The organism is Pectobacterium sp. HCp5_1 (assembly GCF_032905925.1).
Lineage (GTDB): Bacteria > Pseudomonadota > Gammaproteobacteria > Enterobacterales > Enterobacteriaceae > Pectobacterium > Pectobacterium brasiliense_A.
The window spans coordinates 1-115343 of record NZ_JAUMIO010000005.1 but is presented as its reverse complement, the minus strand read 5'-3'; the positions used below and the strand labels follow the sequence as shown (position 1 = coordinate 115343).

Here is a 115343-nt window from a genome sequence, read left to right as displayed (position 1 = left end):
GCGTGTCGAAGCTTTCTTTCGCCTGCGTGGCGTTAACCAGAGGTCCGAGCATCAGGCTGGAGAAACGTTTGCCCTCCGGTCCTGCCATGCCGGTGGCGATATAGACGTCGGGATTGGCGGCCAGAACGCGCTCCGGGCTTAGCTCTCCGTAGACGGTATTGATGGTGCCGCTGGCAATATTCTCGCCGCCAGCGAAAGTCAGCAGATCGCCCAGGCTGCCGCCGACCGCCGTGGTGCAGCAGGTATCTCGTCTGCCCAGATGCAGATGCAGCATGACCGTCGGTTTCTTGCCGTGGTATTGCGCGATGCGTTGGCGAATCACGTCCATATGCTGCTGATAGAAATTGCTGAAGGCGGTAGCGCGCGAAGATTGATTCAGTACCTCACCGAGCAGATGAATACTGGGTAATGTGTTGTTCAGCAGATCGATACGCAGATCGACGTAAATAAACGGGATCCCCGCACGGGTCAGCGTTTGTTGCAGAAGGTCTTCATTAGCCGCATTTTTTGCCAGCCGTGGAAGAATGACCAGGTCGGGTTTTAACGGCAGCAGCATTTCTGCATTTATCGCTTGCAGGCTGCCGTTACCTAACTGGGAGATCTGGCTCAGCTGTGGGAATTTTTCGATATAACGTGACCAGCTCTGCGCATCGTAGCGTGCCATATCTCCCGGCCAGCCGACGACATGTTTTGCCGGATTATCAAGCTGGAGCAACGCCAGCGTATACAGCATGCGGCTCTCGCCAAGAATGATGCGCTGAGGATTGTCTGGGATCGTGACCTGTCGGCCTAAAATGTCGGTGACGGTTTTTGCCTGCAAGAGCGGGCTAAGAAACAGCAGGCAAAGCAGTAAGACGGTACGCATGGTGGAGTTCACAAAATTTAAGATGGGGAAAGATAATCATTGTCATTTTCGTTTTCAACCGATGAAGAGTGCGTGTAATTTGGGTTGATAGAAATGTTCTTTTTTATCTGAGTCTTAGTGATTATTTCGTAAAGATTAGTAAATATTTAAAGCGCAGCGAGGGAAGGGAAAAGGGGGATAATTAATGAGTGGGTGTGAAAAAGAAGACGTAATAAAAAGTAAGGCTCCGCAGGGGAACCTTACTCTGTGATGAAGCGATGAGCTGACAACATCACTCGGCAGCGTAGCCCTGCGGTGGAATACGCACGCTGTCCAGCCAGGCTTCATTATCCCGCATCACCAGTCTGCCGTTCAGGAACCAGTTGATGACCATCGGATAAATCGTATGCTCGTGCGTCTTCACGCGTTCGCTCAGGCTTTCTTCCGTGTCGTCACTGAATACAGGCACTTTCGCTTGCAGAATCAGTGGGCCGCCATCCAGTTCATCGGTGACGAAATGGACGGATGTCCCATGTTCCCGGTCGCCATTTTCCAGCGCCTTGCGGTGTGTATGCAGGCCAGGATATTTGGGCAGCAGGGAAGGGTGAATGTTCAGCATTTTGCCGGTAAACTGGGCAACAAATTCCGGGCTAAGAATCCGCATGTAACCTGCCAGAACCACCAGCGCCGGCTCATATTGCTCAATTTCATTTGCCAGTGCGGCATCAAATGCGGCGCGGTCGGCAAAATCTTCAGGGTTCAGGACGCACGTAGGAATGTCCGCATCCTGTGCGCGTTCTAGCCCGTAAGCCTCCGCATTATTGCTGAATACGGCGACGATTTTTCCTTTAAGGCGTGCGTTCTTACAGGCGTCAATCAACGCCTGTAAGTTGCTTCCATGACCTGAAATCAGCACAACGATGTTTTTCATCAGTTAATAACCACTGCGTCTCCGGCATCGGTTTGAGTAATGACGCCGATTTTCCATGCGTTTTCGCCGCTGCTGTTGAGTAATGCAACGGCCTCGTCTGCCTGTTCGGCTGGCAGTGCGATGATCATACCAACACCGCAGTTGAAAGTACGATACATTTCGTGGCGGCTGACATTACCGGCCTGTTGCAGCCAGTTGAAAACGGCAGGCCATTGCCAGCTGGATTCGTCGATCGTCGCCTGCATGCCTTCTGGCAGTACGCGCGGGATATTTTCCCAGAAGCCGCCGCCAGTCAGGTGAGAAATGGCGTGGACATCGACTTTCTCAATCAGGGACAGTATAGATTTCACGTAGATTTTGGTCGGGGCCAGCAGGTGATCGGCCAGTGATTTGCCTTCCAGCTCGAACTGCTCTGGATCGGTCTTGCTGACTTCGAGCACTTTGCGCACCAGCGAATAGCCGTTTGAGTGCGGGCCGCTGGAAGCGAGGGCAACCAGAACATCGCCGTTCTGCACTTTGCTGCCGTCAATAATTTCTGATTTTTCTACGACACCGACGCAGAAGCCGGCAACGTCGTAGTCTTCACCGTGATACATACCCGGCATTTCGGCGGTTTCGCCACCGACCAGCGCACAGCCTGATTGCTTACAGCCTTCCGCGATACCGGTAATCACACTGGCAGCGGTGTCAACATCCAACTTGCCCGTGGCGTAATAGTCGAGGAAGAACAGTGGCTCGGCGCCCTGAACGACGAGATCGTTCACGCACATTGCAACCAGATCGATACCAATCGTATCGTGGCGTTTCAGGTCCATCGCCAGGCGCAGTTTGGTGCCGACTCCGTCAGTGCCGGAAACCAGAATCGGTTCGCGGTATTTTTGCGGTAAGGCGCACAAGGCACCGAAACCACCCAATCCACCCATAACTTCTGGGCGACGGGTCTGTTTCACTACACCTTTGATACGGTCGACCAATGCATTGCCTGCATCGATATCCACGCCTGCGTCTTTATAGCTGAGAGAGGTTTTGTCGGTCACTGCTGAGTCCCCACGAAGGTTACGGGTCGTATTCAGAAAACACGGTATTTAGAAAACATACTGTGGTAAAAATAATGCGCGCTAATTCTAACAGTGTAGGCAATCGTTTGCGAGTGATGAGTCATCGGCTGGCTATTTTTCGTTAATGGCGACAATTTCTCTTCTCGGTTGATCTGGATCAGGCTGAATCATATGGCGCTAAGTAAAAAAGGCGGTATAATCCCGCGATTTTTTTTACGACGGGCTCTTGTGCCCGCCGCCCTGCGGGCCGCCGCAAGCGGTGTTTAAAAACGCGTTTGGCGTTTTTGTCCGTCCACTAGCCGATGGGGAGATAATGATGAAGATCGTCGAGGTGAAACACCCACTCGTCAAACACAAACTGGGTTTGATGCGTGAGAACGATATTAGCACGAAGCGTTTTCGTGAGCTGGCTTCCGAAGTAGGAAGTTTGCTGACTTACGAAGCGACGGCTGACCTGGCAACCGAAAAAGTCACCATTGATGGCTGGTGCGGTCCGGTTGAAGTCGATCAGATCAAAGGCAAGAAAATTACCGTCGTACCGATTCTGCGTGCAGGGTTGGGGATGATGGAAGGCGTGCTGGAAAATGTCCCTAGCGCGCGTATCAGCGTTGTCGGCATCTACCGTGATGAAGAGACGCTGGAGCCTGTTCCTTATTTCCAGAAGCTGGTTTCCAATATCGAAGAGCGCATGGCGCTTGTAGTTGACCCTATGCTGGCAACCGGCGGTTCAATGATCGCGACGATCGATCTGCTGAAAAAAGCGGGTTGTCACAGCATTAAGGTGCTGGTGTTGGTTGCCGCTCCAGAAGGGATTGCCGCACTGGAAAAAGCCCATCCAGATGTCGAGCTTTACACGGCATCCATCGATAAAGGCCTCAACGAGCAGGGTTACATCATGCCGGGCCTGGGTGATGCGGGCGATAAAATATTTGGTACGAAATAACAGGTAAGCCGACTTATAGTCGGCTTTTTTTTGGCGCAAGGATACCCGTCATACTTCAAGCTGCTTGTGCGTTGGCCGCCCTTACTCACTCCAGTCACTTACTTGTGTAAGCTCCTGGAGATTCGTGCGGTTGCCGCGTTACAAGGCCATAAATGGGCCTTGCCCTAAAGGGTCAACGCAGAGCGTTGTTCAAAACGTTAACGTTTTGTCACGCAACTCGAATTATTTAGGGTATCGGTATTGCCTATGGTGCGCCACGGCCTGTGTTACGTCACACGCGGTTCTTTTATACATCAGCAGTCAACATGTTCCTGCTTCACTACGGTGAGGCGGGGTAAGTCTGGCTGTGATAATAAGTGCGGGTCTACCTGCACACATAAATAGCAACACTAGATAACAACACTACAGAGGATATTGAAGATGACTCGTCGCGCCATCGGGGTAAGTGAACGACCACCCTTGTTACAAACCATCCCGTTGAGTTTCCAGCATCTGTTCGCGATGTTTGGCGCTACCGTTCTGGTACCCATTCTGTTCAAGATCAATCCGGCAACCGTACTGTTATTCAACGGTGTGGGGACGCTGCTTTATTTATTCATTTGTAAGGGCAAAATCCCAGCGTATTTGGGGTCGAGCTTCGCGTTTATTTCCCCGGTTTTACTGCTGTTGCCGCTGGGGTATGAAGTTGCACTGGGTGGCTTCATTATGTGCGGCGTGTTGTTCTGTCTGGTGGCGCTGATTGTTAAGAAAGCGGGCACCGGCTGGCTGAATGTGCTGTTTCCGCCTGCGGCGATGGGGGCGATTGTTGCGGTTATCGGCCTTGAACTGGCCGGTGTCGCAGCGGGAATGGCTGGGCTGCTGCCTGCCGATGGCACTTCTGTCGATTCTACCGCGGTGACGATTTCACTGGCGACGCTGGCAATCACCATTCTGGGCTCGGTGCTGTTTCGCGGCTTTCTGGCGATCATCCCGATTCTGATCGGGGTACTGGCTGGCTATGCGCTGTCGTTCGCGCTGGGCGTGGTGGATTTGACTCCGATTCGTGAAGCACACTGGTTCGCGATGCCGACATTCTATACGCCACGTTTTGAGTGGTTTGCCATTCTGGCGATTCTGCCTGCGGCGCTGGTGGTGATTGCGGAACACGTTGGTCACCTGGTGGTGACGGCGAATATCGTGAAGAAAGACCTGATGCGTGAACCGGGGCTGCATCGCTCCATGTTCGCCAACGGCATTTCTACCGTGCTGTCCGGCTTCTTTGGCTCTACCCCAAACACGACTTACGGTGAAAACATCGGCGTGCTGGCGATTACTAAAGTGTACAGCACCTGGGTGATCGGTGGTGCAGCAATCCTCGCGATTCTGCTCTCCTGCGTGGGCAAACTGGCGGCGGCAATTCAGGCTGTACCGGTTCCCGTTATGGGCGGCGTATCGCTGCTGCTGTACGGCGTAATTGGTGCATCCGGTATTCGCGTGCTGATTGAATCCAAAGTGGATTACAACAAAGCGCAGAACCTGATCCTGACCTCAGTGATCCTGATCATCGGCGTCAGCGGTGCGAAAGTGCACCTGGGCGCAACCGAACTGAAGGGAATGGCGCTGGCGACGGTTGTTGGTATCGGCATGAGTCTGGTCTTTAAGGTCATCAGCCTGTTCCGCAAAGAGGAAGAGATCCTCGATGCGCCGGAAGAGAACGACGCGCGTTCATAACCGCGTCATTCCTCCCCCTGTTGAGGTCGTGCGTATCGCGTCCTCAACAGGGGCCGGTTTCTGTGATAAACTCGATCCGTTTCCTGCCCGTTTTGCTTGAGGTGATTCTGAACACGCCGGCACAGCTTTCATTGCCACTCTACTTACCCGATGACGAAACATTTGCCAGTTTCTATCCGGGTGAAAACGCGTCTCTTCTTGCCGCCGTCAATAATGCTTTGTATCAGGAGCATGGTAGCTACATCTATTTCTGGTCACGCGAAGGGGGCGGGCGCAGCCATCTGCTGCATGCTGCCTGCGCCGAACTGTCGCGTCAGGAACGTGCGGTGGGCTATGTACCGCTGGATAAACGTGCCTACTTTGTACCCGATGTGCTGGAAGGGATGGAGCAGCTGGCGCTGGTGTGTATCGATAACATCGAATCTATCGCGGGCGATGAAGAGTGGGAAATGGCGGTGTTTAATCTGTATAACCGCATTCAGGAAACAGGGCGTGCCCGGCTGTTGATTACTGGCGATCGTCCGCCGCGTCAGCTGAATTTACGTCTGCCCGATCTGGCTTCTCGCCTTGATTGGGGACAAATCTACAAGCTGCAACCATTGTCGGATGACGAAAAAGGGGAAGCGCTACAGCTGCGTGCCAGACTGCGCGGATTCGAATTGCCGGAAGACGTTAGCCGTTTTCTGCTTAAGCGTCTGGATAGGGAAATGCGTACGTTATTTATGACGCTCGATCAGCTCGACCATGCTTCCATCACCGCACAGCGCAAGCTGACCATTCCTTTTGTGAAAGAGATCCTCGGGCTGTAGTTAACGATCGTTATTAACGATCGTCGTTGAGGATCGCTTACGGCTATCGTTTTACCTACAACTACAGTATTTCCAGCACCTGTTCCGGTGGACGGCCAATACGTGCCTGACCTTGTGCCACGACGATAGGGCGCTCGATGAGCTTCGGATTATCGATCATCGCCTGAATCAGCTGCGCTTCCGTTAGTGCGGCATCGGACAGCCCCAACTGCTGATAAATCTCTTCTTTGGTTCTCATCAATTCGCGCGCGCTAGTCAAGCCCAACTGCTTGATAAGCTGAGCCAGCGTTGCGGCGTCGGGCGGCGTGTCGAGATAGAGCACGACGTTGGGCGTAATATTGTGTTCCTGTAGCAGCGCCAGTGTTTCACGGCTCTTGGAGCAGCGCGGGTTGTGGTAAATCGTCACAGGTGTTTGGGTTGAGTACGGTGTCATCGTCATGCTCCTTATCAGGATTTCTGGTACTGGCGGAAGCGTTGCTGCAACTGGCGGAGCTGGTCAATGCGGGCGTCGTAACGCGCCTGTTCCAGACTCCCCAATTTAACCAGTGAACTCGCGTTGCTCAGTAACCGAATAGATTGATCGAGCTGACCGCTGAGGGCCAGACTCTCCGCTCGTGCGGCCAGTTCTTCTGCCCGCTGTCCTTGTGCTGCTGCGGCTTGTGCCAGCAGATCCCAGCCGTTCGAATCGTCAGGGTGCGCGTAGGTGTAGCGATACAGTATTTTACTGGCGGCAGCGGGCTGTTTCCCCTCTACATAAGCATTCGCCAGATTAAGCTGAAGTACCGGGTTCGCCTGCATTCCGGGCACGTTTTGTAAACGGGCGATAGCCTGTGTCGCGCGGCTTTGTCCTATATCGATATCCGTCATCATATCCAGAAACCACGGGTTTTCAGGCGCGCTGTTTAGCAGCGGTTGCAGCACATTACGGGCTTCATCGTACTTCTTCGCCTGATAAAGCTGTATCGCGCGGCCATATTTCGCGGCCAGTTGCTCTCGCACGTTGCCTTTTTCCCATTGCTCCAGCAGATCGTTGTTCAGCGGACGCTCCGGTGAGCCATACATACCAAAGGTGCGTATTTTGGCGAACAGGAAATCCTGAGAAGATTGTACCGGCGTTGAACGCATCTGGTTGGCGCGGTTGCGGGCATCGGACAGGCGGCTTTCCGGCAAGGGGTGAGTCAGCAACATTTCCGGCGGTCTGGAGGCATAGCGAGATTGGTCCGCCAGCTTTTGCAGGAAGTTCGGCATGGCCTGCGGATCAAAGCCCGCGCGCTGCAATACCTGAATACCGATGCGGTCTGCTTCCTGCTCGTTCGCCTGCGTGAACGTAATCATGCCCTGCTGCGCGCCCGCCAGCGTGCCGCTGAGCGCCGCCATCCCCAACTGTGGATTGGCCATTGCCAGAAGAATAGAACCGAGCGCGCCGACCCAGGTGAGCGGGGCGCTACGCTGCTGTGATTCCATGCTTCGTGCCAGATGGCGCTGGGTAACGTGAGAGATTTCATGCGCCAGCACCGAGGCCAGCTCGCTTTCGCTATCGGCGTAGCGGAACAGCGCGGAATGCAGTACTACGTTGCCGCCGAAGAAGGCGAAGGCGTTGATGTCGTCATTGCGGATTAGGTAAAAATGGAACGGCGTACGCACCGAGTCAGCCTGTTTGACCAATCTGTTACCGAGCTGATTAATGTAATTGGACAGCAGCGGATCGTTGATAAGCGGCGCACCCGCCCGCAGTTGGCGGACGTAAAAATCGCCCATTGCCAGCTCCTGATTGATACTGAGCGTACCGCCTGCGGTGGTGCCGATATCCGGCAGCCGATCCTGCGTGTCGGCCTGAGCAGGAAGCAGGTTGCCAGCCAGTAATGCCCCAAACAGGACGGACATGACCGTTTTTCTTAACCGAATAGACATAACGGAAGATAACCTTATCAACAGCTAACGTGGAAACATTCTGCTGACTATCTTAGCCAGCGATGGCAGACAAAGAAATGCCCGAGCGGGAAAAACGTGGTGAAGAGAGAGAATGGCAGGGAAAACCGGCACGTATGACGGTGCCGGTGGACGAGCTGAAAACCGCGAATCAGGCGTTTTTCAGATAATCGAGAACGATGTCGTGGTGGTTGCTGGTTTTGAAGTCGTCAAAAACCTTCTCTACCTTACCGTTTTCGTCGATCAGGAAGCTGATGCGATGAATACCGTCATAGGTTTTCCCCATGAAGGTTTTTTCTCCCCAAACGCCAAATCCTTCTGAAACCTGATGATCTTCATCAGAAAGCAGCGTGAAATTTAAGACTTCTTTCTCGACGAAGCGGGACAGTTTTTCTGATTTGTCCGTGCTAATACCGAGAACTTCAACGCCATGTTTTTTCAAATCGTCCATATTATCGCGCAGGCCGCAGGCCTGAACGGTGCATCCTGGCGTCATCGCTTTAGGGTAGAAGTACACCAACACTTTCTGTCCCTGGAAGTCGGTTAAATTTACTTGTTCGCCATCTTGGTCGGGCAAGCTAAATTTCGGTGCAATATCACCGGCTTTCAGTGTGTTCATCACGACTCTCCGTCTTGTTTCTCTTCATGCTGTGGATATACCCATAATCTTTCAGCGTTATGCTATTGGGCATAGTTAACGACGCTAATACTGCCTTGTGCGTGCAGTTCTGTACATAGCTGATGAAAGGCTGGCTCAATAATTGAGCTATCCAGAGTGGCAGAACTGTGTGCGGCAATCTGAATATACAGCTGCGGCGGTTTGTCACCCTCGGCAGGCTGGGTTTTTGAAACCAGCTCGGCAATGTTTAGCTGGTGAGAATCGAACAAATCGGTAAAACGCTCGATGATGTGAGGGGAGTCGGCAACGTCAACCTTCACCCAGACGGTAGAAGGGGTTGGTTGGCTAGCCTGTGACTCCGTCCGCTTCATCACGATCAGCAAATCCATCTCCGCGCCTTTCAGCGGCAGGGTTGATTCAATGAGCGTTATCGCGTTCCAGCTACCGGACAGCAGCATAATGAAGGTGAACTCTTTGCCCAGCATAGCAAGACGGCTATCTTCGATGTTGCAGCCACAGCTACTGACGTGGCGCGTAATCGCATTGACAATACCGGGGCGATCGACTCCCAGCGCGGTAATAACCAGATAGTGTTCTTGTGAGCTTGGCAACATCATGCTTCCTGTCTTTTTTCCCATTAATCACATGGTAAACATAAAAAATTGCCTGGAGCAATTTTTAACGCCGCTTGCGGCGGCCCGAAGGGCGGTGGGCAGGGATAGCCCACCGTAAAAAACTGGAGCTATGTTGGCTATCCTTGCTAGCCGATTTCCCCAAAACGTCAGAAGCATTTTTAATTTCGTTTACTGCGTCATAAAAAAACCTGCGTCAGGCACCTACAACGCCCTTGTCCGCTTGCTTTTGCATAGAAGTCAAAAGTACCATGAAGCACTTGTTTGTGGAGGGGATGGCCAATGTTTACGGGAAGTATTGTTGCGCTAGTTACGCCGATGGACGCCAAAGGCGCCGTCGATCGGGCGAGCTTGAAAAAACTGATTGATTATCATGTCGCTAGCGGTACATCGGCGATTGTCTCTGTCGGCACGACGGGGGAATCCGCCACGCTGAGTCACGACGAGCATGGCGATGTCGTGCTGTTGACGCTGGAACTGAGCGACGGACGTATTCCTGTCATCGCTGGAACCGGTGCGAATGCTACCGCTGAAGGCGTTTCACTGACTAAACGCTTTCATGGCACCGGCGTTGTTGGCTGCCTGACGGTCACACCGTACTACAATAAACCGACGCAGGAAGGCTTGTACCAGCACTTCAAAGCGATTGCCGAGCATACCGATCTGCCGCAAATCCTGTATAACGTACCTTCCCGCACCGGCTGCGACATGCTGCCGGAAACCGTTGCCCGTTTGTCCGAAGTGAAAAATATTGTCGCAATTAAAGAAGCGACGGGGAACTTAAGTCGGGTAAGCCAGATCCAAGAGCTGGTTAGTGAAGACTTCATTTTGCTGAGCGGCGATGACGCCAGCGGTCTGGACTTTATGCAACTCGGTGGTAACGGTGTGATTTCCGTAACGGCGAACATTGCTGCGCGTGAAATGGCGGAACTTTGCAAGCTGGCGGCACAGGGCAATTTTGTTGAAGCGCGCCGTTTAAATCAGCGCCTGATGCCACTGCATCAGAAATTATTTGTTGAACCCAATCCTATTCCGGTGAAGTGGGCCTGTAAGGAATTGGGACTCATGGCGACCGATACGCTGCGCCTGCCGATGACACCGCTGACCGATTCCGGTCGTACGGTGATGGGGCAAGCACTTAAGCAAGCGGGTTTGCTGTAATCGTTAGGGAGATTTAATGAGTTATTCATTACAAAAGTCGATGGTGGCGAAAGTTGTTGGCATATCACTCGTGATGTTGCTGGCGGCTTGTTCCAGCGATCAGCGCTATAAGCGTCAGGTCAGTGGCGATGAATCCTATCTGAAGGCTCCGGCGCTGCACGCGCTGAATACGCCTGCCGGGATGATTTTACCGGTGCAGAACGGGGATTTTGAGATACCGCCAGTTACCCTGAATGGTGCGGTCGGCAAGGAGCTGGATATCCGTCCTCCAGTGCAGCCATTGGCTTTGTTGAATGGTTCCCGTACCCAGATCTCAGGAGATACGGCAACGCTGTTGTTAGAAAACAGCGCGCAAAACAGCCAGCTCTGGTCTCAGGTTATCCGCGTGTTGCAAGACAAAGCGTTCACGATTGCCAGCCGTCAGGATGCCAGCCAAACGCTGACGACCGACTGGATCTCATGGCCGCGTGAAGATGAAGATGTCCCGTATCAAGGGCGTTATCAGATATCCGTGCAGCAGCAGGGTTATCAGGTCGCATTGATCGTGAAACTGCTGGGACTGCAGTTGAACGGTCAGCCGGTAACGGCGGGCGATCAGGCTCAGCGCTACACCGGCCTGATGCTGAATGTGCTCAGTAATGGTCTGGATACTCAGGCAACCGCACGCGAAAACGCGCTGGCAAACCGCACCATTGGTTCGCTGGATGTGCAGAGCGGGGCGGATGACACAGGCCTGCCACTGCTGATTGTGCGCGGCCCGTATACCGTGGTATGGGATCGTCTGCCTGTCGCGTTGGACAAAATCGGCATGAAGGTTAACGATCGCAGCCGTCCGCAGGGTTCTGTCTCCGTGACGTATCGTGCACCGAGCGGCGGAACCTGGGATGACCTGGGGGCGAAAAATCCTGAACTGCCTAACGGCGATTACAAATTGCAGGTCGGCGATTTAGATAACCGCAGCAGTCTGCAATTCATCGACTCCAAAGGGCATACGCTAACCCAGTCTCAGAACGATGCACTGGTGGCCGTATTCCAGGCGGCGTTCAGTAAGTAACGCATAAATAAACCAAGGGTCGGATTATCCGGCCCTTCTTCATTCAACAATCTCTACCCGAATTGACGGGCGCTATCGGCAACCGTTCGGGGAAGCGTTAAATATCGGGTCGTACTTGTTGACCCTCACTGTGTGGAGTAATTAAAGATGCAAAAGCTAGCTGAGCTGTATCGTGGAAAGGCGAAAACCGTCTACACCACCGAAGATCCCGATCTACTGGTGCTGGAGTTCCGCAATGATACATCAGCAGGAGACGGTGCACGCATTGAGCAGTTTGACCGTAAAGGAATGGTGAATAACAAATTCAACCATTTCATCATGAGCAAACTGGAAGAGGCTGGAATCCCAACGCAAATGGTGAGCCTGCTGTCTGACAATGAAGTGCTGGTTAAAAAACTGGACATGGTGCCGGTCGAGTGTGTCGTGCGCAACCGCGCGGCGGGATCGCTGGTAAAACGTCTGGGTATCGAAGAAGGCATCGAGCTGAACCCGCCGTTGTTCGATCTGTTCCTGAAAAACGATGAGATGCATGACCCGATGGTGAACGAATCTTACTGCAAGACGTTCGGCTGGGTGAATGAAGAGAATCTGGCTCGCATGAAAGAGCTGAGCTACAAGGCGAACGACGTGCTGAGCAAACTGTTTGGCGACGCCGGGCTGATTCTGGTCGATTTCAAGCTGGAGTTCGGTCTGTTCAAAGGTGAAGTTGTGCTGGGTGATGAGTTCTCACCAGACGGTAGCCGCCTGTGGGACAAAGAAACGCTGAACAAAATGGATAAAGACCGTTTCCGTCAGAGCCTCGGTGGTTTGATTGAAGCGTATGAAGAAGTTGCGCACCGTATCGGCGTAAAATTAGACTAACTGCGCAATCGTTTACGTTCAGGTCGCCGGTCGGCGATAGGCTGACGGCCTGAATGTTTTGCCCATTTCTCTCTCGAAAAGCTGCTTTTCTATTCTTGTCTCTGCCCGAATGATTTGCTCACTTGGCCTTTACTTCGATTCCTGCCCCTGACCCTGATTAATGCTATCATCGCGGTTTGCTTAACGCACAATCTGACTACTTTCGACAGACTCGCATCCATGACCTATCTCGATCCAACATTGTTAATTCTGCTTGTCCTGGCGGGGCTGGGTATCATCAGCCACAACATGACCGTCACGCTGGCGATTCTGGTTCTGCTGGCGGTACGTATCACACCGTTGAACAGCTATTTCCCGTGGGTGGAAAAATACGGCCTGAGCATTGGTATCGTCATTCTGACGATTGGCGTGATGGCACCGATTGCCAGCGGAAAAATTACCGCCAGTGAAGTCATGCATTCCTTCCTGCACTGGAAATCTCTGTTGGCGATTCTCATTGGCGTTGCCGTGTCCTGGCTTGGCGGACGCGGCGTGTCGCTGATGAGCAACCAGCCCTCTGTGGTTGCGGGGCTGCTGGTGGGCACGGTCATGGGCGTGGCGCTGTTTCGCGGCGTTCCCGTTGGTCCGCTGATCGCCGCAGGGTTGCTTTCCCTGCTGATTGGCAAGACCTGATTCATCTGGCGCATGTGATGATGTTGCGTGATTTTCTCCACAGCCAACGCCAGCAGCAGCGCTATGGCGTCCGGCGATTGCTGGTGCTGAACGGAGAATCGAGCTGGTGTGAAGAACAGGCGCTGGCGCTCAGCCGCCAATCGTCTGGTGACTGGCTGTGGATCGGCGAGTCCGCACCTGATTCCGTCACCGCGCTGCCAGCCAGTCGAGTGCGGACGCTGCTGGGGCGGGAGTTTCTTCACGCGGTGTTTGATGCGCGCAAAGGCGTGGACGTCGAGGCGCTGGCGATGCTATCAGGCACGCTACAGGTCGGTAGCTGGCTGATTATGCTGGTGCCATCGTGGCAGACATGGCCGACGCTGCCGGATGAAGACAGCCTGCGCTGGAGCGAGCAAGAACAACCGATTGCTACCCCGCACTTTATCCAGCATTTTCAACGCCAACTGCTGGCCGATGAGGATGTGGTGCTCTGGCAGCAGGATCAGGAGGTCGTGATTCGGCCACTGGCCGCGCGATCGGACTGGCAGCCTGCGAACGGTGAACCGACAGCGCAACAGCAGCAGATTTTGCATGAGCTGAATGCCGCAGAATCTGGCGTATTTGTGATTACCGCACCGCGCGGGCGGGGGAAATCAGCGCTGGCAGGCATGCTGACGCAGCGCAGTCGGGGAGCCTGCTGGATTACCGCACCTTCCCGTGCCGCGGCGGAGATTCTGCAACAGCACGCACGTACCGAGACGCAATTCTGGGCTCCGGATGCGCTGCTCGCACATTGCCGCCTTCATGGCGCGCCCGATATCGACTGGCTGTTAATTGATGAAGCGGCGGCGATTCCGTCTTCCGTACTCTCCGCGCTGTTACCGCATTTTCCCCGTATTCTGATGACCACGACGGTACAGGGGTACGAAGGCACCGGGCGGGGGTTTCTGCTGAAATTTTGTGCGACGCTGCCGCAGTGGCGAGCGTTTACGCTGGACGATCCGCTGCGCTGGGTCGCGAACGATCCGCTGGAACGGGTGTTGGATCAGGCGCTGCTATTCAACGAGCCCGACGCGTTTCATTCCCCGCCACAGCCCGATCGACCTATTCCCTCTTCTACGCTGGAAAGTCGAATCGAACGTGCCGACGACTGGCTAATACACCCTGAGCGTCTGGCATGGTGCTACGCGCTCTTGTGCAGCGCGCATTACCGTACTTCGCCGCTGGATTTGCGCCGCCTGATGGATGCGCCAGGCATGCATATTGCCAGCGCACAGGTGGCGGGCGAGATGTGTGGTGTGCTGTGGCTGGTGGAGGAAGGTGGACTGTCGGACTCGCTGGCTCATGAGGTGTGGGCAGGACGGCGACGCCCGCGCGGTAATTTGGTGGCGCAGTCGCTAGCGGCACACGCTGGTTTATGGCTGGCGCCGACGCTGCGTGCTCGCCGCGTGAGCCGGATTGCAGTGGCATCGTCATGTCGCCGACAAGGGATTGGCCGTGCGCTCATTGCAGAGCAGAGGCGTGAGGCACAGCGACAAGCGTTGGATTACCTGTCGGTTAGCTTCGGCTATCAGCCGGAGCTGTGGGCATTCTGGCAGTCGTGTGGGTTTCAACTGGTGCGTATTGGCAGCCATCTTGAAGCCAGTAGCGGCTGTTACAGCGCGATGGCGGTGCTGCCGCTGAGTGAAGCAGGGCATAGACTGGCGGAGCAGGGAAGTCAGCAATTGGCGCGTGACTGGCATTGGTTACAGCGCTTGATTCCACTTAACCTCGCACTACCGCAGACAGGAAATACCGAGCTGGATGAAGACGACTGGCGTGAGCTGGCGGGTTTTGCGTTTGCGCATCGGCCGATGGAGGCCAGCTTCGCCGCGCTTTGTCGCCTGTTGGTTCACACTGCATTGCCGCTGCCTGCGCTACGCCTGCTGGCGGAAAAGCCAGGTGAAAGCGAGCAGATAGCTATAACTACAATAACTATGACGCTGGGGCTGACCGGCAGGAAAGCGCTCCTGAAACGCTGGCGCGCAGAAGCCGCCAATGCACTGGTCGATCTTGATGCGCAGCGGTGTGAGCGCTGGAAGGGCGCTGTAATTTTTAACACCGCCGAGTGACGTATTCGATGTGCCAGGATAGCCATAAGGATACTCAGTCGGCACGTTGAGTATGTGCTGATTTATTGCGTTTCTAACAGCCGAAAAACCAGCGGTGCTTTCTCCTGATTGTCCGGGGAGTCGGCAACTAACGTGAGGTCAGTCTTTTGCTTTCCAGACCAGAGCTGGCATTCTACTCTCTTGCGCTGAGGTTCGGCGTCTGTCGCGTAGCTGCACAGGGGAATTCGGCCTGTTTTGTCGGGGATAAAGGCAACGTCATAAGGCGGAATGGTCAAATCTGCCAGGTTTTCTCCCGCGCTATCCAGTTCCTCTTGGATCTCTTCGTAAATCGCAGGGCTCACGCCAAAATCCAATAAAACAGTGGGATCGCCCTGTTGGATGCCTCTCAACAGATCGGCCGCGAGCCGATACATTTCTTCTCTGTCACTTGCCATCTCTCACTTCCTTGCCTTGAACTAAACCATCCCAATTTACATCATCAGCTATGGCCTGCGAATTTTTGCAGCACATTGGCTATTGCTGAGGTTTCTGGTAGAAAAGAACCTCATTCTCCTTCACTGATCTTTGTGCAATAGCCACAGAAAAGTGACAGCGAGAGCGACATAATTTTTTATTAAATCAGGATAAGCCGATGCTGGAATTACGCCCCAACTGTGAGCACTGCGATTGTGACTTGCCGCCGGATGCCGAAACGTATATCTGTTCCTATGAATGCACGTTCTGTCCTGACTGTGCGGATTCCGTGTTTCATCACGCCTGCCCGAACTGCGGCGGCGAACTGGTCAAACGGCCGGTGCGTCCGGCACGCTGTCTGGTGAACGATCCGGCTTCAACGATCCGTATTATCAAATCGCACTGACAGGGTGGGCTGGATATCCCCTTTGTCGTTGCAAAAAATGGAACATCTCATTCAGTAATTCCCGATTTCTCCTGTTATTGCGCGGCGTATAGTGAGAGCTAACCGTACTTTATGACGAATATCGGCAGGTGACGTGTTCGGCGCATGCCTTCAGGAGAGAAATGTGAATCAAGATTATGTTGTTGTTCAGCAGCCTTCGGAAGCGAATCGGTTAATCCTGCTATTTCATGGTGTGGGTGATACCGCCGCAGGCATGGCGCAGATTGGGCGCTATTTTGCTGCCGCCTTACCGCAGGCGATGGTAGTCAGTATTGCCGGGCCGTTCAGTACTGGCTATGGCGACGGGCGGCAGTGGTTCTCTGTTCAAGGTGTCACGGAAGAGAATCGGTTATCTCGTATTGAAGCAAACCTGTCGCGTTTTATTGAGACGGTGCGCCACTGGCAGGTGCAAAGCGGTGTGAGTGCGGAACAAACCGTGCTGGTGGGCTTCTCGCAAGGCAGCATTATGTCGCTGGAGGCGTTGAAGTCTGAATCCTCGCTGGCTGGGCACATTATCGCGTTCAGCGGTCGCTTTGCTGTGCTGCCAGAAAAAGCCTTTGCTGATGTTGCAGTGCACCTGATTCACGGTGAAGCAGACGGCGTGATTGTGGTTGGACATGCGCATGCTGCCGCGCAGCGCTTTCAGGAGCTGGGGACGTTGTTTACGTTGGATGTTGCCCCCGCTGTCGGGCACGGCATTGATGAACGGATGCTGAAGCAGGCGCTGGCTTATCTCAAATAAAAACCTATCCCGCTATACCCGTCATACTTCAAGCTGCATGTGCGTTGGCTTCTTTTAACTGACCAGCCCATTCTGGGGCTGGTTTTAAAGAACTAACGCCTTGCGCCGTTCAATCTGCTCACGTTTTATCACGCCGCTCGAATTATTTTCTTTATTCCATCAGATTATCTTATTGCTCATTTCTTAATTTCTCTATTCAACGTAGAGACTCTATTTTTAGGAATGAGAATTTATCCATATTAAAAAGAATATAATCCATATTTGAATGTTAAATAATATAGGCAATGTTTTTATTTGTGTTGAGTGTTCAATATTTATCTTATTTTTTCAGATATAAATATCGCATCCTTATGGAAAAAGAGGGTGTGCCATGTTTAAACGTATTAAAGTCATTACCATCCTTGTTATCTTATTGTTTGTGTTGGGGATATCTCAATTTTTAACCGGTGCGCTATCCGTTCGTGCATTGACTAACGACAGAGAGGGATTCCTGGTTTCCCAACGCTCTAACCAGAATGTAGCGGCCTTTACTGATGCATGGATTATGATGAATCAGACGCGCATCGCTATCGGTTCTATTATACAAAACATGATGATGGGGAATGCGGATAAAGAGGCTATGCAGGCCCTTTTACAGCAAGCAAAATCGCAATTGGCCGCCTCAGAGAGTAGTTATAAACACTATTTGTCTCTGCCTAATACGCCTGGGTTGGATGAAGCATTATCCAAAAAACTTGAGGCGAGCTATACCGCTTACGACAAGCTACTGAATGATATTGTGGATTCGCTTTCCGGTGGATTAGCGGGGGCGGCGATGAAATTGAGTAGCGGTGCCACGCCGCTGAATGTGGCCATGCAGGACACCTATATTACGTGGCGAGAGGCGCAAAACCAGCTATCAGATGACGGGCTACAGGCAAACCACGCGGCATTTGAAACGATGCTGTGGCTTTTGGGCGCACTTTCCGTCGTCGTCGTGCTGGTGATTATCCTCAGTTGGATCGGGTTGCAGCGTATTCTTTTGCATCCGCTGCGTACGCTCATGCAGCATATCAGCGCGATTGCCGAGGGCAATCTGACACATCCTATTGATACGACTGGGCGCAATGAAATGAGCCAGCTTGCGGCGGGGCTACATCATATGCAGCAGTCATTAATCCGCACCGTGAGTCTGGTACGCGACAGCTCCCACTCCATCCATTCGGGGGCCAGTGAAATCTCGGTGGGCAGCAACGATCTGTCTTCGCGTACGGAGCAGCAGGCCGCATCGCTACAGGAAACCGCGGCCAGCATGGAGCAACTGACCTCGACGGTGAAGCAGAACTCAGACAATGCGCGTCAGGCTACGCTGCTGGCAAAAAATGCGTCGGAAACGGCCAATAAAGGCGGTACTGTCGTCGATAACGTCGTGAAAACGATGAATGAGATCGCCGACAGTTCACAAAAAATCGCCCACATTACCAGCGTGATTGATAGCATCGCCTTCCAAACCAATATTCTGGCGCTGAATGCGGCGGTAGAAGCGGCGCGAGCCGGGGAGCAAGGGCGAGGCTTTGCCGTGGTGGCGGGGGAAGTGAGAACGCTGGCACAGCGCAGTGCTCAGGCCGCCAAAGAGATCAAATCGCTGATTGATGATTCGGTTAGCCGCACCAATACCGGCTCTTTGCAGGTGAAAGACGCGGGTGACACGATGAAAGAAATCGTCGGTGCGGTGAGTCGGGTAACGGATATCATGGGGGAAATCGCCTCGGCGTCCGATGAGCAAAGTCGGGGAATCGATCAGGTTGGGCAGGCGGTCAATGAAATGGATCGCGTCACCCAGCAAAACGCCTCGCTGGTGGAAGAATCCGCGTCTGCCGCTGCTGCACTGGAAGAGCAGGCCAGATATTTACAAAACGCGGTGGCGGTGTTCAAGATTAATCAGGCAGCAGAGCAGGAACACCGTGCCGAGAGCGCACCTTCGCTTGCTGCATTACCAAAGTCACTGTTGCCTAAACCCGCTCATGCCGGGCCATCGAATGCGAATTGGGAAACGTTTTAGCGGAAATGCGTGTTTAACTGAAGTGTAAGCATCCAAACCGCCTGCGCGGGGCTTAGCTCGCGTGCAGGCGGTTTCGAGGATAGGTGTCAGGGTTTTTTCTTCGGCCAGTCGTCGTCTTCTTCTTTGTCCCACTTGTCGTTGTTGTCACGGTGTGGGGGCAATTTCGGTTTATTGAGCAGAAAACGCGTATGGTCAACGTTGCGTAATTCTTTGATGCCGTTAATCAGCATGCCTATCAGGACAATCAGAATTATCCACCAGTAATCAGCCAGCCATGCCATGGTTACGCCTCATCAACATTATGAATATAACGGGTAAACAGCTGCGGCAAGTTCTGGCTGAGCCAGTGGTAGCCTGCAATGTCTTCATCTTGCCAGGCGGCAAGAATGAGGTCGGGTGTAAGCTGTTCTTCCGCATACTGTGCTAGTGGATAATAGCTGATATGCCAGAGTTCGGCTGCGACACCACCGAGATCGTGCGCATAAGGTCGATAAAAACCGTATTCATGCATGTGCGCACTCAACCACGTATTCAGTGCGGCAAAGTAACCGCCTTCTTCATATTCCCACGGCTCCAACTGGAGCGAACGGCCTGCGGGTAATAAATCGGGATCGTAGATATCGAGATCGCTGCCCCAATGGTGGCGGCTGGAACCGGGCATAGCGGACCAGCGCAGAATCGCTTCACAGCGCTCGCCTTCGTCCAGAGAGTGCACGTCCAGCGGCTGGCTGTTGGCATCCATGACGGGACGCTCGCCGCGAAACTTGCCATTCCAGATCTGACGCTGGCGCTCGAAGTCACGAAACGTGCTAGCGGGCTGTAGGTTAAATCCCGCCGTTTTTGCCGCCTGCTGTAGCGCCAGAAACGCGGTTACCGCCTCCGGTTGAAGACGATGACGACCCTGTAAAGCGACCAGGTGCTGGTCACTTTTACCGGTTAACGTAGCTGGCGTCATCATGCGATGAGCTGCTCCATAATGCGCTGGTACATGCGGCTCAGCAGTTGCAGGTCTGCCGCGCTGACGCATTCATCCACTTTATGGATCGTGGCGTTCACGGGGCCCAGTTCAACGACCTGAGCGCCCATGCGGGCAATGAAACGGCCATCGGAGGTGCCGCCGGTGGTCAGCAGCTCTGGGGTAACCTCGTTGTAATGTTTGACGGCATTCACCACGGCATCGACCAGTTCGCCGCGTGCGGTCAGGAATGGCTGGCCGGAGAGCTTCCAGTCGATGGTGTAATTAAGTTGGTGGCGATCCAGTAATTCCGCCACGCGCTGCTGGATTAACACATCCGTCAATTCGGTGCTGAAACGGAAATTGAACTGCACAAATAACTCGCCGGGGATGACGTTATTGCTGCCGGTACCAGCCTGAATATTGGCAATTTGCATTGTGGTCGGCGGGAAGAAATCGTTGCCCTGATCCCACTCGGTGGCGATCAGTTCGTTGAGTGCTGGTGCTGCACGGTGAACGGGGTTGTCCGCCAGATGAGGATAGGCAACGTGCCCTTGCACGCCGTGTACGCGCAGGTTCGCGGTGATAGAACCGCGACGGCCATTTTTGACCACATCACCCACAACATGCGTACTGGACGGCTCGCCGACCAGACAGTAGTCCAATCGCTCGTTGCGTGCCATCAGCGCCTCAACGACTTTCACGGTGCCGTTAACGGCGCTGGCTTCTTCGTCCGAGGTAATCAGGAACGCCAGACGCCCTTGATGATTAGGGTGGGCGGCGACAAAGCGCTCGGCGGCAATCACCATTGCAGCCAGTGAACCTTTCATGTCCGCCGCGCCGCGACCGTACAGCATGCCGTCACGAATGATGGGTTCAAACGGTGGATGCTGCCAGTGGCTTTCATCGCCGCTGGGAACCACGTCGGTGTGTCCGGCGAAGGCCAGCGTTTTCCCTGTGCCGCGCCATGCCCAGAAATTCTGGGTATCGCCAAAATCCATCGCTTCGACGGTAAAGCCAATCGCCGTCAGGCGTTCAATCATGAGCGCCTGGCAACCCTCGTCATTCGGGCTGAGGGAAGGGCGTTTAATTAACTGTTGAGCGAGCTCTATGACTGGGCAAGACACGTTATTTGTTCTCCGCAATAAATTTCTGGTAGCTATCGATATTGAAACCAAGCAGCGCATGACCGTCATCGGTTATCAGCAACGGCCGTTTAATCACCGCTGGCTGTTCCAACATTAGGTTTTTGGCGGCCTCTGCGCTGTCGCTGGTATCGCTGTTGATCCGTTCACGCAGTTCTTCACTGAGTTTACGCCAGGTCGTTCCGCGAGTGTTGAGTAAGGCCTGAAACCCCAGTTGGTCGATAAAACGCTGTAGCAGCTGTTCATCCAGACCGTCTGCACGGTAATCATGGAAGCGATACGCCACCTGTTGGTCGTCCAGCCAGCGGCGCGCTTTCTTTATAGTGTCACAGTTTTTGATACCATACATGGTCAGCGCCATAGGGATAAAATCCTTTCTGCTTATTGGGTTGCATGACGATTGTTGTTTAGGACAACACGGCCTGACTGAGCCTAATCGTGCGATAGCCCAGCATGCCGAAAAAAGGCGGGGAGATCTACTGTGAACTGTGTAGCAGAAATGTGAGGAAGTATAGTTTTTATACTTTCATAACACTTTTTCCTGATTAAAAAGTGTGCATATAATGCGTCGCCGTTAATCACCAAGAGGTTCGCATGGTAGAAGTAGAAGTAAGTACTTGGAAAGATTTTATTGAAGCAATGTTACGTAAATAATAACGAGAAGTACTGTTAGTCATTGCATGCCATACCAGGAATAAAATCATACGAATAAAGCAGTATTGAGTCTCTCAATACTGCTTTTTTTCTATGCAAAAAGAGGAAACTTGAGTGAATAAAAGAGGCTATTATTAGTTTGCGTATGAATTTTATTTTATCTAATTAATTCATAGTTATGGCTGGCTAAGCGCAAATTTCGCAGCGGCAATCGCGTGGAGCCTGCTGGTATCAAAAAGAGGAACCTTCGCATCCTGGGTGCTGATTAACAGCGGAATCTCCGTACACCCCAGAATGATGCCTTCCGCACCTTGCTGTTCAAGCTGCTGGATAATGTCCCGATAGACCTGCCGCGATGCGTCGTTAATGTTTCCCAGACACAGTTCATCGTAAATGATGCGATTAACGGCTTCTTTTCCCTCATGGTCAGGAACTATCACCTCTACGCCAAATCGTTCCTGAATGCGCTGGCGATAGAAATCCTGCTCCATTGTGTAGCGGGTTCCAAGCAAACCGACTTTCTTCAATCCGTGCTGTTTCAGGCTAGTACCGGTGGCATCGGCAATATGCAAAAGAGGAAGCTGGCAGGCGCGTTCAACGTCATCGGCCACTTTATGCATGGTGTTGGTACAGATGACGATCGCCTCTGCTCCCGCCTGACGTAATCCTACTGCGATATTGCTGAGTACAGCGGCTGACTGCTCCCAATCACCTTGTGACTGCAACCGTTCGATCTCGTGGAAATCGACGCTGTGCAGGATGATTTTGGCGGAGTGCAGGCCGCCAAGTTGGCTTTTCACATACTCGTTGATAATGCGGTAATACGGGATGGTAGATTCCCAACTCATGCCCCCGATCAGACCCAGCGTTTTACTTACCATGATGCCTTCCTTCATATCGTAAAAAGTGATGAATTGGTCAGAACTGAACTCTCTGCGTTCTGCATCGGGTTAAAATAGGACAGCTGAGTTGCGCGGTATACATTTTTAGCGACTTTTATCACTTTTTATCCAACTTCAACTGGACAAAAGGCCAATCTATTGTTGTACTGTACCTGACACAGATTTTGTGTCTTTCATTCATGTAAAGGTAAGTTTGATGTCTAAGATTAAAGGTAGTGTTAAGTGGTTCAATGAGTCTAAAGGCTTCGGTTTCATCACTCCTGAAGATGGTAGCAAAGACGTGTTCGTACACTTCTCTGCCATTCAGAGCAATGGTTTCAAAACTCTGGCTGAAGGTCAGCGTGTAGAGTTCGAAATCACTGACGGTGCCAAAGGTCCTTCAGCTGCTAACGTTAACGCTATTTAATTATACCGATTTCGTGAAAAACCCGCCTATGGCGGGTTTTTTTTGCTTCATTTTCCACGTGCTATCAATTTTCGCGTGACCTCAGTGTGTTGTCATCCACGTGACCAGCGAAAACGCCAGTGCGGTCATGAGCAACGAACCCGCCAGATTCAACAGGACGTGTAACCCCGCCGCTGCAAGCTGCCCACTTTGCATGAACATGACGACCTCTGCGGAAAAGGTCGAAAACGTCGTTAAGCCGCCGCACAGCCCGGTGGTAATCAATATTTTCCAGTCCTGATCGAGATGAGGATGGCGCAGGAAGAAAGCGAGTGCGCCGCCAATAACAAAAGCCCCGATCACGTTGGCAAGCAGAGTGCCCAGCGGCAGCGTTGGATACAGATTGTTAAACTTCATGCCAAGCTGCCAGCGCGCCACGCTACCGACTCCGCCACCAATAAATACCGCGAGTAATGTACTAAACATAGAAACCTTTCTTGGGTTGTTTTGCCTGAATTGTTTTGTGGTCTCGGAGAGTATGGGGCAGGATGCTACGCCCTCTCTGCGAGGTGGACGTAGACATCATTAGCCGAGTGGCGGTTGTACCCTGTTTTTAAGGCTGTCAGCGTTTTGGCTGCGCGAGGGTAGGGAGGAATGTCATCTCCGCTTTAGTAGGGCAAGTTTACGCCGTCAGAAGGGACTTTTGTAGTGGTGCCGAGGCGAAAGTTGTAAAGCAATCTGAATACGGGCGAAAGTGCTTTTGCCGCGTCTTACTTTGTTATAGATGCAATTTGTTACAGATGCTAATTGTGTCGTGCTGCATAAGGTTTTAGATAGAGGACATAGAATAAAAGAATTATTTTCAATAAAAATCGTTCTCGTTCGCTGGCGTCTCCAGCATCTAAATCAGGTAGGTTTGTATGGAAGGTATCAGCATTGCCAAGCTGTTGGTGATTGGTGCGTTAATCATTCTGCTGTTCGGTACGAATAAACTTCGTAGCCTCGGCGGTGACTTGGGCGCGGCGATTAAAGGCTTCAAGAAGGCGATGAGTGACGAGCAGCCGGCAAAGACGGATGATACGGCAGCGCTGCATGATTCATCTCGTAAAGAACCCTGATCGCATCTCACACAGCAAAACGGACGGCAATTGCCGTCCGTTTTTTATCCCACACAAAAAATGTGTAAATATGTATGAGCGTTTATTTTACTTCGATGCCCTTTGCCTGTAGGTCGGCATGGTAGGACGAGCGAACAAATGGACCGCAGGCAGCGTGGGTAAAGCCCATCGCCATCGCTTCGGCCTTCATTTCATCGAATTCATCCGGGCTGACGTAGCGCTGTACTGGCAGGTGATGGCGGCTCGGCTGTAAATATTGTCCCAGCGTTAGCATCGTCACACCGTGGCGGCGCAGGTCACGCATCACTTCCACGATTTCCGCATTGGTTTCCCCCAATCCAACCATCAGGCCAGACTTGGTTGGGATATCTGGATGCGCTTTTTTAAAGTTTTCCAGCAGCTTCAGTGACCACTCATAGTTCGCACCAGGGCGGACCTGACGGTAAACGCGTGGTACGTTTTCCAGATTGTGGTTGAACACATCTGGCGGCGTGGCGGTCAGGATCTCTAACGCGCGATCCATACGGCCACGGAAGTCTGGCACCAGCGTTTCGATGCGGATACTCGGATTTTTGCGGCGAATGGCGTTAATGCAGTCCGCAAAGTGCTGGGCTCCGCCGTCGCGCAGATCATCACGGTCAACGGAGGTGATCACGACATAGCGTAAGCCCATGTCATGAATGGTCTGTGCCAGTTTCTCAGGCTCATTGGCGTCCGGCGTAAGCGGTCGGCCGTGGGCAACGTCACAGAACGGGCAGCGACGGGTACAAATGGCACCCAGAATCATGAAGGTGGCGGTACCGTGGTTGAAACATTCCGCCAGATTCGGACAGGACGCTTCTTCGCAAACTGAGTGCAACCCGTTTTTGCGCATGGCCGCTTTGATTCCCTGAATACGGCTTGAATCTGCCGGAAGTTTAATCTTCATCCATTCAGGTTTGCGCAGAAGCTCTTGGCGTTCGGTGACGACGGTGCGCACCGGGATTAGCGCCATCTTATCGGCATCGCGGTATTTAACGCCGCGTTCGATCTGAATCGGTTTACTCATGTTTGCGTAAGTTCCAGTTCTGAATCGTTTCTTTAAATTTGTAATTCAAATTCAAAGGATTATGTTTTTAGTTAAACTTTTTTTTAAAAAACTATAAAAATTATATCATCTTGCCTAACTACAATCAGCCTTTGCGCGATCAAAATGAAGAAATTATGTGAATAAAATGTAATTTATCAAAAAACGATCGTCTACCTGACTGATTTTTATTAACAAGATGAAATGCGTTAACCAGGAAGCGGCTCACCCTGAACGTCCAGATTCCACGAAACAAATTCGGGTGCGGAGTAGCCGACTAACTGCAAAAAGGTGTTCACCAGCACAGGGGCGGTGTCATCCACTGTGACGCCTGGCACCAGATCGCTGAGTTGCGTCATCTCCATTCCGGCGTAACCACACGGGTTGATACGCAGGAAAGGGGAGAGATCCATGGCAATATTGAGCGCCAGCCCGTGGAAAGAGCAGCCTTTGCGAATACGCAGCCCTAGCGAACAGATTTTACGCTCACCTACGTAAACGCCGGGCGCATCGGGGCGCGCATGGGCTTCAATCTGGAAATGTGCCAGTGTGCCGATCACGGTGTTTTCGATGGCAGTGACGAGCTGACGAACGCCGAGCTTGCGACGCTTCAGGTCAATCAACACGTACATGACCTGCTGACCAGGGCCGTGGTAGGTCACCTGACCGCCTCTGTCGCTCTGAATCACGGGAATATCACCGGGCATGAGGACATGTTCGGCTTTGCCTGCCTGACCCTGCGTAAATACGCGAGGGTGCTGAACCAGCCAGATTTCATCTGGAGTTTTATCATCACGTCGGTCGGTGAAATTATGCATCGCCAGAGAGACGGGTTCATACGGCTGTACGTCAAATTGGCGTACGATGATCTTATCCTGTAGCAAGTGTGTCATCTTCAGGTTAAGGAAAGGTGGGGGGATTATAACGGCGGGAAGCCTCAGCGAACAGCACTTTGCAAAATCACAAAACCCTGCCGCACTCGCCAGTTTTCCCGCACATTTTGATTACAGTATGACTTTTACAGAACTCTATGTCTTACAGAATTCTATGCTTTACAGAACCATGCGCACGATTTCGATGTTGCCCAGTTCTTCGTACAGCGTTTCCACCTGCTCAATGTGTGTTGCAGTAATGGTGATGGAAACGGAGTGATAATTCCCTTTGCTGCTGGGCTTGATCTGCGGCGTGTAGTCGCCTGGCGCATGACGCTGTACCACTTCAACGACCAGATCGAGCAACTCTGGTTTTGCCTCACCCATGACCTTGTAGGTAAAAACACAGGGGAATTCAAGCAGTTCGTTTAATTTGGTTTTCATTTGCGCTCCAGAGAGGGTAATACGTCGGCATTATTCCGACGGTATTAGCACTGACATCAGTACAGTATACTAAAAAAGCATAACTCCCGCGTTCTGCGGGAGTTATGGATGGTATCTATATGGGGACGTTTTGGCCCCACACAAGGGGGATTAGCCGAACCAGTGATGGAACATCAGTTTGATGTAGTCGATCATGCGGCCAAAGATTCCACCTTCCTTCACTTCGTTCATGACCACCAGCGGGCGCTGATCGATGGTTTTACCATCCAGTTGGAAGTTGATGGAACCCACAACCTGATTTTTAGCTAACGGCGCATGCAGTTCCGTGTTGTCCAGAACATAGCTGGCTTTCAGATCTTTCATACGGCCGCGCGGAATAGTCAGGTAGGCATCTTTCTCAACACCCAGCGCAACGCGGTCGCTGTCGCCAAACCAGACGGGCTCAGAAGCGAATTCTTTGCCTGCTTTCAATGGCGCGACGGTTTCAAAGAAGCGGAAGCCCCAGGTCAGCAGTTTCTTACTTTCTGATTCGCGGCCTTTGGCGTTACGTCCACCCAGTACCGCAGAAATCAGGCGCATCTGGCCTTCTGTTGCTGAGGCGACCAGATTAAAGCCCGCTGATGACGTATGGCCCGTTTTGATGCCGTCAACATTCAGGCTGGAATCCCACAGCAAGCCGTTGCGGTTAGGCTGGCGAATATTGTTGAACGTGAACTCTTTCTCTTTGTAGGTCGCATATTCTTCTGGCACATCGCGGATCAGCGCCTGACCGATCAGGGCCATATCGCGTGCCGAACTGAACTGGCCCGGCGCATCAAGGCCGTGCACGGTTTCAAAATTGGTATTTTTCAGCCCCAGTGCTTTCACGTAACCGTTCATCAGGTTAACAAAGGCATCCTGACTGCCGGCAACGTAGTCAGCCATCGCGACGCAGGCATCGTTACCGGATTGCAGAATGATGCCTCGGTTTAACTGGGAGACAGGAACGCGGTCGCCCGGTTTCAGGAACATCAGGGAAGAGCCCTGGAAGGTCGGGTTGCCGGTTGCCCAGGCATCTTTACCGACGGTAACGATGTCATTCGGGCTGATTTTTCCTGATTTAATGGCCTGACCAATCACATAGCTGGTCATCATTTTCGTTAAGCTGGCCGGATCGCGGCGCGTGTCGGCATTCATTTCCGCCAACACTTTCCCAGAGTTGTAATCAATCAGGATGTAGGATTCAGCATCGATTTGCGGGACGCCAGGGATCATCGTTTTAAGATTGATATCTTCGGCATAGGCAAAGGAAGAGGCGCTAATGGCGAGCAGTGCGCCAAGCGCAGTACGTTTAGTAAAACGAGACGTGTTTACAGTATTCATGATTGGAACAACAACATCCGTGGGTATGAGTTAAAAAACGAGCCACACTATAGCAGATGGCAAATAGGCAGGCATCAGACATTACGTTACGTGATTTTGCAAAAGGGCGGTATGTTCAATGCCATAGCCGCCGTTTTCGCTGCGTGAGTCTGCCGATTATCTGTTACTAGAGGGTGCTGGGTGCGGCGGTAATAAACGACTGCTGCTGAGCTTCGACTGACAAACGTTGTTGAAGTTCAGCGGCTTGCTGACGATTCTGGAATGGCCCCAGTTGAATACGATACAGGCCGCCGCTCGCCGTGACTTTCCCGGCCACGCGGAAGCGTTCGCTCAGGCTGCGCTGCCAGGTTTGCGCGCGCTGTTGATCGCTCAATGCACCGACCTGAACCACATAGCGCCCCGTGGCAGATGGCGTTGCAGTCGCGGGAGCGGCAACCGCTGCAGCTGGCGCGGCGTTCATTGGCGCAGCGGATGACGATGGCGCTACCGCTGGCGTCACGCTGGACTCAACTACGCCAGCACGCAGGGCGGAAGGTGCCCCCAGAAAACCACCGCTGTGCGACGGCGCGCTGCTCTGCGGCTGTGTGCTTTCTGCTGGTGCACTCAGGCTGCTATTGCTGATCGGGCGCACGGCGCTGTTGGGCGTTGGCGACGTCGTTTCCATCATCGGTGTGCCCAGCCCACTGGCACCGAAGCTCGGACGTTCCGGCAGGGCGAAGCTTTGCTTAGCGACGGTGGTGCCGACGGTTCCGGGACCGGAGAGCGTGCCGTCTGGTGCGACGTTGATGAAGTCCACTTTTACTTTGGTATTGTTCGAGATATTCAGCCGATCGCCTGCGGCCTTGGACAGATCGATAATTCTGCCCGGCGTATACGGCCCGCGGTCGTTCACGCGTACTACCAGACGGCGACCGTTACTCAGGTTGGTCACGCGGACATAGCTTGGCAGAGGCAGCGTTGGGTGGGCGGCGGTTATCGCATTAGGATCAAACGTTTCGCCGATTGACGTGCGGTTACCGCTGGCTTCTTCGCCGTACCATGCGGCTAAACCTGTCTCGCTAAAATTTTGCGGGTTTTTGACAATCTTATAGCTCTTGCCTTTGATGCTGTAGTCTTGCAGCGTACCCTGATTGTAGGGTTCATAACGCGGTTCTGCGCCACCGATCTCTTCCGTCGGTCCGTTGTAAACCTGGGTTACGGGCGGCGCAGGCTGCCGCTGTTCCGTTGTGGTACAGGCCGCAAGCGCCAGAGTTGCTACGCCGACCCAAAGCCAATCCTTACGCATTGCTCACCTCGTGTTATAAATTCTTAGATAGCAGTTTGCGGTGAGTATGTATCGACATGACGATACCGAACCCCGCCATTAAGACGACCAGCGCCGACCCACCGTAGCTGACTAGCGGTAGCGGCACGCCAACGACAGGAAGTATACCGCTGACCATCCCGATATTGACGAACACATAGAAAAACAGAATCAACATCAGCCCGCCGACCATCACCCGGCCGAACGAGGTTTGCGCATTTGCGGCGATGACCAAGCCACGCATAATCATGAACAGATACATCGCGAGCAGAACCAACACACCGATTAACCCAAGCTCTTCAGACAGCACGGCAAAGATAAAGTCGGTGTGGCGCTCTGGCAGAAACTCTAACTGAGACTGGGTGCCATGCAGCCAGCCTTTTCCAGACAGCCCGCCTGAGCCTATCGCAATTTTCGACTGAATAATATGGTACCCGGCTCCGAGCGGATCGCTTTCTGGATCGAGCAGCATCATGACCCTGGCGCGCTGATAATCATGCATCAGGAAAAACCAGAGTATAGGAATAAAAGCAGCGAGTAGCAGGACGGCGATGCCAATCAAGCGCCAGCTCATACCGGCGAGGAAAAGCACAAATAGCCCTGAGAGCGCGATCAGAATCGAGGTGCCTAAGTCGGGCTGCGCGGCAACCAGCAGCGTGGGGACAAAAATCAGCACCAGCGCGATGGCCGTATTTTTTAACGACGGCGGGCACATATCACGGTTGATAAAACGTGCGACCATCAGCGGTACGGCGATCTTGGCAATTTCTGACGGCTGAAAACGGATAAAGCCCAGATCCAGCCAGCGCTGTGCGCCTTTACTGATTTGCCCAAAAATATCCACGATGAGCAGCAAAATTACGCAGACGATATAGAGGTAGGGCGCCCAGCCTTCGTACACGCGTGGGGGGATTTGCGCCATCACGATCATCACCGTAAGCCCCAACACGATTTGAACGACTTTGCGTTCCATCATGTCGATGTCTTGCCCGCTGGCGCTCCATAAAACAAATAGGCTATAGCCTAGCAGTGCCAGGATGCAGAGAAGGAATGGCAGATCGATGTGGATTTTCGCCCAGAACGATCCCTTTTGTTGGCTATCGGTCATGACTGTCTGTTACTCACTCTCGCTACCCGGCGGCGCAGGAGGCGCACTGGGTAAATCGGTATTGTTATCACCCAGCAGGATATGATCAAGAATCTGGCGAGTGATAGCACCCACGGTCGGGCCTGCTCCACCGTTTTCCAGAATAATCGACATCGCGACTTTTGGGTCCTTATACGGGGCAAACGCAACCATTAATTTATGGTCACGCAGATGTTCTGCGATCTTATGCGCATTATAAGTTTCGTTTTCTTTCAGGCCGAAAACCTGCGCCGTACCGGATTTTGCCGCAATTTTATAAGGCGCATCATCGAAACTCTTGTGTGCGGTGCCGTTAGCGCGGTTAGCCACGCCATACATTCCGTCCTTCGCCACTTCCCAATAGCCAGAGTGGATATTACCAATCTGTAGATTCTCAGTTTGTCGGAAAGGCACGATAACACCATTTTCCCGCGAACTATAAAGCAGGTGTGGCGTTTTGACCTGACCGTCGTTGATGAGCGTGACCAATGCCTTATTCATCTGGATAGGGGTTGCCGTCCAGTAACCTTGGCCAATCCCGACGGGAATGGTGTCTCCCTGATACCAGGGTTTCTTAAATCGCCTGAGTTTCCACTCACGGGTTGGCATGTTGCCGGCACTTTCTTCCGAAATATCGATGCCGGTTTTCTCACCATAACCAAATTTATTCATCCATTCGGATAGGCGATCGATGCCCATGTCATAAGCGACCTGATAGAAGAACGTATCCGCGGATTCTTCCAGCGATTTGGTGAGGTTAAGGCGACCATGCCCCCATTTTTTCCAGTCGCGGAAGCGCTTTTCGGAGCCCGGCAATTGCCACCAGCCAGGATCGAACAGGCTGGTGTTCGTGGTAATCACGCCCGCCGTCAGGGCGGAAACCGCGATATAAGGTTTAACGGTAGAGGCGGGTGGGTAAATCCCCTGTGTCGCGCGATTGATCAGCGGACGATCGGGATCGCTTTGGAGTTTTGCGTAATTCTTAGTGGAAATCCCGTCGACAAAGAGATTGGGATCGTAACTGGGCGTGGAAACCATCGCCAGAATACCGCCGTCGCGTGGATCGGTGACAATCACGGCCGCACGGCTGCCTTCCAGCAGTTTCTCGATGTAGATTTGCAGGCTTAGATCCAGCGTCAGATAAATATCACGCCCGGCCTGCGGTGGCTGTTCGTGGAGTTGGCGGATCACGCGGCCACGGTTGTTAACCTCAACTTCTTCATAACCGGGCTTGCCGTGCAACAGGTCTTCATAATGACGTTCAATCCCGAGCTTACCGATGTCACGCGTGGCGGCATAGTCGGCAATTTTTTCTTCTTTGGTCAGCCGCTCTACTTCTTTATCGGTGATTTTGGAAACATAGCCGATGACGTGCGTCAGTGCAGAACCATAGGGATAGTAGCGGCGCTGGTAGCCTTTCACTTCAACGCCGGGGAAGCGGTATTGGTTGACGGCAAAACGGGCGACCTGAATCTCATCGAGCCCGGTTTTTACCGGAATAGAGGTAAAGCGGCGTGAGCGCTTGCGCTCTTTTTCAAAATTTTCCAGATCGCTATCGGTCAGATCGACGACAGGGCGCAGAGCTTCTAGCGTATCTTTAAGGTTGTCGACTTTGTCGGGTACCAGTTCTAACTGATAAATAGTACGGTTCAGCGCCAGCGGGGTGCCGTTACGGTCATAGATGATGCCGCGGCTGGGCGCGATAGGAACCAGTTTAATGCGATTCTCATTAGAGCGTGTGCGGTAGTCATCAACACGCACAATTTGCAGATGATAAAGATTAGCGACTAATACACCGGAAAGCAGCAAAATGCCCAGAAAGGCTACCAAAGCACGGCGCACAAACAGGGCGGACTCAGCCGTATAATCACGAAAGGGTTTACGTTCTACTTTCATCCAGCGTTATTTCACAGGTTTCATCGTATCGCCTTACTCCCGATGGTAAGGGTGATTAGTCGTAATGCTCCATGCACGGTACAGGCTCTCCGCCACCAGTACACGAACAAGCGGGTGGGGCAGCGTTAATGGCGAAAGTGACCAGCTTTGTTCTGCCGCGGCTTTGCACTCTGGCGAAAGTCCTTCTGGCCCGCCAATCAGCAAGCTGACGTCGCGCCCGTCCTGTTTCCAGCGCTCTAGCTGTTGCGCCAACTGCGGTGTCTCCCAGCGAGTCCCGGGTATGTCCAGCGTAACAATGCGGTTGCCTTTGCCTACTGCGGCTAGCATCTGTTCGCCTTCGCGCTCCAGAATGCGTTTGATGTCCGCATTTTTACCCCGTTTCCCCGCCGGAATTTCGAGTAATTCGAAAGGCATGTCCTTTGGGAAACGGCGCAGATAATCGGTGAAACCAGTCTGCACCCAGTCGGGCATTTTGGTGCCAACGGCGACCAGTTGCAGTTTCATACTAGCCCCACAATTTTTCTAATTCGTACAACTGGCGGCTTTCTTCTTGCATGACATGAACCATCACGTCACCTAAATCGACAACAACCCAGTCAGCAGCGCTTTCGCCCTCAACACCGAGTGGAATCAGACCCGCGGCGCGTGAAGATTGCACGACGTGATCGGCGATAGAAGCGACATGACGCGTAGAGGTACCCGTACAGATAACCATGTAATCGGTGATGCTGGACTTACCCTGCACGTTAAGTGCAACAATATCCTGGGCTTTTAAGTCATCGACCTTATCAATAACGAAGTCTTGGAGTGCTTGACCTTGCAAAGGTTCCCCCTCAATGGCGTTTTGTCAGCAACTGACGAACGCGTGCGGCGCTGAATTGTTTAGTAAAAAGGTGAATCACCGAGTAATTGCCGAGAATTTCCGCTTTTCCCGGTGATTGAAACCAGCCGCGGAGTATATCACGCACTTTTACCGAGTGGTATAAAGCCCGTGGTTGATGGGCAGGAAAAGCGGCGTTATTGGTACAGGCCGCTTTCGTCGATGTATCTGAGCACGGCGGGAGGTAATAAATCGCGACAGTCCAGACCTTGCTGGCGACGCTGGCGAATGTCCGTGGCGGAAATGGTGATCAGCGGCGTGTCTGCTAAAAAAATCCGTCCCTGCGGTTGGCGATGAAGATCGGCCGGCGTGTGCGTCAGATGATCGTCCAGCCACCGCTGTAATTCGGGCGTTTCCAATGTCGAGCGATAGCCGGGCCGAGCGCATACCAGCAAATGACAGACGCTAAGCAGATCCTGCCAGCGGTGCCAGTGGTGCAGCGTTAGCAGCGAATCTTGCCCGATGATAAAGCCCAGTGGTGCATCTCGGCCTTTTTCAGCCCGCAGCGCTTCCAGCGTATCGATGGTATAGGAGGGCGTTTGCCGTTGCAGTTCACGATCGTCCACGGTAAATAACGGGTTGCCTTCCACGGCCAGCTCAGCCATATGAAAACGCTGCCGGGAACTGGCTTCGGGCTGCTGCCGGTGCGGCGGAACGTTATTGGGCATCAGGACGACCTGAGTCAGCCCCACGAGCTTTGCCAGTGCAGTCACTGGCTGAAGGTGACCGTAATGAATCGGGTCAAACGTGCCGCCAAAAAACGCGGTCAGGGATGGCGCTGCGGGTGACGTATTCAAATGAATGCCTCCGGCAAGGCTTTGCCGCACAGAAGCATGGCAAGCGATTCCAGTTCAGACCAAACGGACTGACCATAGTCTTGCTTTAAGGTTATTTCCACCTGCGTTAGCAATCGTACGGCCTGCTGTAGCTGCTGAAGAGAAAGCCGCTGCAGTGCCTGAGTGAGCAGGTCACGCCGGTTTTGCCACACTTTTTGCTGATCGAAGAGCGTACGCAGCGGTGTGTCTGACATACGCCGTTTTAGCACCAGCAGTTGTAGCAGTTCACGCTGTAGCGTGCGCAGTAAAATGACAGGCTCGCAATCTTCCTGTTTTAACTGTTGCAAAATGTGCCAGGCGCGTTTGCCTTTGCCTGCCAGCAGCGCATCAAGCCAGTGGAACGGGGTGAAGTGAGCGGCATCATTGACCGCACTTTCCACGCGCGGCAGGGTTAGCTTACCATCGGGATAAAGCAGTGCCAGCCGCTCTAACGCCTGAGACAGCGCGAGCAAGTTGCCTTCATAGCAATAGCAAATGAGCTGTGTGGCCTGGTCATCCAGCGTTAATTTCATGGATTTGGCGCGCTGAGCAACCCAGCGAGGGAGCTGGGCCTGTTCTGGCGTCAGACAATTGATATAGACGCTGTCTTGCGCCAGCGATTTAAACCAGACGCTGTTTTCCTGCGCTTTGGTCAGCTTATGACCGCGCAGAATCAGCAAAATATCGGGGTGCAATAATCCAGAGAGCTTAACCAGATTTTCACCCATCGCGGCGTTTGGGCCGTTTTCCGGCAAAACCAGTAAGAGCGATTGGCGCGAGGCGAATAGGCTGAGCGCCTGACAGGTGCTGAAAATCGCATCCCAGTCAGTATGAAGATCCAGGATGAAGCTGAAATGCTCGCTGAATTCGTGCTGTTGAGCGACCCGTTTGATGCTGTCGAGACTTTCCTGCAGCAGCAGCGGGTCTGAACCAAAGACCAAATAACAACCGCGCAGCCCCTCATGGAGCTGCGCGGTGAGTTGTTCGGGGTAAAGCCGAATCATGAACGCGTGGCGGCAGCGGTGGAATCGGTAGACTGCAACCGATTTTTGACTTCCTGACTACCGTTGACGGTCAGCAATTTACGCACCAACTGCTGGGCAGCTTGCTCACGCATTTCCTGACGGACGATATCCTGTTCGGCATCTTTCGCCAGTGCAGCCAGCGGGTTATCAAAGAACGTGCGGAACACCGTCACGCTGAGCGGATAAATATCTTCACCCGGCATCAGCACCTGCGCCTGCAACGTCAGCACCATCTGGTACTCCGCTGTTTTACCGTCCTGAAAAATAGAGACGGTATCGCGCGTTTCGCTTGAGCCCAGTACCCGCAGAGACGGGATATCCTGACGCGTCGCATCGTCAACGATTTTCACATCGCTGAGACGGAGCTGCTCACGTACTGCACGCGTTAGCGGACCATACGGATCGCTGCTGTCGAGCACCAGTGTTTGTAACTGCGCAGGCACTTGTGTCGTGCCGCGCAGATGAAAACCGCAGCCAGCGGTGATTAACACCGCCAGCCCCAGCAACAACGTGAATAGACGATGTCGCACAGTTCCTCCTTGCCTTAACCCACAACCAGGTTAAGCAGTTTGCCAGGGACATAAATCACTTTACGAACCGTGACGCCGTCCAGATATTTCGCGACCAGCGGTTCCTGTGCAGCGCGTTCGCGAACCTGTTCTTCGCTTGCGTCAGCGGCAACGGTGATTTTACCACGTACTTTACCGTTAACCTGAACAACAACCAGCTTGGAATCTTCAACCATCGCGTTCTCATCTGCAACCGGCCACGGCGCAGTATCAACGTCGCCTTCACCTTGCAGTGCCTGCCACAGCGTGAAGCAAACGTGCGGCGTGAACGGATACAGCATACGAACGACGGCCAGCATGATTTCCTGCGTCAGCGCGCGATCCTGATCGCTGTCCTGCGGCGCTTTCGCCAGCTTGTTCATCAGCTCCATGATGGCGGCGATCGCGGTGTTGAAGGTCTGGCGACGGCCGATATCGTCGGTCACTTTAGCAATCGTTTTGTGCAGATCGCGGCGCAGTGATTTCTGATCTTCCGTCAGTGTAGCGATATCCAGAGACGTTACCGCACCTTTCTCAGTATGCTCGAAGGCTTGTCTCCAGACGCGTTTCAGGAAGCGGTTTGCGCCCTCTACGCCGGATTCCTGCCATTCCAGCGTCATTTCCGCCGGAGAAGCAAACATCATGAACAGACGCACGGTATCTGCACCGTATTTCTCTACCATGACCTGCGGGTCGATGCCGTTGTTTTTAGACTTCGACATTTTGCTCATGCCCGCGTAAACCACGTCACGGCCTTCGTTATCGACGGCTTTGACGATGCGTCCTTTCTCATCACGCTCAACGGTCACGTCGGTCGGAGACACCCAGATGCGTTCGCCGTTATTGCCCAGATAGTAGAAGGCGTCGGCCAGCACCATGCCCTGACACAGCAGGCGTTTGGCGGGTTCATCAGAGGTCACCAGACCCGCGTCGCGCATCAGTTTGTGGAAGAAGCGGAAATACATCAGGTGCATGATGGCGTGTTCGATACCGCCAACGTATTGGTCAACGGGCAGCCAGTAGTTGGCTGCAGCCGGATCCAGCATTCCCTGATCGTACTGCGGGCAGGTGTAGCGCGCGTAGTACCAGGAAGATTCCATAAAGGTGTCGAACGTGTCGGTTTCACGCAGCGCTGGCTGACCGTTAACGGTTGTCTTCGCCCATTCCGGGTTAGATTTCAGCGGGCTGGTGATGCCATCCATCACGACATCTTCCGGCAGGATCACCGGCAGTTGATCTTCTGGCGTTGGGATGACGGTGCCGTCTTCCAGCGTCACCATTGGGATTGGTGCGCCCCAGTAACGCTGACGGGAGACACCCCAGTCGCGCAGGCGATAGTTGACTTTACGCTCGCCGATGCCTTTTTCTACCAGCTTATCGGCAATAGCGTTGAATCCAGCCTCGAAATCCAGACCGTCAAACTCACCAGAGTTGAACAGGCTGCCTTTTTCTGTCATCGCCTGAGCGGACAGATCGGGCTCGCTGCCATCGGCATTCAGAATAACTGGCTTGATGGACAGATCGTATTTGGTGGCAAATTCCCAGTCGCGCTGGTCGTGGCCTGGAACGGCCATCACTGCGCCTGTACCGTATTCCATCAGGACGAAGTTGGCGACCCAGATAGCGACTTTCTCACCGTTCAGCGGGTGAATCGCATACAGGCCAGTGGCCATGCCTTTTTTCTCCATCGTCGCCATGTCGGCTTCGGCAACTTTGGTATTACGGCATTCTGCAATGAAATCGGCCAGTGCTGGGTTGGTTGCAGCAGCCTGCGCAGCGAGAGGGTGACCAGCGGCAACGGCAACGTAGGTCACGCCCATGAACGTATCTGGGCGCGTGGTGTAAACAGTCAGTTTCTCGTCGCTGTCTGACACGTCAAAGGTGATTTCCACACCTTCAGAACGGCCAATCCAGTTACGCTGCATGGTTTTGACTTGTTCAGGCCAGCTTTCCAGCGTATCCAGATCGTTCAGCAGTTGGTCTGCGTAAGCGGTGATTTTGATAAACCACTGTGGAATTTCTTTGCGTTCGACTTTGGTGTCGCAACGCCAGCAGCAGCCGTCGATAACCTGTTCGTTTGCCAGTACCGTCTGGTCGTTCGGGCACCAGTTAACGGCGGAGGTTTTTTTATAAACCAGACCTTTCTCGTACAGCTTGGTGAAGAACCACTGTTCCCAGCGGTAGTAGTCTGGTTTGCAGGTCGCGACTTCACGATCCCAGTCATAGCCAAAGCCCAGCAGTTTGAGCTGGTTTTTCATGTAGTCGATATTGGCGTAGGTCCAGGGGGCTGGCGCGGTGTTGTTTTTAACCGCTGCGCCTTCTGCCGGCAGGCCAAAGGCATCCCAACCGATCGGTTGCAGAACGTTCTTGCCCAGCATGCGCTGATAACGGGAGATCACGTCGCCGATGGTGTAATTACGGACGTGGCCCATATGTAGTCGGCCAGAAGGGTAAGGCAGCATGGAAAGGCAATAGTATTTTTCCTTGCCGGGCTGTTCGGTGACTTTAAATGTCTGCTTCTCTTGCCAGTGAAGCTGGACGTCCGCTTCTATCTCTTCTGGGCGGTATTGCTCTTGCATGGCTGCCAGGGGTCCTGTTTAGTGAAGAATCGCTACGTGAGTAGCCTGTTCTGATTCATAACAAAAGATCCGCATAGCATAGCCGTAAGCGGCGCGGGCAACAACACCCAGCGCCCGACTGGGGAATATTTCTGATCTGTGAGCGACATACTGCGAGGCGTTGCGCAAATTGGCGACAATTTATCAGGTGTACCGAAAAAATAATCTAAAATAGAGAGAGATAGGCAACGTATCGGTTTTTGGCTCGGTGTGCCAGACAGCGAATAGTCGTGCTTTATCACCTTTCAACCCGCTTAATTCAGGAGGAAGCATGAATAAACTAGCCCGCTATTACCGCGAGTTAATGGCTTCAGTGACGGCTCGGCTGAACAATGGTGAACGCGATCTCGACAGTCTGGTGCAGAGCGCCCGCAAAACCTTGCAGGAAAGCTCGGAGCTGACGCAGAAAGAAATCGAGCAGGTGATTCAGGCTGTTCAGCGCGATCTGGAAGAGTTTGCCCGCAGCTATAACGAAAGTCAGGATGAGTTTACCGACAGCGTTTTTATGCGAGTCATCAAGGAAAGCCTGTGGCAGGAGCTGGCGGATATTACGGATAAAACGCAGCTAGAGTGGCGTGAGATCTTCAAAGATGTGAATCATCACGGGGTGTATCACAGCGGTGAAGTGGTGGGGCTAGGTAATTTGGTGTGTGAGAAGTGCCATCATCATATTGCATTCTACACGCCGGAGGTTTTGCCACTCTGCCCGAAATGCTCACATGACCTGTTCCACCGCCAGCCGTTTCAGCCGTAAGGCTGTAGGAGCAGTAAATAAGCGTGCCTTGCGGCACGCTGTATCTGATTATTAATGCAGGATTTTCGCCAGGAAGTCTTTCGCGCGTTCGGACTGTGGGTTATTGAAGAAATCATCCTTACGGGTGTCTTCAACGATTTTGCCCTCATCCATAAAGATCACGCGGTGCGCCACTTTACGGGCAAAGCCCATTTCATGCGTAACGACCATCATGGTCATGCCTTCCTGCGCCAATTCAACCATAACGTCCAACACTTCGTTGATCATCTCTGGATCAAGTGCGGATGTCGGTTCGTCAAATAGCATCGCGATAGGATCCATGCACAGTGCGCGCGCGATGGCGACACGCTGTTGCTGACCGCCGGAAAGCTGCCCTGGGTATTTGTTGGCGTGCGCCGCCAGCCCAACGCGCTCCAACAGCTTCTGCGCTTTAGCTTTGGCTTCTTCACGATTACGTTTCAGCACTTTCACCTGCGCCAGCGTCAGGTTCTCGATAATTGATAAATGCGGGAACAGTTCAAAGTGCTGGAACACCATCCCGACTTTGGAACGCAACTGGGCCAGATTGGTTTTCTTATCGTTAACGGCAATGCCATTGACGGTAATTTCACCTTGTTGAATTGGTTCCAGACCGTTTACGGTTTTGATCAGGGTTGATTTACCAGAGCCAGAGGGCCCGCAGACGACCACGACTTCACCTTTTTTTACTTCTGTGGAGCAGTCGGCTAGCACCTGAAATTGGCCGTACCATTTAGAAACATTTTTCAGGGAAATCATCAAACCGTCCTTTTTTTCAGGTAACTGACCAGCATTGAGGCAGTAATGCTGAAGAGAAAATAAATGAACCCGGCAAACAGGATCATTTCAACTTGTGTTCCGTCACGCTCGCCGATGGTTGAGGCGGTACGGAAGAAATCAGCGAGGCTGAGTACGTAAACCAGTGAGGTATCCTGGAACAGAACAATCCCCTGCGTCAGCAGTAGCGGCACCATCGCGCGGAATGCCTGCGGCAGAATAACCAGCTTCATGGATTGCCAGTGCGTCATGCCTAATGCTAACGCCGCGGAAGATTGACCGCGTGACACGCTTAGAATACCCGCACGAATGATTTCCGAATAATAGGCTGCCTCGAACAGCGAGAAGGCTACCATAGCTGAAATCAGTCGAATATCGGTTTTCGGCGATAGCCCAAGCACATTTTGTAATAAGCTAGGAACCACCAGATAGAACCACAGCAGCACCATGACGAGCGGAACGGAGCGGAACAGGTTCACATACAGCTTGGCGAACCAACTGATAGGCTTGATCGGCGACAAGCGCATCACCGCCAGAATCGTGCCCCAGACAATCCCGAAGACCACCGCCGTTAGCGTAATTTTGAGTGTGACGACCATCCCCTGAATCAGGTACGGCATGCTTGGCCCAATTGAGCTCCAGTCAAATTCATGCATGATTTATTTGCTCCCCATATTGCCCGGCAAACGGGTTTTTCGCTCAACGACCTGCATAATCAACATAATGATGGCATTGATGCCAACGTACGCCAGCGTGATGGCGGTAAAGGATTCATACGCGTGGGCGGAATAGTCCAGCAGTTTTCCTGCCTGTGCCGCCATATCAACCAGACCAATCGTGGAAGCGATGGCCGAGTTTTTTACCAGGTTCAGCATCTCTGAAGTTAACGGCGGAACAATCACACGGTACGCATTCGGCAGTAACACATAGCGGTAGGTTTGCGGCAGCGTCAGGCCCATCGCCAGCCCGGCGGCTTTCTGGCCGCGTGGTAGCGATTGAATCCCTGCACGCACCTGCTCACAAACGCGCGCCGCGGTGAAGAGCCCCAGACAAATCATTGAGGACAGGAAGAATTGAATATTGGGATCGAGTTCGGCTTTAAACCACATACCGATGTTAACGGGAAGCAGTTCAGGAACCACCAGATACCAGGTAAAGAACTGGACAATCAGTGGGACGTTGCGAAATAGTTCGACGTAGCAGGTACCAATGCCCGCAAGGAAACGATTTGGGACGGTACGCAGGATTCCAAATAAAGAACCAATAAGAAAGGCGATAATCCAGGCACAGATAGATAGTGTGACGGTGACTTGCAGACCGGACAAAATCCACCCGAGGTAGGTTGTGTTGCCGAAGGGGGCTGCTTGTAGAAATATGCCCCAGTTCCAATCTATTGACATAACGAACTCCGGTAAAAAAAGGGTAGCGAAGCTACCCTGAAGATTGATGAGCGGCCATATTCCCGTTCTGTTTCAAACTACAGGTGTATTGTTTATTTTCCTGTTTATCGAAATTTCTCGGGGCAACATGTGATGGGGAACGACCATCACATGCCTGTCTGTCCTGCCACGAATCAGCAATCAGAGGGCAGATAGCTCTGCCCTTATTCTCATTATTAATTAGTTTAGTGCTTTGTCATTTGGCGCTTTGAACAGCGCTTTCATTTCGTCTGACAGTGCAAAGTTCAGGTTAAGATCTTTTGGTGGGATCGGTTGTTTGAACCAGCGATCGAACCACTTTTCAGCTTCACCGGAGGTCTGAACTTCAGCGATGGTGTCATCAACCAGTTTCTTGAATTGTGGATCGTCTTTACGCAGCATACAGCCGTAGGCTTCTTCAGACTGCGCTTTGCCCACGATATCCCACTGATCGGCGTTTTTCGCTTTCGCACGTTCACCCGCCAGCAGTGCATCATCCATCATAAAGGCAACAGCACGGCCGCTTTCCAGCGTACGGAAGGAGTCACCGTGGTCTTTCGCACTGATGATACGCATCTTCATTTGTTTTTCTTCATTCAGCTTGTTCAGCAGAACTTCAGAGGTGGTGCCGGAAGTCACTACGACGGTTTTACCCGCCAGATCCGGGAAGTCTTTTACGCCGGAATCTTTTTTGGTTAACAGACGCGTACCGACCACGAAAATAGTGTTAGAGAACGCGGCTTGTTTCTGACGTTCCAGGTTGTTAGTCGTTGAACCACATTCAAAATCAAAGGTACCGTTCTGCAACAGTGGGATACGGTTCTGAGAGGTGATAGGGAGTAGCTTGACCTGCAGATTAGGTGCATCCAGTTTTTTCTTAACCGCTTCGACAATTTTGTCAGAGTAGGCTTGAGAGTAGCCGACCACTTTTTGCGTGTTGTCATAGTAAGAAAAAGGCACGGACGATTCGCGGTGTCCAATGACGATCACGCCATTATCTTTGACCTTTTTCAATGTACCGGCCAGATCTTCAGCCTGAGCTACGCTGGCGGCGGTGCCAAGCAGAAGCAGTGATAATGCCAGTTTACGCATTTGCATGTTCTAACTCCTTTGCTGTCGTTATATACCCGTCATCTTCAAGTTAACATTGTCTTCAAGCTAACATCGTATTGCTGTATCACTCATAATGCTTTGCGACTTCTCTGTGATAACGCTGCACCGTTAAAGCGCGAAGTTACTGTCTATACAGTTAAAAAGTAGCTGATTGTAAATAGATTGAAATAGAAATGTTTGTTTTTTGCGATATCCGCCGCACCAAATAACAGCAATGTCAGAGGGTGGCACCAATTTGGTGCGTTACTTGCCCCAATAGAGAGCTTTACGCCGACGTAATATCCAAAAAAATACAGAAACAACCCTTTACAGAGTAATAAGAGGCAAATACCGTGCCATAAATAAAAAAAGGCATGCAAAAGCATGCCCTTAGGGATGTGAAGAGGGGCTGGCTATCGGCGACGCAAACCGAAGAAAACGGCAGCGACACCGCCCAGTAACGTAATGATCCAGAGCGGCCAGGAACCGAAGCGCGCATAAGGCGTTATCCCCGTTGCTGGCACGACCTGCGTGCTCAGCACCGCACGCGTAAACTGCGGCAGACTGGCGCTGACATTGCCATCAGGCGCAATCACCGCTGTGACGCCGTTATTGGTACTACGAACCAGAGGGCGACCTAATTCGAGTGCACGCATGCGTGCCATCTGGAAGTGTTGCCACGGGCCGATTGAATGACCAAACCAGGCATCGTTCGAGATGGTCAGCAGCATATCGGTGTCTGGCCTGAAGTTATCACGCAACTGCTGGCCTAAGATGATTTCATAACAAATGGCGGCATTGAGCTTGAAGCCGTGCACCGAAAGCTGAGGCTGAACGTAGTCTCCGCGGCTGAACGATGACATGGGGAGATCGAAGAACGGCGCCAGCGGGCGTAACAGCGTTTCCAACGGGACAAACTCGCCAAAAGGCACCAGATGGTTTTTGTTGTAACGGTTCGTTGTAGGGTAGTGGTACGGATCTTTGTCGCCTAACACGATAACCGAGTTATAAAAATCGGTTTTGTTACCCTCACGCCGGATATCGACGATACCCGTAATCAGGCTGCTATTGCGGCTACGCAGAATGTCGTCAATTTGCTTCAAATAGGCACCCTGACGGCTTTCAATATCAGGAATCGCCGTTTCTGGCCAGATAACGATGGGGGCCTTGTCCATATAAGGCAGGCTGTTATCCAGATAGATTTTCAGCGTGTTCAACAGCTCATCTTGTTCCCACTTCATGGCCTGAGGGATGTTGCCCTGAACCAGTGCGACATTGACGGCGCGTTCAGGTTGCAGGGTATACCACTGCACGTTGCGCAGCGGCCATGATAAAACGAAAACGCCGATGGCAATGGCTGCCGGTGCGATTTTTCGTTGATTGATGGCATAAACGAGTAGCCCGCTGAGGCTCATCAACAGGAAGGTAATGGTGTCAATGCCCAGAATGGGCGCGATACCTTTGAGCGGGCCGTCAATTTGGCTGTAGCCGAATTGCAGCCACGGAAAACCGGTGAGCACCCAGCCGCGCAAAAATTCAGTTAGCTGCCAGAGCACGGGAGCGGCAAGCACCAGACGCCACAGCGTTGTTTTCGGCCACAGGCGTGAGAGTAGGGCAGAAAACAGCAGAGGGTAGAGCGACAAATAGGCGGCGAGCAGAACGACCAGCGCAACATTGACAGGGCCCGGCATTCCGCCAAACTGCGCAATACTGACGTAAACCCAGTTAACGCCGCTACCGAACAGACCCAATCCCCAGCAAAATCCTATCCAGGCTGACTGACGACTCGTACGGTTGAGCGTCAGTGCCTGTAGGCCCATGAGCGAGATAATCGCCGCAGGCCAGAAATCAAAGGGAGAAAATGCCAGCGTGCCACAGGCACCAAATAAGAGCGCCAGCAGGGCTTTGACCTGCTGGCGTTGTAGAAAAGAAGCGACAAGCATTGCCAAATTATTCTTCCAATTTTGGTTGAGGGGCATTGTCAGGGATTCTGACATGAACCTGAATAATACGGCGGCTGTCCGCCATCGCAACCTTAAACAGGTAACCTTCTATGTCGATGGTTTCGCCACGGGCAGGAAGATGGCCGAAAGACTGCATCACCAAGCCGCCAATGGTGTCGACCTCATCATCGCTGAACCGTGTACCGAAAGCCTCGTTAAAATCTTCGATATCGGTTAACGCACGAACGGTGTAGGTCTGGCGATTAAGTTGACGAATATCTCTGTCTTCTTCATCGTCGTATTCGTCTTCAATTTCGCCGACAATCAGCTCAAGAATATCTTCAATCGTGACCAGGCCGGATACGCCACCAAACTCATCGATGACAATCGCCATGTGATAGCGCAGTGAGCGGAACTCATTCAGCATTCTATCAACGCGTTTACTTTCCGGCACAACCACGGCGGAACGCAGAACTTTATCCATACTGAAGGGCTCGGAATCGCTGCGCATAAACGGCAGCAAATCCTTCGCCATCAGGATGCCTTCAATGTGGTCTTTATCTTCGCTAATAACGGGGAAACGAGAATGGGCGGATTCGATAATCACGTCCAGACACTCTTCCAGCGTTTGATCGCGCTTGAGCGTAATCATCTGCGAGCGAGGGATCATGATGTCGCGTACACGCTGGTCGGCGATATCCATGACGCCTTCGAGCATATCTCGTGTTTCAGGATCGATCAGTTCATTCTGTTCGGAATCACGAATCAGAGTGAGTAAACCGTTACGATCTTTTGGCTCGCCGTGAAAAAGCTGATTAAGAATAAGAGAAAAGAAGCCCTTTTTGGGACTGGGTGCATCGCTGTTTTGAGAATGGTCGTCGCTCATGCGTTTTAATTAACATCACTCTTGTTAAGGGATTATTGCCAGCCGTTGGAATCGACACAGCGGCTGACGTGGAGCAGATTAGTACCCGATATCTTCCCGATCTCGGGCTAGATAAAATGTATTTCTATTTATTCGGTGAGGCCATCTTTTTCTGCAAGGTAAGGATCGGCATAGCCCATACTTTGCATAATCTCGGTTTCCAGCGCTTCCATTTCTTCGGCTTCGCTGTCTTCGATATGGTCATACCCTAGCAGATGCAGGCTACCATGGACAACCATGTGCGCCCAGTGCTCTTCTGCGGTTTTTTCCTGCTCTGCGGCTTCACGTTCGACAACCTGACGACAGATGATTAAATCACCAAGCAAAGGAAGCTCGACCTCAGGCGGTGCCTCGAAAGGAAACGACAGCACGTTGGTCGGCTTGTCTTTACCGCGATAGGTGTTATTCAGGTCGCGGCTTTCGGCCTCATCCACGATGCGGATCGTGACTTCAGAGACTTCCTGAAACTGTGGCAGAACACCTTCCAGCCAGCGCTGAAAGTCTTTTTCTTCCGGTAGCCCTTGTGCTTGCTCGCTGGCGATTTGTAAATCCAGAATCACCTGACTCATTTTTGCTCCTGATCTGATGCCGCAGCCTGTGCTTCACGCTTGCGCTGTTCTGCTAAGGCGTCTTTACGTTTCTGTTCGGCATTTTCCCACGCTTCATAGGCATTCACAATCCGTGCAACCACCGGATGGCGCACCACGTCTTCGCTGTGGAAAAAGTTAAAACTGATCTCTTCCACATCGGCCAGCACTTCTATTGCGTGGCGTAAGCCGGATTTCAGATTCTTCGGCAGGTCGATCTGCGTGACGTCACCGGTGATGACCGCTTTTGAGTTGAACCCGATGCGCGTCAGGAACATTTTCATTTGTTCGATGGTGGTGTTCTGGCTTTCATCCAGAATGATAAAGGCATCGTTCAGCGTTCGGCCACGCATGTAAGCCAGTGGCGCGACTTCAATGACGTTGCGTTCGATGAGCTTCTCTACGCGCTCAAAGCCCAGCATTTCAAACAGAGCATCGTAAAGTGGGCGCAGGTAAGGATCGACTTTCTGGCTCAGGTCGCCAGGCAGGAAGCCCAATTTCTCGCCAGCTTCGACGGCTGGGCGCGTTAACAGAATGCGGCGAATATCCTGACGTTCCAGTGCATCCACGGCGGCAGCGACGGCTAAGTAGGTTTTCCCCGTTCCCGCAGGGCCAACACCAAATGCGATGTCGTGATCGAGGATATTGGCGACATACTGCGCCTGATTCGGCGTGCGCGGTTTGATCACGCCGCGTTTGGTGCGGATGTTGACCACTTTGCCATAGTCAGGAACGTGTTCCGCAGACTGCTCCAGTACGCGAGATTCTTTAATCGCCAGGTGGATTTGCTCAGGATCGATATCACCGATGACGCCACGTACTGGGGCCGTATCGACATACAGACGTTGCAGGATATCGGCGGCAGCTTGCGTCAGCAGGTTTTTACCGACCAGCTTAAACTGGTTATCGCGGCGATTGATCTCGATGCCTAAGCGGCGCTCTAACTGCTTAATATTGTCATCAAACGGACCGCAAAGGCTGAGCAGGCGTTGGTTATCTGCGGGTTCAAGGGCAATCTCTTTTGTCGTTACGTTCAAATTATTCCTCTTGAGCGTTACTGCGCTGGCACTTTCTGCCTGCACAAAATGAACAGTTGTCAGACGGCCTGATGTGTCAGCCATATGAATGAATTATTCATCGTGAATGCCCGATGGTGCAAGTCACAATCATGATATTGGGATGCCGCCTCGCAAAAGCAAATGTAAGCGGCATGAAATTGAAGCGGATAGCTCGCCATAAAAAATGGGTGGCAAAGCCACCCATCAATCACGCTGAGACTGAAACGTACATCGGTTACGGCTGATAGAACCCGACGCCGATCTCATTCTCTTTGCGGGTACGCGCAATCACGGAAGACGGTGATTCATGTACGCGCAGATCCATTTGATCTTCGGTGCGCACCACGATGCCGCGCAGCGAGTTGGTATAAACATCAACGATTTCCACATCGACGAATTTACCGATCATATCCGGCGTGCCTTCGAAGTTGACTACGCGATTGTTTTCCGTACGGCCAGACAGCTCCATCACGCTCTTACGTGAGGTGCCTTCTACCAGAATACGCTGGACGGTGCCCAACATGAGGCGGCTAAACCGCATGGCCTGCTGGGTGATGCGCTCTTGCAGAAGATACAGACGCTGTTTTTTCTCTTCTTCCGGCACGTCATCGATCATATCCGCAGCCGGTGTCCCCGGACGGGCAGAGTAGACAAAGCTGTAGCTCATATCGAAATTCACATCGGTAATCAGCTTCATCGTCTGTTCAAAGTCAGCCTGCGTTTCGCCAGGGAAACCGACGATAAAGTCAGAACTGATCAGAATGCCCGGGCGTGCGTTGTGCAGTTTACGGATGATCGCTTTGTATTCCAGCGCGGTATGACGACGTTTCATCATCGTCAGCACGCGGTCAGAGCCGCTTTGTACTGGCAAATGCAGGAAGCTGACCAGCTCCGGCGTATCTTCATAGACGCTGATAATATCGTCTGTGAATTCAATCGGATGGCTGGTGGTAAAGCGTACGCGGTCGATCCCGTCAATAGCGGCAACCAGACGCAGCAACTCAGCAAAGGTGCAGATTTCACCGTCATAGGTTTCGCCGCGATAGGCGTTGACGTTCTGCCCAAGAAGGTTGACTTCACGCACGCCCTGCGCGGCCAGTTGAGCGATTTCGAACAACACATCGTCGCACGGGCGGCTGACTTCTTCGCCGCGGGTATAAGGCACCACGCAGAATGTGCAATATTTATTGCAGCCTTCCATGATGGAGACGAAAGCGGTTGGTCCTTCGGCTCGCGGCTCTGGCAGGCGGTCGAATTTTTCGATTTCAGGGAAACTGATATCCACGATAGGGCTACGGGTGCCCTGAACGTGATTAATCATTTCCGGCAGGCGGTGCAAGGTTTGCGGGCCAAAAATAACGTCAACGTAGTGCGCACGTTCACGAATATGCGCGCCTTCCTGTGAGGCCACGCAGCCACCGACACCAATAATCAGGTTCGGATTGAGATCTTTCAGCGTTTTCCAACGGCCAAGTTGATGGAAGACCTTTTCCTGCGCCTTTTCACGGATCGAACAGGTATTGAGCAGCAGGACATCAGCTTCTTCAGCGATTTCAGTCAGCTCATAGCCGTGCGTACTTCCCAGTAAATCAGCCATCTTCGATGAATCGTACTCATTCATCTGACAGCCCCAGGTTTTAATATGCAGTTTTTTTGTCATCGACTTACCATTACTCAGTGCGGATAAGAAAGATTCCCCTCATTTGGGGCGGGTATTGTAATCGCTCGCCGACGTTGTGACCAGCGCCGGAAACCACGCTGATTTGATAACGCCTTACTTTCTATAAAAATGCGGCTTTTCTGAAAAGTTACCCGTAAATCCAGTACACTATTTTCATGCATTTTTACTGGTGTGAATAAACCAGAACCAGAGAGGATAAAGCCAATATGCATTACGATGCGATTGTGGTTGGCGGTGGCATGGTCGGCGCGGCTGCGGCGCTTGGGTTGGCACAGCAAGGATTTCAGGTTGCCGTGGTTGAGCAGGAAATGCCGACGCCGTTTGATGCCGCCAGCCCGCCTGATTTACGGATCTCGGCGATTGGCTATGCGTCGGTTGCGCTATTGAAAGAACTGGGCGCATGGCAGCGGGTGCAGCAGATGCGCAGCGCGCCTTACCGTCGGTTGGAAACCTGGGAATGGGCGAATGCCAGAGTCGTTTTCGATGCTGCCGACATTCACCTGCCCGAGCTGGGTTTTATGGTGGAAAACCGCGTGTTGCAACGGGCGCTCTGGGAAAGTTTGCAGGAAGAGGAACGCTGTCACTGTTATTGCCCGGCTACGCCGCAGAACCTGCAACGCACTGATGATGGCTGGTGTTTACAGCTTGCCGATGGGCAGCAACTGATGGCTTCGCTGGTGGTGGGAGCTGATGGCGCGAATTCTCAGGTTCGCCAGTGGGCGGGGATTGGTATCAACGGCTGGCAGTACCGCCAGTCTTGTATGTTGATCGGCGTTGAGACCTCGCAGCCCCAGCAGGATGTGACCTGGCAACAGTTTACGCCGAGCGGCCCGCGTGCATTTTTGCCGCTGTTTGACCAGTGGGGATCGCTGGTGTGGTATGACAGTCCGCAGCGTATTCGTCAGCTTCAGGCGATGCCGCTTACACAGTTGGATAAAGAAATTGCGGCCGCGTTTCCTGAGCGATTGGGTCCGGTCAAGGCGCTCTCCGCTGGGTCATTCCCGTTGGTCAGACGCCATGCACAAACCTATATCAAGCCAGGCTTGGTGCTGTTGGGTGATGCCGCGCATACCATCAATCCGTTGGCGGGGCAGGGGGTTAATCTGGGGTATCGCGACGTTGAGGCGCTGCTGAACGTGTTGATTAATGCACGTAATGCAGGAGAGGAATGGGCTTCTGAGCGCGTGTTACGCCGCTATGAGTGCCGCCGTATGCCGGATAATCTGATGATGCAAAGTGGGATGGACCTCTTCTATAACGCGTTCAGTAATGCGTTACCGCCGCTGAGCTTTGCGCGCAATATGGCGCTGATGGTTGCACAGCGCGCTGGCGTGTTAAAACAGCGCGCCTTGAAATATGCCATTGGCGTCTGATGAATTGAATAATGAGGACGCCGCCCGCTACAGCACAGGCTCGGCGGTGAAGATAATATCGGTGTCCTCATTAGTTGTTGCCATAAAGCGAACATGTCCTATCTGCCTAACGCCTTTACCTGAGGCCTGGCTATCCTGAAGCAGGCCGAACATCATCTCGGTCATTTCAGGGCTTTCGAGACTATTTTCACCTGACAACGCCCCGCCCAATAGCGCAGAAAACGCGGCAGTGACGATTTGCAGATTCTGTCTTGTTGCATCGGGGGATTCTGACGCGGCGTTGAGTATCACAAGTCCATTAAGCTGTTGGCTTTTACTCTCTACCGACCCAATTAATCCGACGTGCTCATTAAAAATGTGCTGAAAATCATCGACGGACGTTCCCTTTTCCAACTTAACGGTCAATTCGAGAGGGATATTGAGTTTCTTCAGATTGGCATTCATCCGGTCAGCGAACGTTTGCGAAGACATCTTAAAAGAAGGGACGCTAGCAGCATCAGTCGGTGCGATGAAGCAAAACAGCAATGCCACGCTGAGTAACAGTTTGCTTAACTGCGCACGCATCACGGATCGCCGCAATTGGCTGAAACCATGAATAACAGAGGATGTCGATAAAACCTTCATGCCCGCCCTTTTGAGAAAATCGAATGATTGGTTTGCATATGTTAGCACCGGATGATGTTAATACCAGACATAACAAAACGGGGCGACATCTTTCGATTGTCGCCCCGTTTCTTTGCTGTTTTACCAGCTTTATTTGGCTGGGGTACGAGGATTCGAACCTCGGAATGCCGGAATCAGAATCCGGTGCCTTACCGCTTGGCGATACCCCAAAAATATGGTGGCTACGACGGGAATCGAACCTGTGACCCCAGCATTATGAGTGCTGTGCTCTAACCAGCTGAGCTACGTAGCCAAATGTACTGCTAATGTTACTTCACTTCAACAAATCTTCTACTATCAAGTAGATGGCTGGGGTACCTGGATTCGAACCAGGGAATGCTGGTATCAAAAACCAGTGCCTTACCGCTTGGCGATACCCCAACAGGACAACGAATTTTTCAGCATATGTTTTGAAATGGCTGGGGTACCTGGATTCGAACCAGGGAATGCCGGTATCAAAAACCGGTGCCTTACCGCTTGGCGATACCCCAATCACTACAAAACACTAACAAGCTTCGAAAAGCGATGTCAGACCGAGAAGATGATATGGTGCGGGAGGCGAGACTTGAACTCGCACACCTTGCGGCGCCAGAACCTAAATCTGGTGCGTCTACCAATTTCGCCACTCCCGCAAAAAAGATGGTGGCTACGACGGGAATCGAACCTGTGACCCCAGCATTATGAGTGCTGTGCTCTAACCAGCTGAGCTACGTAGCCATCTTTTCCGCGTCACCTTCATCGGCGTTGCGGGGCGCATTATGCGTAGTTGGCCTAATTGCGTCAACTAGTTTTTTCCCGAAAAGTGCCCTCAATGTACCGTTTGTTTGGGTTGTGAACAGTATGGTGAGAAAAACGCCAAAAAGCACGCATTCCCAGTCAATTAAGCGTACAAAAACGGGCCATGAAAGGCCCGTTGATTGAAGAAATTAAATCGAATTATTTGTAGGCTGACTGGTGTACGCCAACCGCACGGCCTGATGGATCATCCAGTTTCTTGAAAGATTCATCCCACTCAATCGCTTTAGCTGACGAACAGGCGACTGACGGGCCACCCGGTACGCATTCTGCTGCGCTTGGAACCGGGAACAGCTCTTCGAAGATTTCACGGTACAGATACGCTTCTTTGGAGCCCGGCGTGTTGTACGGGAAGCGGAAGCGAGCTGTCTCCAACTGCTGATCGGTAACCTGTTGAGCCGCTACTTCTTTCAGCGTATCAATCCAGCTGTAGCCTACGCCGTCAGAGAACTGTTCTTTCTGGCGCCATGCAACGCTGTGCGGCAGATAAGATTCAAAGCACTCGCGCAGGATGTGTTTTTCCATCTTGCCGTTGCCACACATTTTGTCGCGTGGGTTGATGCGCATCGCGACATCGAGGAAGTTTTTGTCCAGGAACGGTACGCGAGCTTCCACACCCCAGGCTGACATCGCTTTGTTCGCGCGGGCGCAGTCGTACTGGTGCAGTGCCAGCAGCTTACGCACGGTTTCTTCATGCAATTCTTTGGCGTTTGGCGCTTTGTGGAAATAGAGGTAACCGCCGAACACTTCGTCAGACCCTTCGCCTGACAGCACCATCTTGATGCCCATGGCTTTGATTTTACGGGACATCAGGTACATCGGCGTTGAGGCGCGAATCGTGGTGACGTCATAGGTTTCGATGTGATAAATCACGTCGCGAATCGCATCCAGCCCTTCCTGCACGGTGAAGTGAATTTCGTGGTGCACGGTGCCCAAGTGGTCAGCGACTTCCTGCGCGGCTTTCAAATCTGGCGCACCTTCCAAACCGACGGCGAAAGAGTGCAACTGAGGCCACCAGGCTTCACTACGCTCGTCATCTTCTACGCGACGTGCCGCATATTTTTTGGTGATTGCAGAGATAACGGAGGAATCCAGACCGCCAGAGAGCAACACGCCGTAGGGCACGTCAGACATCAGGTGGCTTTTCACCGCTTCTTCCAGCGCATCGCGCAGCGCTTCTTTATCCGTTTCGTTGTCTTTTACTGCGTCATAATCAAACCAGTCGCGCTGGTAATACTCGCGAATTTCACCGTCTTTGCTCCACAGGTAGCTGCCAGCCGGGAATTCTTTGATGGTGCGGCAAACTGGCACCAGCGCTTTCATTTCAGAAGCGACATAGAGGTTGCCGTGCTCATCGTAACCCATGTACAGCGGGATGATGCCGAGGTGGTCACGGCCAATCAGATAGGCGTCTTTTTCGCTGTCATACAGGGCAAAGGCGAACATGCCGCGCAGTTCATCCAGAAATTCAGGGCCTTTTTCCTGATACAGCGCCAGAATTACTTCGCAGTCGGAGCCAGTCTGGAACGCGTAACGGTCACCGTATTGCTGACGCAATGCCTGATGGTTATAAATTTCACCGTTAACGGCCAAAATGTGGGTGCGCTCGGCGTTGTAAAGCGGCTGTGCGCCCGTGTTGACGTCAACAATAGACAGACGTTCGTGAGCCAGAATGGCTTTGTCGCTGGCATAAACGCCGGACCAGTCTGGCCCGCGGTGACGCATTAAACGGGATAACTCCAGCGCTTTCTTACGCAGTTCAACAGGATCGCTTTTCAGATCAAGCACACCAAAAATAGAACACATACATGACTCCCAGTAATGACAGATTCGAACTCAGTGCCATTGATTTAGCATCAAAGTGCCATAGGAATTCAATATTATTTAATGAAAAAAGCCATCGACGTGGTGTTTCGTTAATTTATTCGGTTTTTTGGTGTTGATTCGTCAAATTCATGGAAGGGAAAGGCCGGATTTTTAGGGATTACATAATCCGGCCAGAAAGGGAATCAGGCATTTTCAAGTAATTGCTGTAGCAGCACGCCGTTCAGCATTGCCCGTTTGACCAGGGCGAACGCGCTGATAGCGGAAAGATGGTTGAGGCTGGAGATCTCAATCGGCAGGTTGTGACGAAATTCTTTCAGCACCTGCGCGTTGATGCAGCGTTGAATCGCGGGAAGCAGCGTTTTTTCTGCTTCGGTGATTTCACCGGCAATCACGACTTTCTGAGGATTAAACAGGTTGATGGCGATGGACAGCGCTTTGCCCAGATTGAGTCCGGCCTGTTCGATAACTTCACGGGCGAGGGCATCACCACGGTTTGCCGCTTTGCAAATCGCAGAAATCGTACAGCTATCGATAGAAAGCTTGCTGGGGTAGCCCTGACCCAGCAGGTGCTGTACGCGTTGTTCAATGGCGGCGTTGGCGACGACGGTTTCCAGACAGCCGAAATTGCCGCAGTGGCAGCGATCGCCAAGTGGATCGATCTGAATATGGCCGATCTCGCCCACGTTGCCGTTACTGCCGAGAAAAATTTGCCCGTTAACGAGAATACCCGCGCCTGTGCCGCGATGGACGCGTACCAGGATGGAATCCAGTGAATCGTGGGTGGCACCGAAATAGTGTTCTGCCAGCGCCAGGCTGCGGATATCGTGACCGACAAAGCTGGTGACGTTGAAGTGACGTTGTAGATTTTCGACCAATTGCCAGTTATTTACGCTGATGTGTGGCATATAGCGGACGATGCCTGCAACGGGATCAACCAGCCCCGGCAGCACAACCGAGATCGCAATGAGCTCGCGAATACGGCGCTGATGGCTGGCGATAAAGCCGCTGATAACGTGAAAGAGTGCGGCTTCTAGCGACTCCTGCGTTTTTTCTTGCAGATCGTAGTGCGCTTCTTCCAGCGCTTTTCCCTGCAAATCGTACAGCGCAATGGTGACGTCATAGCGACCAAGGCGTACCGCTATGGTATGGAAAGGGCGGTTTTCGGTGATAATCGAAATGGCACGTCTGCCACCAGTGGAAGCCTGTTGATCGACTTCTTTGATGAGCCCACGTTCCAGAAGCTGGCGGGTGATTTTGGTCACGCTGGCGGGGGCAAGCTGGCTTTGTTCTGCTATCTGAATCCGCGAGATCGGACCCTGCTGGTCAATCAGGCGGTAAACCACCGCGCTGTTTAGTTGCTTAACCAGATCGACATTCCCTATCTGCGCTTGTCCGCCTGTGGTCATTAAGAAGTTACTCGCTTAGGTTTAACTCAACGTTGGGGTAAACCTTATCTCAGTTTACCTCAACGTATTTCCGCTTTACCCCAAGGCGTTTCTCGTTTTATCCCCAAACAGGATTACCGTTAACAAACGTCTTGAGAATGTGATAGTCACGGTCAAAGACGGTCAGGTTGGCCACTTTACCGCTTTCAATACTGCCTAACTGCTTATCCACGCCGATGGCGCGCGCAGGGTAGAGCGTTGCCATCCGAATCGCTTCATCCAGCGCGATGCCCGCATGTTCAACGCTATTACGTACGGCGTCGATCATCGTCAGTGCCGAACCGCTCAGGGTGCCGTGTTCATCGACACAAATACCATCACGGTAGTATATGGTTTTACCAGCAAAAATGAACTGGTCAATATCTGCGCCAGCCGGTGCCGTGGCGTCGGTCACCAGCACCAGTTTATCGCCCTTGATACGTTTACTGTTGCGAATATTGGCCCAGTCAACGTGTCGTCCATCCGCGATAATACCGCAATAGACTTCCGGGGCGTCGTAAATCGCGCCGACCAATCCGGGTTCGCGGCCTGTCAGATACGGCATGGCGTTGAACAGGTGGGTAGCGAAACGAATACCAGCGGCAAAACCCAGCTTCGCCTCTTCCCAGGTGGCGTTGGAATGCCCCGCAGAGACGATAATGCCAGCCGCTGTTAGCTGACGGATAACCGACGGTTCGACTTCTTCCGGCGCCAGCGTGATTTTCGTAATGGCATCCGCGTTGGCGCACAGGAAGTCGACGAGTTCCTGCGTTGGTTTGCGAATAAAGGCAGGGTCATGTGTGCCTTTCTTGAGTACATTCAGCCACGGACCTTCGAGATGCAGCCCAAGCGCCTGATGCTTATTCTGTGCCAGCCAGTCTCTCATCACAGCGATGCTGTGCTTCATAAATGCATCGCTGGAGGTAATCAGCGTAGGTAAAAAACTGGTACAGCCTGAACGCTCGTTCGCCTGCTGCATGATCTCCAGCGTCTTGACGGAGATCGTGTCCAGCGAGTCGTTGAACTGCACGCCGCCGCAGCCGTTCAACTGGAGATCAATAAAACCCGGGGCGAGGAACGCACCGCTCAGGTCGTGTTGTTCAATACCGGCAGGAAGCTCGGCAAGTGGGCAGACTCGCTCGATCAGCCCATCGGCAATCACGACGGCGTGATTATCCAGAATCTGATGGCCGGTGAAAATCCGGCTATGGGTTAATGCGTACATCATCGACTCCCGCATCGGTTAGAGATTTTTCATGCTTTCCGTTTCTAATTCACGGAAATATTTAACAGTTTTTACCTTCAGTTCCATTGTTGAAGGCTCGTCACAGACCATGATGGCTTTGGCGTGAAGCTGCAGACAGCTGATGGTCCACATATGGTTAACGTTGCCTTCTACCGCAGCCTGTAGCGCCTGCGCCTTGTTACGACCGGTCACCAGAATCATCACTTCTTCGGCATCCAGCAGCGTACCGACGCCCACGGTCAGGGCAAATTTAGGCACCAGACTGACGTCCCCGCCGAAGAAACGGGAATTGGCGATACGGGTTTCTTCTGTCAACGTTTTGATGCGGGTGCGGGAGGCCAGAGAGGAGGCGGGTTCATTGAAGGCGATATGTCCATCATTGCCCACGCCGCCCATGAAAAGATGAATTTTCCCGTAGGACTTTATTTTCTCTTCATAACGGCGACATTCTGCTGTGGTGTCTTCTGCGTTGCCGTTCAACAGGTTAATGTTTTCACGCGGAATATCAACGTGATTGAAGAAATTCTGATGCATGAAGGTATGATAGCTTTCTGGATGGTCGGTCGGCAGGCCGACATATTCATCCATATTGAAGGTGACAACGTGTTTGAAGCTCACCAGACCGGCTTTGTGCATGGCGACCAGCGATTTGTAGGCCTCCAGCGGTGAACTTCCCGTCGGCAATCCCAGAATAAAAGGGCGCTCTGCGCTGGGCTTGAAAGCGTTAATTTTCTCAACGATGTGGCGGGCGGCCCATTTTCCGACGTCGGCGGCGGTGGTTAAAGGAATGAGTCTCATCGGCGCTCTCCTGATTTTTTAGTGGAATTAAATACGTTATTGCGCAAATCGCGCCAGTTGCGCGTTTTGTCTATGCATTAAAATTAGTCTACTCCGTTTTTTTTAATCTTGAAATAAGTTGGGGTTTTATTCAGGTATAAACTTTTTGTATGCAGTTTTTTGGTGATTTTTATCACATAATTACGGGGTTTAATTTGTGTAGCGAATTATTTTTCTTACACTCCCCCTAAGAACCACCGCTGCCACGTTTTCTCGACAATGACGTTTTCGACAGCGACGTTCTTCGGCAGTGAAATTTATTGGCAGGTTTGTTTGCCCCACAACATTTCATTACCTCGCAAAGGTAAGAGAGGGAAAAGTGAGTACTCTGAGCTATTTACAAAAAGTCGGTCGGGCATTGATGGTGCCTGTTGCGACGCTGCCTGCTGCCGCTATCCTGATGGGGATAGGTTACTGGATTGATCCGGTTGGCTGGGGAAGCGAGAACGCGTTGGCGGCTCTCCTCATCAAATCGGGTGAGGCGATTATCGGACATATGGCCGTGCTGTTTGCTGTTGGTGTCGCGTACGGTATGTCGAAAGATAAAGATGGTGCGGCGGCATTGACCGGTTTTGTCGGTTATCTGGTGCTGACCACGCTGTGTTCACCGGCCGTTGTTGCCATGATCCAACGGATCCCTGTTGAACAGGTACCCGCCGCATTTGGCAAGATTGAAAACCAGTTCATCGGGATTCTGGTCGGTGTCATGTCCGCCGAGCTGTATAACCGCTTTAGTCAGGTTGAGTTGCCTAAGGCGCTGTCGTTCTTCAGCGGACGCCGTTTGGTTCCGATTCTGGTTTCTTTCCTGATGATTCTGGTGGCGTTCATTTTAATGTACGTCTGGCCGGTGATTTACAATGCGCTGGTGTCGTTCGGTGAACACATTCAACAGATGGGGTCGGTCGGCGCTGGGGTTTATGCCTTCTTTAACCGCTTGTTGATTCCTGTTGGATTGCACCATGCGCTGAATTCCGTGTTCTGGTTTGATGTCGCGGGTATCAACGACATTCCTAACTTCCTGGCCGGCCAACAGTCTATCGATTCTGGTAAAGCTGTCGTGGGGATCACCGGACGTTATCAGGCAGGCTTCTTCCCGATTATGATGTTCGGTTTGCCGGGTGCCGCGCTGGCGATTTATCACTGCGCACGCCCTGAAAACAAAAGCAAAGTGGCCGGGATTATGCTGGCGGCGGCATTTGCTTCCTTCTTTACCGGGATCACCGAGCCGCTGGAATTCTCCTTCATGTTTGTTGCGCCGGTGTTGTATTTCCTGCATGCGCTGCTGACCGGTTTTTCTGTCTTTATCGCAGCCAGCATGCATTGGATTGCCGGTTTTGGTTTCAGTGCGGGTCTGGTCGATATGGTGCTGTCCTCACGTAACCCGCTGGCCACCCAGTGGTACATGCTGCTTGCTCAGGGGCTGGTATTCTTCGTCATTTACTATCTGGTGTTCCGCTTTACCATCACTCGCTTCAATCTGTTAACGCCAGGGCGTGAGCTGGCTGTGAGCGGTAGCGAAGCCGATGGCTATGACGTGAGCACGGCGTCTGCGGGCGAGAAATCAAGCGATACGGCGACGCTGGCGCGGGGCTATTTGCAGGCGCTTGGCGGAAAAGCCAATCTGACGGGCATTGATGCCTGTATCACACGTCTGCGTTTGAACGTGGCTGATTCTTCTCTGGTTGATGATGCACAGGCAAAACGTCTTGGTGCGGCGGGCGTTATTCGTCTGAATAAGCAGAGCGTACAGATTGTGGTAGGTACGCAGGCTGAATCGATAGCGACCGCGCTGAAAGCCGAGTATGACAAGGTGTAATACGACGATGTTGATCGTTTAACGCGGTGTTATACCGATGAAATGGATAGGGCGAGATAGCAATCTCGCCCTTTTTTTTCGTTATGAATAATTAAATGAAACTAACGGTTGTTTCCCAGCGTAGCTTGTTGGATCATTGTCGGTTATACGTCGTTTTAGCATTGAGGAATGAAGAATGAGTGAGGCTGAAGCCCGCCCAACCAACTTTATCCGTCAGATTATTGATGAAGATCTGGCGTCCGGTAAGCATGACCATATTCAGACGCGTTTCCCGCCAGAGCCGAACGGCTATCTGCATATTGGGCATGCAAAGTCTATTTGCCTGAATTTTGGTATCGCGCGTGACTATCAGGGGCAATGCAACCTGCGTTTTGACGATACTAATCCGGTAAAAGAAGACATCGAATACGTTGAGTCGATCAAACGTGACGTTGAGTGGCTGGGTTTTTCATGGAGCGGCGACGTTCGCTATTCTTCTGATTATTTCGATCAACTGCACGCTTATGCGGTTGAGCTGATCGGTAAAGGGCTGGCTTACGTTGATGAACTGACGCCTGAGCAGATTCGCGAATACCGCGGTACGCTGACGGCACCGGGAAAAAACAGCCCTTACCGCGATCGCACCGTGCAGGAAAACCTGACGCTGTTTGAAAAAATGCGTAACGGTGGGTTTGCGGAAGGTACAGCCTGTCTGCGTGCAAAAATCGATATGGCATCGTCCTTTATCGTGATGCGCGATCCGGTGTTGTATCGCATTAAATTTGCCGATCACCACCAGACGGGCAACAAGTGGTGCATCTACCCGATGTATGACTTCACCCACTGCATTTCCGATGCGCTGGAAGGGATCACGCATTCGCTGTGTACGCTGGAATTCCAGGACAACCGTCGTCTGTATGACTGGGTGCTGGATAACATCACTATTCCTTGCCATCCACGTCAGTACGAGTTCTCTCGCCTCAATCTTGAATACGCGATTATGTCCAAGCGTAAGCTGAACCAGCTGGTTGTGGAAAACGTCGTTGAAGGATGGGACGATCCGCGTATGCCGACCATCTCTGGTTTGCGTCGTCGTGGTTATAGCGCAGCCTCTATCCGTGAATTCTGTGTGCGCATCGGCGTAACGAAGCAGGATAACAACGTGGAAATGGCCGCGCTTGAATCCTGTATCCGCGACGACCTGAATGAGAACGCGCCGCGTGCCATGGCGGTGCTGGATCCGGTCAAAGTCGTGATCGAGAACCTGTCAGCCGAGCACGAAGAGTTTGTCGCGATGCCAAACCATCCGAACAAGCCAGAAATGGGTTCACGTCAGGTCGCATTCAGCCGCGAAGTTTACATCGATCGTGCTGACTTCCGTGAAGAAGCTAACAAGCAGTACAAGCGTCTGGTGCTGGGTAAAGAAGTGCGTCTGCGTAACGCTTATGTGATCAAAGCAGAACGCATTGAAAAAGACGAGCAGGGTACTATCACCACGATCTACTGTAGCTATGATGCGGAAACGCTGAGCAAAGATCCGGCTGATGGTCGTAAAGTGAAAGGCGTTATCCACTGGGTTTCTGCGGCACACGCTGTACCAGCTGAATTCCGCTTGTACGATCGCCTGTTCAGTGTGGCAAACCCTGGCGCGGCGGAAGACTTCCTGTCGACGATTAATCCAGATTCACTGAAAATTACGCAAGGTTTTGTGGAAGCAAGCCTGGCGCAGGCAGAAGCAGAGAAAGCGTATCAGTTTGAGCGTGAAGGCTATTTCTGTGCTGACCGCGTTTACTCCAGTGCAGAACATCTGGTGTTTAACCGTACGGTTGGACTACGTGATACCTGGGTAGGCTAAGGCCACCAGTTAGAAGACAAAAATAAAACCGCCTCGGCGGTTTTATTTTTTTATGCGGTCGATTTATCGTGTGGAATCGTGCAGGGTTTCATCCTCTCGGCAATCCCCTTCACTGCAATGCCCATAAAGATACAGACTGTGGTTGGACAGTTTAATGCCGTGTCTTTCTGCGATCTCACGTTGACGTGCTTCGATATATTCATCGCGGAATTCAATGACTTTGCCACAGTCGAGGCAAATTAAGTGATCGTGATGATGCTGCTGCGTCAATTCAAAGACGGATTTGCCACCTTCGAAGTTATGACGGGTTACGATACCCGCATCATCAAACTGGTTGAGTACGCGATAGACGGTAGCGAGACCAATCTCTTCGCCCATATCAATCAGTTTCTTATATAAATCTTCCGCACTGACGTGATGGCAGACAGGGTCCTGTAACACTTCCAGTATTTTCAGTCTTGGAAGAGTGACTTTCAGGCCGGCCTTCTTTAATGCGGTATTGTTGTCAGTCATGCGGGTTTAATCCTGTTGCTTACTTATCAATGGAGGCTGCCTAGCCTATGACATCGGTCGGCTCAAAAAATGCAAAAGCGTCTCAATTATAGAACCGCGCATACAAAATGAAAACAAGGGAATGTTAACAATATTGTCCCCATTCACACTATTGGTATACAACGCAATTCGTTGTTGATGAATGAGGAAATGATGATGCACATACAAAGCCGATGGGATTATTGTACAGGTTTACTGATAGAAGTTAAAAAAATGTATCAATTATTATGAAAGGTTTTACCTATCAATGCTGTTTTCGGCTCTGATAGGGATTATCAGAGCCGAAATGGCTTAGCCAACCAGTTCTTTCAGGTTCAGCTCATCGCTGATCTGTTTCACCCACGTTGTTACGCGTTCGCTGGTCAGTTCAGGCTGGCGGTCTTCATCGATAGCCAGACCGATGAAGTGATTGTCGTCGGCGAGCCCTTTAGAGGCTTCAAAGTAATAGCCCTCTGTTGGCCAGTGGCCGACAATTGTCGCGCCGCGAGGTTCAATGATGTCACGGATGGTGCCCATGGCATCACAGAAGTATTCTGCATAATCTTCCTGATCGCCGCAGCCAAACAGAGCAACCAATTTTCCTGTGAAATCCACTTCTTCCAGCGACGGGAAGAAGTCATCCCAATCGCACTGAGCTTCACCGTAATACCAGGTTGGAATACCCAGCAGCAGAATATCGAAACCTTCGAGGTCTTCTTTGCTGCTTTTGGCGATGTCATGAACATCAGCGACGTTGGTGCCTAACTGCTGTTGAATCGTTTTGGCGATGTTTTCAGTGTTGCCGGTATCACTGCCAAAGAATATTCCGATGAGAGCCATGAATTAAATAACCTCTTGATTCCTAATGGTATGGTGTAATGTTTCACCCACTTATCTGTTAATAATAACAGACACTCACATCGGGAGAAACTCGTATCGGTAAGGATGCGTAAATCAAGAGTGTGTGGAATGCGGGGTAAGTAAGAAAACGAAAACCTCTCTGTTGATACTAAATCCCCTATAATGAATAGGGATTATGTTATCGTCTGAGATTCAGTACACATTTCCTTAATATAATTGCGGTTATATATTTGCAACGACGTTTCATTTTTTATGGATGTATTTTTTATTTCTCTGGTTGTTTCAATTGTAATTAAAAGCAGACTTCTGTTTGTGAAAAATAAAAATCACGGAGCGGTACATCACTATTCCTGAGAATTAAAGTGCACACAAAAGATAATGTTTTATAGGACTGAAAATCGGTAACATTTCTCGGGAATATTCTTAATGAATGGAAATAAGAATTATAACCATTTGCAGCTGAAACGATGTAATCATGAAAGAAAGGGTTTTATTCTTTTGATGTTAAAGAATAAAATGAAAACTCATCTCAAATCACCTTATTGCCTAATAGGTATGTCCGTGCCAACGCAAGCAGGACGTGGGTGCGCGGCACGTTTGATTGCAACTCTCTGATTAAAAGACTTATATCTATAGAAATAGGTGAATTTATTCTCAGTGTGAAAAATTATATTAATAAATATAGCGAGAACGCTAAATATTCTCTGTATTTAGCCGATGAGTTAGCGTGGTTTTTGAGTTTTCAACTCGGTGAAATGTGAACGCTAGGGAGAAGTGACTTGTTTCATGGTGTGAATTTTCTGATTCATATCGGTTGATTAGCGATAAAAATCTTTTTAACCATTTTCCTGATTTGGAGTGAGCTATGAAACTTATAAAAAATATTGCCATCAGAACCGCGATGCTGTGGGTGCTGGGCATTTTTTGTGTTCTTTGGGGTGGCGTATCGATATATACCATGTTCTCTTTTAAAGAGATGACGGCGACCTCGAAAACCAGCACCTTGCTGGTTCAGAACATGAATTTTATCAACCAGGGCAACGATCAATATTTCCGTATGGTAACCCGTCTGGCGCGTGCGGTTGACGCTCGTCGCAGCGGTGATAATGCTACCGCAGATAAAGAGCAGGCTTCTGCACTTGTCGCGCTGGATAAACTGAAATCAGATTTGGTGGCGTTTAATGCTATCGATCATGCGGATCTGGATGCTGCGCTGGTACAGGCGGTCAGCCGTGACTGGAATAACCTGGTGACTCAGGGCGTTGAACCGCTTTACCAGAAGGCCGTTGCCAACGCGTTGGATGACTACCAAAATCAAGCCAAAAACGTTGTGCCACCATTGAGTCGTCAATTTGGTGCCTCTCTCTCCGCATTCAGTAACGCCAGCGCAGAGAAATTTGATGCCGCAGGTGTTCGTTTTGAAGAAATCACCACGATTGGACAGAACATTTTGCTAAGCGGGCTGATTATTGGTCTGATCATGCTGTTCCTGACCGATCGCTATCTGGTGGTATGTCTGGTTCGTCCGTTAAACGATCTGCGCTATCACTTTAGCGTGATTGCTTCCGGCCACTTGGGCAAACCGATTCTGGACTTTGGTAATAACTGTGTCGGTCGCTTGTTCCCACTGCTACGTGAAATGCAGGGGAGTTTGGCTAGCACGGTTAGCACGATCAGAAACAGCACGGATTCCATCTATCAGGGGGCTTCTGAGATTGCCGCAGGCAACAACGATCTGTCTTCACGTACCGAAGAGCAAGCGTCCGCGCTGGAAGAAACGGCGGCGAGCATGGAGCAACTGACGGCAACGGTGAAACAGAACGCCGAAAACGCCAACCACGCCAGCCAACTGGCATTACAAGCCTCGACAACGGCGAAGAAGGGCGGTGAAATCGTTGAGAGCGTGGTGAAAACCATGGCGGAAATCTCCGGCAGCTCGAGAAAAATCGCAGAGATCACCACTGTGATTAACGGCATCGCGTTCCAGACCAACATTCTGGCGTTGAACGCGGCGGTAGAAGCGGCGCGTGCGGGTGAACAAGGCCGCGGGTTTGCCGTGGTAGCGGGCGAAGTCCGCAGCTTGGCGCAGCGCAGTGCGCAGGCAGCGAAAGAGATTGAAGGGCTGATTTCTGAGTCTGTTCGCTGTGTGGATACCGGCTCCAATCTGGTTAGCGACGCGGGTGACACCATGCAGGATATCGTTCGTGCGGTGACTAACGTGACGGATATCATGGGCGAAATTGCGTCGGCATCGGAAGAACAAAGCAAAGGGATTGCACAGGTTGGTCAGGCCGTGGCAGAAATGGACAGCGTAACGCAGCAAAACGCCGCGTTGGTTGAACAGGCCTCGTCAGCAGCCTTGTCGCTGGAAGAGCAGGCGGCGCTGTTGAACCAGACTGTATCGCTGTTCCAACTGTCCGATATGCAGTCAGGACTGCAAGTGGCGGCAAAACCTGTGCAGAAAACGCCGGCGATTTCCCCGCGTGCAAGCAAGGCGCTACCGCCCAGTAACGACAACTGGGAAAAGTTCTAAGCGTCGTTTTAATCTGAGATAGCGTGTGTAATCTTGGGTGAATGCTCAGGCGGCGTCAGAAATGGCGCCGCACAAGATGTGAATACTTAAGTTATTTATAAATATCAGGTTACGTCAATCAGGATTGCTGTTCGGCCAACTGCGCCAGCAGCATCTCTTCAATCAATTCACTGCGGCTAATGTTCCGCTCTTCAGCAAGGCTGTTCAGGATATCGACTGCTTCACTGTTAATCTTTAATTCAACACGGCGCAACCCACGAACTTTATCGCGACGTAGTTGATTACGCTTGTTAATTCTTAGTTGTTCGTCACGCGTGAGCGGGTTGGTCTTGGGGCGGCCCGGACGACGCTCGTCTGCGAACAGATCCAGTGTGGTGCGATCCGTTTGTTCTTTTGCCATAAGTAATGATACTGCAAGGTATTCGGACCAAAATACACCGCGTTGCCCGTCTTGTTCAAAAGATACAACCGATGCCTATTCTCATCCTGCTACAGGATTGTCAGGTGGCGGTTTTCTATCTGTGAAACATGTTGGGAGTGATGCGTGCATTTTGATGAAGTGGTTACAATGCTTGTGGCTGAATCAGCCGTCCCTCTACTGCGGGCGCCATCATACCCTAGCCGCACTGGCGGCGACAACGGTTAACTGCCGCCGTTATCATGAATCCGCCAGTGTCAGTGCCGTCTGGTTAATCCGTGTCCAGAAAACGGTGGATAGCGCGCAAAACCGCATCGGGTTTTTCCGAGTGAACCCAGTGTCCAGCACCGCTGATCACATGCGCACGCGCTGCCGGGAATTGACGCAATAGCGAATCGCGGTGGGAATCGTCCAGATAGGGAGAATCACCACCGCGAATGAACAGGATGGGTCCTTGCCAGGCCGGAACCTCTTGCCAGCCAACGATGTTTTCGTACTCATCCCACAGCACTGGCACGTTAAAACGCCACTCTCCCTGTTGGAAGGATTTCAGCAAAAACTGAATTACGCCGTCTTCTTTTATGTGCTGGCGCATGAGTGTTGTCGCTTCTGCGCGTGATGTCACGCCCGCTTCCGTTACGGCACGCAGCGCGGCAAAGATAGTGTCGTGGCGGCGCACCTGATAATCCACCGGTGCGATATCAATGGCGACCAGCTTGTCCAAGCGTTCGGGAATGAGCGCGCTGAGCGCCATGGCGACTTTTCCGCCCATGGAATGCCCAATAACGATAGCGCGTTCGATGTTCAGCTCATCCAGTAATGCCAGCACATCCTGCGCCATCGCGGGGTAGTTCATCTGCGATGAACGCGGCGACAAACCGTGATTACGTAAATCGATTTGCAGAATGTCATGCGTGTTTTGCAAATCCCGGCCCAATACGCCAAGGTTATCTAATGTACCAAACAGGCCATGAATCAGGACGACAGGGAGCTTATCTGTGGGCTGGTGCGCATTTTGCCAGCGATGATTCAATTTCATGGTGAAGTTCATTCAGAGAGACATGGGCTTAGGGTATCATGACTTTAGAATGAATGTTGTCACTGAAGGGGCAGCAAGGAATGAAAGGCTTTGGGGCATAGTCTGACTTTTGCTATTGTCCCATTATGCCGCTGTTCGATAATGTTTGAACGCCTGTATAATCCTTTTGATTTGAGTCATCTATCCATCGATGTCGGGCTACAGAAAGGAAAATGTCTCTGTAATTTGCATGGTAATGGGTAAAAACAGCACTGGATAAAGATGAAAACTATTGAAGTCGACGAAGAGCTTTATCGTTATATTGCCAGCCACACACAGCATATTGGTGAGAGCGCATCAGATATTTTACGGCGCATGCTGAAATTTACCGCTGGGCAGCCTGTTATAACGCCTGCGGTAACGGCTGCCGCAACGACGACGTCTCAGCCTGCCGCTGCACCGAGCCCGCGCGATCGGGTACGAACCCTGCGTGAGCTGCTGCTGTCGGATGAATACGCTGAACAGAATAAAGCCATCAATCGCTTTATGCTGGTTCTGTCCACGCTGTATACCTTATCGCCGCAGGAATTTGCTGCCGCGACAGAATCTCTTCATGGCCGCACCCGCGTCTATTTCGCGGGCGACCAGCAAACGTTGCTTCAGCATGGCACACACACCAAGCCCAAACATATTCCGGGCACGCCATACTGGGTGATTACCAACACGAATACCGGTCGTAAACGCAGCATGGTTGAGCACATCATGCTGACGATGCAGTTCCCTGCGGAACTGACAGAAAAAGTGTGCGGCACTATCTAATTATTTATCTATAGCCTAAATAATTCGAGTTGCGTGAAGGCGGCAACCGCACGAGTCTCCAGGAGCTTACATAAGTAAGTGACTGGAGTGAGTAAGGGCAGCCAACGCACAAGTAGCTTGAAGTATGACGGATATATCAACCACTTATCTAACTACAGCGTTAGGGAGAAGCGCCAATGGCTAATCACCCAAGGGCCGGACAGCCTGCCCGGCAGAGCGATTTGATTAATGTGGCACAGTTAACGTCACAATATTATGTGCTGCGCCCGGAAGTCGGCAACACAGCGCACGCGGTGAAATTTGGTACGTCTGGCCATCGCGGTAGCGCGGGGCGTCATAGCTTTAATGAACCGCACATTCTGGCGATTGCACAGGCGATTGCCGAAGAGCGTAAAAAGCAAGGCATCAGCGGCCCGTGCTATGTCGGTAAAGATACTCACGCGCTCTCCGAGCCGGCGTTTATCTCCGTGCTTGAGGTGCTGGCTGCCAACGGCGTGGATGTGATCGTTCAGTTGGATAATGGTTTTACCCCAACGCCTGCGGTGTCTAACGCGATTCTGGTTCACAATCGTCAGGGCGGTGCGCTGGCGGACGGCATTGTGATTACGCCGTCCCACAACCCGCCGGAAGATGGCGGGATCAAATATAATCCGCCGAACGGTGGCCCTGCGGATACCAACCTTACTAGCGTCATTGAGACGCGTGCGAACGCGCTGCTGGCGGATGAACTGCGTGACGTGAGGCGCATTACGCTGGATCAGGCATTGAACAGCGGACACGTCCATGAACAGGATCTGGTTCAGGCCTATGTCGAAGGGCTGGCTAGCGTGGTGGACATGGCGGCGATCCAACGCGCCGGTCTGAAACTGGGTGTCGATCCGCTGGGCGGTTCCGGTATTGCCTACTGGCAGCGTATCGCAGAGCACTACAAGCTGGATCTGACACTGGTGAACGATGCCGTCGATCAGACATTCCGCTTTATGTCGCTGGATCATGACGGTGTGATCCGTATGGATTGCTCGTCAGAATTCGCCATGGCTGGGCTGCTGGCGCTGCGTGACAAATTCGATCTGGCGTTTGCCAACGATCCTGACTATGACCGCCACGGTATTGTCACGCCTTCCGGGCTGATGAACCCGAACCACTATCTGGCGGTGGCGATCAACTATCTGTTCCAGCACCGTCCTCAGTGGGGACAATCTGTTGCTGTCGGCAAAACGCTGGTATCCAGTGCGATGATCGATCGCGTAGTGGCAGATTTGGGTCGTAAGCTGGTGGAAGTACCGGTTGGTTTCAAATGGTTCGTTGATGGTTTGTATGACGGTAGCTTTGGCTTCGGTGGTGAAGAGAGCGCGGGGGCGTCTTTCCTGCGCTTTGATGGCACGCCGTGGTCGACGGACAAAGACGGCATCATTCTGTGTCTGCTGGCGGCGGAAATTACGGCCGTGACGGGTAAAAACCCGCAGCAGCACTATGATGAGCTGGCACAGCGTTTTGGCGCGCCGAGCTACAACCGTATTCAGGCTTCCGCGACGCATGCGCAAAAAGCGGTGCTGTCTAAGCTGTCACCTGAGCAAGTATCAGCCAGCACGCTTGCGGGCGATCCGATTACTGCACGCCTGACCGCTGCTCCGGGTAACGGTGCATCGATTGGTGGCCTGAAAGTGATGACGGAGAACGGCTGGTTTGCCGCGCGTCCTTCCGGTACGGAAGAAGCCTACAAAATCTACTGTGAAAGTTTCCTCGGGGCGGAACACCGCGAGCGAATCGAGAAAGAAGCGGTAGAAATTGTCAGTGCGGTACTCGCAACGGCTAAATAACTGAAAAGGCGCTGCTTGCAGCGCCTTTTTTTATCTTGTACGGACAGAAAACGCAGAACGCCTTTATCCCAATGCGACCAGTAGCGCTCCGACGGAAATCAGCGCCACACCGGCTCCCGCTATCAGCGAAATCTTTTCTCCCAGCAGAATGACTGCCAGCACGACCGCGAAGACCACGCTGAGCTTATCGATCGGCGCGACCTGTGCGACGTTACCGTTCTTCAACGCCACAAAGTAAAATAGCCACGACAGCGCACCGGCAACACCGCTGAGCACAATGAACAACAGCGCTTTCTTATTGGCGACAATCTCACCGAGCAGCGCCAGCTTACCCTGTGCGACCACCACGCCCACCAGGAAAAGTGCCATGATGACGGCACGAATTGCGGTCGCCGTATTGGCGTCCAAATTTTGCAGACCGATCTTGCCAAATATCGCGACCATCGCGGCACATACAGCAGACAGCAAGGCGTAAATTAACCAACTACTCATGACGGCGTATTCCTGAAGAAAAGACAGGCGCGTACTGCGGGAGAGGTTCTCCACGGACGTTGCCTAATACAGGAAGATGATTTTACGGCATAAAACGATAGCCGATAGCGGTTTCAGTCAAGAGATGGCGCGGTCTTGCCGGATCGCTTTCCAACTTCTGGCGCAGGTGCCCCATATAAATGCGCAGATAGTGGCTATGCTCGACGGCGTTCGGCCCCCAAACCTGCGTCAGGAGCTGGCGTTGCGTCAGTACTTTGCCGGGGCTGGCGAGCAGCGTTGCCAGCAGGCGAAATTCGATGGGCGTCAGGTGCAGTTCCTGACCGTCGCGACTCACCTGCCGATTAAGTAAATCGACAGTAATATTCCCGAAGCTCACCAGCGGCGTTTCCTGCGGTGTATTGCTATGACGCCGCAGCGCGACGCGCAACCGTGCCAGCAATTCGCCGATGCCGAACGGTTTCGTCAGATAATCATCGGCACCCGCATCCAGCGCGTCTATTTTATCCTGCTCGTCGGTGCGGGCAGACAGCACAATCACGGGCAGGCTGCTCCACTGGCGTAAATCGCGGATGTAGTCGATACCATTGCCGTCCGGCAGGCCCAAATCGAGAATAATCAGATCGGGCTTACGCGTGGCCGCTTCCAGCAAACCGCGCTGCATCGTTTCTGCGTCAAACACGCGACAGCCTTCGCCTTCCAGCGCCTGACGAACAAAACGACGGATCTCTTTTTCATCCTCAACGATCAGAATAGTGGCCTGCAATGGATTCAGTGCTCCTCAATATCTTCCGGTTCGAGATCCGGCGGTGCCGATAGCGGTAGCGTGAAGTGGAAAGCGGCACCGCCGCTTTCCGCATTCGTTGCCCAGATACGGCCGCCGTGAATTTCCACAATTGCCCGACAGATCGCCAGCCCCAGTCCCACGCCGGGAATCGACGACTCTTTGTGGCCACGAGAAAATTTATCAAAAATCATGTTTTCTTGACCAGGTTCAATCCCCGGACCATTGTCCTGCACGATGATTTCCAGCGCATTTTCCTGCGTACCAGACTGCGAGGCTGTGTTCTCTGCAATAAGGCCGGTGGGAATAACGCTCGCTGAAATCGCGATCGTGGCCTGCTCTCCGGCGTACTTCAGCGCATTCTCCAGCAAGTTAATGAACACGCGTTCCATCAGCCCCGCATCACAATAAACCAGAACCATCTCATCAGGTAGATTAACCTGAATGGTGTTTTTCGCCAGTGCGCTTTCCAACTGTTGCAGGGCACTGCCGATGAGTTCCTCCGGCGTTTGCCACTCTTTGCGCAGGTTAAAGCCGTCCGACTGAATACGCGCCATATCGAGCAAATTATTCACCAGCCGCGTGGTGTTTAAAATGTGCTGGCGAATCTGGTTGGCCTGCTGAGCATAAGGCGACCCTTCGCTTGCCAGATTCAACGTTAGAATCTCGGCCTGACCAAAAAGGACGGTCAGCGGCGTGCGGAGGTCGTGCGAGAGCGCGGCAAGCAGCGAGTTACGCAACTGCTCACGCTCGGCATCCAGACGGGCATTTTCCGTACTTTGCATCAGATGCAGACGCTCCAACGCATTGGCGATCAGTACGGTAAAGGTTTCCAGCAGGCGCTGTTGTTCAGGGATCATCAGCTGGCGGGCGTTATTGGGCTCGATTGCTAACACGCCGAAGATTTGCTGCGTGGTGGCGAGCGGCAGGATCTGATACGACACGCCGGGCAGGGTGGACGTTCCCGCTCCGGCCGGCGCGCGATGATCGAAGCTCCAGCGGGCGATAGCACGATCGACAATCAACTGCTGACCGTCCCGCGTGGGCTGTGCGAGTTCGGGCGACGTATGATGGAGGCTATCGGCGAGCAGAACCGCGATTCTGGCCTGAAACGTCGTGCTGAGAAAATGCTGGCTGGCTTCGACAATATCGGCGCTGGACAGGCTGCGGTTCAGCGCCTTGGACATCTCATACAGATGGCGGACGCGCTGCTCGCGATAGCGGGCAACTCTGGCCTGATAGCGCACGCCAGCAGTCAGATTACCGACCAGCAGGCCGACGCCAAGCATCACGGCAAAGGTGACCAGATATTGCGCATCCGACACGGCAAACGTGCCGCGCGGTAGAATAAAGAAGAGATCAAAACTGGCGACGTTGATGACGGCGGCGAACACCGACGGCCAGCGGCCAAAGAAGAGCGCGACGATCACCACGGCCAGCAGATAAATCATCACCAGATTGACCGGCTCCAGCATGGCGAATGGCGACCATGACGCGAGCAGGGTGATAAAGGCGCACAGCAGCGTGGCGAGCCCGCAGCCAAACAGCTGCATACGCCATTTTTCTACTATCCCGCGGGCATCAGGCGTTTTAATCGGTGTGGCTGGCGTGTCATCCTGCACGGCCACCACGACCAGATCGAGATCCGGCCCCAGTCGGCCGAGCCGTTCGGCAAAGCGGGTGCGCCACCACCAGCCGAAGCGCTGCTCTACGTGGCGGCCAATAACGATCTTGCCGAGGTTGTGCTCGCGCGCATAGCGCAGGACGGCAAGTTCTTCGTCGGGTTCAGATAGCGTAACGGTTTCTGCCCCTAAATCCTGTGCCAGCTTGAGCGCCCGCAAGATGGCGCGCCGCTGCGGTTCAGGCAAGCGGTGCAGACGCGGTGTTTCGACGTAAACGGCGTGCCAGGTGCTGCCCAACCGTGCCGCCAGCCGCGCAGCCGTACGCACCAGTTTTTCATTGCCCGTGCCGTGGCCGATGCATAACAGAATGGCATCGCGCGTATGCCAGACCTGTTCGCGTCCTTTTCCGGCACGCATGGCGCGCATTTGATCGTCAACCCGATCCGCCATGCGCCGCAGCGCCAGCTCACGCAGGGCGATCAAATTACCTTTACGGAAAAAATTCTCGACGGCGCGCTCGGCCTGTAGCGGCAGATACACTTTGCCTTCATTCAGGCGCTGCCGCAGATCGTCCGGCGGCAGGTCTACCAAAATCACTTCGCTGGCCTGATCGAAAATTGGATCCGGTACGGTTTCCCGTACCCGAATTCCTGTGACGCCGCCGACCACATCGTTCAGGCTTTCCAGATGCTGAACGTTCACTGTCGTAAAGACGTCAATACCGGCATCGAGCAGTTCCTGCACGTCCTGCCAGCGCTTGGGGTGGCGGGAGCCGTTTACGTTACTGTGCGCCAGTTCGTCGATCAGAATCAGCGCCGGACAGCGCGCCAGCGCTGCATCCAGATCGAATTCGACAGTATGGCGACCATGGTGGCGAAAATGCTTGAGCGGCAGCAGCGGTAAGCCATCCAGCAGCGCAGCGGTTTCGCTACGGCCGTGGGTTTCGACCACGCCGACAAGGATATCCAATCCTTGAGCGCGTAGCCGCTGGGCTTCCTGCAACATGGCATAGGTTTTCCCGACGCCCGCGCAGGCACCAAAAAAGATTTTTAGCTTGCCGCGCGGTGGCGCACCGACCTGAGCCAACAGGCTATCGGGATCCGGGCGACGATCTTCACCGTCAATCATGTTCTATCCCTTATTAGCGCGGCCTGAACCGTGGTCAGGCCGCAGCAAAGACGGCGGGGAGTCTGGCTCCCCGTATAATGATTAATAGTAACTCAGAGCCAGTTAAGGCAGGGGTTTTTCCTTATCCAGGGCCAGATTCAGCAACAGGACATTGACCGCCGGCTGCCCAATGAACGCGGGCTTACTCGTTTCGGTAAAGCGATCGATCAGTTGCTGTACCTGTTGGAGCGACATTCCTCTGGCTTGCGCGATGTAGAGCGCCTGATAGCGCGCGGCTTCTGGGGAAATCTGCGGATCCAGACCGCTGCCGGATGCCGTCAACAGTTCAACAGGTATCGGCTGCTGATTGCCAACCACCTGATGCCAGTGAGCGGCGCGTTCGCCGATCTGTTTGTCCAGCGCCGGATTACTGGCGGCCAGATTGCTACCGCCGGACGCCAATCCGTTATAAGGCGCATCTGACGTGGCGGAAGGACGCCCCTGAAAATAGCCCGCCCGACTGAACGCCTGCCCGATCAGGGATGACCCTACGGCGGTATTCTCACGGTAAATCAGCGATCCGTTTGCCTGTGTTGGGAACAGCCACTGTGCCAGCACCGTTGTCAGTAGCGGGTAGGCCAGACCGGTAACCAGCAGCAATAATAAGAATAAAAACAAAGAAGAACGTAAATAGCGCATAGCGTATACCCGTCAGTCCTTAAGCCAGATTCAGCCCAGTCAGCAACATATCAATCAGCTTGATACCGAGGAACGGTACCAGCAGCCCGCCAAGACCATAAATCCACAGATTGCGGCTTAACTGCGCCGCGGCACTCATTGGTCGATAGCGAATCCCTTTGAGCGCCAGCGGGATCAGAAACACGATAATCAACGCATTGAAGATCACCGCCGACAGCATGGCTGAGGTAGGGGAATGCAACTGCATCACGTTGAGCGTATTGAGCTGCGGATAAGTGGCAGCAAACGCAGCCGGGATAATGGCGAAATACTTCGCCACGTCGTTGGCGATACTGAACGTCGTCAGCGAGCCCCGTGTCATCAGCATCTGCTTACCGATGTGCACCACTTCGATCAGCTTGGTTGGATTGGAATCCAAATCAACCATGTTGCCTGCTTCCTTTGCTGCCTGCGTGCCGGAGTTCATAGCCACCGCCACATCGGCTTGCGCCAGCGCGGGAGCATCGTTCGTGCCGTCGCCCGTCATCGCCACCAGTCGACCTTCGGCCTGATATTGGCGAATCAGCGCCAGCTTGGTTTCCGGTGTCGCTTCCGCCAGAAAATCATCGACGCCTGCTTCTGCGGCGATCGCCGCTGCCGTGAGCGGGTTGTCGCCGGTGATCATCACGGTTTTGATCCCCATACTGCGCAGTTCGGCAAAGCGTTCTTTGATGCCGCTTTTCACGATATCTTTCAGTTCCACCACGCCAAGCACGCGCTTGCCTTCTGCAACGACCAGCGGCGTCCCCCCGCTGCGTGCGACGTTGGAGACCGCTTCTTCGACCTGATGCGGGAAGTCACCGTTGTTCGCTTCAATGTAGCGGCGCAGGGCATCGACGGCACCTTTACGAATGGTGCGCTGACCGAAATTGACGCCGCTCATGCGCGTCTGGGCCGTAAAAGGGACAAAAGTCGCGTCCAGCGAGCTAAGATCCTGATCTGCCAGATTAAAGCGTTGCTTCGCCAGCACCACGATGCTGCGCCCTTCAGGCGTTTCATCGGCTAAGGAGGCGAGACGCGCGGCGTCAGCCAGCGCTTGTTCGGTCATACCCGGTGCGGGCAGGAAAGCCGAAGCCTGACGGTTGCCCAGCGTAATGGTGCCGGTTTTATCCAGCAGCAGAACGTCAATATCGCCCGCCGCTTCGACGGCACGCCCGCTGGTGGCAATCACGTTAGCGCCCAGCATCCGGCTCATCCCTGCCACACCGATGGCCGACAGCAGGCCACCGATGGTGGTGGGGATCAGACAGACGAGCAGGGCGACAAGCACGGTCACGCCGACAACATCGCCGCTGTGATTCGCCTGTACGCCGAACCAGGAGAACGGATAGAGCGTGGCGGTGACCAGCAGGAAAATAAGTGTCAGCTCGATCAGCAGAATGGTCAGTGCGATCTCGTTCGGCGTTTTCCGGCGCTGCGCCCCTTCGACCATGGCAATCATTCGGTCGAGGAAGGTTTCGCCGGGATTGACGCTGCACTGAATCACCAGCCAGTCGGACAGCACGCGTGTGCCGCCGGTGACGGAGGCGAAATCGCCGCCGGACTCGCGGATTACCGGCGCGGATTCTCCGGTGATGGCGCTTTCATCGACGGACGCGCCGCCTTCCAGCACCTCACCGTCGCATGGAATGGTTTCACCCGCGCTCACCAGTACGATATCGCCCTTGCGCAGGCTGTCGGCTGGCACCGATTCTGAACTGGCATCGTGATGCGGTGCGGCGAGCTTGTTAGCCCAACTGGTTTTCTTGACGCCTTTCAGCGCATTTGCCTGCGCCTTACTGCGACCTTCCGCCAGCGCTTCGGCCATGTTGGCGAACAGCACGGTAAACCACAGCCAGAGTGATACCAGCCCAGTAAACACGGCGTTGCCTTCCGTTTTACCGGCCAGAATCGCCAGCCAGACGAGGGTGGTCAGCATACTGCCGAGATACACCACGAACATGACCGGATTGCGCCACTGCACACGCGGGTCGAGTTTCTTCAGCGCATCTTTCAGCGCCGAGCGGATTAACGCTCTGTCAAACAGCGCTTGCTGTTTACGTTTGCCAACGTGGCGGGAAGCCTCGCCCTGCTGGGCAGAGGCCGGTTTCTGTGTTGCCTGATGATTCATCGTGTGACGAGTCATAAAAAGTCTCCAGCCTTAGTGAGTCAGGCCGAACTGTAAATGTTCAGCGACTGGCCCTAACGCCAGTGCAGGGATAAACGTCAGTGCGCCAATCAGCAGGACGATAGCGATGAGCATGCCGATAAACAGCGGACTACGAGTAGACAGTGAGCCTTTGCTTTCTGGCTGGCGCTTTTTCACGACCAGCGAACCGGCGATAGCCAGCACGGGGATCATGACGGCAAAGCGGCCCAGCAGCATGGCGACAGCGAGCAGCACGTTATAGAACGGCGTGTTGACGCTCAGGCCGGCAAACGCGCTGCCGTTGTTGTTCGCGGCAGAGGAAAAGGCATAGAGCACTTCGCTAAAGCCGTGCGCGCCGGGGTTCAGAATGCCGCTGCGCCCAGCTTCCGTACTCAGCGCCAGCGCCGTGCCGAGCAGCACTAACGCAGGAGGAATAAGAATCGCCAGTGCCGTCATCTTCATCTCGTAGACTTCGATCTTTTTGCCCAGATATTCCGGCGAGCGGCCAATCATCAGGCCGGCAATAAAGACGGTCAGAAGCACGAACAGCAGCATGCCGTACAGGCCAGAACCGACACCGCCGAACACCACTTCGCCAATTTGCATCAGCCACATGGGAACCATGCCGCCGAGGGCGGTGAAAGAGTCGTGCATGGCGTTCACCGCACCTGTCGAGGTAGCCGTGGTGACAACCGCATACAGGCTGGACGTCAGAACGCCAAAACGCGTCTCTTTCCCTTCCAGATTTGCAGCGCTGTCCGCGCCTAATGCCAGCAGATGCGGGTTACCGTTGACCTCCATTTTCATCACCACGGCAGCGGCGACGATAAAGATCAGCGCCATCGCCCACAGCAGCGCGTGGCCCTGACGCTTGTCGCTCACGGCGTTGCCAAAGGCGAAACACAGTGCGGTAGGGATCAGCAGGATCGCCAGCATTTGCACGCTGTTGCTCAGCGCGGTCGGGTTTTCAAACGGGTGTGACGAGTTAGCACCAAAGAAACCGCCGCCGTTGGTGCCCAACAGTTTAATGGCTTCCTGTGAGGCAACCGGCCCCATCGGCAGCGTTTGGGCTGCGCCGTCCAGCGTGGTTAGATGCTGGTAAGGCAGCAGGTTCTGCAACACGCCCTGACTGACAAAAAACAGCGCCAGCAGCAGGGACAGCGGCAGCAGCACATACAGCGTGATGCGAAACAGATCGAGCCATGCGTTGCCCAGCGTGTCGACGCAGCGGCGGGAAAACGCGCGGATTAACGCGAAAGCGACGGCGATGCCGCTGGCGGCAGACAGGAAGTTTTGTACCGTTAGACCAGCCATCTGGCTCAGGTAGCTCAACGTGTTTTCACCGCTGTAAGCCTGCCAGTTGGTGTTGGTAGCAAAGCTGATTGCTGTGTTCAACGCCAAATGCCACGACAACCCCGGCATATTTTCTGGGTTAAGCGGCAGAATCCCCTGCGCCATTAACAGGACAAACAGGACGGCAATGCCGATCAGGTTAAGCGTCAGAATAGCCGCCGCATACTGTTGCCAGCGCATCTCCGTCGTATCGAAAGCGAAAAGGCGCGCCGTTCCCGCTTCAAACTTTTGCAGGAGCGCACCCGTTTCGCCCTCAATCAGACGGGCCAGTCCGCTGCCCAGCGGCTGGGCTACGATCAGTACCGTGAGTAGCAGCCCAAAGATCAGTAAAAAAGCGTCAGCGGCCATCAGAATTCCTCCGCCTTCAACAAGGCATAAACCAGATAGACCAGTAACAGCAGCACGAGCAGGCCGCCTAAGACGATGCTAAGCGTCACAACACACCTCCAGAACAAAATAGACAGCGTCAGGGTAGGAAAACGCAGGAAAAGAAGGTGCAAATTTCCCGTCTGTGGGCGTAAAAAAAGTATAAAAATGGGCTGAAAAGTAGACGGTGGAAGCGGTAATGGCACTACGGTGCCAACAACATCGTTTGCGGTGGGAAGGTGGTATCAAGAGAAAGGGATAAAGTGATCCAATCTAAAACCATAAATTAACTAATGGTAAGTTTATTTTTAACGTTGCTGTAACTTAATGACGTGATGATGAAAAAACTGGCGATTATTTCATCTTTTACTGGTCAGATGAGTAGTAAACTTTCAGAAAAGGCGGTAAAATTTTAACCAATGTCACAGTTCTTATTTTATCGTTATGAAAAGCACCGCTGAACAAGGGTGCTTATCCCAGAGGAGGATCGTTATGTCGCTTTATACTACTTATCCCTTGCACCGTATTCTCCTGCGTCGCGCCGCCGTGGTTGCCATCGGCGTGCTGGCGTTACCGGTAATGCTGTTCCGTCGCGATCGGGCGCGTTTTTACAGCTATTTACACCGTGTCTGGCTGAAAACCAGCGATAAACCCGTGTGGATGGCGCAGTCCGAAGCCGCCGCCTGCGATTTTTATTAAGGGCTGCGTATAAGATCTCTCGTGTTTATCTGCTGCATCCCTAAAACGGGAATGGCAGATAAACACGAAAAATGAACCGATGAAGGATCGGTTTAAAGATGTTTTGACGAGATTTACCCATTTCCCTTTCTGCCTGTTCTGCCGTTATTTCTCCCCAATCTCATGATTTATTACTTTATTCTTCGCTGCGACTGCACAGAATTGTGGTGAAATCCGCTATGCTGGTCAGAGGGTTTGCAGAATGCCATCAAGGTAAACCATATTGACCAGCGTAAGGATAAATCATGACGCTCGAACTCATCCCTGTTGGTATCAGCGCCTGTTTACTCGGTAATCCTGTGCGATTTGATGGTGGACACAAGCGTTTGACGTTTGCCGTTGAACAACTGGCACCCTATTTTCGTTTTGAACCGGTCTGCCCGGAAATGGCGATTGGTTTACCGGTGCCGCGTCCGGCGCTCAGGCTGGTACGCAAAGGGGAAAGTGAGATCACGCTGCGCGCCAGCAATGGTTCGCCGCTGGATGTCACCCAGCAGATGGCGACGTTTTCCGCTGACAAAGTCAGCCAGCTTCAGCATTTATGCGGTTATATCGTCTGTGCCAAATCGCCGAGCTGCGGTATGGAGCGCGTGAAGGTTTACGATGAAGCGCAAAAAGATGCGCGTAAAAGCGGAGTCGGCCTGTTTACGCAGGAACTGATGCGGCAAATGCCCTGGCTACCGGTTGAGGAAGATGGGCGTCTACAGGATCCCGGCTTGCGGGAAAATTTCATTGAGCGCGTTTATGCGTTATACGAACTGAATCAGCTATGGCAAAACGGGTTGAGCCGTGGTGCGCTGATTGCCTTTCATAGCCGTTATAAACTCCTGCTGTTGGCACATTCCCAGCCGGAATACCGCGAGCTAGGGCCGTTTGTTGCGGGGATCGATAAGTGGGAATCGCTGGAAGACTACATCGTTGAATACCGGAAGCGTTTGATGAAGCTACTGTCGACGCCTGCGACGCGGCGCAATCACACCAATGTATTGATGCACGTGCAGGGCTACTTCCGACGCCAGCTTAATTCTCAACAGCGACAGGAACTGGCGCAGCTCATCGATCGCTATCGACAGGGCTTGCAGCCGCTACTGGCACCTATCACGTTGCTAAAACATTACATGGCGGAATACCCCGATGCGTATCTGGCTCAGCAGCGTTACTTTGAGCCGTACCCCGAGGCATTACGCCTGCGTTACGGACACTAGTTTGACCGCCCGAGGAATTTCATGAGCACCCATGTAGTCTGGCTACGCAACGACCTGCGCGTTACCGATAATCTGGCGCTGTACGCGGCCTGTCAGGATCCGAACGCCACCGTGCTGGCGATCTTTATCGCCACGCCGGCGCAGTGGGAAAAGCACGATATGGCACCGCGTCAGGCGGCCTTTCTGCTGGAGAACCTGACGCTGGTGCAGCAGGCGCTGGCCGAGAAAGGCATCCCGCTGCATTACCACGAATGTGCTGATTTTTCGGCATCGGTTGACTGGCTGGTACAGTTTTGTGCGCAGCAGCAGGCCACCGATCTTTTCTACAATTACCAGTATGAAATCAACGAGCGGCTGCGTGATAAGCAGGTGAAAGATCGGCTGGCCGATAGCGTAGTTTGTCACGGTTATCATGACAGCCTGTTGTTACCGCCGGGTAGCGTGCTGACGGGTAATGGCGAGATGTACAAAGTGTTTACGCCCTTTCGTCAGGCTTTTATCAAACGTCTGCTGGAGTCGGATACGACGTGCGTACCGGCACCAGACGCGCGCGGTGAGCCGATCAATAACACAGTGGAACTGGTACCGTTCAGCTACCCGCAGTGTGAGGTGGATAGCGATGATTTCCCCAGTGGGGAACGCGCGGCGTTGCAGCAACTGCGCCGTTTTTGCCGCGAGCAGGTACAGGATTATGACCAGCGGCGGGATTTTCCTGCGTTGCCCGGCACCAGCAAACTTTCTCCGTATCTGGCGCTTGGGATCGTATCGCCGCGCCAGTGCGTTAACCGTCTGCGTACCGAATGCCCAGAGATGTTGGAACGGCGTGAGGGCGGGGCGTTTACCTGGTTTAACGAGCTGGTCTGGCGTGAATTTTACCGCCACCTGATTGTGTCTTGGCCGCAGCTATGTAAACACCGACCGTTCACCGCATGGACGCAGTGGGTGAAATGGCGAGAATCGCCGGAGGATTTAGCCGCTTGGCAGCAGGGAAAAACGGGCTACCCGATCGTGGATGCTGCGATGCGTCAACTGAATGAAACGGGATGGATGCACAATCGCCTGCGTATGATTTGCGCCAGTTTTCTCGTCAAAGATTTACTGATCGATTGGCGAGAAGGCGAACGCTACTTTATGTCGCAACTGCTGGATGGCGATCTGGCGGCGAATAACGGCGGCTGGCAGTGGGCGGCGTCGACAGGTACCGATGCGGCACCTTATTTTCGTATTTTTAACCCGACAACGCAGGGCGAGCGCTTCGACCCTGAAGGTCGGTTTATTCGTCACTGGCTGCCCGAACTGGCCGCCGTGCCGGATAACGATATTCATCAGCCCCATCGCTGGGCTGGCAAACACCACCATCAGCTGAACTATCCGCAGCCCATCGTCGACCACAAAACCGCACGTCAGAATACGCTGGCGGCATTTGAGGCGGCGAAAAATATCGGTATGGCGGATAACGATCGAGAAGAGAAAAGTAAGTATGCGTAATGTGGAATTGGAAAGAATCATTAACGAGAAACTGAGCACGGCGACGTTTCAGGACTACGCACCGAACGGTTTACAGGTTGAGGGGCGTGCGGACGTAAAACGTATTGTGACGGGCGTAACGGCCTCACAGGCGCTGCTGGATGCGGCGGTAGAAAAGCAGGCCGATGCGATTCTGGTTCACCACGGCTATTTCTGGAAAAACGAACCGCAGATTGTTTGTGGCATGAAGCGTAACCGGCTGAAAACACTGTTGCTCAATGATATCAACCTGTACGGCTACCATCTGCCGCTGGATGCACATCCGGAACTGGGGAATAACGCCCAACTGGCGGCGCTGCTGGAGATTCAGGTGCTGGGCGCAATCGAACCGCTGGTGCCGTATGGCGAACTGGCGCAGCCCATGACGGCAGACGCTTTTTGCCGCCGTGTAGAAAAACGGCTGGGGCGTAGCGTGCTGCATTGTGGGGATAATGCACCGCAACAGATACAGCGCGTGGCCTGGTGTACTGGCGGCGGTCAGGGTTTTATTGAACAAGCGGCCCGCTTTGGGGTCGATGCGTTTATTACCGGTGAAGTGTCTGAGCAAACGATTCATATCGCGCGCGAAATGGGGCTGCACTTCTTTGCTGCCGGACACCATGCCACTGAACGTGGCGGCATCAAAGCGTTGGGCGAATGGCTGGCGGTACAGCATGGTTTTGATGTGACATTTATTGATATTCCTAACCCGGCGTGATGGGTTGAAAGTCTTGGTATCGCACAGGAATGATGTCACATTTTCGATATTGGCATCGTTGTTGCTTTGCTATTGAGAAGAAAATATATCAGTAAGCAACGCTAATCATTTAGCCATGTTCACCATGACGGATAAAACGCGATTCAGGAGGAAAGATTGCAACGAGCACGGTGTTATCTTCTGGGCGAGAGGGCTGTCGTTCTGGAACTGGAACCGCCAATGTCGCTGGAGAGCCAGCAGCGGATATGGGGGCTTGCCGAGCGCCTGAATCATCATGAAGAGGTGCTGGAAGCGATTCCGGGCATGAACAATCTAACGGTGCTGTTGGCGCATCCACAGCAGGTGGCGCTGGATGCGATAGAACGTTTGCAGCGCTGGTGGGAAGAGAGTGAATCGCTGGTGTTTGACCCACGCGATATCGATATTCCTGTTGTGTATGGCGGAGAAGCGGGGCCAGATCTGGCGGACGTTGCCGCGCACAGTGGCCTGACAGTGAGTCAGGTTGTGGAAGCACACGCAGCCGCACAGTACGTGGTCTACTTTTTGGGCTTCCAGCCGGGCTTTGCCTACCTCGGTGGATTAAACGAGAAGCTGCATATGCCGCGTCGCGCCGAACCGCGCCTGCGCGTGCCGGCGGGGTCGGTCGGGATTGGTGGCGCGCAGACGGGGATTTATCCGCTGGCGACGCCGGGTGGCTGGCAGCTGATTGGCCGCTCGTCGTTGAAGCTGTTTAATCCACAAACGATGCCGCCAACGCTGCTGCGACCTGGCGATAACGTTCGGTTTCTGCCACAGAAGGAGGGGGTATGCTGAAGGTTATTCATGCCGGCTTACATACTTCGGTGCAGGATGGTGGTCGCGTCGGCTTTCGCCGTTTGGGTATCAGCCAGTCAGGTGCGCTCGATCTGCCTGCACTGACAATGGCCAACCTGCTGGTGGGCAACGCGGAGAATGCCGCCGCGCTGGAAATTACGCTGGGCAAGTTTACCGCAACATTCACCACCGCCTGCTGGGTGGCGCTGACCGGGGCGGACTGCCATGCCGACTTGGATGGCAAGCCGCTTTGGACAGGCTGGCGTTTCGCTGTGAAGCCAGGACAAACGTTGAAAATGCGCATGCCGCGTAACGGAATGCGCAGCTACTTGGCGTTGTCCGGCGGTGTGGACGTGCCGGAAGCGCTTGGGTCGCGCAGTACCGATTTGAAAGCCGGTTTTGGGGGCTTTGACGGACGCTTGCTGAGGGATGGCGATGAACTTCCGCTGGGGACGCCGACTCGTGAACTGACGCGAGAAGTCGGTATCAAGCAACTGCTGTTCGGCAATCGCGTGCGGGCCTTGCCGGGGCCGGAATATCAGGAATTCAGCGAAGAGATGCAGGAACTGTTCTGGCGAACGTCCTGGCAACTGAGCCCGCAAAGTAACCGCATGGGTTACCGTTTACTGGGCGCTGAACTACAGCGCGCCGCATTGCCGGGCAGTAAACCGCGCGAGCTGCCATCGCATGGACTGCTGCCGGGCGTGGTGCAGGTTCCACACAATGGTCGCCCTATCGTACTGCTGGCGGATGCCCAGACAACCGGCGGTTACCCGCGTATTGCGACGGTGATCGAAGCCGATTTATTCCATCTGGCGCAAATCCGGCTCGGTGAACCGATACATTTTATTCACTGTACGCAGGCACAGGCGCAAAAAGCGGCCGAAGAACAGCGACGTTACCTCGAACAGCTGGCGTGGAGGCTGCATGATTATTGATCTGAATGCCGATCTGGGCGAAGGCAGTGAGAACGACGAAGCGCTGCTCAAGCTGGTGACCTCTGCCAATATTGCCTGTGGGTTTCATGCCGGTGATGCACAAACCATGCGCCAGTCAGTGCGTTGGGGAATCGGCTATGGTGTCGCGCTTGGTGCACACCCGAGTTTTCCCGATCGCGAAAATTTTGGCCGCAAGGCGATGAATGTGCCTGCGGAAATTGTCTTTGCACAGGTGGTGTATCAGCTTGGCGCACTCAGCGCGATTGTCGCCGCTGAAGGCGGCACGCTGTCGCACGTTAAGCCTCACGGCATGCTTTACAATCAGGCGGCATGCGAACCGGTGCTGGCCGATGCGATAGCCAAGGCGGTGAAAGTGGTGAATCCAGCGTTACGCTTAGTCGGGCTGGCGGGAAGCGAGTTAATTCGTGCCGGGCAGCGGCTGGGGCTGGAGACGCGTCAGGAAGTGTTCGCCGACCGCTGCTATCTGCCTGACGGATCGCTGGTGCCGCGTACTCAGGCGGGGGCATTGATTAACAGCGATGAACTGGCGCTGGCGCAAACGCTGGAGATGATTCAACGTCAGCGGGTCAGAGCGATTGACGGTTCCTGGGTGAACGTGCAGGCGGATACCGTGTGTATTCACGGCGATGGACAACACGCGCTGTTGTTTGCCCGCAAGCTGCGACACTGTTTTAGCCAGCATCAGATCGCTGTTGCTGCGGCATAATCACTATTTTTATATGCGGGGATAACCGATGAAAACCGTTTTGATTACGGCGTTTGAGCCTTTCGAGGGCGAAGCGATTAATCCCTCTTGGGAAGCGATAAAAGACCTTCATCAGCGCGAAGTTGGCGGTGCGCGCGTAGTGGCCTGCCGTTTATCTTGCGTCTTCGACCTGTCGCTGGAACAGCTTTACCGTGCGATAGCCGAATGGCAACCGGAAGTGGTGATCGCGGTAGGACAGGCAGGTGGCCGTGCTGATATTTCTGTCGAACGCGTGGCGATTAATATTAATGATGCCCGTATTGCTGATAACCGAGGTAACCAACCGATTGATACGCCGGTGGTGGAAAAGGGGCCGGCGGCGTATTTCTCGACGCTGCCGGTGAAAGCGCTGGTGCAGGCATTGCGTGCAGCGGGCATTCCCGCTTCGGTATCGCAAACTGCAGGGACGTTTGTCTGCAACCATGTGATGTACGGGCTTTTACATCAACTACATCAACAGGGCGATGTGGTGCGTGGTGGATTCGTTCACATTCCCTATTCGCCGGAGCAGGCCGCGCGACACCCCGGTGAACCGAGCATGCCCACGCCGCTAGTCACGGCGGCGCTGGAGGTGATGATCAAGCAGTCGCTGGTGCAGCAGGTTGATGTGGCGGTGACTGGCGGTGCTCTGCACTAGTGTGATTAATCACGCAATACGTCTGATTTTCAGGGAGTAAGGTATGCCGGAAGGACCGGAAATTCGCCGGGCTGGAGAACCATCTGCCCGTCGAGATTCTCTGGCAGGTACGGCTTGCGCTGCAACGCACGGCAGCGCAGTTGAAGAAAACCGCCATCATGGGGTAATGCCACTCTTCATAATAGTTGTATCAACGTATGTAAAGCTGCGTTTTGGCCAGCGCTTTTTGTAACCATCCACCTGACACACGTTTGTTAGCCAGAGATGTGTACACATCCTTGGACAACAATAAGCTCTCTTTTGCTCCAGATGAAAAAATGCCTGATTCCTGCATAAATACTGAACCGGCAGGTTACTCATCCCAAAGTAGAAAAAGCGAGCAGTAATATCTTCTTCACCGTTTGTGGATCCTCGCCACGCGTGAGCTGTGATGATGCATGACTTAGTTGTGCATCGATATAGATGGCTGCAAACTCTGGTGAAATGTCTGCAGAAAACTCACCTTTGGCCTTTGCGTGTTCCACCCACTTTCTGAAAGCAGCTAATCCTTGTTCCTCAAGGAAATCGACTTGCGCCCGTGTGACTTCACCCAAGTGCATTCGTGATTCACGCATTTTTATAAAAAGACATCCCATCGGGGACTCATGATGACAACTCGCTGATGTGGCAAAGGACACTAGGTTATCAAGTGCCTCTCGAAACGGAGTCTCATTATTCAACATCTGTTGTACAGGGTTTAGCACTTGTTCCTGATACTTAATAAGAACAGCTTTCATCAAGCCATCTTCATTCGAGAATTCACGATAAAGGCTCGGCTTCGATACGCCAGATCTCCTACAAATTTCATTAAGGGATAAATTGCTTATGTCCTCTTTCCAATAAGAACGCATTGCTACATCTAAAACATGGTCACGATCTAGAGTTTTTGGTCTCCCTCGTGAAGGTTTGGTTGACGTTGAATTCATTTTTGTACCGCCTGGTATTTTAATTTGACAAACAATATTCCTCTTTCTATTATTATACCGACTGGTATTTAATTAACAATCTATAGGATCGAAAATATGAGTGCAGCAAAAAGAAACGTAGTCATCACAGGTAGCAGCAGCGGGTTTGGCCAAAAAGCAGTAAAAGATTTTGCAGATAAAGGCTATCAAGTGTTTGCCACCATGCGCGCTCCAGAAGGCAAGAACGCAGCAATTAAGGCTGAGTTGGAGGCGTATAGCGATTCTATCCATGTTGTTAATATGGATGTCACCAACGACGAATCTGTCAAAACCGCCATTTCAGGTGTGCTGGCTAAAGCGGGAAAAATTGATATTTTGATTAACAATGCAGGCGTAATGTACCTTGGCATTACCGAAGCATTTAGCATTGCCCAAGCCAAGGAGCAGATGGAAACCAATTACTATGGCGCTATGCGTACTATACAGGCTGTGTTGCCTGCTATGCGTGAGGCTAAGTCGGGTCTGATCATTAACACCTCGTCAATGGTTGGCCAGATTTCAGCGCCGTACTTCTCTACCTACGCTGCTACAAAACATGCTTTGGAAGGCTATCTCCAAGGTCTACGCTACGAAGTAGCACCCTTCGGTATTGATATCGCCATAGTTCAACCTGGCCCATTCCCTACAGGTCTAAGTGCCGCAGGGCAAGAACCTACTCGTACTGACGTGCTGGACAGCTATGGTGAATTTGCAAAAATTCCTCCCGTTATGTTCGAGGAATTCGGCAAATTTATGCAGAGTGATCAAGCACCTAATCCACAGATGGTCGTAGATGCTTATTTAGCGCTAGCAGATATGCCCACAGGTAAACGTCCTACACGTACAACAGTCGGTTTGGTTTGGGGGGTTGATGAAATCAACGCCGCTAAACAACCCATTCAAGACCGAGTGTTGAAAGAAATGCAACTAGACAATGTTTTAGGTGGCGCTGACGTATAATTTTCAGTATCAGGGGCAAACTTTTTTGCCCCTATTTCTCGTGGTATACAGATAGTGGATTCAGTGGTGAAGACTGGGTTTTTATCGCACATTAATTCCAACCAATATGCTTACCGTGCCCGCCCTATTATTTTTCCCGATCCCCAAGATGCTTGCCTACGACAATTACCATACTTCAATCGTCATTGAAAATCAGCGTTGGGTACAAACAATAAAGGCCGGAAAATCCGGCCTTTTTGATGTGTACGGAATGGATTAATCGTGTTTCAGATTGGATGCAAAGTCACGTTTGTCGTAGCCGGTATACAGCTGACGCGGACGGGCAATTTTGATGCCGTCGTCGTGCATTTCGTTCCAGTGTGCAATCCAGCCCACGGTACGTGCCATCGCGAAAATAACGGTGAACATGGAAGACGGAATGCCCATCGCTTTCAGGATGATACCGGAATAGAAGTCCACGTTCGGGTACAGCTTCTTCTCGATGAAGTACGGGTCGTTCAGCGCGATATTTTCCAGCTCCATTGCCACTTCCAGCAGGTCGTCTTTTCTGCCCAGCTCTTTCAGCACTTCATGGCAGGTTTCACGCATGACGGTAGCGCGCGGATCGTGGTTTTTGTACACACGGTGACCGAAGCCCATCAGGCGGAAGGAATCGTTCTTGTCTTTTGCACGCTCGATAAACGCAGGGATGTGCTCCACGCTGCTGATTTCTTCCAGCATACGCAGGCAGGCTTCGTTCGCGCCGCCATGCGCCGGTCCCCACAGCGAAGCGATCCCCGCGGCGATACAGGCAAACGGGTTTGCACCAGACGAGCCAGCAGTACGCACGGTAGACGTCGAGGCATTTTGCTCGTGATCGGCATGCAGGATCAGGATACGGTCCATCGCACGTTCTAACACCGGATTCACAACATATTCTTCGCAAGGCGTAGAGAACATCATGTGCAAGAAGTTACCCGCGTAGGACAGGTTGTTTTTCGGATAAACAAACGGCTGGCCCAGAGAGTATTTGTAGCACATTGCTGCAACGGTCGGCATTTTGGACAGCAGGCGGTAAGCCGCGATCTCACGGTGGCGTTCGTTGCTGATATCCAGCGAGTCGTGGTAGAACGCCGCCAGTGCACCCGTGACGCCGCACAACACAGCCATTGGATGTGAATCACGACGGAAACCGTGGAACAGACGAGTAATCTGCTCATGGATCATGGTGTGACGCGTTACGGTGGTTTTGAAGGTTTCATACTGTTCTACCGTCGGGACTTCACCGAACAGCAGGATGTAACAAACTTCAAGATAATTCGATTTTTCAGCCAGTTGGGCAATCGGGAAGCCACGGTGTAGCAAGATGCCTTCGTCACCGTCAATATAGGTAATCTTGGATTCGCAAGATGCGGTAGAGGTAAAGCCGGGGTCAAATGTGAAGTAACCTTTAGAACCGAGGGGACGAATATCAATCTCATCATACCCCAATGTACCTGATAGGACATTTAGCTCAATTGGATCTTTACCCTCTAGAGTAAGTGTTGCTTTCTTATCAGCCATTTACAGTCTCCTTAGCGCTTTAATTTTAAAAATTCTCACTGAAGAAATACCGTCATGCCTGTGCACCGGCGAGTGAAGAATGACCGGTGAAACTCTGTCGTGACACAGTCGTCAAATAGGATACAGAGTAAGGCGGATAGCCGCATTCAGGATGAAAAATTCGTTCTCCAGGTAATTAACAATCTTCAGGTAATTAGCGATCTTCAGGCAATTAACTATGCTCTGAATAGATTGTAGTCATTACCTATGATTTTTACGTGGACTCTCCCCACTGTTACATAAGTTACGCCAGTGTGGAAGTGTCGCCGTTGTGCTTTAACACATCATAAGGAATTTAATCCCCTATTTGTAATTGAAATGTTGAACTTTTGTCAAATCAGATAATTAATTTTATATAAATTGTGAAATTCGTGATCTAAATCACTGTTCGCGGCAAATGTCACCAAACAGTTTGTATGGGAATTGTAATGGGAATGTGAAGGACCTATACTGCCGCTAGGTCTCCGGAATCACCCTGCAGTAGGAGCACCCAGTATGAAAGGATCATGCGCTGTTTAGACACCGGAATGTCGATGTTTGAGCGCGTATCGTAAACCCACTTTTCAGGGCTGTAACTTTCATACTGTCTGACCTCACATCAGGCCCGGAGGAAGAAACAATAATAAAAGCTGTGTGGGCAAATCTGTGAAAAAACAAAGACCTGTCAATCTGGAATTGCAGACGATCCAGTTTCCCGTTACTGCGATAGCATCTATTCTTCACCGCGTCTCCGGCGTTATCACCTTTGTCGCTGTCGGTATTTTACTGTGGCTGTTAGGCACTTCTCTTTCTTCAGAGGAAGGCTTCCTGCGCGCTGCGGAAATTATGGATAGCTTCATCGTCAAGTTTATCGTTTGGGGCATCCTCGTCGCGTTGGCTTATCACATTGTTGGTGGTATACGTCACCTGTTGATGGATTTTGGCTATATAGAAGAAGACCTTGCCGCAGGTAAGCGTTCTGCAAATATCTCCTTTATTATTACTGTCGTGCTTTCAATTCTGGCTGGAGTCCTCGTATGGTAAGCAATGCTTCTGCGTTAGGACGCAATGGCGTACACGATTGGTTACTGATTCGCGCTTCCGCCATCGTCATTGTTCTGTATGTAATTTATATTATTGGTTTTATTGCTACGGCTGGCGACATCACGTATGAAATCTGGCGTGGTTTCTTCGCAATGGCTCTCACCAAAGTATTCACACTGCTAACGTTATTTTCCATTCTGGTTCATGCCTGGATAGGGATGTGGCAAGTGCTGACCGACTACATTAAACCGCTGGCCTTACGCCTGACTTTACAGTTGGCGATTGTCGTAGCGCTGTTGGTGTACGTCATTTATGGAACTATTGTGGTGTGGGGTGCGTGATGAATTTGCCAGTCAGAGAATTTGATGCAGTTGTTGTGGGTGCGGGTGGCGCAGGTATGCGCGCCGCGCTGCAAATTTCCCAAATGGGCCTGTCCTGTGCCCTGTTATCGAAAGTGTTCCCAACCCGTTCCCATACTGTGTCCGCGCAGGGCGGTATTACCGTTGCGCTGGGCAACACCCATGAGGACAACTGGGAATGGCACATGTACGACACCGTAAAAGGGTCGGATTACATTGGCGATCAAGACGCTATTGAATATATGTGTAAAACCGGTCCAGAAGCGATTCTGGAACTGGAACACATGGGATTACCGTTCTCCCGCCTGGATGATGGCAGCATTTATCAGCGTCCGTTCGGTGGTCAATCCAAGAATTTTGGCGGCGAGCAGGCCGCACGTACTGCGGCCGCCGCTGACCGTACCGGTCATGCCCTGCTGCATACGCTGTATCAGCAGAACCTGAAAAATCACACCACTATTTTCTCCGAATGGTACGCCCTCGATCTGGTGAAGAATCAGGATGGCGCGGTGGTCGGCTGTACGGCGATCTGTATCGAAACCGGTGAAGTTGTCTATTTCAAAGCGAAAGCGACCGTGCTGGCGACTGGCGGCGCAGGCCGTATTTACCAGTCCACCACCAACGCGCACATTAATACAGGTGACGGCGTGGGCATGGCACTGCGTGCTGGCGTTCCGTTGCAGGACATGGAAATGTGGCAGTTCCACCCGACCGGTATTGCTGGCGCGGGTGTGCTGGTGACAGAAGGCTGCCGTGGTGAAGGCGGTTACCTGCTGAACAAGCACGGTGAACGTTTCATGGAACGTTATGCGCCAAACGCGAAAGATCTGGCTGGCCGTGACGTTGTTGCCCGTTCCATCATGATCGAAATTCGTGAAGGCCGCGGCTGTGAAGGTCCGTGGGGACCACATGCCAAGCTGAAACTGGACCATCTGGGTAAAGATGTTCTGGAATCCCGTCTGCCGGGCATTCTGGAGCTGTCCCGCACATTTGCTCACGTCGACCCGGTGAAAGAACCGATTCCAGTTATCCCAACCTGCCACTACATGATGGGCGGTATTCCGACCAAAGTGAGCGGTCAGGCATTGACGGTGAATGAGAAAGGCGAAGATGTGGTGATTCCAGGGCTGTTTGCCGTGGGTGAAATCGCCTGCGTCTCGGTTCATGGTGCTAACCGTCTGGGCGGCAACTCGCTGCTCGATTTGGTGGTATTTGGTCGCTCAGCGGGTATCCACCTGCAAGAGTCGTTGAACGAACAGGGCGAAAGCCGTGATGCCAGCAACTCCGATATTGAAGCTTCTCTCGACCGTCTGAACCGCTGGAACAATACCCGTTCTGGGGAAGATCCGGTTGAAATCCGCAAGGCGCTGCAATCCTGTATGCAGAACAACTTCTCGGTCTTCCGCGAAGGCGATGCGATGGCGAAAGGATTGGAAGAGCTGAAAGTGATTCGTGAACGCCTGAAAAATGCGCGTTTGGATGACACGTCAAGCGAGTTCAACACCCAGCGTATCGAATGTCTGGAGCTGGATAACCTGATGGAAACTGCGTATGCGACGGCGGTATCGGCTAACTTCCGTACCGAAAGCCGTGGCGCGCATAGTCGCTTCGACTACCCAGAGCGCGACGATGAAAATTGGCTGTGCCATTCGTTATATCTGCCGCAAACCGACAGCATGACGCGCCGTGAGGTGAACATGCAGCCTAAACTGCGTCCGGCGTTCCCGCCGAAAGTACGTACTTATTAATTGCGGAGATCAAACGATGAAACTCGAATTTTCTATTTATCGTTATAACCCGGATGTTGACGACGCTCCGCGGATGCAGGATTACCAGTTGGAGGCGGAAGAAGGCCGCGACATGATGCTGCTGGATGCGCTGATGCTGCTGAAAGAGCAGGATCCAACGCTGTCATTCCGTCGTTCTTGCCGTGAAGGCGTCTGTGGTTCCGATGGCGTCAACATGAACGGCAAAAATGGGCTGGCCTGTATCACGCCAGTTTCTGCGTTACGTCGCGGGAACAGCAAAATTGTTATCCGTCCTTTACCTGGATTACCGGTTGTTCGTGATTTGGTAGTGGACATGGGACAGTTCTATGCTCAATATGAGAAAATAAAGCCTTACCTGTTGAATAATGGGAAAAATCCGCCGGCGCGTGAGCATCTGCAATCGCCTGAACAACGTGCCAAGCTGGATGGGTTGTATGAATGCATCATGTGCGCCTGCTGTTCAACGTCTTGCCCGTCGTTCTGGTGGAACCCGGACAAGTTTGTCGGACCCGCGGGGCTGCTGGCAGCGTATCGTTTCCTGATTGACAGCCGCGATACGGAAACTCAGCCACGACTGGACGATCTGGACGATGCGTTCAGCGTCTTCCGCTGCCACGGCATCATGAACTGCGTCAACGTGTGTCCGAAAGGGCTGAACCCGACCAAGGCTATTGGTCATATTAAATCGATGCTGTTGCACCGTAGCGCGTAACGGCTAGTCAGAACGTAACGTGTTATTGCATAAAGATTAAGTAGTAAAACATGTATCTCCCTCTGAAGTTGCTATTCTTCAGAGGGAGCGCAGGAAACCTTTAAAAACCGGCTTACGCGCCCGAACCGGTTTTTAAAGGTTCCTTAGGGGGGATGGATACCCTAAGCGCGTACCGAAGTACGACAAATGAACCGTTTGTACGGCGAACGATATACGGACACTAATTACATGTTAACCACGGCGAAAACTGAAGCTTATTAGCTTAAGGGATCATGATGCAGAACGGCGCGATGAAGGCCTGGCTGGATTCCTCCTATTTGGCGGGTGCGAATCAGTCCTACATAGAGCAACTCTATGAAGATTTTTTAACCGATCCTGACTCGATCGAACATAGCTGGCGCTCGATCTTCCAGCAATTGCCTACGAGTGGGGTCAAACCGGATCAACTCCATTCCAAAACGCGTGAATATTTCCGCCGTCTGGCGAAAGACTCATCGCGCTTTACCTCGTCAGTCACCGATCCCGATATTGATGCTAAGCAGGTCAAGGTCTTGCAGCTGATCAATGCGTTCCGCTTCCGTGGACATCAGCAAGCTAACCTGGACCCGATCTTCCTGCGTCCGCAGGAACCCGTTGCAGAATTGGATCTGGCTTACCACAACCTGACGCAGGATGACTTGCAGGAATCCTTCAACGTGGGCTCTTTTGCCATCGGCAAAGACACCATGAAGCTGGAAGACCTGTATGACGCGCTGAAACGCACCTATTGCGGTTCTATCGGTGCGGAATATATGCATATGACCAGTACGGAAGAGAAACGTTGGATCCAGCAGCGTATCGAATCGGTAATGGGGCAACCGTCATTCTCTCTGGAAGAGAAACGCCGTTTCCTGAAAGAGTTAACCGCAGCCGAAGGGCTGGAGCGTTATCTGGGTGCCAAATATCCTGGTGCCAAGCGTTTCTCGCTGGAAGGCGGTGATGCACTGGTTCCGATGCTGAAAGAGCTGATTCGTCATGCGGGTGCAAACGATACTCGCGAAGTCGTATTGGGGATGGCACACCGTGGTCGCCTCAACGTGCTGATCAACGTATTGGGCAAAAAATCTCAGGATCTGTTCGACGAGTTCGCTGGCAAGCATAAAGAACACCTCGGTACCGGTGACGTGAAATATCACCAGGGCTTCTCGTCTGAATTCGAGACGGCTGGCGGTCTGGTGCATTTGGCGCTGGCGTTCAACCCATCGCACCTCGAAATCGTCAGCCCGGTAGTAACAGGGTCTGTCCGTGCGCGTCTCGATCGTCTGAATAGCCAGAGCGGTCCGCGTGTTTTACCTATCACTATTCACGGTGATGCAGCAATCAGCGGTCAGGGCGTGGTACAGGAACTGCTGAACATGTCGACGGTGCGTGGCTACGAAGTTGGCGGCACACTGCGTATTGTAATCAACAACCGTATCGGCTTTACCACCTCTAACCCGCTGGACATTCGCTCAACCGAATACTGTACCGATATCGGCAAGATGGTGCAGGCACCGATTTTCCACGTTAATGCAGACGACCCGGAAGCGGTGGCGTTTGTTACGCGTCTGGCGCTGGATTTCCGTAATGAGTTTAAGCGCGATGTGTTCATCGATCTGATTTGTTATCGCCGTCATGGTCATAACGAAGCTGACGAGCCAAGTGCAACGCAGCCGATGATGTACCAGAAGATCAAGAAACACCCGACGCCGCGTAAGGTATACGCCGATCGTCTGGAGCAGGAAAAATCCATTACGCTGGAAGATGCCACCGAAATGGTCAACCTGTACCGCGATGCGCTGGATGCGGGTGAATGTGTGGTGGAAGAATGGCGTCAGATGGATATGCAGTCCTTTACCTGGACGCCGTATCTGAACCATGAGTGGGATGAGCCTTATCCGCATGCAACGGAAATGAAACGCTTGCAGGAACTGGCGAAGCGTATCAGCGAAGTGCCGGAAGGGATTGAGATCCATCCTCGTGTTGCCAAAGTTTATGCTGACCGTGCCGAAATGGCGGCGGGCAACAAACCGTTTGACTGGGGCGGGGCAGAAACGCTGGCTTACGCTACGCTGGTCGATGAAGGCATTCCGATTCGTCTGTCTGGTGAGGACAGCGGTCGCGGTACGTTCTTCCATCGTCATGCTGTCGTGCATAACCAGAAAAATGGTTCCAGCTACACGCCGTTGAACCACGTGCATAACGGACAGGGCGAGTTTAACGTCTGGGACTCCGTATTGTCTGAAGAGGCGATTCTGGCGTTTGAATACGGCTATGCGACCGCAGAACCTCGCACCCTGACTATCTGGGAAGCGCAGTTCGGTGACTTCGCCAACGGTGCGCAGGTCGTTATCGATCAGTTCATCAGCTCCGGTGAGCAGAAGTGGGGCCGTATGTGTGGTCTGGTCATGCTGCTGCCGCACGGTTACGAAGGTCAAGGCCCTGAGCACTCGTCTGCCAGACTGGAACGCTATCTGCAGCTGTGCGCTGAGCAAAATATGCAGGTCTGTATTCCGTCAACGCCAGCGCAGGTTTATCACATGCTTCGCCGTCAGGCGCTGCGCGGGATGCGCCGTCCGCTGGTGGTCATGTCACCGAAATCTCTGCTGCGCCATCCGCTGGCGATCTCTTCACTGGATGAACTGGCAAATGGTTCCTTCCAGCCGGCGATTGGTGAAGTAGAAGAATTAGATCCGGCAGCCGTGAAGCGTGTCGTGCTTTGTTCCGGCAAGGTCTACTATGATTTGGTAGAACAGCGCCGCAAGAACGAGCAAAAGAATGTCGCGATCGTCCGTATCGAACAGCTTTATCCGTTCCCGCATCAGGCCGTTCAAGCTGCGCTGGAATCGTTTGCCCATGTTCATGATTTCGTGTGGTGTCAGGAAGAGCCGCTGAATCAGGGAGCCTGGTATTGCAGTCAGCACCATTTCCGTGAAGTGATTCCGTTTGGGGCTTCTTTACGTTACGCAGGACGCCCGGCGTCTGCATCACCCGCCGTTGGCTATATGTCCGTACACCAGAAACAACAGCAAGATCTGGTCGATGACGCGCTGAACGTTGATTAAATAAAAGGATAGATAATGAGTAGCGTAGATATTCATGTACCCGACCTGCCTGAATCCGTCGCTGACGCCACTGTTGCGACCTGGCATAAAAAGCCAGGCGATAGCGTCGAGCGCGATGAAGTACTGGTTGAAATTGAAACTGACAAAGTTGTACTGGAAGTTCCTGCCTCTGAAGCGGGCATTCTGGATGCCGTGCTGGAAGAGGAAGGCGCGACAGTAACGTCTCGCCAACTGCTGGGTCGCATTCGTCGTGGCGACAGCTCTGGTAAAGAAACCAGCGAGAAATCACAAAGCAAAGAATCAACACCGGCACAGCGTCATACGGCTGGGCTGGAAGAAGAGAACAGCGACGCGCTCAGCCCGGCGATCCGCCGCCTGATTGCAGAGCACGATCTCGATGCTTCTGCTATCAAAGGCAGCGGCGTAGGCGGTCGAATTACCCGTGAAGACGTAGATAAGCATTTGGCTGCCCAGAAGAAAGAGTCTGGTAAAGCGCCTAAGTCTGAAGCCCCGGCGGCTTCTCCGGCACCAGCTCTGGGCGCGCGCAGCGAAAAACGCGTACCGATGACGCGCCTGCGTAAGCGTGTTGCAGAGCGTCTGCTGGAAGCGAAAAACAGCACGGCAATGTTGACGACGTTCAACGAAATCAACATGCAGCCAATCATGGATCTGCGTAAGCAGTACGGCGACGCATTTGAGAAGCGTCATGGTGTACGTCTGGGCTTCATGTCCTTCTACATCAAAGCCGTGGTCGAAGCGCTGAAGCGTTATCCAGAAGTGAATGCGTCTATTGATGGCGAAGATGTGGTTTACCACAACTACTTCGATGTCAGCATCGCGGTGTCTACCCCGCGTGGTCTGGTTACGCCAGTCCTGCGTGATGTGGATGCGCTGGGCATGGCCGACATCGAGAAGCGCATCAAAGAGCTGGCCGTGAAAGGCCGTGACGGCAAACTGACGGTTGAAGAACTGCTGGGTGGTAATTTCACCATTACCAACGGCGGCGTCTTTGGCTCTCTGATGTCTACCCCAATCATCAACCCACCGCAGAGTGCGATTCTGGGTATGCACGCCATTAAAGATCGTCCGATGGCGGTTGATGGTCAGGTCGTTATTCTGCCGATGATGTATCTGGCGCTGTCTTACGATCACCGTTTGGTTGACGGCCGTGAATCCGTTGGCTTCCTGGTGACAGTGAAAGAGATGCTGGAAGATCCAGCGCGTCTGCTGTTAGACGTTTAGTCCGACAGATAGGCTCTCGGGCGGATAACCCTGACGGTTTCCGCCCGAAACGATATACCAGATTATGTGCTATGCAGGCCGTTTCTTTTCAACGGCGTTATCCAAATATATCAGAGAGTTAATGGCGATTTTCTCTACCGAAAGATTCGGTGATGACAAACCGTCTGCCGACTTATCTCCAAACCTAAATGGATAGAACATCATGAATTTACACGAGTATCAGGCAAAACAACTCTTTGCTCGATATGGTTTACCGGCACCGACCGGCTATGCCTGTACCACTCCGCGTGAAGCGGAAGAAGCCGCGTCTAAAATTGGTGCGGGTCCGTGGGTCGTAAAATGTCAGGTTCACGCAGGCGGTCGCGGTAAAGCGGGCGGCGTTAAAGTCGTCAGCAATAAAGAAGATATCCGCGCCTTTGCTGAAAACTGGCTGGGTAAAAAACTCGTTACTTATCAAACTGACGCACAGGGTCAGCCGGTTCATCAGATCCTGGTTGAAGCTGCAACGGATATCGACAAAGAGCTTTATCTGGGCGCAGTTGTTGACCGTGGCACGCGTCGCGTGGTGTTCATGGCGTCCACCGAAGGTGGCGTAGAAATTGAAAAAGTGGCAGAAGAAACGCCTGAGCTGATTCATAAAGCGGCGATCGATCCACTGGTAGGCCCACAGCCTTATCAAGGCCGTGAGTTGGCTTTCAAACTGGGCTTAAGCGGTAAGCAAGTTGCTCAGTTCACCAAAATCTTCATGGGTCTGGCTACGCTGTTCCTGGAGCGCGATCTGGCGCTGGTAGAAATCAACCCGCTGGTTATCACCAAGCAGGGCGACCTGATCTGTCTGGATGGCAAATTGGGCGCGGACGGCAATGCCCTGTTCCGTCAGCCTGAACTGCGTGAAATGCGCGACCCAAGTCAGGAAGATTCCCGTGAAGCGCATGCGGCACAGTGGGAACTGAACTATGTTGCGCTGGATGGCAACATTGGCTGTATGGTCAACGGTGCCGGTCTGGCGATGGGCACGATGGACATCGTGAAGCTGCACGGTGGTGCTCCTGCGAACTTCCTCGATGTTGGCGGCGGCGCGACGAAAGAACGTGTTACTGAAGCGTTCAAAATTATCCTGTCTGACGACAAGGTAAAAGCTGTCTTTGTTAACATCTTTGGTGGCATCGTACGTTGCGATTTGATCGCTGACGGCATCATCGGCGCCGTAGCCGAAGTGGGTGTTAACGTACCGGTTGTGGTACGTCTTGAAGGAAACAATGCGGAGCTGGGTGCCAAGAAACTGGCGGATAGCGGCCTGAATATTATTGCCGCGACCAGCCTGACGGGTGCTGCTCAGCAGGTTGTTGCAGCTGTGGAGGGTAAATAATGTCCATTCTGATTAATAAAAATACCAAAGTTATCTGTCAGGGTTTTACCGGTAGTCAGGGGACATTCCACTCTGAGCAAGCACTTGCTTACGGTACGCAAATGGTTGGCGGTGTGACGCCGGGTAAAGGCGGCACGGAACATCTGGGTCTGCCCGTATTTAATACGGTACGTGAAGCGGTAGAAGCGACGGGCGCAACGGCATCCGTTATCTACGTTCCCGCTCCGTTCTGTAAAGACTCCATTCTGGAAGCGATTGACGCAGGTATTGAGCTGATAATCTGTATCACCGAAGGTATCCCGACGCTGGATATGCTGACGGTGAAAGTGAAACTTGATCAGAGCGGTGTGCGGATGATCGGTCCGAACTGCCCAGGTGTGATCACGCCGGGAGAATGTAAGATCGGTATCATGCCGGGCCATATTCACCTGCCGGGTAAAGTGGGTATCGTTTCTCGTTCCGGTACGCTGACGTATGAAGCGGTGAAGCAAACGACCGATGCGGGTCTGGGTCAGTCAAGCTGTGTGGGTATCGGCGGCGATCCGATCCCAGGTTCTAACTTCATCGATATTCTGAAGCTGTTTGAGCAGGATCCGCAGACGGAAGCCATCGTGATGATCGGTGAAATCGGCGGTACGGCGGAAGAAGAAGCTGCTGCCTACATTAAAGAGCACGTGACGAAGCCGGTTGTCGGCTACATCGCGGGTGTGACGGCACCGAAAGGTAAGCGTATGGGCCACGCTGGCGCCATCATCGCCGGTGGTAAAGGCACCGCTGACGATAAATTCGCGGCGTTAGAAGCGGCGGGTGTTAAAACCGTTCGCAGCCTGGCAGATATCGGCGATGCTGTAAAAGCGATATTAGCGCGTTAATCGATTATTCGATTAAATATACCAGCCACCTTCGGGTGGCTTTTTTTTATTCAAATTTAATCCTCGACGTTAATAGGTGCAATTGAATTGCGCATGACTTTTTCGGGGGTTTATTGGATAATTCGCGCGCTTGAAAAGCGATGAATGATAAACAGAAATGATGATTATCTCATTGGGTTTGTGTAAGCAGGGAATGATTAATTAATTTGCCTTAGGGGATGTTGTGTGAAAGGAAATATAAAAGCGCTGATTTTGGCATTATCTGCATTTACCTGCGCGGCCAACGCGCAGTCTATTAATATTGAAGTGCTAAGTGCGACGATTAAAGATAAAAAGATTGATGATGCCACTGTGATTCTACAGAAGAACGGAGCACAGTCAGTAACTGCTCGCTCTGATGCCACAGGCCGCGTGGGGCTTAACGCGCCGTTCGAGGTGGATCAAGACAGTCTGCTGATCATTAAAAAAGAAGGTTATTCCGATCTGGTGGTAAAATGCCCGTGCGATGGAATGACCTATGCTATTAGTCCAGTAATGAAAAATCTGGATGGCATGCGAATTGTATTAACCTGGGGTGAACAACCTTTTGATTTAGATTCCCACCTTATTTATCCGGGTAATCATGTTTATTTCCAACATAAGAAAGGACGCGATGCCAATCTTGATGTTGATGATACCGATAGTTTCGGCCCGGAAACGATCACCATTGATAAAAAGCGTTTAGGCGAAAGTTATATTTATGCTGTTCATGATTATTCAAATGGTGATAAGGCTAATTCATCAGCGCTTTCCGCAAGTAGTGCAAAAGTATTTGTCTATGTTGGAAGTTCACAGGTACGGGCATATTCAGTCCCACTGAACAAGGTAGGAAATGTTTGGACGGTTTTCCGTCTTAACCCTAACGGTGACTTTGAAGACATCAATGCCGTTGGCGAGGCCGATTTCTCAAAAGCGAAGGATGGTAATGCGCTGCCAATGGTGCTCAACCCGACGCAGACCGCCACTTCAGTTACCGGGAATACCGCGCTGGCAAAAAGCCTCAATCGCGACGGTGAAGCCGCTTATGGGCGCGGTGAGCTAGAGCAGGCCACAACGCTGTTTCTGGCCGCGATCGATCAGGACAGTGCGTTTGGTCAGGCATATAGCAATCTGGGTCTGACCTATCAAAAGCGCGGCAATATTGCCGAAGCCATTTGGGCCAACCGTAAAGCGATTGCGCTGGCTAATGGTAGCAATGCGGCAACCACGCGTGCCAGCTCGTACTACAATATTGCAAAAATTTACGAGAATGCGGGTCAGTTCAGCGATGCACTTCAGCATTATGAGCTTGCAAGAAGCCAGAAAAGTAACACGGTTTACGATAAAGCCATTGAGCGGATGAAAGCGAAGAAGTAAATCGCAGCATCTTGCTACGTGTGTAACCACAGCGGAGGCCTTTTGGTCTCCGCTTTGTCATGGATCGTCACAAGCAGGCGGCACAGGGGGAAGGGCAGGGGAGTTCACGGCGAAAATACAGCGTCGTTGTCAGCAAGAAAAAATAGAAATTTGACATAAAATAGAAGATAAAAAAATGCATGTGAATAATCGATAACGGAAAGTAAAAATTATATTGCCGAATTAATTTTAATTAAACCTAAAAGTCACATTGCATTAACAATGAGTGTAATAAGGAAATTAATGCAACGCGGTAATCACGAGAAAAGCGTTAAATTGTTTTAGATCAAAAAACGCCTCTAGATATAATTTCTGAAATAGGCTTAAATTGCGCGAGGTCAATTATCGTCTTTCGCGTTGTTTAGTGGAAAAGTTGATTTGAAGCCAAAAACCTAGTCTGGGTCACGTAAAAACCTATTTATTGTAGGGGATTACAGGCGTAATATACGACTACCTCCCTATGGGGTACGCGATTTGTAATACTTGTGATTTATCTTGAGCTTGCTGTCGGGGTATCGCGATGCGACTGCCCTGGTGAACGGTATTTCTAGCGTTCATTACAGCCTGTGTTAAAGCAATTCTTGTTGTGTTCTTTTTGGGTGTAATGGCCGGATGTTTGGCAGCTTGTCAGCGTTTGCAAGCTAATCCCTTCCTGCGAGGAGCAAGGAGTCAAAATGTTTGATGTAGTCGAACTGTCACGTTTACAGTTTGCCTTAACTGCAATGTACCATTTTCTATTCGTACCATTAACGCTGGGGATGGCGTTTTTGTTGGCGATTATGGAAACGGTATATGTGCTGTCCGGCAAACAAATCTATAAAGATATGACCAAGTTCTGGGGCAAGTTATTCGCAATTAACTTTGCTCTGGGTGTCGCTACCGGATTGACCATGGAGTTTCAATTCGGGACCAACTGGTCATATTTCTCTCACTACGTCGGGGATATTTTCGGCGCGCCGCTAGCGATTGAAGGCCTGATGGCATTCTTCCTGGAATCGACCTTTGTTGGCTTGTTCTTCTTCGGCTGGGACCGTTTAGGAAAAGTGCAGCATATGGCCGTGACTTGGCTGGTCGCGTTAGGCTCTAACTTCTCCGCGCTGTGGATTCTGGTTGCCAATGGCTGGATGCAGAACCCCATCGCATCGGATTTCAATTTCGAAACCATGCGTATGGAAATGGTGAGCTTCGCCGATCTGGTACTGAACCCGGTTGCTCAGGTGAAATTCGTTCACACGGTAGCGGCAGGTTACTGTACGGGCGCGATGTTCATTCTGGGTGTCAGTTCTTACTATCTGCTGAAAGGCCGTGACATGGCGTTTGCCAAGCGTTCATTCGCTATCGCAGCAAGCTTCGGTATGGCTTCTGTTCTGTCCGTTATTGTACTGGGTGATGAATCCGGTTATGAAATGGGTGACGTACAGAAAACCAAACTGGCGGCAATTGAAGCAGAATGGGAAACGCAACCTGCACCGGCATCCTTTACGCTGATCGGCATCCCCAATCAGGATACGATGGAAAATAACTATGCCATCAAGATCCCTTATGCTCTGGGGCTCATTGCCACGCGTTCTACTGACAAAGAAGTGACGGGTCTGAAAGAACTGCTGGTGATGCATGAAGTGCGTATTCGCAATGGTATGAAGGCTTACCAGTTGCTGGAAGAATTACGCGCGGGCAACACCGACCCGGCAGTAAAAGCAGCGTTCGATCAAGCTAAGCAGGATCTGGGCTATGGCTTACTGCTGAAACGCTATACGCCGAAAGTCTCTGATGCGACAGAAACGCAGATTCAACAGGCTGTTAAAGATTCTATCCCGCGCGTTGCACCGCTGTATTTCTCTTTCCGTATCATGGTGGGCTGTGGCGTTCTGATGCTGTTAATCATCGGCCTGTCCTTCTGGAGTGTTCTGCGCAACAAAATTGGTCAGAAACGTTGGCTGCTCCGTACGGCGTTGTACGGTATTCCGCTACCGTGGATTGCTATCGAAGCCGGCTGGTTTGTGGCTGAATACGGCCGTCAGCCTTGGGCTATCGGTGAGATTCTACCGACAGCCGTTGCGACGTCATCACTGACCGCAGGGGATATTCTGTTCTCCATGGGGCTGATCTGTGGTCTGTATACGCTCTTCCTGATTGCAGAAATGTATCTGATGTTCAAATTCGCACGTCTGGGGCCAAGCAGCCTGAAAACAGGGCGCTACCATTTTGAACAACCTATAGCGGCTGCGCAGGAAGCACGGTAAACAGGAGTCCACTATGTTTGAATATGAAGTCTTACGTTTTATCTGGTGGCTGTTGATCGGTATTTTGCTGATTGGCTTCGCTATCACTGATGGTTTTGACATGGGCGTGGGCATTCTGGTGCGTCTGATGGGACGTGGTGATACCGAGCGTCGTGTCATGATTAACAGCATTGCGCCGCACTGGGACGGTAACCAGGTTTGGCTGATTACCGCTGGTGGTGCGTTGTTTGCTGCCTGGCCGATGGTTTACGCTGCTGCGTTCTCCGGTTTCTACATTGCCATGATTCTGGTGCTGGCCTCGTTGTTCTTCCGTCCTGTTGGCTTCGATTACCGTTCAAAAATCGAAGATCCGCGCTGGCGTGGTATGTGGGACTGGGGCATCTTCATCGGTAGCTTTGTCCCACCGGTAGTGATTGGTGTGGCATTTGGTAACCTGTTGCAGGGCGTGCCGTTCCACGTTGATGAATATCTGCGTCTGTACTACACCGGAAACTTCTTCCAATTGCTGAACCCGTTTGGCCTGTTGGCTGGTGTGGTTAGCCTGACGATGATCCTGACTCAGGGTGCAACCTACCTGATGATGCGGACCACGGGTGACCTGCACGTGCGTTCCAAATCCGCTGCGCAGATTTCCGCGCTGGTGATGATGGTGACGTTTGCTCTGGCTGGCGTATGGGTTGTTTACGGTATTGATGGTTATGTGGTGACGTCTGCGATTAACACCGCGGCTGAATCTAACCCGCTGCGTAAAGAAGTCGTTCAGCAAGCAGGTGCCTGGCTGAGCAACTTCAATAACCATCCGGTATTGTGGGCTATCCCTGTTCTGGGCGTAGTGCTGCCAGTGCTGACTACCCTTATGGCACGTGCAGAGAAAGGGGCTTGGGCATTCCTGTTCTCCTCTCTGACTATCGCTTGTGTGATTCTGACTGCAGGGATTGCTATGTTCCCGTTCATCATGCCGTCAGTGACTGTGCCTAACGTCAGCTTGACGGTATGGGATGCAACATCAAGCCTGCTGACGCTGAAAGTCATGACTGTGGTTGCGATAATTTTCGTTCCTATCGTGCTGTCTTATACCGCATGGTGTTACTACAAGATGTTCGGTCGCATTACCAAAGAGCAGATTGAGCAAAACACTCACTCTATGTACTAAGTAAGGAGCTTAATTTATGTGGTATTTTGCCTGGATACTCGGAACGCTTCTTGCTTGCTCACTGGGGATCATCACGGCCCTGGCTATTGAGCAGAGTGAGGCAAGCAAAGCGGCTGAAGAAGATAAGCAATGAGTGATCTGGTCGATAAACTCTATCGCCTGATGGATAAGAGCCCGTTAAGGGCTCTTTCCCTTATCATGGCGTTGCTGCTGGCCGGCTGTGTATTCTGGGATCCGACGCGCTTTGCGGCGCGGACCAGTGAACTCGCGGTTTGGCAGGGGCTGCTGTTGATTTGGGCCGTTTGCGCTGGCGTTGTTCATGGTGTTGGTTTTCGTCCACATCGCCTGCTCTGGCGCGCGTTTTTCGCACCACTTCCCGCCTTTGTGATCCTGTGCGCAGGATTGTACTATTTCTTCGGCTAAAATAGCCTCCTATTCCATTTAGTTATGGGTTGCTTGCAGCCCATAATTATTTTCTTTCCGCTGTCACAATCCATTCCAAACCTCATTTCTCTTGCGTATAGTAGCGAGGTTTAATGCATTACTGGGATGTAGAGTGAGTAATTCGTTGTTTCGCTGGCCAGTTCGAGTCTACTTTGAAGACACTGATGCAGGTGGCGTTGTCTACCATGCGCGCTATGTTGCCTTTTATGAAAGGGCAAGAACCGAGGCGTTGCGTGAACGCAACTTTCACCAGCAAGCCTTGCTCAGTGAGCATGTCGCGTTTGCTGTTCGTCGGATGACGGTGGAGTATCTTGCTCCTGCGCGCCTTGATGACATGCTGGAAGTGCAAAGTGAGGTTATCTCGCTGCGTGGCGCTTCTATGACTTTCGCACAGCGTATTCTCAATGCTCACGGCACCCTGCTAAGCCATGCTGAAGTATTGATCGCATGCATCGATCCACATCAAATGAAGCCAATTGCGCTTCCTAAGTCTATTGTCGCGGAGTTCAAGCAGTGACTGACATGAACGTTTTTGATTTGTTCCTGAAGGCAAGCCTTCTGGTCAAACTAATCATGCTGATTTTAATCTGTTTTTCTATCGCTTCCTGGGCGATCATTATTCAACGTACCCGAATTCTGAACTCGGCGACGCGTGAGGCTGAGGCGTTCGAGGACAAATTTTGGTCTGGCATCGAACTGTCGCGCCTCTATCAGGAAAGTCAAACTCGTCGCGATAGCCTGACGGGCACTGAACAAATCTTCCATTCAGGTTTCAAAGAATTTGCGCGGTTGCATCGTGCCAACAGTCATGCGCCGGAAGCCGTAGTGGAAGGGGCGTCCCGTGCAATGCGTATTTCAATGAATCGTGAGTTGGAAACGCTGGAAACGCACATTCCCTTTTTGGGAACCGTGGGTTCTATCAGCCCGTATATCGGCCTGTTCGGTACCGTTTGGGGAATTATGCATGCCTTCATCGCGCTGGGCGCCGTGAAGCAGGCAACCTTGCAAATGGTTGCCCCTGGTATTGCCGAAGCTTTGATTGCAACGGCAATTGGCTTGTTTGCGGCGATTCCTGCGGTCATGGCGTACAACCGCCTGAGCCAACGGGTAGGCAAACTGGAGCAGAACTACGACAACTTTACCGAAGAGTTCATCGCGATCCTGCACCGTCAGGCGTTCTCCAGCGACAACAGCAAGTAATCAGGGGGGATCATGGCACGAGTACGCAGAGGCCGTCGCGAGCTGAAATCCGAGATCAACATTGTCCCGTTACTGGACGTGTTGTTGGTGCTGTTGCTGATTTTTATGGCGACAGCCCCGATTATTACGCAGAGCGTTGAGGTGGATCTGCCGGATGCGACCGACTCAAAAACGGTCTCCAGCAATGACAATCCGCCCGTGATCGTAGAGGTTTCAGGCATAGGGCAATATAGCCTGGTTGTTGAACAAAACCGTATGGAACAACTTCCGGCAGAGCAGGTGGTTGCTGAAGCGCAATCACGGCTGGCAACCAACCCTAAGACGGTCTTTTTGATTGGTGGCGCGAAGGATGTTCCTTATGATGAGATCATTAAAGCGTTGAATTTGTTGCATCAGGCTGGCGTAAAATCCGTTGGTTTGATGACACAACCGATTTAAATGAGCGCATCACGGTAATGATCGTTAAGCCTATTTCTGGCAACACTGTTTTTGGGAATCGCTTGTGCTAAAGGCAAACGAACAAAACGATAAGCTGAAACGCGCCGTTATTATCTCGGCTGTTTTGCACATCATACTGATTGCTTTGCTGCTTTGGAGTTCGTCGACGCAAACGATGGATGCCAGCGGAGGCGGCGGAGGCTCGTCAATTGATGCCGTCATGGTCGATCCGAGCGCAGTGGTGGAGCAGTATAACCGGCAGCAGCAGCAGCAGACGGATGCAAAACGTTCTGAACAGCAGCGTCAAAAGCAAGCTGAACGGCAGGCCGAAGAGCTTCAACAGAAGCAAGCGGCTGAACAGCAGCGGCTGAAAGAACTGGAAAAAGAGCGTCTGCAAGCGCAGGAAGAGGCGAAAAAGCAGGCTCAGGAGCAGGCTGAACAGCGTAAGCAGTCTGAAGCGGCCGCTCAGCAGGCAAAAGAACAGCAGAAGCAAGCCGAAGCTGCAGCGGCAAAAGCGAAGGCTGAAGCTGAACAACAGGCGAAAGCGGCGGCAGACGCTAAGAAGAAAGCGGAAGACGAAGCGAAGAAACAAGCTGCTGCGGCCGCTGCTGCCAAAAAGCAGGCGGAAGAAGAGGCTAAAGAAAAAGCGGCTGAAGCCGCCAAGCAGAAGGCTGCAGAGACCGCTAAAGCAGAAGCAGCAAAAGCAGCCGCAGAGGCTGAACAAGCTAAACAAAAAGCAGCAGCCGATGCCGCTAAGCAAAAAGCCGATGCTGAAGCAGCGAAGAAAGCAGAAGCTGCAACTGCGGCTAAGAAAGCTGCTGATGAGAAAAAGAAAGCGGCAGCAGAGGCCGCTAAGCAGGAAAGCGCCGTTGATGATTTGCTGGGCGGACTGGCTTCATCGAAAAATGCGCCGAAGTCTGGCGGCGGTGCACCTGCGGGCACAGGTAATAATAAGAAGAGCGGTGCATCAGGTGCAGCGCTTGATAGCTATGGTAGTCAGGTGCGTTCAGCCATTCAGAGCAAGTTTTATGACTGGCAGCTCTACAAAGGTCGCACCTGTACCTTACGGATTAAGCTGGCGCCAGATGGTCTGCTGATTGACGTCACTGCTGAAGGCGGCGATCCGGCGTTATGTCAGGCGGCTATTGCGGCTGCCAAACAGGCCAGAATACCGAAGCCACCAAGTCCAGAGGTTTATGAGGCTTTCAAAAATGCGCCGATAGACTTTAAACCGCAGTAACCGGGCTGTTTACCCAATAGATTTAAGATTATTACGATGGTAAATAAACCAGGTTATGTTGTTTTGTTGACATTGGTTTGTTTTTGTTAAAATTCTGCTAATTTATCGTAGACTTCGCGTCTGGATAAGGGAGATGAGATGAAGCAAGTACTGAAAGTTGCATTAAGCTTTTTAATGCTGTGGACTGCGGTTGTTCACGCGGAAGTACGTATAGAGATTACCCAAGGGGTAGACTCTGCACGTCCTATCGGTGTGGTTCCGTTCAAATGGGCGGGCCCGGGCGCTGCGCCTGAAGACGTCGGCGGCATCGTCGGTGCTGACTTACGTAACAGCGGCAAATTCAACCCGATCGACGCAAACCGTATGCCTCAGCAACCTGCAACAGCATCCGAAGTGACGCCTGCTGCATGGACGGCGTTGGGCATCGATGCGGTTGTTGTTGGTCAGGTGCAACCGAGCGCTGATGGCAGCTATCTGGTTTCTTACCAGCTCGTTGATACCTCCGGTAACCCAGGTAATGTATTGGCGCAGAACCAGTTCAAAGTGACCAAGCAATGGTTGCGTTATGCTGCGCACACGGCCAGTGATGAAGTGTTTGAAAAACTGAGTGGTATCAAAGGTGCGTTCCGTACCCGTATCGCTTACGTTGTTCAGACCAACGGTGGTCAGTTCCCTTATGAACTGCGCGTTGCAGACTACGATGGCTACAACCAGTTTGTGGTTCACCGTTCACCGCAGCCGCTGATGTCCCCGGCTTGGTCCGCAGACGGCAGCAAACTCGCCTATGTAACATTTGAAAGTGGTCGTTCTGCGTTGGTTATTCAGACGCTGGCAAATGGTGCAATCCGTCAGGTTGCTTCCTTCCCGCGTCACAACGGTGCGCCTTCTTTCTCTCCTGATGGCAGCAAGTTGGCCTTCGCACTGTCTAAGAGCGGTAGCCTGAATCTGTATGTGATGAATCTGGGATCGGGGCAAATCAGCCAGGTGACCGATGGTCGCAGCAATAACACGGAACCAACCTGGTTCCCAGACAGTCAGACCTTGGCCTATACTTCAGACCAGGCTGGTCGTCCGCAGGTTTATAAAGTGAATGCTAACGGCGGCGCGCCACAGCGTCTGACCTGGGAAGGTTCTCAGAATCAGGACGCCGATGTGAGCGCCGACGGGAAATTTTTGGTAACGGTGAGCTCGAATGGTGGGGCTCAGCATATTTCCAAACTGGATCTGGTAACGGGTGCCGTACAAGTATTGACGGACACGTTCCTGGACGAAACGCCAAGTATCGCACCGAATGGCACGATGGTGATCTACAGTTCCAAACAAGGGCTGGGTTCAGTGCTACAGCTGGTTTCGACAGATGGGCGTTTCAAAGCGCGTCTTCCGGCTACTGATGGACAGGTTAAATTCCCTGCCTGGTCGCCGTATCTATAAGTACAGATATGTACAATAAACTCGTCAAAGGACATAAGAAATGCAATTCAATAAAGTGCTGAAAGGCCTGATGTTGGCTCTGCCGGTACTGGCAGTGGCCGCTTGTAGCTCCAACAAGAACGCGGACAATGACCAATCTTCCATGGGTGCTGGCAACAACGGCATGATGGACGGCGGTAACATGTCTTCTTCTGAACAAGCTCGTTTGCAGATGCAAGAATTACAGCGCAACAACATCGTTTACTTCGGTCTGGACAAGTACGATGTGAGCTCTGAATTCGCTCAGATGCTGGACGCACACGCTGCATTCCTGCGTAGCAACCCGTCTTACAAAGTGACTATCGAAGGTCACGCGGACGAACGTGGTACGCCAGAATACAACATCGCTCTGGGTGAGCGTCGTGCCAATGCGGTACAAATGTACCTGCAAGGTAAAGGCGTTTCTTCCGATCAGATCTCTATCGTTTCTTACGGTAAAGAGAAACCAGCTGTTCTCGGCCATGACGAAGCGGCGTATGCCAAAAACCGTCGTGCCGTTCTGGTATATTAAGAGAATCGCATGAGCAGTAACTTCAGACGTCACCTGTTGGGTCTGTCGTTACTGGTTGGCGTAGCGGTCCCTTGGGCCGCTACTGCCCAAGCGCCAATCAGTAATGTCGGCTCAGGCTCGGTCGAAGACCGCGTCACTCAATTGGAGCGTATTTCTAACGCTCACAGTCAGCTTTTAACCCAACTTCAACAGCAGCTCTCTGATAATCAGCGTGATATTGACAGCCTCCGTGGGCAGATTCAGGAAAGTCAGTATCAGTTGAATCAGGTTGTTGAACGGCAGAAACAGATCTATCAGCAGATTGATGGATTAAGTTCGCAATCATCTTCTACACCGACGACAGATGGCACGCCTGCCGCTGCGGCGGGGACTGATACCGGTGCTGCCAATACGGCGGCACCGGCCAGTACGGGTGATGCTAATACTGATTACAATGCCGCAGTCGCGCTCGTACTGGAGAAAAAACAGTACGATCAGGCTATCAGCGCATTTCAGGCATTCGTCAAGAAGTACCCCGATTCAACGTATCAACCTAATGCTAACTATTGGCTTGGTCAGTTGAATTACAACAAGGGGAAAAAGGACGATGCGGCGTACTATTTCGCCAACGTTGTTAAAAATTATCCTAAGTCACCAAAAAGTTCTGAAGCCTTGCTGAAGGTTGGGGTGATCATGCAGGAAAAAGGTCAGGCAGATAAAGCCAAGGCCGTTTACCAGCAGGTTGTAAAAATGTACCCCAATACGGAAAGTGCAAAGCAGGCGCAAAAGCGTTTAGCCGGATCGTAATACCGTATTAATTGGCACAAAAATTGCGCATCATGAGCGGTTTTTGTGCCTAAACGTCTTAAGAGTAGGCAATCAAACAGTTTTTTAAGAAAATAGGTTGCGCTGAAAATTTAAATCAGTAATATGTGCCGCCGTTGCCAAGGCAAATAGCAAAACGCTAAAGCAGCATGAAATTGGGTCGTTAGCTCAGTCGGTAGAGCAGTTGACTTTTAATCAATTGGTCGCAGGTTCGAATCCTGCACGACCCACCAATTTCAAAAGTATTATCAGTAAGCATAGCGCCAGTAAGTATCAAGTAGTTCCGCATTGCGGGTCGTTAGCTCAGTCGGTAGAGCAGTTGACTTTTAATCAATTGGTCGCAGGTTCGAATCCTGCACGACCCACCATTTCAGCAGTAGCATTCCTTTCTCGAATAAATTCATTTTAAGTCATCCTGCACGACCCACCATCTTCTAGCAATACAATTCCAAACTAAACAACCTTCGCTTTTCTAATTACCTGCATAATAAACACAGTGGCTTTCAACTAATTGGTCGCACGTTCTAGCTGATCGAAGCGAGACAGCACGCGTTAACGTTGACCACGAAGGCCGAGTGTATCCTGCACAGCTCGCCATTTCAGCAGTAGTATTCCTTCCTCGCATTAATCCACGTTGAGACAACAACGCTCGTGTACACTGTATCGATGAGATAAAACCCATCATCATTCCCTACTCGGTAAGGCTTTGCGGTATATTAGATTTTTACCCCTCTCTATGGACTATATAACCCGTCAGGAACTGTTTTTTAATCCTATCGAGCAGGGATGGAGTCATTGCCACAGGGAAGCGCGTGTAGCCCTGTTTAGGAAGATATATGATTGGTCCGTTGATTAATGGTGCCGCTATCTTGATTGGTAGCGGGCTGGGTATTGCTTTACGTCGTTTTATCCCTCAGCGTTTGCAAGATGGCCTGCCGCCAGCGTTTGCGATGGTGTCGATTGCAATGGGGATCACGCTGGTTGTTAAAGTCCAGCAGTTGCCTGCGGTAGCGCTGGCTATCGTGATTGGCGTGGCGTTAGGCGAGCTGCTCCGCATGGAGTCTGGTGTGCAGTGGGCTGGCACGATGATTCAGAAGGGATTAAACCGCGTGCTGCCTGCACAGGAGCACCGCTTGCCGCAGGATGTCTACACTCAGAACTTTACCGCGTTGATCGTCCTGTTTTGTGCCAGTGGGACCGGTGTGGTGGGGGCGTTGACCGAAGGGCTAACCGGCGATTATCAACTGCTGATTATCAAATCTGCTTTGGATATTTTCACCGCGCTGATTTTCTCCATTACGCTTGGCCTTGCCGTGATGTCGATTGCGATACCACAGATTATTGTCCAGACGCTGCTGTTCTTCTCCGCCAAATTGATTATGCCCTTTATGACAGACATCACGATGGGTGATTTTTCTGCCTGTGGCGGGATTATCATGATTGCCGTAGGGCTGAGGATCGCGCAGATCAAATCATTTGCGGTGGTTAACTTCCTGCCTGCTTTGGTACTGGTTATTCCTATCTCTCTATACTGGCATCGCTTCTTCGCCTAAAGCGCAGCATCTGATTAGCGGCTGACGATCGAAGGCATGTCGCCGCTAAAGATTTGTGTTACTTCCTGATCGGTAAGCGGCACGCTTTTGCTACAGACATAAATATGCTTTCCTTGCGGGCTGATGCTCTTGGCTAGCTCGATGTAGCTGGCAAACTCGACCTGGCTGTGCCCGCCTTCATTCATCTCCATGGCATGGATGATGACCTTGTGCGGGGCGAACAGATCGAGTAATTGGTTGGATGCCACTTACGCATTTCATCTCACGATTTTAAGCATAATAAACAAAATTGCGGGTTTTATGGAAAAAACACCGCGACTTTAGGGCAGGTTTTCGGTATTTTGTTTAGGATAAAAAACGTCAGTGCTGATGATTAATGAGTATCTGGTGTTACAACCCGAGTTGTCATCGTGGAAATTTATAATGAGTATCCTTTTTGATAGCAATGAGACCATTTATCCCTTTCCGCCGAAGCCTAGGCCTTTATCGGCTGATGCAAAACAGCACTATCGGAGCAGGATAAAAACGCTGCTGCGGGAAAGAAATGCTGTCATGGTCGCGCACTATTATACCGATCCTGAAATTCAGGCGCTGGCGGAAGAAACGGGCGGCTGTGTAGCGGACTCGCTGGAAATGGCGCGCTTCGGCAGCACCCATTCGGCATCAACGCTGCTGGTGGCGGGTGTCCGCTTTATGGGAGAGACCGCCAAGATACTCAACCCGGAAAAGACGATTCTGATGCCCACGCTGGAAGCAGAATGCTCGCTCGATCTTGGTTGTCCCGTCGATGAGTTCAGCCGTTTTTGCGATGCGCACCCGGACAGAACGGTGGTGGTGTATGCCAATACCTCCGCGGCAGTGAAAGCACGTGCTGATTGGGTGGTAACATCCAGCATCGCGGTGGAACTGATCGAGCATCTGGATAGCCTGGGGGAAAAGATTATCTGGGCACCGGACCGTCATCTGGGAAGCTATGTACAAAAGCAGACAGGGGCGGATGTGCTGTGCTGGCAGGGCGCGTGCATTGTGCACGATGAATTTAAAACGCAGGCGCTGCAGCGCATGAAGATTCTGTACCCCGACGCGGCAATTTTGGTCCATCCGGAATCGCCACAGAGCGTGGTAGAGATGGCTGACGCCGTTGGGTCAACCAGCCAGCTCATTCAGGCGGCGAAAACGCTGCCGCAGCGCGAACTGATTGTGGCGACCGATCGCGGCATTTTCTACAAGATGCAGCAGGCCTGTCCGGAGAAAACGTTGTTGGAAGCGCCGACAGCGGGAGAAGGGGCCACCTGCCGCAGCTGCGCCCACTGTCCGTGGATGGCGATGAATGGGCTGGAGGCGATTGCTAACGGTCTGGAGCAAGGCGGTGACGCTCATGAGATTCATGTTGATGCAGCCCTGCGAGAAGGCGCGTTAATCCCGCTGAATCGCATGCTGGATTTTGCGGCTTCGCTAAAATTGCGTGTTAAAGGGAATGCCTGACGGAGATCTTGGGCATCTTGATAGAGATTTTTTTACAATAATTGAGACAGGGTGATGAGATGGATTTTTTTAGTACCAGCAATATTTTAATTCATATCCCTTTGGGGGAAGGGGGATACGATCTTTCCTGGATTGAGGCGATTGGCACGCTGTTTGGCCTGCTGTGTATCTGGTTCGCGAGTCAGGAAAAAACCATCAACTATCTGTTTGGGTTGATTAACGTCACGTTGTTTGCCGTGATCTTTTTCCAGATTCAGCTTTACGCTAGCCTGTTGCTGCAAATCTTCTTCTTTGTCGCCAATATCTATGGCTGGTATGCCTGGACGCGTAAGACGGATTCGCAGGAAGTGGAGTTACGTATCCGCTGGCTGCCAGTGCAGAAACTGATTGGCTGGTCGGTGGCGTGTATTGTCGCGATTGGTTTGATGACGTTCTACATTGACGCAGTGTTTGCTGTGCTGACGCGTATTGCTGTTTCCGGCATGCAGGGGCTGGGGCTGTCTGTGCAGATGCCGACTCTCCAGCCAGATGCGTTCCCATTCTGGGATTCCACCATGATGGTGCTGTCGATTGTGGCGATGATTCTGATGACGCGTAAATACGTCGAAAACTGGCTGCTGTGGGTGGTGATTGATGTGATAAGCGTGGTGATTTTTGCTTATCAGGGCGTCTACGCGATGGCGGTAGAGTACGCGATTCTGACGCTGATTGCCCTGAACGGCTCTTGGCTGTGGATTAAGAGCGCGCAGGAGAACCGCGTCAGCGCGGTTTCACACGGCGTGTAGTCCAAACTTAATGCTTGTGGTGGTGATTTTCTGCATCATGGCTTTCATGATAATGACTTTCCTGATAGTGGAAAGCGCAGTGGTCATCATCACAGCGTTGATATTCCATCTGAACCGTCGCGTGTTCAATCTGGTAATGCTTCAGTAAATATTCCTGAATCCGCCTTAACAACGCATCGTGATCGTGAGGGGGAACCACCTGTGCATGCAGCGTCATCATCGGTTTTTCGCCAACCTGCCATAAGTGAACATGGTGGATGTTTCTGACTTCGGGAATATTCAGCGTCAGATCTTTCTGTAGAACCTCAACGCTAAGTTGTCCGGGCGTACCTTCCAGCAACTCATGAATACTCTCTTTCAATAACGCCCACGCACTACGCAGCACCAGACACGACACCAAAATAGAGAGAATCGGGTCGATAGGTGTCCAGTTGGTATAAAGAATGATAATGGCTGCGGCAATCGCACCAACGGATCCGAGCAGGTCGCCCAGCACATGCAGGGCCGCCGCGCGGACGTTAATATTTTTCTCTTCACTGCCATGGTGTAACAGCCAAAATGCCATGATATTTGCCACCAAACCGGCAACGGCGACAAGCAGCATAGGCACGCCCGCAACGGGCTGGGGATCATAGAAGCGCTGAATGGCTTCCCAGAAGATGAAGGCGGTAATCAGTATCAGCGTCAGCGCGTTCACAAAGGCGGCGAGGGTCGTGAGTCGCAAATAGCCAAAGGTATGGCGTGCATTGGGCTTACGCTGTGCGAAACGCACGGCGACAAGCGCAACGAACAGCGCGGCGGCGTCCGTTAACATATGGCCTGCATCTGCCAATAAGGCGAGGGAGCCGGACAGCAGACCCCCAATGACTTCTCCCACCATAAACGTGGCGGTAATGATAAACGCGGCCAGCAGACGTTTACTGTTGCCGGATTCCGTGTGGCTGTGATTATGTGCCATAGATCACCCTGAGTTGCGGTTTTATCCCACTTTACTGAAACCCGCAGAGAAAACCTATTCTGTCATTCACCCGATCTGTCAGTTGAGCTATTTTCTGATGAAAATAGGACGGATGCGGCATCTGAGAGCATTTGATCGCGTAAATCCCGCTGATTTCAGCGCCCTGACAACACCAGCTTGACATATAATAATCAATCTTCAATATGAAACATCCCGTTTCTCAGGCTACCCGTATAGGCGGGATGGCGCGTATTGGATGGGGCTAACATACCGTTTCGGAACCGATGGATTTATTTATGAATTACCAAAATGATGATTTAAGAATTAAAGAGATTAATGAACTTTTGCCGCCGGTTGCTTTGCTAGAAAAGTTTCCAGCCACGGAGAAGGCAGCGGAAACGGTATCGTTCGCGCGTACTGCCATCCATAAAATTCTTAACGGCAATGACGACCGCCTGCTGGTGGTCATTGGTCCTTGCTCGATCCACGATACGAAAGCAGCAAAAGAGTATGCCGCGCGTTTGCTGACGCTGCGTAACGAACTGAGCGACGATCTGGAAGTGGTTATGCGGGTTTATTTTGAAAAACCACGCACCACGATTGGCTGGAAAGGGCTGATCAACGATCCGCACATGGATAACAGCTTCCAGATCAATGACGGCTTGCGCATTGCACGTCAGCTGCTGCTGGAAATTAACGACATCGGTTTACCGGCTGCGGGTGAGTTTCTGGATATGATCACCCCGCAATACATGGCGGATTTGATGAGCTGGGGCGCTATCGGCGCACGTACGACGGAATCTCAGGTACACCGTGAACTGGCATCCGGCCTGTCATGCCCTGTCGGCTTTAAAAACGGCACCGACGGTACGATCAAAGTCGCGATTGATGCGATCAACGCCGCCAGTGCACCACACTGTTTCCTGTCTGTGACCAAATGGGGCCACTCGGCTATCGTGAACACCAGCGGTAACAACGATTGCCACATCATTTTGCGCGGCGGTAAAACGCCGAACTACAGCGCTGAGCATGTGAAAGACGTGAAGATCGGTCTGGAAAAAGCGGGCCTGACACCGCAGGTCATGATCGATTTCAGCCATGCGAACAGTAGCAAGCAGTTCAAAAAGCAGATGGATGTCTGTACCGACGTCTGCGGCCAGATCGCGCAGGGCGAGAAAGCGATTATGGGCGTGATGGTGGAAAGCCATCTGGTCGAAGGCAATCAGAATCTGGAAAGCGGTGAGCCGTTGGTTTATGGCCGCAGTGTGACCGATGCCTGCATTGGCTGGGAAGACACGGAATCCCTGCTGCGCCAGTTAGCGTCTGCTGTACGCGAACGCCGTAATAAGTAATGTGCTAGCTGGCACGTCCTACCAAAACGTAGGGAACGTTTTTCAACGTCGCTGGCGATAGTTTGTTAGGAAACTTGTTGAATTACGCAGCATAAAAAAACCCGGCACAGGCCTAACACCGATCGGTTAAGCAAAATGATCGGTTGAACGATCCGGCGGGTAGACGACAATAGCCTCATCAATTCTCTGATGGGGCTTTTTTATGCTTTCGACCTGGCTTGACGAGACGCAGACCT

General features: G+C 52.3%; 110 protein-coding genes, 8 tRNA genes, 1 pseudogene and 1 riboswitch (1 of these 120 running past the window's edge). Of the genes and pseudogenes, 57 read left to right on the top strand and 62 right to left on the bottom strand.

Features of this window, described 5'->3' with window-relative positions:
• From Q3A88_RS05930 to purM, 3 genes are all read right to left on the bottom strand, one after another.
• A protein-coding gene (locus Q3A88_RS05930; RefSeq protein WP_317177580.1) for an ABC transporter substrate-binding protein crosses the window boundary here: on the bottom strand, window positions 1-865 show its 5' portion. The gene continues 242 nt to the left of window position 1, outside the view; 865 of the gene's 1107 nt are visible here — the first part of the coding sequence; the start codon lies at window positions 863-865; its stop codon lies beyond the left edge, outside the window.
• Between the two features lie 271 nt (window positions 866-1136).
• On the bottom strand, window positions 1137-1775 hold the full coding sequence (gene purN / locus Q3A88_RS05925; protein ID WP_317177579.1) for a phosphoribosylglycinamide formyltransferase: 639 nt from the start codon (window positions 1773-1775) through the stop codon (window positions 1137-1139).
• Window positions 1775-2812: a phosphoribosylformylglycinamidine cyclo-ligase gene (purM, locus tag Q3A88_RS05920; protein WP_010286490.1), complete on the bottom strand. Its 1038-nt coding sequence runs from the start codon at window positions 2810-2812 to the stop codon at window positions 1775-1777. Before purM ends, purN begins: the two co-directional genes overlap by 1 nt.
• Before the next feature lie 337 nt (window positions 2813-3149).
• Between purM and upp the strand changes: the two genes are divergently transcribed.
• The 3 genes from upp (at window position 3150) to hda (ending at window position 6295) form a co-directional block, all read left to right on the top strand.
• Entirely contained in the window at window positions 3150-3776 is a 627-nt protein-coding gene (gene upp / locus Q3A88_RS05915) for a uracil phosphoribosyltransferase (protein ID WP_010286492.1), read from the top strand.
• Between the two features lie 420 nt (window positions 3777-4196).
• Window positions 4197-5486: a uracil permease gene (gene uraA, locus Q3A88_RS05910; protein WP_094370181.1), complete on the top strand. Its 1290-nt coding sequence runs from the start codon at window positions 4197-4199 to the stop codon at window positions 5484-5486.
• 101 nt (window positions 5487-5587) lie between these two features.
• Entirely contained in the window at window positions 5588-6295 is a 708-nt protein-coding gene (hda, locus tag Q3A88_RS05905) for a DnaA inactivator Hda (protein ID WP_005976214.1), read from the top strand.
• A 61-nt stretch (window positions 6296-6356) separates the two neighbouring features.
• Here hda and arsC read toward each other — a convergent pair whose 3' ends face one another.
• Window positions 6357-6728 (bottom strand): arsenate reductase (glutaredoxin), encoded by a 372-nt coding sequence (arsC, locus tag Q3A88_RS05900; protein WP_317177578.1) that lies wholly within the window; start codon window positions 6726-6728, stop codon window positions 6357-6359.
• Window positions 6729-6742: 14 nt separating this feature from the next.
• Window positions 6743-8179, bottom strand: a complete 1437-nt coding sequence (locus Q3A88_RS05895) for a tetratricopeptide repeat protein (RefSeq protein WP_400339942.1) — start codon at window positions 8177-8179, stop codon at window positions 6743-6745.
• 89 nt (window positions 8180-8268) lie between these two features.
• On the opposite strand from Q3A88_RS05895, the gene Q3A88_RS05890 reads away from it, so the two are divergent.
• Window positions 8269-8394: a hypothetical protein gene (locus Q3A88_RS05890; RefSeq protein WP_317177577.1), complete on the top strand. Its 126-nt coding sequence runs from the start codon at window positions 8269-8271 to the stop codon at window positions 8392-8394.
• Here the strand turns inward: Q3A88_RS05890 and bcp are convergent.
• Together bcp and Q3A88_RS05880 are read right to left on the bottom strand one after the other, a co-directional pair.
• Window positions 8376-8843 (bottom strand): thioredoxin-dependent thiol peroxidase, encoded by a 468-nt coding sequence (bcp, locus tag Q3A88_RS05885; RefSeq protein ID WP_010286501.1) that lies wholly within the window; start codon window positions 8841-8843, stop codon window positions 8376-8378. The genes Q3A88_RS05890 and bcp overlap by 19 nt on opposite strands.
• 62 nt (window positions 8844-8905) lie before the next feature.
• Window positions 8906-9457 (bottom strand): glycine cleavage system transcriptional repressor, encoded by a 552-nt coding sequence (locus Q3A88_RS05880; RefSeq protein WP_010286503.1) that lies wholly within the window; start codon window positions 9455-9457, stop codon window positions 8906-8908.
• Window positions 9458-9757: 300 nt separating this feature from the next.
• On the opposite strand from Q3A88_RS05880, the gene dapA reads away from it, so the two are divergent.
• From dapA to Q3A88_RS05855, 5 genes are all read left to right on the top strand, one after another.
• Window positions 9758-10636 (top strand): 4-hydroxy-tetrahydrodipicolinate synthase, encoded by an 879-nt coding sequence (gene dapA / locus Q3A88_RS05875; RefSeq protein ID WP_010286511.1) that lies wholly within the window; start codon window positions 9758-9760, stop codon window positions 10634-10636.
• 16 nt (window positions 10637-10652) lie between these two features.
• Entirely contained in the window at window positions 10653-11690 is a 1038-nt protein-coding gene (bamC, locus tag Q3A88_RS05870; protein WP_317177576.1) for an outer membrane protein assembly factor BamC, read from the top strand.
• 147 nt (window positions 11691-11837) lie between these two features.
• Window positions 11838-12551: a phosphoribosylaminoimidazolesuccinocarboxamide synthase gene (purC, locus tag Q3A88_RS05865; RefSeq protein ID WP_010286515.1), complete on the top strand. Its 714-nt coding sequence runs from the start codon at window positions 11838-11840 to the stop codon at window positions 12549-12551.
• Between the two features lie 219 nt (window positions 12552-12770).
• Window positions 12771-13223, top strand: a complete 453-nt coding sequence (locus Q3A88_RS05860; RefSeq protein WP_010286516.1) for a DUF441 domain-containing protein — start codon at window positions 12771-12773, stop codon at window positions 13221-13223.
• 17 nt (window positions 13224-13240) lie between these two features.
• Entirely contained in the window at window positions 13241-15313 is a 2073-nt protein-coding gene (locus Q3A88_RS05855) for a tRNA(Met) cytidine acetyltransferase TmcA (RefSeq protein WP_317177575.1), read from the top strand.
• Between the two features lie 62 nt (window positions 15314-15375).
• Here Q3A88_RS05855 and Q3A88_RS05850 read toward each other — a convergent pair whose 3' ends face one another.
• Complete coding sequence (locus Q3A88_RS05850) at window positions 15376-15747, bottom strand: hypothetical protein (RefSeq protein ID WP_317177574.1); 372 nt, start codon at window positions 15745-15747, stop codon at window positions 15376-15378.
• A 197-nt stretch (window positions 15748-15944) separates the two neighbouring features.
• Between Q3A88_RS05850 and Q3A88_RS05845 the strand changes: the two genes are divergently transcribed.
• The 3 genes from Q3A88_RS05845 (at window position 15945) to Q3A88_RS05835 (ending at window position 18994) form a co-directional block, all read left to right on the top strand.
• Window positions 15945-16172, top strand: coding sequence for a DUF1272 domain-containing protein (locus Q3A88_RS05845; protein ID WP_317177573.1), 228 nt, complete (start codon window positions 15945-15947; stop codon window positions 16170-16172).
• 163 nt (window positions 16173-16335) lie between these two features.
• Window positions 16336-16953 (top strand): esterase, encoded by a 618-nt coding sequence (gene ypfH, locus Q3A88_RS05840; RefSeq protein ID WP_233990043.1) that lies wholly within the window; start codon window positions 16336-16338, stop codon window positions 16951-16953.
• A 370-nt stretch (window positions 16954-17323) separates the two neighbouring features.
• Window positions 17324-18994: a methyl-accepting chemotaxis protein gene (locus tag Q3A88_RS05835; protein WP_317177572.1), complete on the top strand. Its 1671-nt coding sequence runs from the start codon at window positions 17324-17326 to the stop codon at window positions 18992-18994.
• 86 nt (window positions 18995-19080) lie between these two features.
• Here Q3A88_RS05835 and Q3A88_RS05830 read toward each other — a convergent pair whose 3' ends face one another.
• The 4 genes from Q3A88_RS05830 to Q3A88_RS05815 are packed head-to-tail and all read right to left on the bottom strand — an operon-like array spanning window position 19081 to window position 21455.
• Entirely contained in the window at window positions 19081-19275 is a 195-nt protein-coding gene (locus Q3A88_RS05830; RefSeq protein ID WP_010283998.1) for a YpfN family protein, read from the bottom strand.
• A 2-nt stretch (window positions 19276-19277) separates the two neighbouring features.
• Window positions 19278-19952: a M15 family metallopeptidase gene (locus Q3A88_RS05825; protein ID WP_014914614.1), complete on the bottom strand. Its 675-nt coding sequence runs from the start codon at window positions 19950-19952 to the stop codon at window positions 19278-19280.
• Complete coding sequence (gene dapE / locus Q3A88_RS05820; protein ID WP_010309034.1) at window positions 19949-21076, bottom strand: succinyl-diaminopimelate desuccinylase; 1128 nt, start codon at window positions 21074-21076, stop codon at window positions 19949-19951. Before dapE ends, Q3A88_RS05825 begins: the two co-directional genes overlap by 4 nt.
• 1 nt (window position 21077) lies before the next feature.
• Complete coding sequence (locus Q3A88_RS05815; protein WP_110163651.1) at window positions 21078-21455, bottom strand: ArsC family reductase; 378 nt, start codon at window positions 21453-21455, stop codon at window positions 21078-21080.
• Window positions 21456-21688: 233 nt separating this feature from the next.
• Here Q3A88_RS05815 and ypfM point away from each other — a divergent pair, with 233 nt between their 5' ends.
• Complete coding sequence (ypfM, locus tag Q3A88_RS21885) at window positions 21689-21748, top strand: protein YpfM (protein ID WP_137739554.1); 60 nt, start codon at window positions 21689-21691, stop codon at window positions 21746-21748.
• A gap of 176 nt (window positions 21749-21924) precedes the next feature.
• On the opposite strand, the gene Q3A88_RS05810 is transcribed toward ypfM, so the two are convergent.
• A complete protein-coding gene (locus Q3A88_RS05810) occupies window positions 21925-22629 on the bottom strand; it encodes an aspartate/glutamate racemase family protein (protein WP_317177571.1) in 705 nt (234 codons plus the stop codon).
• Window positions 22630-22846: 217 nt separating this feature from the next.
• On the opposite strand from Q3A88_RS05810, the gene cspE reads away from it, so the two are divergent.
• The gene (cspE, locus tag Q3A88_RS05805) at window positions 22847-23056 is read left to right on the top strand and encodes a transcription antiterminator/RNA stability regulator CspE (protein WP_005976270.1); all 210 of its coding nucleotides are present in this window, start codon (window positions 22847-22849) and stop codon (window positions 23054-23056) included.
• 81 nt (window positions 23057-23137) lie between these two features.
• Here the strand turns inward: cspE and crcB are convergent, their stop codons facing one another.
• Window positions 23138-23521 carry a fluoride efflux transporter CrcB gene (gene crcB, locus Q3A88_RS05800; RefSeq protein ID WP_317177570.1) on the bottom strand — a complete coding sequence of 128 codons (384 nt, stop codon included), beginning with the start codon at window positions 23519-23521 and terminating at the stop codon, window positions 23138-23140.
• Between the two features lie 83 nt (window positions 23522-23604).
• A riboswitch (Fluoride riboswitch) is annotated at window positions 23605-23709 on the bottom strand.
• Window positions 23710-23955: 246 nt separating this feature from the next.
• On the opposite strand from crcB, the gene tatA reads away from it, so the two are divergent.
• The gene (gene tatA / locus Q3A88_RS05795) at window positions 23956-24153 is read left to right on the top strand and encodes a Sec-independent protein translocase subunit TatA (protein ID WP_039275319.1); all 198 of its coding nucleotides are present in this window, start codon (window positions 23956-23958) and stop codon (window positions 24151-24153) included.
• Window positions 24154-24235: 82 nt separating this feature from the next.
• Here the strand turns inward: tatA and lipA are convergent, their stop codons facing one another.
• From lipA to leuS, 13 genes are all read right to left on the bottom strand, one after another.
• Window positions 24236-25201, bottom strand: a complete 966-nt coding sequence (gene lipA / locus Q3A88_RS05790; RefSeq protein WP_110163648.1) for a lipoyl synthase — start codon at window positions 25199-25201, stop codon at window positions 24236-24238.
• 227 nt (window positions 25202-25428) lie between these two features.
• A complete protein-coding gene (gene lipB, locus Q3A88_RS05785) occupies window positions 25429-26112 on the bottom strand; it encodes a lipoyl(octanoyl) transferase LipB (protein WP_174435849.1) in 684 nt (227 codons plus the stop codon).
• A 159-nt stretch (window positions 26113-26271) separates the two neighbouring features.
• On the bottom strand, window positions 26272-26535 hold the full coding sequence (ybeD, locus tag Q3A88_RS05780; RefSeq protein ID WP_110163647.1) for a DUF493 family protein YbeD: 264 nt from the start codon (window positions 26533-26535) through the stop codon (window positions 26272-26274).
• Between the two features lie 150 nt (window positions 26536-26685).
• Entirely contained in the window at window positions 26686-27897 is a 1212-nt protein-coding gene (gene dacA / locus Q3A88_RS05775) for a D-alanyl-D-alanine carboxypeptidase DacA (protein ID WP_010284040.1), read from the bottom strand.
• Between the two features lie 166 nt (window positions 27898-28063).
• Window positions 28064-29182, bottom strand: a complete 1119-nt coding sequence (gene rlpA / locus Q3A88_RS05770; protein ID WP_110163646.1) for an endolytic peptidoglycan transglycosylase RlpA — start codon at window positions 29180-29182, stop codon at window positions 28064-28066.
• 13 nt (window positions 29183-29195) lie between these two features.
• Window positions 29196-30308 carry a peptidoglycan glycosyltransferase MrdB gene (gene mrdB, locus Q3A88_RS05765; RefSeq protein ID WP_039275324.1) on the bottom strand — a complete coding sequence of 371 codons (1113 nt, stop codon included), beginning with the start codon at window positions 30306-30308 and terminating at the stop codon, window positions 29196-29198.
• Between the two features lie 9 nt (window positions 30309-30317).
• Complete coding sequence (mrdA, locus tag Q3A88_RS05760; protein ID WP_110163645.1) at window positions 30318-32222, bottom strand: peptidoglycan DD-transpeptidase MrdA; 1905 nt, start codon at window positions 32220-32222, stop codon at window positions 30318-30320.
• Between the two features lie 33 nt (window positions 32223-32255).
• The gene (rlmH, locus tag Q3A88_RS05755) at window positions 32256-32726 is read right to left on the bottom strand and encodes a 23S rRNA (pseudouridine(1915)-N(3))-methyltransferase RlmH (protein ID WP_005976291.1); all 471 of its coding nucleotides are present in this window, start codon (window positions 32724-32726) and stop codon (window positions 32256-32258) included.
• Window position 32727: 1 nt separating this feature from the next.
• Window positions 32728-33045 carry a ribosome silencing factor gene (gene rsfS / locus Q3A88_RS05750; RefSeq protein WP_010284049.1) on the bottom strand — a complete coding sequence of 106 codons (318 nt, stop codon included), beginning with the start codon at window positions 33043-33045 and terminating at the stop codon, window positions 32728-32730.
• Window positions 33046-33239: 194 nt separating this feature from the next.
• Window positions 33240-33929 (bottom strand): nicotinate-nucleotide adenylyltransferase, encoded by a 690-nt coding sequence (gene nadD, locus Q3A88_RS05745; RefSeq protein ID WP_317177569.1) that lies wholly within the window; start codon window positions 33927-33929, stop codon window positions 33240-33242.
• Window positions 33896-34921: a DNA polymerase III subunit delta gene (gene holA / locus Q3A88_RS05740; protein WP_317177568.1), complete on the bottom strand. Its 1026-nt coding sequence runs from the start codon at window positions 34919-34921 to the stop codon at window positions 33896-33898. Before holA ends, nadD begins: the two co-directional genes overlap by 34 nt.
• Complete coding sequence (gene lptE, locus Q3A88_RS05735) at window positions 34918-35472, bottom strand: LPS assembly lipoprotein LptE (RefSeq protein ID WP_010284054.1); 555 nt, start codon at window positions 35470-35472, stop codon at window positions 34918-34920. Before lptE ends, holA begins: the two co-directional genes overlap by 4 nt.
• Window positions 35473-35486: 14 nt before the next feature.
• Complete coding sequence (leuS, locus tag Q3A88_RS05730; protein ID WP_317177567.1) at window positions 35487-38069, bottom strand: leucine--tRNA ligase; 2583 nt, start codon at window positions 38067-38069, stop codon at window positions 35487-35489.
• A 310-nt stretch (window positions 38070-38379) separates the two neighbouring features.
• Here leuS and Q3A88_RS05725 point away from each other — a divergent pair, with 310 nt between their 5' ends.
• Complete coding sequence (locus Q3A88_RS05725; RefSeq protein WP_317177566.1) at window positions 38380-38862, top strand: zinc ribbon-containing protein; 483 nt, start codon at window positions 38380-38382, stop codon at window positions 38860-38862.
• 51 nt (window positions 38863-38913) lie between these two features.
• Here Q3A88_RS05725 and Q3A88_RS05720 read toward each other — a convergent pair whose 3' ends face one another.
• The 9 genes from Q3A88_RS05720 to miaB all read right to left on the bottom strand — a co-directional run bounded on the left by Q3A88_RS05720 (window position 38914) and on the right by miaB (window position 48340).
• Entirely contained in the window at window positions 38914-39639 is a 726-nt protein-coding gene (locus tag Q3A88_RS05720) for an amino acid ABC transporter ATP-binding protein (protein WP_014914630.1), read from the bottom strand.
• Window positions 39639-40313, bottom strand: coding sequence for a glutamate/aspartate ABC transporter permease GltK (gene gltK, locus Q3A88_RS05715; RefSeq protein ID WP_014914631.1), 675 nt, complete (start codon window positions 40311-40313; stop codon window positions 39639-39641). Before gltK ends, Q3A88_RS05720 begins: the two co-directional genes overlap by 1 nt.
• Window positions 40314-40316: 3 nt before the next feature.
• The gene (locus Q3A88_RS05710) at window positions 40317-41057 is read right to left on the bottom strand and encodes an amino acid ABC transporter permease (RefSeq protein WP_010285409.1); all 741 of its coding nucleotides are present in this window, start codon (window positions 41055-41057) and stop codon (window positions 40317-40319) included.
• A 219-nt stretch (window positions 41058-41276) separates the two neighbouring features.
• Window positions 41277-42173, bottom strand: a complete 897-nt coding sequence (locus Q3A88_RS05705) for an amino acid ABC transporter substrate-binding protein (RefSeq protein ID WP_039503983.1) — start codon at window positions 42171-42173, stop codon at window positions 41277-41279.
• Window positions 42174-42580: 407 nt separating this feature from the next.
• Window positions 42581-44110 (bottom strand): apolipoprotein N-acyltransferase, encoded by a 1530-nt coding sequence (gene lnt / locus Q3A88_RS05700; protein WP_317177565.1) that lies wholly within the window; start codon window positions 44108-44110, stop codon window positions 42581-42583.
• Between the two features lie 7 nt (window positions 44111-44117).
• Complete coding sequence (gene corC, locus Q3A88_RS05695) at window positions 44118-44996, bottom strand: CNNM family magnesium/cobalt transport protein CorC (protein ID WP_010285415.1); 879 nt, start codon at window positions 44994-44996, stop codon at window positions 44118-44120.
• Window positions 44997-45124: 128 nt separating this feature from the next.
• On the bottom strand, window positions 45125-45604 hold the full coding sequence (gene ybeY / locus Q3A88_RS05690; RefSeq protein ID WP_039287917.1) for an rRNA maturation RNase YbeY: 480 nt from the start codon (window positions 45602-45604) through the stop codon (window positions 45125-45127).
• Window positions 45601-46659 (bottom strand): PhoH family protein, encoded by a 1059-nt coding sequence (locus Q3A88_RS05685; RefSeq protein ID WP_110163640.1) that lies wholly within the window; start codon window positions 46657-46659, stop codon window positions 45601-45603. Before Q3A88_RS05685 ends, ybeY begins: the two co-directional genes overlap by 4 nt.
• A gap of 256 nt (window positions 46660-46915) precedes the next feature.
• Entirely contained in the window at window positions 46916-48340 is a 1425-nt protein-coding gene (gene miaB / locus Q3A88_RS05680) for a tRNA (N6-isopentenyl adenosine(37)-C2)-methylthiotransferase MiaB (RefSeq protein ID WP_317177564.1), read from the bottom strand.
• Window positions 48341-48567: 227 nt separating this feature from the next.
• On the opposite strand from miaB, the gene ubiF reads away from it, so the two are divergent.
• Entirely contained in the window at window positions 48568-49734 is a 1167-nt protein-coding gene (ubiF, locus tag Q3A88_RS05675; protein WP_233990063.1) for a 3-demethoxyubiquinol 3-hydroxylase, read from the top strand.
• A 27-nt stretch (window positions 49735-49761) separates the two neighbouring features.
• Here the strand turns inward: ubiF and Q3A88_RS05670 are convergent, their stop codons facing one another.
• The 11 genes from Q3A88_RS05670 to nagB form a co-directional block, all read right to left on the bottom strand.
• On the bottom strand, window positions 49762-50358 hold the full coding sequence (locus Q3A88_RS05670) for a hypothetical protein (RefSeq protein WP_317177563.1): 597 nt from the start codon (window positions 50356-50358) through the stop codon (window positions 49762-49764).
• Window positions 50359-50492: 134 nt separating this feature from the next.
• Window positions 50493-50567: transfer RNA gene (locus Q3A88_RS05665), tRNA-Gln, on the bottom strand.
• 6 nt (window positions 50568-50573) lie between these two features.
• Window positions 50574-50650: transfer RNA gene (locus Q3A88_RS05660), tRNA-Met, on the bottom strand.
• Between the two features lie 53 nt (window positions 50651-50703).
• Window positions 50704-50778, bottom strand: a tRNA-Gln gene (locus tag Q3A88_RS05655).
• Between the two features lie 35 nt (window positions 50779-50813).
• A tRNA-Gln gene (locus Q3A88_RS05650) sits at window positions 50814-50888 on the bottom strand.
• Window positions 50889-50944: 56 nt separating this feature from the next.
• Window positions 50945-51029, bottom strand: a tRNA-Leu gene (locus Q3A88_RS05645).
• An 8-nt stretch (window positions 51030-51037) separates the two neighbouring features.
• A tRNA-Met gene (locus tag Q3A88_RS05640) sits at window positions 51038-51114 on the bottom strand.
• A 219-nt stretch (window positions 51115-51333) separates the two neighbouring features.
• A complete protein-coding gene (asnB, locus tag Q3A88_RS05635; RefSeq protein WP_317177562.1) occupies window positions 51334-52998 on the bottom strand; it encodes an asparagine synthase B in 1665 nt (554 codons plus the stop codon).
• A gap of 203 nt (window positions 52999-53201) precedes the next feature.
• Complete coding sequence (locus Q3A88_RS05630) at window positions 53202-54425, bottom strand: ROK family protein (protein ID WP_039275388.1); 1224 nt, start codon at window positions 54423-54425, stop codon at window positions 53202-53204.
• A gap of 97 nt (window positions 54426-54522) precedes the next feature.
• The gene (nagA, locus tag Q3A88_RS05625) at window positions 54523-55668 is read right to left on the bottom strand and encodes an N-acetylglucosamine-6-phosphate deacetylase (RefSeq protein WP_317177603.1); all 1146 of its coding nucleotides are present in this window, start codon (window positions 55666-55668) and stop codon (window positions 54523-54525) included.
• Between the two features lie 18 nt (window positions 55669-55686).
• A complete protein-coding gene (gene nagB, locus Q3A88_RS05620) occupies window positions 55687-56487 on the bottom strand; it encodes a glucosamine-6-phosphate deaminase (RefSeq protein ID WP_039287901.1) in 801 nt (266 codons plus the stop codon).
• 358 nt (window positions 56488-56845) lie between these two features.
• On the opposite strand from nagB, the gene nagE reads away from it, so the two are divergent.
• Together nagE and glnS are read left to right on the top strand one after the other, a co-directional pair.
• Window positions 56846-58342, top strand: coding sequence for an N-acetylglucosamine-specific PTS transporter subunit IIBC (nagE, locus tag Q3A88_RS05615; protein ID WP_317177561.1), 1497 nt, complete (start codon window positions 56846-56848; stop codon window positions 58340-58342).
• Window positions 58343-58517: 175 nt separating this feature from the next.
• Window positions 58518-60176: a glutamine--tRNA ligase gene (gene glnS / locus Q3A88_RS05610; protein ID WP_039275391.1), complete on the top strand. Its 1659-nt coding sequence runs from the start codon at window positions 58518-58520 to the stop codon at window positions 60174-60176.
• Window positions 60177-60239: 63 nt separating this feature from the next.
• On the opposite strand, the gene fur is transcribed toward glnS, so the two are convergent.
• Together fur and fldA are read right to left on the bottom strand one after the other, a co-directional pair.
• The gene (fur, locus tag Q3A88_RS05605; RefSeq protein ID WP_010285452.1) at window positions 60240-60689 is read right to left on the bottom strand and encodes a ferric iron uptake transcriptional regulator; all 450 of its coding nucleotides are present in this window, start codon (window positions 60687-60689) and stop codon (window positions 60240-60242) included.
• Window positions 60690-61019: 330 nt separating this feature from the next.
• Window positions 61020-61547: a flavodoxin FldA gene (gene fldA / locus Q3A88_RS05600; protein WP_010285453.1), complete on the bottom strand. Its 528-nt coding sequence runs from the start codon at window positions 61545-61547 to the stop codon at window positions 61020-61022.
• A gap of 886 nt (window positions 61548-62433) precedes the next feature.
• On the opposite strand from fldA, the gene Q3A88_RS05595 reads away from it, so the two are divergent.
• Window positions 62434-64101 carry a methyl-accepting chemotaxis protein gene (locus tag Q3A88_RS05595; protein ID WP_110163633.1) on the top strand — a complete coding sequence of 556 codons (1668 nt, stop codon included), beginning with the start codon at window positions 62434-62436 and terminating at the stop codon, window positions 64099-64101.
• A gap of 118 nt (window positions 64102-64219) precedes the next feature.
• On the opposite strand, the gene ybfE is transcribed toward Q3A88_RS05595, so the two are convergent.
• Both ybfE and ybfF read right to left on the bottom strand, forming a co-directional pair.
• A complete protein-coding gene (gene ybfE, locus Q3A88_RS05590; RefSeq protein WP_039275394.1) occupies window positions 64220-64501 on the bottom strand; it encodes a LexA regulated protein in 282 nt (93 codons plus the stop codon).
• Between the two features lie 289 nt (window positions 64502-64790).
• Complete coding sequence (ybfF, locus tag Q3A88_RS05585; RefSeq protein WP_317177560.1) at window positions 64791-65558, bottom strand: esterase; 768 nt, start codon at window positions 65556-65558, stop codon at window positions 64791-64793.
• A gap of 261 nt (window positions 65559-65819) precedes the next feature.
• On the opposite strand from ybfF, the gene seqA reads away from it, so the two are divergent.
• Both seqA and pgm read left to right on the top strand, forming a co-directional pair.
• Window positions 65820-66356, top strand: coding sequence for a replication initiation negative regulator SeqA (gene seqA, locus Q3A88_RS05580; protein WP_039498814.1), 537 nt, complete (start codon window positions 65820-65822; stop codon window positions 66354-66356).
• A gap of 176 nt (window positions 66357-66532) precedes the next feature.
• On the top strand, window positions 66533-68176 hold the full coding sequence (gene pgm / locus Q3A88_RS05575; RefSeq protein ID WP_317177559.1) for a phosphoglucomutase (alpha-D-glucose-1,6-bisphosphate-dependent): 1644 nt from the start codon (window positions 66533-66535) through the stop codon (window positions 68174-68176).
• A gap of 63 nt (window positions 68177-68239) precedes the next feature.
• Here the strand turns inward: pgm and Q3A88_RS05570 are convergent, their stop codons facing one another.
• From Q3A88_RS05570 to kdpF, 7 genes are all read right to left on the bottom strand, one after another.
• Entirely contained in the window at window positions 68240-68668 is a 429-nt protein-coding gene (locus tag Q3A88_RS05570) for an EamA family transporter (protein WP_110163630.1), read from the bottom strand.
• 82 nt (window positions 68669-68750) lie between these two features.
• Window positions 68751-69431 carry a two-component system response regulator KdpE gene (gene kdpE / locus Q3A88_RS05565; protein WP_317177558.1) on the bottom strand — a complete coding sequence of 227 codons (681 nt, stop codon included), beginning with the start codon at window positions 69429-69431 and terminating at the stop codon, window positions 68751-68753.
• Between the two features lie 5 nt (window positions 69432-69436).
• Window positions 69437-72199: a two-component system sensor histidine kinase KdpD gene (kdpD, locus tag Q3A88_RS05560; RefSeq protein WP_317177557.1), complete on the bottom strand. Its 2763-nt coding sequence runs from the start codon at window positions 72197-72199 to the stop codon at window positions 69437-69439.
• A gap of 102 nt (window positions 72200-72301) precedes the next feature.
• Window positions 72302-72877, bottom strand: coding sequence for a potassium-transporting ATPase subunit KdpC (kdpC, locus tag Q3A88_RS05555; protein ID WP_317177556.1), 576 nt, complete (start codon window positions 72875-72877; stop codon window positions 72302-72304).
• Between the two features lie 19 nt (window positions 72878-72896).
• Window positions 72897-75041 carry a potassium-transporting ATPase subunit KdpB gene (kdpB, locus tag Q3A88_RS05550; RefSeq protein WP_317177555.1) on the bottom strand — a complete coding sequence of 715 codons (2145 nt, stop codon included), beginning with the start codon at window positions 75039-75041 and terminating at the stop codon, window positions 72897-72899.
• Between the two features lie 15 nt (window positions 75042-75056).
• The gene (kdpA, locus tag Q3A88_RS05545) at window positions 75057-76745 is read right to left on the bottom strand and encodes a potassium-transporting ATPase subunit KdpA (protein ID WP_317177554.1); all 1689 of its coding nucleotides are present in this window, start codon (window positions 76743-76745) and stop codon (window positions 75057-75059) included.
• Window positions 76745-76834, bottom strand: a complete 90-nt coding sequence (gene kdpF, locus Q3A88_RS05540; protein WP_014914657.1) for a K(+)-transporting ATPase subunit F — start codon at window positions 76832-76834, stop codon at window positions 76745-76747. The genes kdpA and kdpF overlap by 1 nt, the downstream gene beginning before the upstream one ends.
• Before the next feature lie 421 nt (window positions 76835-77255).
• Between kdpF and Q3A88_RS05535 the strand changes: the two genes are divergently transcribed.
• The 8 genes from Q3A88_RS05535 (at window position 77256) to pcp (ending at window position 84084) form a co-directional block, all read left to right on the top strand.
• Complete coding sequence (locus Q3A88_RS05535; protein ID WP_010299142.1) at window positions 77256-77462, top strand: YbfA family protein; 207 nt, start codon at window positions 77256-77258, stop codon at window positions 77460-77462.
• Window positions 77463-77746: 284 nt separating this feature from the next.
• Window positions 77747-78706, top strand: a complete 960-nt coding sequence (locus Q3A88_RS05530; RefSeq protein ID WP_110163624.1) for a YbgA family protein — start codon at window positions 77747-77749, stop codon at window positions 78704-78706.
• Between the two features lie 21 nt (window positions 78707-78727).
• Window positions 78728-80194, top strand: a complete 1467-nt coding sequence (phrB, locus tag Q3A88_RS05525) for a deoxyribodipyrimidine photo-lyase (RefSeq protein WP_317177553.1) — start codon at window positions 78728-78730, stop codon at window positions 80192-80194.
• On the top strand, window positions 80187-80930 hold the full coding sequence (locus Q3A88_RS05520) for a type 2 GTP cyclohydrolase I (protein ID WP_110163622.1): 744 nt from the start codon (window positions 80187-80189) through the stop codon (window positions 80928-80930). The genes phrB and Q3A88_RS05520 overlap by 8 nt, the downstream gene beginning before the upstream one ends.
• Window positions 80931-81086: 156 nt before the next feature.
• Window positions 81087-81743 (top strand): 5-oxoprolinase subunit PxpB, encoded by a 657-nt coding sequence (pxpB, locus tag Q3A88_RS05515; protein ID WP_110163621.1) that lies wholly within the window; start codon window positions 81087-81089, stop codon window positions 81741-81743.
• Window positions 81737-82681, top strand: a complete 945-nt coding sequence (gene pxpC / locus Q3A88_RS05510) for a 5-oxoprolinase subunit PxpC (protein ID WP_039504025.1) — start codon at window positions 81737-81739, stop codon at window positions 82679-82681. Before pxpB ends, pxpC begins: the two co-directional genes overlap by 7 nt.
• Window positions 82671-83408 carry a 5-oxoprolinase subunit PxpA gene (pxpA, locus tag Q3A88_RS05505; protein ID WP_317177552.1) on the top strand — a complete coding sequence of 246 codons (738 nt, stop codon included), beginning with the start codon at window positions 82671-82673 and terminating at the stop codon, window positions 83406-83408. Before pxpC ends, pxpA begins: the two co-directional genes overlap by 11 nt.
• A 28-nt stretch (window positions 83409-83436) precedes the next feature.
• Window positions 83437-84084, top strand: a complete 648-nt coding sequence (pcp, locus tag Q3A88_RS05500; RefSeq protein ID WP_119874640.1) for a pyroglutamyl-peptidase I — start codon at window positions 83437-83439, stop codon at window positions 84082-84084.
• Between the two features lie 356 nt (window positions 84085-84440).
• Here pcp and Q3A88_RS05495 read toward each other — a convergent pair whose 3' ends face one another.
• Window positions 84441-85049 carry a TetR/AcrR family transcriptional regulator gene (locus tag Q3A88_RS05495; protein ID WP_317177551.1) on the bottom strand — a complete coding sequence of 203 codons (609 nt, stop codon included), beginning with the start codon at window positions 85047-85049 and terminating at the stop codon, window positions 84441-84443.
• A 96-nt stretch (window positions 85050-85145) separates the two neighbouring features.
• Between Q3A88_RS05495 and Q3A88_RS05490 the strand changes: the two genes are divergently transcribed.
• Window positions 85146-86027, top strand: a complete 882-nt coding sequence (locus tag Q3A88_RS05490; RefSeq protein WP_317177550.1) for an SDR family oxidoreductase — start codon at window positions 85146-85148, stop codon at window positions 86025-86027.
• Between the two features lie 255 nt (window positions 86028-86282).
• Here the strand turns inward: Q3A88_RS05490 and Q3A88_RS05485 are convergent, their stop codons facing one another.
• Window positions 86283-87569: a citrate synthase gene (locus Q3A88_RS05485; protein WP_039275599.1), complete on the bottom strand. Its 1287-nt coding sequence runs from the start codon at window positions 87567-87569 to the stop codon at window positions 86283-86285.
• A gap of 672 nt (window positions 87570-88241) precedes the next feature.
• Here Q3A88_RS05485 and sdhC point away from each other — a divergent pair.
• The 23 genes from sdhC (at window position 88242) to Q3A88_RS05370 (ending at window position 110527) form a co-directional block, all read left to right on the top strand.
• Window positions 88242-88631 (top strand): succinate dehydrogenase cytochrome b556 subunit, encoded by a 390-nt coding sequence (gene sdhC, locus Q3A88_RS05480; protein WP_039275597.1) that lies wholly within the window; start codon window positions 88242-88244, stop codon window positions 88629-88631.
• A complete protein-coding gene (gene sdhD / locus Q3A88_RS05475; RefSeq protein ID WP_010284997.1) occupies window positions 88625-88972 on the top strand; it encodes a succinate dehydrogenase membrane anchor subunit in 348 nt (115 codons plus the stop codon). The genes sdhC and sdhD overlap by 7 nt, the downstream gene beginning before the upstream one ends.
• Window positions 88972-90738 carry a succinate dehydrogenase flavoprotein subunit gene (gene sdhA, locus Q3A88_RS05470; protein WP_014914670.1) on the top strand — a complete coding sequence of 589 codons (1767 nt, stop codon included), beginning with the start codon at window positions 88972-88974 and terminating at the stop codon, window positions 90736-90738. The genes sdhD and sdhA overlap by 1 nt, the downstream gene beginning before the upstream one ends.
• Before the next feature lie 16 nt (window positions 90739-90754).
• On the top strand, window positions 90755-91471 hold the full coding sequence (locus Q3A88_RS05465; RefSeq protein ID WP_010285000.1) for a succinate dehydrogenase iron-sulfur subunit: 717 nt from the start codon (window positions 90755-90757) through the stop codon (window positions 91469-91471).
• A gap of 275 nt (window positions 91472-91746) precedes the next feature.
• Window positions 91747-94554, top strand: a complete 2808-nt coding sequence (sucA, locus tag Q3A88_RS05460; protein WP_014914671.1) for a 2-oxoglutarate dehydrogenase E1 component — start codon at window positions 91747-91749, stop codon at window positions 94552-94554.
• Between the two features lie 15 nt (window positions 94555-94569).
• Window positions 94570-95796 carry a 2-oxoglutarate dehydrogenase complex dihydrolipoyllysine-residue succinyltransferase gene (gene odhB / locus Q3A88_RS05455; protein WP_014914672.1) on the top strand — a complete coding sequence of 409 codons (1227 nt, stop codon included), beginning with the start codon at window positions 94570-94572 and terminating at the stop codon, window positions 95794-95796.
• A 202-nt stretch (window positions 95797-95998) separates the two neighbouring features.
• Entirely contained in the window at window positions 95999-97165 is a 1167-nt protein-coding gene (gene sucC / locus Q3A88_RS05450) for an ADP-forming succinate--CoA ligase subunit beta (protein ID WP_010285004.1), read from the top strand.
• Window positions 97165-98037: a succinate--CoA ligase subunit alpha gene (gene sucD, locus Q3A88_RS05445; RefSeq protein WP_014914674.1), complete on the top strand. Its 873-nt coding sequence runs from the start codon at window positions 97165-97167 to the stop codon at window positions 98035-98037. The genes sucC and sucD overlap by 1 nt, the downstream gene beginning before the upstream one ends.
• A gap of 225 nt (window positions 98038-98262) precedes the next feature.
• Entirely contained in the window at window positions 98263-99432 is a 1170-nt protein-coding gene (locus tag Q3A88_RS05440) for a YfaP family protein (RefSeq protein WP_100017321.1), read from the top strand.
• A 713-nt stretch (window positions 99433-100145) separates the two neighbouring features.
• On the top strand, window positions 100146-101714 hold the full coding sequence (cydA, locus tag Q3A88_RS05435; protein ID WP_014914676.1) for a cytochrome ubiquinol oxidase subunit I: 1569 nt from the start codon (window positions 100146-100148) through the stop codon (window positions 101712-101714).
• Window positions 101715-101727: 13 nt separating this feature from the next.
• Entirely contained in the window at window positions 101728-102867 is a 1140-nt protein-coding gene (gene cydB, locus Q3A88_RS05430; protein WP_317177549.1) for a cytochrome d ubiquinol oxidase subunit II, read from the top strand.
• 16 nt (window positions 102868-102883) lie between these two features.
• The gene (cydX, locus tag Q3A88_RS05425; RefSeq protein ID WP_011092952.1) at window positions 102884-103000 is read left to right on the top strand and encodes a cytochrome bd-I oxidase subunit CydX; all 117 of its coding nucleotides are present in this window, start codon (window positions 102884-102886) and stop codon (window positions 102998-103000) included.
• The gene (gene ybgE, locus Q3A88_RS05420) at window positions 102997-103290 is read left to right on the top strand and encodes a cyd operon protein YbgE (protein WP_010285015.1); all 294 of its coding nucleotides are present in this window, start codon (window positions 102997-102999) and stop codon (window positions 103288-103290) included. Before cydX ends, ybgE begins: the two co-directional genes overlap by 4 nt.
• Before the next feature lie 133 nt (window positions 103291-103423).
• Entirely contained in the window at window positions 103424-103828 is a 405-nt protein-coding gene (gene ybgC / locus Q3A88_RS05415; RefSeq protein ID WP_095698888.1) for a tol-pal system-associated acyl-CoA thioesterase, read from the top strand.
• Entirely contained in the window at window positions 103825-104511 is a 687-nt protein-coding gene (tolQ, locus tag Q3A88_RS05410; RefSeq protein ID WP_110163617.1) for a Tol-Pal system protein TolQ, read from the top strand. The genes ybgC and tolQ overlap by 4 nt, the downstream gene beginning before the upstream one ends.
• A 12-nt stretch (window positions 104512-104523) precedes the next feature.
• Complete coding sequence (tolR, locus tag Q3A88_RS05405; RefSeq protein ID WP_005973933.1) at window positions 104524-104949, top strand: colicin uptake protein TolR; 426 nt, start codon at window positions 104524-104526, stop codon at window positions 104947-104949.
• A 64-nt stretch (window positions 104950-105013) separates the two neighbouring features.
• A complete protein-coding gene (gene tolA / locus Q3A88_RS05400) occupies window positions 105014-106189 on the top strand; it encodes a cell envelope integrity protein TolA (RefSeq protein WP_317177548.1) in 1176 nt (391 codons plus the stop codon).
• A 138-nt stretch (window positions 106190-106327) separates the two neighbouring features.
• On the top strand, window positions 106328-107620 hold the full coding sequence (tolB, locus tag Q3A88_RS05395; protein ID WP_014914680.1) for a Tol-Pal system beta propeller repeat protein TolB: 1293 nt from the start codon (window positions 106328-106330) through the stop codon (window positions 107618-107620).
• A 40-nt stretch (window positions 107621-107660) separates the two neighbouring features.
• Window positions 107661-108170, top strand: coding sequence for a peptidoglycan-associated lipoprotein Pal (gene pal / locus Q3A88_RS05390; protein ID WP_010299226.1), 510 nt, complete (start codon window positions 107661-107663; stop codon window positions 108168-108170).
• Window positions 108171-108179: 9 nt separating this feature from the next.
• Window positions 108180-108956, top strand: coding sequence for a cell division protein CpoB (gene cpoB / locus Q3A88_RS05385; RefSeq protein WP_015839528.1), 777 nt, complete (start codon window positions 108180-108182; stop codon window positions 108954-108956).
• Between the two features lie 175 nt (window positions 108957-109131).
• Window positions 109132-109207 (top strand) — tRNA-Lys (locus tag Q3A88_RS05380).
• Between the two features lie 59 nt (window positions 109208-109266).
• Window positions 109267-109342: transfer RNA gene (locus tag Q3A88_RS05375), tRNA-Lys, on the top strand.
• Between the two features lie 468 nt (window positions 109343-109810).
• Window positions 109811-110527 carry a DUF554 domain-containing protein gene (locus Q3A88_RS05370; protein WP_014914681.1) on the top strand — a complete coding sequence of 239 codons (717 nt, stop codon included), beginning with the start codon at window positions 109811-109813 and terminating at the stop codon, window positions 110525-110527.
• A 14-nt stretch (window positions 110528-110541) separates the two neighbouring features.
• Here Q3A88_RS05370 and Q3A88_RS05365 read toward each other — a convergent pair.
• Window positions 110542-110775: pseudogene (locus Q3A88_RS05365) on the bottom strand (hypothetical protein); the annotation flags it as partial.
• Window positions 110776-110950: 175 nt separating this feature from the next.
• On the opposite strand from Q3A88_RS05365, the gene nadA reads away from it, so the two are divergent.
• Window positions 110951-112012: a quinolinate synthase NadA gene (nadA, locus tag Q3A88_RS05360; RefSeq protein ID WP_014914683.1), complete on the top strand. Its 1062-nt coding sequence runs from the start codon at window positions 110951-110953 to the stop codon at window positions 112010-112012.
• A gap of 59 nt (window positions 112013-112071) precedes the next feature.
• Window positions 112072-112797, top strand: a complete 726-nt coding sequence (pnuC, locus tag Q3A88_RS05355; RefSeq protein ID WP_233990102.1) for a nicotinamide riboside transporter PnuC — start codon at window positions 112072-112074, stop codon at window positions 112795-112797.
• A gap of 7 nt (window positions 112798-112804) precedes the next feature.
• Here the strand turns inward: pnuC and zitB are convergent, their stop codons facing one another.
• A complete protein-coding gene (zitB, locus tag Q3A88_RS05350; protein ID WP_317177546.1) occupies window positions 112805-113755 on the bottom strand; it encodes a CDF family zinc transporter ZitB in 951 nt (316 codons plus the stop codon).
• 296 nt (window positions 113756-114051) lie between these two features.
• Here zitB and aroG point away from each other — a divergent pair, with 296 nt between their 5' ends.
• Entirely contained in the window at window positions 114052-115107 is a 1056-nt protein-coding gene (gene aroG, locus Q3A88_RS05345; protein WP_039275579.1) for a 3-deoxy-7-phosphoheptulonate synthase AroG, read from the top strand.
• Window positions 115108-115343 lie beyond the last annotated feature (236 nt).

Bases quoted from the DNA above. Each gene is read 5' to 3' on its own strand.
- purN (WP_317177579.1), bottom strand. From the start codon at position 1,775: ATGAAAAACATCGTTGTGCTGATTTCAGGTCATGGAAGCAACTTACAG.
- upp (WP_010286492.1), top strand. From the start codon at position 3,150: ATGAAGATCGTCGAGGTGAAACACCCACTCGTCAAACACAAACTGGGT.
- uraA (WP_094370181.1), top strand. From the start codon at position 4,197: ATGACTCGTCGCGCCATCGGGGTAAGTGAACGACCACCCTTGTTACAA.
- arsC (WP_317177578.1), bottom strand. From the start codon at position 6,728: ATGACACCGTACTCAACCCAAACACCTGTGACGATTTACCACAACCCG.
- Q3A88_RS05895 (WP_400339942.1), bottom strand. From the start codon at position 8,179: ATGTCCGTCCTGTTTGGGGCATTACTGGCTGGCAACCTGCTTCCTGCT.
- Q3A88_RS05890 (WP_317177577.1), top strand. From the start codon at position 8,269: ATGGCAGACAAAGAAATGCCCGAGCGGGAAAAACGTGGTGAAGAGAGA.
- bcp (WP_010286501.1), bottom strand. From the start codon at position 8,843: ATGAACACACTGAAAGCCGGTGATATTGCACCGAAATTTAGCTTGCCC.
- Q3A88_RS05880 (WP_010286503.1), bottom strand. From the start codon at position 9,457: ATGTTGCCAAGCTCACAAGAACACTATCTGGTTATTACCGCGCTGGGA.
- dapA (WP_010286511.1), top strand. From the start codon at position 9,758: ATGTTTACGGGAAGTATTGTTGCGCTAGTTACGCCGATGGACGCCAAA.
- bamC (WP_317177576.1), top strand. From the start codon at position 10,653: ATGAGTTATTCATTACAAAAGTCGATGGTGGCGAAAGTTGTTGGCATA.
- purC (WP_010286515.1), top strand. From the start codon at position 11,838: ATGCAAAAGCTAGCTGAGCTGTATCGTGGAAAGGCGAAAACCGTCTAC.
- Q3A88_RS05860 (WP_010286516.1), top strand. From the start codon at position 12,771: ATGACCTATCTCGATCCAACATTGTTAATTCTGCTTGTCCTGGCGGGG.
- Q3A88_RS05855 (WP_317177575.1), top strand. From the start codon at position 13,241: ATGATGTTGCGTGATTTTCTCCACAGCCAACGCCAGCAGCAGCGCTAT.
- Q3A88_RS05850 (WP_317177574.1), bottom strand. From the start codon at position 15,747: ATGGCAAGTGACAGAGAAGAAATGTATCGGCTCGCGGCCGATCTGTTG.
- Q3A88_RS05845 (WP_317177573.1), top strand. From the start codon at position 15,945: ATGCTGGAATTACGCCCCAACTGTGAGCACTGCGATTGTGACTTGCCG.
- Q3A88_RS05835 (WP_317177572.1), top strand. From the start codon at position 17,324: ATGTTTAAACGTATTAAAGTCATTACCATCCTTGTTATCTTATTGTTT.
- Q3A88_RS05830 (WP_010283998.1), bottom strand. From the start codon at position 19,275: ATGGCATGGCTGGCTGATTACTGGTGGATAATTCTGATTGTCCTGATA.
- Q3A88_RS05825 (WP_014914614.1), bottom strand. From the start codon at position 19,952: ATGATGACGCCAGCTACGTTAACCGGTAAAAGTGACCAGCACCTGGTC.
- Q3A88_RS05815 (WP_110163651.1), bottom strand. From the start codon at position 21,455: ATGGCGCTGACCATGTATGGTATCAAAAACTGTGACACTATAAAGAAA.
- Q3A88_RS05810 (WP_317177571.1), bottom strand. From the start codon at position 22,629: ATGGTAAGTAAAACGCTGGGTCTGATCGGGGGCATGAGTTGGGAATCT.
- cspE (WP_005976270.1), top strand. From the start codon at position 22,847: ATGTCTAAGATTAAAGGTAGTGTTAAGTGGTTCAATGAGTCTAAAGGC.
- crcB (WP_317177570.1), bottom strand. From the start codon at position 23,521: ATGTTTAGTACATTACTCGCGGTATTTATTGGTGGCGGAGTCGGTAGC.
- tatA (WP_039275319.1), top strand. From the start codon at position 23,956: ATGGAAGGTATCAGCATTGCCAAGCTGTTGGTGATTGGTGCGTTAATC.
- lipA (WP_110163648.1), bottom strand. From the start codon at position 25,201: ATGAGTAAACCGATTCAGATCGAACGCGGCGTTAAATACCGCGATGCC.
- lipB (WP_174435849.1), bottom strand. From the start codon at position 26,112: ATGACACACTTGCTACAGGATAAGATCATCGTACGCCAATTTGACGTA.
- ybeD (WP_110163647.1), bottom strand. From the start codon at position 26,535: ATGAAAACCAAATTAAACGAACTGCTTGAATTCCCCTGTGTTTTTACC.
- dacA (WP_010284040.1), bottom strand. From the start codon at position 27,897: ATGAATACTGTAAACACGTCTCGTTTTACTAAACGTACTGCGCTTGGC.
- rlpA (WP_110163646.1), bottom strand. From the start codon at position 29,182: ATGCGTAAGGATTGGCTTTGGGTCGGCGTAGCAACTCTGGCGCTTGCG.
- mrdB (WP_039275324.1), bottom strand. From the start codon at position 30,308: ATGACCGATAGCCAACAAAAGGGATCGTTCTGGGCGAAAATCCACATC.
- mrdA (WP_110163645.1), bottom strand. From the start codon at position 32,222: ATGAAAGTAGAACGTAAACCCTTTCGTGATTATACGGCTGAGTCCGCC.
- rlmH (WP_005976291.1), bottom strand. From the start codon at position 32,726: ATGAAACTGCAACTGGTCGCCGTTGGCACCAAAATGCCCGACTGGGTG.
- holA (WP_317177568.1), bottom strand. From the start codon at position 34,921: ATGATTCGGCTTTACCCCGAACAACTCACCGCGCAGCTCCATGAGGGG.
- leuS (WP_317177567.1), bottom strand. From the start codon at position 38,069: ATGCAAGAGCAATACCGCCCAGAAGAGATAGAAGCGGACGTCCAGCTT.
- Q3A88_RS05725 (WP_317177566.1), top strand. From the start codon at position 38,380: ATGAATAAACTAGCCCGCTATTACCGCGAGTTAATGGCTTCAGTGACG.
- Q3A88_RS05720 (WP_014914630.1), bottom strand. From the start codon at position 39,639: ATGATTTCCCTGAAAAATGTTTCTAAATGGTACGGCCAATTTCAGGTG.
- gltK (WP_014914631.1), bottom strand. From the start codon at position 40,313: ATGCATGAATTTGACTGGAGCTCAATTGGGCCAAGCATGCCGTACCTG.
- Q3A88_RS05710 (WP_010285409.1), bottom strand. From the start codon at position 41,057: ATGTCAATAGATTGGAACTGGGGCATATTTCTACAAGCAGCCCCCTTC.
- Q3A88_RS05705 (WP_039503983.1), bottom strand. From the start codon at position 42,173: ATGCAAATGCGTAAACTGGCATTATCACTGCTTCTGCTTGGCACCGCC.
- lnt (WP_317177565.1), bottom strand. From the start codon at position 44,110: ATGCTTGTCGCTTCTTTTCTACAACGCCAGCAGGTCAAAGCCCTGCTG.
- corC (WP_010285415.1), bottom strand. From the start codon at position 44,996: ATGAGCGACGACCATTCTCAAAACAGCGATGCACCCAGTCCCAAAAAG.
- ybeY (WP_039287917.1), bottom strand. From the start codon at position 45,604: ATGAGTCAGGTGATTCTGGATTTACAAATCGCCAGCGAGCAAGCACAA.
- miaB (WP_317177564.1), bottom strand. From the start codon at position 48,340: ATGACAAAAAAACTGCATATTAAAACCTGGGGCTGTCAGATGAATGAG.
- ubiF (WP_233990063.1), top strand. From the start codon at position 48,568: ATGCATTACGATGCGATTGTGGTTGGCGGTGGCATGGTCGGCGCGGCT.
- Q3A88_RS05670 (WP_317177563.1), bottom strand. From the start codon at position 50,358: ATGAAGGTTTTATCGACATCCTCTGTTATTCATGGTTTCAGCCAATTG.
- asnB (WP_317177562.1), bottom strand. From the start codon at position 52,998: ATGTGTTCTATTTTTGGTGTGCTTGATCTGAAAAGCGATCCTGTTGAA.
- Q3A88_RS05630 (WP_039275388.1), bottom strand. From the start codon at position 54,425: ATGACCACAGGCGGACAAGCGCAGATAGGGAATGTCGATCTGGTTAAG.
- nagA (WP_317177603.1), bottom strand. From the start codon at position 55,668: ATGTACGCATTAACCCATAGCCGGATTTTCACCGGCCATCAGATTCTG.
- nagB (WP_039287901.1), bottom strand. From the start codon at position 56,487: ATGAGACTCATTCCTTTAACCACCGCCGCCGACGTCGGAAAATGGGCC.
- glnS (WP_039275391.1), top strand. From the start codon at position 58,518: ATGAGTGAGGCTGAAGCCCGCCCAACCAACTTTATCCGTCAGATTATT.
- fur (WP_010285452.1), bottom strand. From the start codon at position 60,689: ATGACTGACAACAATACCGCATTAAAGAAGGCCGGCCTGAAAGTCACT.
- fldA (WP_010285453.1), bottom strand. From the start codon at position 61,547: ATGGCTCTCATCGGAATATTCTTTGGCAGTGATACCGGCAACACTGAA.
- Q3A88_RS05595 (WP_110163633.1), top strand. From the start codon at position 62,434: ATGAAACTTATAAAAAATATTGCCATCAGAACCGCGATGCTGTGGGTG.
- ybfE (WP_039275394.1), bottom strand. From the start codon at position 64,501: ATGGCAAAAGAACAAACGGATCGCACCACACTGGATCTGTTCGCAGAC.
- ybfF (WP_317177560.1), bottom strand. From the start codon at position 65,558: ATGAAATTGAATCATCGCTGGCAAAATGCGCACCAGCCCACAGATAAG.
- seqA (WP_039498814.1), top strand. From the start codon at position 65,820: ATGAAAACTATTGAAGTCGACGAAGAGCTTTATCGTTATATTGCCAGC.
- pgm (WP_317177559.1), top strand. From the start codon at position 66,533: ATGGCTAATCACCCAAGGGCCGGACAGCCTGCCCGGCAGAGCGATTTG.
- Q3A88_RS05570 (WP_110163630.1), bottom strand. From the start codon at position 68,668: ATGAGTAGTTGGTTAATTTACGCCTTGCTGTCTGCTGTATGTGCCGCG.
- kdpD (WP_317177557.1), bottom strand. From the start codon at position 72,199: ATGATTGACGGTGAAGATCGTCGCCCGGATCCCGATAGCCTGTTGGCT.
- kdpC (WP_317177556.1), bottom strand. From the start codon at position 72,877: ATGCGCTATTTACGTTCTTCTTTGTTTTTATTCTTATTATTGCTGCTG.
- kdpB (WP_317177555.1), bottom strand. From the start codon at position 75,041: ATGACTCGTCACACGATGAATCATCAGGCAACACAGAAACCGGCCTCT.
- kdpA (WP_317177554.1), bottom strand. From the start codon at position 76,745: ATGGCCGCTGACGCTTTTTTACTGATCTTTGGGCTGCTACTCACGGTA.
- Q3A88_RS05535 (WP_010299142.1), top strand. From the start codon at position 77,256: ATGTCGCTTTATACTACTTATCCCTTGCACCGTATTCTCCTGCGTCGC.
- Q3A88_RS05530 (WP_110163624.1), top strand. From the start codon at position 77,747: ATGACGCTCGAACTCATCCCTGTTGGTATCAGCGCCTGTTTACTCGGT.
- phrB (WP_317177553.1), top strand. From the start codon at position 78,728: ATGAGCACCCATGTAGTCTGGCTACGCAACGACCTGCGCGTTACCGAT.
- Q3A88_RS05520 (WP_110163622.1), top strand. From the start codon at position 80,187: ATGCGTAATGTGGAATTGGAAAGAATCATTAACGAGAAACTGAGCACG.
- pxpC (WP_039504025.1), top strand. From the start codon at position 81,737: ATGCTGAAGGTTATTCATGCCGGCTTACATACTTCGGTGCAGGATGGT.
- pxpA (WP_317177552.1), top strand. From the start codon at position 82,671: ATGATTATTGATCTGAATGCCGATCTGGGCGAAGGCAGTGAGAACGAC.
- pcp (WP_119874640.1), top strand. From the start codon at position 83,437: ATGAAAACCGTTTTGATTACGGCGTTTGAGCCTTTCGAGGGCGAAGCG.
- Q3A88_RS05495 (WP_317177551.1), bottom strand. From the start codon at position 85,049: ATGAATTCAACGTCAACCAAACCTTCACGAGGGAGACCAAAAACTCTA.
- Q3A88_RS05490 (WP_317177550.1), top strand. From the start codon at position 85,146: ATGAGTGCAGCAAAAAGAAACGTAGTCATCACAGGTAGCAGCAGCGGG.
- Q3A88_RS05485 (WP_039275599.1), bottom strand. From the start codon at position 87,569: ATGGCTGATAAGAAAGCAACACTTACTCTAGAGGGTAAAGATCCAATT.
- sdhD (WP_010284997.1), top strand. From the start codon at position 88,625: ATGGTAAGCAATGCTTCTGCGTTAGGACGCAATGGCGTACACGATTGG.
- sdhA (WP_014914670.1), top strand. From the start codon at position 88,972: ATGAATTTGCCAGTCAGAGAATTTGATGCAGTTGTTGTGGGTGCGGGT.
- Q3A88_RS05465 (WP_010285000.1), top strand. From the start codon at position 90,755: ATGAAACTCGAATTTTCTATTTATCGTTATAACCCGGATGTTGACGAC.
- sucA (WP_014914671.1), top strand. From the start codon at position 91,747: ATGCAGAACGGCGCGATGAAGGCCTGGCTGGATTCCTCCTATTTGGCG.
- odhB (WP_014914672.1), top strand. From the start codon at position 94,570: ATGAGTAGCGTAGATATTCATGTACCCGACCTGCCTGAATCCGTCGCT.
- sucC (WP_010285004.1), top strand. From the start codon at position 95,999: ATGAATTTACACGAGTATCAGGCAAAACAACTCTTTGCTCGATATGGT.
- sucD (WP_014914674.1), top strand. From the start codon at position 97,165: ATGTCCATTCTGATTAATAAAAATACCAAAGTTATCTGTCAGGGTTTT.
- cydA (WP_014914676.1), top strand. From the start codon at position 100,146: ATGTTTGATGTAGTCGAACTGTCACGTTTACAGTTTGCCTTAACTGCA.
- cydB (WP_317177549.1), top strand. From the start codon at position 101,728: ATGTTTGAATATGAAGTCTTACGTTTTATCTGGTGGCTGTTGATCGGT.
- cydX (WP_011092952.1), top strand. From the start codon at position 102,884: ATGTGGTATTTTGCCTGGATACTCGGAACGCTTCTTGCTTGCTCACTG.
- ybgE (WP_010285015.1), top strand. From the start codon at position 102,997: ATGAGTGATCTGGTCGATAAACTCTATCGCCTGATGGATAAGAGCCCG.
- tolR (WP_005973933.1), top strand. From the start codon at position 104,524: ATGGCACGAGTACGCAGAGGCCGTCGCGAGCTGAAATCCGAGATCAAC.
- tolB (WP_014914680.1), top strand. From the start codon at position 106,328: ATGAAGCAAGTACTGAAAGTTGCATTAAGCTTTTTAATGCTGTGGACT.
- pal (WP_010299226.1), top strand. From the start codon at position 107,661: ATGCAATTCAATAAAGTGCTGAAAGGCCTGATGTTGGCTCTGCCGGTA.
- cpoB (WP_015839528.1), top strand. From the start codon at position 108,180: ATGAGCAGTAACTTCAGACGTCACCTGTTGGGTCTGTCGTTACTGGTT.
- Q3A88_RS05370 (WP_014914681.1), top strand. From the start codon at position 109,811: ATGATTGGTCCGTTGATTAATGGTGCCGCTATCTTGATTGGTAGCGGG.
- nadA (WP_014914683.1), top strand. From the start codon at position 110,951: ATGAGTATCCTTTTTGATAGCAATGAGACCATTTATCCCTTTCCGCCG.
- pnuC (WP_233990102.1), top strand. From the start codon at position 112,072: ATGGATTTTTTTAGTACCAGCAATATTTTAATTCATATCCCTTTGGGG.
- zitB (WP_317177546.1), bottom strand. From the start codon at position 113,755: ATGGCACATAATCACAGCCACACGGAATCCGGCAACAGTAAACGTCTG.
- aroG (WP_039275579.1), top strand. From the start codon at position 114,052: ATGAATTACCAAAATGATGATTTAAGAATTAAAGAGATTAATGAACTT.